The 115,343-nt window shown below is 70.6% G+C and carries 77 protein-coding genes and 1 pseudogene (2 of these 78 running past the window's edge); 47 read left to right on the top strand and 31 right to left on the bottom strand.

Annotated elements, in window-relative coordinates; all coding sequences use genetic code 11:
- The 10 genes and pseudogenes from OHA64_RS43445 to OHA64_RS43490 form a co-directional block, all read left to right on the top strand.
- Window positions 1–1,110 carry the 3' portion of an SDR family NAD(P)-dependent oxidoreductase gene (locus tag OHA64_RS43445; RefSeq protein WP_405622712.1) on the top strand. The gene continues 8,391 nt to the left of window position 1, outside the view, so 1,110 of the gene's 9,501 nt are visible here — the last part of the coding sequence; the start codon falls outside the window, past its left edge; it ends in the stop codon at window positions 1,108–1,110.
- 55 nt (window positions 1,111–1,165) lie between these two features.
- Window positions 1,166–6,766 (top strand): annotated as a pseudogene (locus OHA64_RS43450) (type I polyketide synthase); the annotation flags it as partial.
- Between the two features lie 83 nt (window positions 6,767–6,849).
- On the top strand, window positions 6,850–16,749 hold the full coding sequence (locus OHA64_RS43455; protein WP_405622713.1) for a type I polyketide synthase: 9,900 nt from the start codon (window positions 6,850–6,852) through the stop codon (window positions 16,747–16,749).
- 64 nt (window positions 16,750–16,813) lie between these two features.
- A complete protein-coding gene (locus tag OHA64_RS43460) occupies window positions 16,814–27,313 on the top strand; it encodes an SDR family NAD(P)-dependent oxidoreductase (RefSeq protein ID WP_405624361.1) in 10,500 nt (3,499 codons plus the stop codon).
- Between the two features lie 36 nt (window positions 27,314–27,349).
- Window positions 27,350–37,243 carry a type I polyketide synthase gene (locus tag OHA64_RS43465; protein WP_405624362.1) on the top strand — a complete coding sequence of 3,298 codons (9,894 nt, stop codon included), beginning with the start codon at window positions 27,350–27,352 and terminating at the stop codon, window positions 37,241–37,243.
- 4 nt (window positions 37,244–37,247) lie between these two features.
- Window positions 37,248–38,030, top strand: a complete 783-nt coding sequence (locus tag OHA64_RS43470; RefSeq protein ID WP_405622714.1) for an arylamine N-acetyltransferase — start codon at window positions 37,248–37,250, stop codon at window positions 38,028–38,030.
- Between the two features lie 17 nt (window positions 38,031–38,047).
- Window positions 38,048–39,688 (top strand): bifunctional 3-(3-hydroxy-phenyl)propionate/3-hydroxycinnamic acid hydroxylase, encoded by a 1,641-nt coding sequence (locus OHA64_RS43475; protein ID WP_405622715.1) that lies wholly within the window; start codon window positions 38,048–38,050, stop codon window positions 39,686–39,688.
- Window positions 39,689–39,750: 62 nt separating this feature from the next.
- Window positions 39,751–40,701 (top strand): class I SAM-dependent methyltransferase, encoded by a 951-nt coding sequence (locus OHA64_RS43480; protein ID WP_405622716.1) that lies wholly within the window; start codon window positions 39,751–39,753, stop codon window positions 40,699–40,701.
- 87 nt (window positions 40,702–40,788) lie between these two features.
- Window positions 40,789–41,622 (top strand): shikimate dehydrogenase family protein, encoded by an 834-nt coding sequence (locus tag OHA64_RS43485; protein ID WP_405622717.1) that lies wholly within the window; start codon window positions 40,789–40,791, stop codon window positions 41,620–41,622.
- Window positions 41,623–41,882: 260 nt separating this feature from the next.
- A complete protein-coding gene (locus OHA64_RS43490; protein ID WP_405622718.1) occupies window positions 41,883–42,476 on the top strand; it encodes a malonic semialdehyde reductase in 594 nt (197 codons plus the stop codon).
- 442 nt (window positions 42,477–42,918) lie between these two features.
- Here OHA64_RS43490 and OHA64_RS43495 read toward each other — a convergent pair whose 3' ends face one another.
- Both OHA64_RS43495 and OHA64_RS43500 read right to left on the bottom strand, forming a co-directional pair.
- On the bottom strand, window positions 42,919–43,146 hold the full coding sequence (locus OHA64_RS43495; RefSeq protein WP_405622719.1) for a hypothetical protein: 228 nt from the start codon (window positions 43,144–43,146) through the stop codon (window positions 42,919–42,921).
- A 366-nt stretch (window positions 43,147–43,512) separates the two neighbouring features.
- Entirely contained in the window at window positions 43,513–44,952 is a 1,440-nt protein-coding gene (locus OHA64_RS43500) for a PLP-dependent aminotransferase family protein (RefSeq protein ID WP_405622720.1), read from the bottom strand.
- Between the two features lie 46 nt (window positions 44,953–44,998).
- On the opposite strand from OHA64_RS43500, the gene OHA64_RS43505 reads away from it, so the two are divergent.
- Window positions 44,999–45,940, top strand: coding sequence for an aldo/keto reductase (locus OHA64_RS43505; RefSeq protein WP_405622721.1), 942 nt, complete (start codon window positions 44,999–45,001; stop codon window positions 45,938–45,940).
- A 126-nt stretch (window positions 45,941–46,066) separates the two neighbouring features.
- Here OHA64_RS43505 and OHA64_RS43510 read toward each other — a convergent pair whose 3' ends face one another.
- From OHA64_RS43510 to OHA64_RS43520, 3 genes are read right to left on the bottom strand one after another with little or no spacing between them, the layout of a single operon-like run.
- Window positions 46,067–46,795 carry a Gfo/Idh/MocA family oxidoreductase gene (locus OHA64_RS43510; protein WP_405622722.1) on the bottom strand — a complete coding sequence of 243 codons (729 nt, stop codon included), beginning with the start codon at window positions 46,793–46,795 and terminating at the stop codon, window positions 46,067–46,069.
- Between the two features lie 23 nt (window positions 46,796–46,818).
- Window positions 46,819–48,246, bottom strand: coding sequence for a sugar porter family MFS transporter (locus OHA64_RS43515; protein WP_405622723.1), 1,428 nt, complete (start codon window positions 48,244–48,246; stop codon window positions 46,819–46,821).
- Between the two features lie 9 nt (window positions 48,247–48,255).
- The gene (locus OHA64_RS43520; RefSeq protein WP_405622724.1) at window positions 48,256–49,206 is read right to left on the bottom strand and encodes a TIM barrel protein; all 951 of its coding nucleotides are present in this window, start codon (window positions 49,204–49,206) and stop codon (window positions 48,256–48,258) included.
- Window positions 49,207–49,422: 216 nt separating this feature from the next.
- Between OHA64_RS43520 and OHA64_RS43525 the strand changes: the two genes are divergently transcribed.
- Window positions 49,423–50,424: a LacI family DNA-binding transcriptional regulator gene (locus tag OHA64_RS43525; protein ID WP_405624363.1), complete on the top strand. Its 1,002-nt coding sequence runs from the start codon at window positions 49,423–49,425 to the stop codon at window positions 50,422–50,424.
- A gap of 40 nt (window positions 50,425–50,464) precedes the next feature.
- Here the strand turns inward: OHA64_RS43525 and OHA64_RS43530 are convergent, their stop codons facing one another.
- The 4 genes from OHA64_RS43530 to OHA64_RS43545 form a co-directional block, all read right to left on the bottom strand.
- On the bottom strand, window positions 50,465–51,472 hold the full coding sequence (locus tag OHA64_RS43530) for a PDR/VanB family oxidoreductase (protein ID WP_405622725.1): 1,008 nt from the start codon (window positions 51,470–51,472) through the stop codon (window positions 50,465–50,467).
- A 101-nt stretch (window positions 51,473–51,573) separates the two neighbouring features.
- Window positions 51,574–52,761 carry an acetyl-CoA C-acyltransferase gene (locus tag OHA64_RS43535; RefSeq protein ID WP_405622726.1) on the bottom strand — a complete coding sequence of 396 codons (1,188 nt, stop codon included), beginning with the start codon at window positions 52,759–52,761 and terminating at the stop codon, window positions 51,574–51,576.
- A gap of 53 nt (window positions 52,762–52,814) precedes the next feature.
- Window positions 52,815–53,420: a histidine phosphatase family protein gene (locus tag OHA64_RS43540; RefSeq protein WP_405622727.1), complete on the bottom strand. Its 606-nt coding sequence runs from the start codon at window positions 53,418–53,420 to the stop codon at window positions 52,815–52,817.
- A 36-nt stretch (window positions 53,421–53,456) separates the two neighbouring features.
- Window positions 53,457–54,995, bottom strand: a complete 1,539-nt coding sequence (locus OHA64_RS43545) for an AMP-binding protein (RefSeq protein ID WP_405622728.1) — start codon at window positions 54,993–54,995, stop codon at window positions 53,457–53,459.
- 290 nt (window positions 54,996–55,285) lie between these two features.
- Between OHA64_RS43545 and OHA64_RS43550 the strand changes: the two genes are divergently transcribed.
- The 3 genes from OHA64_RS43550 to OHA64_RS43560 all read left to right on the top strand — a co-directional run bounded on the left by OHA64_RS43550 (window position 55,286) and on the right by OHA64_RS43560 (window position 58,288).
- Window positions 55,286–56,527 (top strand): acyl-CoA dehydrogenase family protein, encoded by a 1,242-nt coding sequence (locus OHA64_RS43550; protein WP_405622729.1) that lies wholly within the window; start codon window positions 55,286–55,288, stop codon window positions 56,525–56,527.
- 195 nt (window positions 56,528–56,722) lie between these two features.
- Entirely contained in the window at window positions 56,723–57,487 is a 765-nt protein-coding gene (locus OHA64_RS43555; protein ID WP_405622730.1) for an SDR family NAD(P)-dependent oxidoreductase, read from the top strand.
- Window positions 57,488–57,490: 3 nt separating this feature from the next.
- Window positions 57,491–58,288: a ThuA domain-containing protein gene (locus OHA64_RS43560; protein WP_405622731.1), complete on the top strand. Its 798-nt coding sequence runs from the start codon at window positions 57,491–57,493 to the stop codon at window positions 58,286–58,288.
- Between the two features lie 66 nt (window positions 58,289–58,354).
- Here OHA64_RS43560 and OHA64_RS43565 read toward each other — a convergent pair whose 3' ends face one another.
- From OHA64_RS43565 to OHA64_RS43580, 4 genes are read right to left on the bottom strand one after another with little or no spacing between them, the layout of a single operon-like run.
- The gene (locus OHA64_RS43565; protein WP_405622732.1) at window positions 58,355–59,398 is read right to left on the bottom strand and encodes an NAD(P)-dependent alcohol dehydrogenase; all 1,044 of its coding nucleotides are present in this window, start codon (window positions 59,396–59,398) and stop codon (window positions 58,355–58,357) included.
- Between the two features lies 1 nt (window position 59,399).
- A complete protein-coding gene (locus OHA64_RS43570) occupies window positions 59,400–60,530 on the bottom strand; it encodes an ABC transporter permease (protein WP_405622733.1) in 1,131 nt (376 codons plus the stop codon).
- Window position 60,531: 1 nt separating this feature from the next.
- On the bottom strand, window positions 60,532–62,124 hold the full coding sequence (locus OHA64_RS43575) for a sugar ABC transporter ATP-binding protein (RefSeq protein WP_405622734.1): 1,593 nt from the start codon (window positions 62,122–62,124) through the stop codon (window positions 60,532–60,534).
- 58 nt (window positions 62,125–62,182) lie between these two features.
- Window positions 62,183–63,325 (bottom strand): substrate-binding domain-containing protein, encoded by a 1,143-nt coding sequence (locus tag OHA64_RS43580; RefSeq protein WP_405622735.1) that lies wholly within the window; start codon window positions 63,323–63,325, stop codon window positions 62,183–62,185.
- Between the two features lie 440 nt (window positions 63,326–63,765).
- Here OHA64_RS43580 and OHA64_RS43585 point away from each other — a divergent pair, with 440 nt between their 5' ends.
- From OHA64_RS43585 to OHA64_RS43600, 4 genes are read left to right on the top strand one after another with little or no spacing between them, the layout of a single operon-like run.
- Entirely contained in the window at window positions 63,766–65,172 is a 1,407-nt protein-coding gene (locus OHA64_RS43585; RefSeq protein WP_405622736.1) for an SRPBCC family protein, read from the top strand.
- Window positions 65,169–65,489 (top strand): 2Fe-2S iron-sulfur cluster-binding protein, encoded by a 321-nt coding sequence (locus tag OHA64_RS43590; RefSeq protein ID WP_405622737.1) that lies wholly within the window; start codon window positions 65,169–65,171, stop codon window positions 65,487–65,489. Before OHA64_RS43585 ends, OHA64_RS43590 begins: the two co-directional genes overlap by 4 nt.
- A 3-nt stretch (window positions 65,490–65,492) precedes the next feature.
- Complete coding sequence (locus tag OHA64_RS43595) at window positions 65,493–65,711, top strand: transposase (protein ID WP_405622738.1); 219 nt, start codon at window positions 65,493–65,495, stop codon at window positions 65,709–65,711.
- 4 nt (window positions 65,712–65,715) lie between these two features.
- On the top strand, window positions 65,716–66,759 hold the full coding sequence (locus OHA64_RS43600; RefSeq protein ID WP_405622739.1) for an NADP-dependent oxidoreductase: 1,044 nt from the start codon (window positions 65,716–65,718) through the stop codon (window positions 66,757–66,759).
- Window positions 66,760–66,853: 94 nt separating this feature from the next.
- On the opposite strand, the gene OHA64_RS43605 is transcribed toward OHA64_RS43600, so the two are convergent.
- From OHA64_RS43605 to OHA64_RS43620, 4 genes are all read right to left on the bottom strand, one after another.
- Window positions 66,854–67,180 (bottom strand): putative quinol monooxygenase, encoded by a 327-nt coding sequence (locus OHA64_RS43605; RefSeq protein ID WP_405622740.1) that lies wholly within the window; start codon window positions 67,178–67,180, stop codon window positions 66,854–66,856.
- Window positions 67,181–67,268: 88 nt separating this feature from the next.
- The gene (locus tag OHA64_RS43610; protein ID WP_405622741.1) at window positions 67,269–69,005 is read right to left on the bottom strand and encodes a PEP-utilizing enzyme; all 1,737 of its coding nucleotides are present in this window, start codon (window positions 69,003–69,005) and stop codon (window positions 67,269–67,271) included.
- An 85-nt stretch (window positions 69,006–69,090) separates the two neighbouring features.
- On the bottom strand, window positions 69,091–69,882 hold the full coding sequence (locus tag OHA64_RS43615) for an SDR family NAD(P)-dependent oxidoreductase (RefSeq protein WP_405622742.1): 792 nt from the start codon (window positions 69,880–69,882) through the stop codon (window positions 69,091–69,093).
- 29 nt (window positions 69,883–69,911) lie between these two features.
- Window positions 69,912–71,186 carry an aromatic ring-hydroxylating dioxygenase subunit alpha gene (locus OHA64_RS43620; protein ID WP_405622743.1) on the bottom strand — a complete coding sequence of 425 codons (1,275 nt, stop codon included), beginning with the start codon at window positions 71,184–71,186 and terminating at the stop codon, window positions 69,912–69,914.
- A gap of 249 nt (window positions 71,187–71,435) precedes the next feature.
- Here OHA64_RS43620 and OHA64_RS43625 point away from each other — a divergent pair, with 249 nt between their 5' ends.
- The 4 genes from OHA64_RS43625 (at window position 71,436) to OHA64_RS43640 (ending at window position 75,595) form a co-directional block, all read left to right on the top strand.
- A complete protein-coding gene (locus tag OHA64_RS43625; RefSeq protein WP_405622744.1) occupies window positions 71,436–71,939 on the top strand; it encodes a VOC family protein in 504 nt (167 codons plus the stop codon).
- Window positions 71,940–72,045: 106 nt separating this feature from the next.
- Window positions 72,046–73,056, top strand: coding sequence for a thiamine pyrophosphate-dependent dehydrogenase E1 component subunit alpha (locus OHA64_RS43630; RefSeq protein ID WP_405622745.1), 1,011 nt, complete (start codon window positions 72,046–72,048; stop codon window positions 73,054–73,056).
- 5 nt (window positions 73,057–73,061) lie between these two features.
- Entirely contained in the window at window positions 73,062–74,087 is a 1,026-nt protein-coding gene (locus OHA64_RS43635) for an alpha-ketoacid dehydrogenase subunit beta (protein WP_405622746.1), read from the top strand.
- Window positions 74,084–75,595 carry a 2-oxo acid dehydrogenase subunit E2 gene (locus OHA64_RS43640; protein ID WP_405622747.1) on the top strand — a complete coding sequence of 504 codons (1,512 nt, stop codon included), beginning with the start codon at window positions 74,084–74,086 and terminating at the stop codon, window positions 75,593–75,595. Before OHA64_RS43635 ends, OHA64_RS43640 begins: the two co-directional genes overlap by 4 nt.
- 106 nt (window positions 75,596–75,701) lie before the next feature.
- Here OHA64_RS43640 and OHA64_RS43645 read toward each other — a convergent pair whose 3' ends face one another.
- Complete coding sequence (locus OHA64_RS43645) at window positions 75,702–76,319, bottom strand: TetR/AcrR family transcriptional regulator (protein ID WP_405622748.1); 618 nt, start codon at window positions 76,317–76,319, stop codon at window positions 75,702–75,704.
- Window positions 76,320–76,461: 142 nt separating this feature from the next.
- Between OHA64_RS43645 and OHA64_RS43650 the strand changes: the two genes are divergently transcribed.
- Window positions 76,462–77,121 carry a TetR/AcrR family transcriptional regulator gene (locus tag OHA64_RS43650; RefSeq protein ID WP_405622749.1) on the top strand — a complete coding sequence of 220 codons (660 nt, stop codon included), beginning with the start codon at window positions 76,462–76,464 and terminating at the stop codon, window positions 77,119–77,121.
- 40 nt (window positions 77,122–77,161) lie between these two features.
- On the opposite strand, the gene OHA64_RS43655 is transcribed toward OHA64_RS43650, so the two are convergent.
- From OHA64_RS43655 to OHA64_RS43685, 7 genes are all read right to left on the bottom strand, one after another.
- Window positions 77,162–77,872 (bottom strand): SDR family NAD(P)-dependent oxidoreductase, encoded by a 711-nt coding sequence (locus OHA64_RS43655; RefSeq protein ID WP_405622750.1) that lies wholly within the window; start codon window positions 77,870–77,872, stop codon window positions 77,162–77,164.
- Window positions 77,873–77,926: 54 nt separating this feature from the next.
- A complete protein-coding gene (locus OHA64_RS43660) occupies window positions 77,927–79,081 on the bottom strand; it encodes a thiolase family protein (protein ID WP_405622751.1) in 1,155 nt (384 codons plus the stop codon).
- A complete protein-coding gene (locus OHA64_RS43665) occupies window positions 79,078–79,497 on the bottom strand; it encodes a Zn-ribbon domain-containing OB-fold protein (protein WP_405622752.1) in 420 nt (139 codons plus the stop codon). Before OHA64_RS43665 ends, OHA64_RS43660 begins: the two co-directional genes overlap by 4 nt.
- An 89-nt stretch (window positions 79,498–79,586) precedes the next feature.
- Window positions 79,587–80,750, bottom strand: a complete 1,164-nt coding sequence (locus OHA64_RS43670) for an acyl-CoA dehydrogenase family protein (RefSeq protein WP_405622753.1) — start codon at window positions 80,748–80,750, stop codon at window positions 79,587–79,589.
- The gene (locus tag OHA64_RS43675; protein WP_405622754.1) at window positions 80,747–83,404 is read right to left on the bottom strand and encodes a putative PEP-binding protein; all 2,658 of its coding nucleotides are present in this window, start codon (window positions 83,402–83,404) and stop codon (window positions 80,747–80,749) included. Before OHA64_RS43675 ends, OHA64_RS43670 begins: the two co-directional genes overlap by 4 nt.
- Window positions 83,401–84,033: a hypothetical protein gene (locus tag OHA64_RS43680; RefSeq protein ID WP_405622755.1), complete on the bottom strand. Its 633-nt coding sequence runs from the start codon at window positions 84,031–84,033 to the stop codon at window positions 83,401–83,403. Before OHA64_RS43680 ends, OHA64_RS43675 begins: the two co-directional genes overlap by 4 nt.
- A 149-nt stretch (window positions 84,034–84,182) precedes the next feature.
- Window positions 84,183–85,007: an enoyl-CoA hydratase/isomerase family protein gene (locus OHA64_RS43685; RefSeq protein ID WP_405622756.1), complete on the bottom strand. Its 825-nt coding sequence runs from the start codon at window positions 85,005–85,007 to the stop codon at window positions 84,183–84,185.
- Window positions 85,008–85,224: 217 nt separating this feature from the next.
- Between OHA64_RS43685 and OHA64_RS43690 the strand changes: the two genes are divergently transcribed.
- The 18 genes from OHA64_RS43690 to hypE all read left to right on the top strand — a co-directional run bounded on the left by OHA64_RS43690 (window position 85,225) and on the right by hypE (window position 102,478).
- The gene (locus OHA64_RS43690; RefSeq protein WP_405624364.1) at window positions 85,225–86,445 is read left to right on the top strand and encodes an acyl-CoA dehydrogenase family protein; all 1,221 of its coding nucleotides are present in this window, start codon (window positions 85,225–85,227) and stop codon (window positions 86,443–86,445) included.
- 244 nt (window positions 86,446–86,689) lie between these two features.
- Window positions 86,690–87,004, top strand: a complete 315-nt coding sequence (locus tag OHA64_RS43695; protein ID WP_405622758.1) for a DUF6400 family protein — start codon at window positions 86,690–86,692, stop codon at window positions 87,002–87,004.
- Window positions 86,991–87,248 (top strand): hypothetical protein, encoded by a 258-nt coding sequence (locus OHA64_RS43700; protein ID WP_405622759.1) that lies wholly within the window; start codon window positions 86,991–86,993, stop codon window positions 87,246–87,248. The genes OHA64_RS43695 and OHA64_RS43700 overlap by 14 nt, the downstream gene beginning before the upstream one ends.
- Before the next feature lie 195 nt (window positions 87,249–87,443).
- Complete coding sequence (locus tag OHA64_RS43705; protein ID WP_405622760.1) at window positions 87,444–89,150, top strand: hydrogenase maturation protein; 1,707 nt, start codon at window positions 87,444–87,446, stop codon at window positions 89,148–89,150.
- Window positions 89,151–89,288: 138 nt separating this feature from the next.
- Window positions 89,289–90,377, top strand: coding sequence for a hydrogenase expression protein HypE (locus tag OHA64_RS43710; RefSeq protein ID WP_405622761.1), 1,089 nt, complete (start codon window positions 89,289–89,291; stop codon window positions 90,375–90,377).
- Between the two features lie 81 nt (window positions 90,378–90,458).
- Window positions 90,459–92,243 carry a nickel-dependent hydrogenase large subunit gene (locus OHA64_RS43715; RefSeq protein ID WP_405622762.1) on the top strand — a complete coding sequence of 595 codons (1,785 nt, stop codon included), beginning with the start codon at window positions 90,459–90,461 and terminating at the stop codon, window positions 92,241–92,243.
- Complete coding sequence (locus OHA64_RS43720) at window positions 92,240–92,773, top strand: hypothetical protein (protein WP_405622763.1); 534 nt, start codon at window positions 92,240–92,242, stop codon at window positions 92,771–92,773. Before OHA64_RS43715 ends, OHA64_RS43720 begins: the two co-directional genes overlap by 4 nt.
- Window positions 92,770–93,432: a DUF5947 family protein gene (locus OHA64_RS43725; RefSeq protein ID WP_405622765.1), complete on the top strand. Its 663-nt coding sequence runs from the start codon at window positions 92,770–92,772 to the stop codon at window positions 93,430–93,432. Before OHA64_RS43720 ends, OHA64_RS43725 begins: the two co-directional genes overlap by 4 nt.
- Entirely contained in the window at window positions 93,429–94,121 is a 693-nt protein-coding gene (locus OHA64_RS43730) for a DUF6084 family protein (protein WP_405622766.1), read from the top strand. Before OHA64_RS43725 ends, OHA64_RS43730 begins: the two co-directional genes overlap by 4 nt.
- A complete protein-coding gene (locus OHA64_RS43735; protein WP_405622767.1) occupies window positions 94,118–95,548 on the top strand; it encodes a hypothetical protein in 1,431 nt (476 codons plus the stop codon). The genes OHA64_RS43730 and OHA64_RS43735 overlap by 4 nt, the downstream gene beginning before the upstream one ends.
- Window positions 95,545–96,087 carry a hydrogenase maturation protease gene (locus OHA64_RS43740; RefSeq protein ID WP_405622768.1) on the top strand — a complete coding sequence of 181 codons (543 nt, stop codon included), beginning with the start codon at window positions 95,545–95,547 and terminating at the stop codon, window positions 96,085–96,087. Before OHA64_RS43735 ends, OHA64_RS43740 begins: the two co-directional genes overlap by 4 nt.
- Window positions 96,088–96,098: 11 nt before the next feature.
- A complete protein-coding gene (locus OHA64_RS43745) occupies window positions 96,099–96,203 on the top strand; it encodes a DUF6893 family small protein (RefSeq protein ID WP_371563411.1) in 105 nt (34 codons plus the stop codon).
- A 145-nt stretch (window positions 96,204–96,348) separates the two neighbouring features.
- Window positions 96,349–96,756 (top strand): hydrogenase maturation nickel metallochaperone HypA, encoded by a 408-nt coding sequence (locus tag OHA64_RS43750; protein WP_405622769.1) that lies wholly within the window; start codon window positions 96,349–96,351, stop codon window positions 96,754–96,756.
- 3 nt (window positions 96,757–96,759) lie between these two features.
- Entirely contained in the window at window positions 96,760–97,557 is a 798-nt protein-coding gene (hypB, locus tag OHA64_RS43755) for a hydrogenase nickel incorporation protein HypB (protein WP_405622770.1), read from the top strand.
- Window positions 97,554–99,944, top strand: a complete 2,391-nt coding sequence (gene hypF / locus OHA64_RS43760; protein ID WP_405622771.1) for a carbamoyltransferase HypF — start codon at window positions 97,554–97,556, stop codon at window positions 99,942–99,944. The genes hypB and hypF overlap by 4 nt, the downstream gene beginning before the upstream one ends.
- A 32-nt stretch (window positions 99,945–99,976) precedes the next feature.
- The gene (locus OHA64_RS43765; RefSeq protein ID WP_390110043.1) at window positions 99,977–100,285 is read left to right on the top strand and encodes a HypC/HybG/HupF family hydrogenase formation chaperone; all 309 of its coding nucleotides are present in this window, start codon (window positions 99,977–99,979) and stop codon (window positions 100,283–100,285) included.
- Entirely contained in the window at window positions 100,282–101,409 is a 1,128-nt protein-coding gene (gene hypD / locus OHA64_RS43770) for a hydrogenase formation protein HypD (protein WP_405622772.1), read from the top strand. The genes OHA64_RS43765 and hypD overlap by 4 nt, the downstream gene beginning before the upstream one ends.
- Window positions 101,402–102,478, top strand: a complete 1,077-nt coding sequence (gene hypE / locus OHA64_RS43775) for a hydrogenase expression/formation protein HypE (protein ID WP_405622773.1) — start codon at window positions 101,402–101,404, stop codon at window positions 102,476–102,478. Before hypD ends, hypE begins: the two co-directional genes overlap by 8 nt.
- 94 nt (window positions 102,479–102,572) lie before the next feature.
- On the opposite strand, the gene OHA64_RS43780 is transcribed toward hypE, so the two are convergent.
- Window positions 102,573–102,947 (bottom strand): hypothetical protein, encoded by a 375-nt coding sequence (locus OHA64_RS43780; protein ID WP_405622775.1) that lies wholly within the window; start codon window positions 102,945–102,947, stop codon window positions 102,573–102,575.
- A gap of 229 nt (window positions 102,948–103,176) precedes the next feature.
- Here OHA64_RS43780 and OHA64_RS43785 point away from each other — a divergent pair, with 229 nt between their 5' ends.
- The 5 genes from OHA64_RS43785 to OHA64_RS43805 all read left to right on the top strand — a co-directional run bounded on the left by OHA64_RS43785 (window position 103,177) and on the right by OHA64_RS43805 (window position 109,620).
- Window positions 103,177–104,424 carry an acyltransferase family protein gene (locus OHA64_RS43785; protein WP_405622776.1) on the top strand — a complete coding sequence of 416 codons (1,248 nt, stop codon included), beginning with the start codon at window positions 103,177–103,179 and terminating at the stop codon, window positions 104,422–104,424.
- 110 nt (window positions 104,425–104,534) lie between these two features.
- Complete coding sequence (locus tag OHA64_RS43790) at window positions 104,535–105,467, top strand: phosphotransferase family protein (RefSeq protein ID WP_405622778.1); 933 nt, start codon at window positions 104,535–104,537, stop codon at window positions 105,465–105,467.
- A gap of 135 nt (window positions 105,468–105,602) precedes the next feature.
- Window positions 105,603–107,120 (top strand): alpha-N-arabinofuranosidase, encoded by a 1,518-nt coding sequence (locus OHA64_RS43795; protein WP_405622779.1) that lies wholly within the window; start codon window positions 105,603–105,605, stop codon window positions 107,118–107,120.
- Between the two features lie 114 nt (window positions 107,121–107,234).
- Window positions 107,235–108,263 (top strand): LacI family DNA-binding transcriptional regulator, encoded by a 1,029-nt coding sequence (locus OHA64_RS43800; RefSeq protein ID WP_405622780.1) that lies wholly within the window; start codon window positions 107,235–107,237, stop codon window positions 108,261–108,263.
- 205 nt (window positions 108,264–108,468) lie between these two features.
- A complete protein-coding gene (locus OHA64_RS43805; RefSeq protein ID WP_405622782.1) occupies window positions 108,469–109,620 on the top strand; it encodes an acyl-CoA dehydrogenase family protein in 1,152 nt (383 codons plus the stop codon).
- Here OHA64_RS43805 and OHA64_RS43810 read toward each other — a convergent pair.
- From OHA64_RS43810 to OHA64_RS43830, 5 genes are all read right to left on the bottom strand, one after another.
- A complete protein-coding gene (locus tag OHA64_RS43810; protein WP_405622784.1) occupies window positions 109,614–110,135 on the bottom strand; it encodes a PaaI family thioesterase in 522 nt (173 codons plus the stop codon). The two genes, OHA64_RS43805 and OHA64_RS43810, sit on opposite strands and share 7 nt — an antisense overlap.
- Window positions 110,136–110,167: 32 nt before the next feature.
- A complete protein-coding gene (locus tag OHA64_RS43815) occupies window positions 110,168–111,142 on the bottom strand; it encodes an LLM class flavin-dependent oxidoreductase (RefSeq protein ID WP_405622785.1) in 975 nt (324 codons plus the stop codon).
- Window positions 111,139–113,574, bottom strand: coding sequence for a GNAT family N-acetyltransferase (locus OHA64_RS43820; RefSeq protein ID WP_405622786.1), 2,436 nt, complete (start codon window positions 113,572–113,574; stop codon window positions 111,139–111,141). The genes OHA64_RS43815 and OHA64_RS43820 overlap by 4 nt, the downstream gene beginning before the upstream one ends.
- A gap of 23 nt (window positions 113,575–113,597) precedes the next feature.
- On the bottom strand, window positions 113,598–114,677 hold the full coding sequence (locus OHA64_RS43825) for an amidohydrolase family protein (protein ID WP_405622787.1): 1,080 nt from the start codon (window positions 114,675–114,677) through the stop codon (window positions 113,598–113,600).
- Between the two features lie 84 nt (window positions 114,678–114,761).
- Window positions 114,762–115,343 carry the 3' portion of an electron transfer flavoprotein subunit alpha/FixB family protein gene (locus OHA64_RS43830; RefSeq protein ID WP_405622788.1) on the bottom strand. It continues 381 nt past the right edge of the window, so only the last 582 of its 963 coding nucleotides appear in the window; its start codon lies beyond the right edge, outside the window; the stop codon is at window positions 114,762–114,764.

A 115,343-nucleotide genomic window follows, 5' to 3' on the forward strand; every position in this document is an offset into this window, starting at 1 on the left:
CTGGCCCTGCTGCTGGACTCCGTCCCCGCGACCGCACCCCTGACGGCCGTCGTGCACACCGCCGGCGTCGTCGACGACGGCGTGCTCGCCGCGCTCACCCCGCAGCGGATGGCCACCGTCCTGCGGCCCAAGGCCGACGCCGCCCTCAACCTGCACGAGCTGACCCGGGACCTCGACCTCGCCGCCTGGGTGCTGTTCTCCTCGGCCGCAGGTGTCCTCGGCAACCCCGGGCAGGCCAACTACGCGGCAGCCAACTCCTTCCTCGACGGACTCGCCCGCGTCCGCAGTGCCGAAGGTCTGCCCGCGGTGTCACTCGCCTGGGGCCTGTGGTCGCACGCGAGCGGCATGACCAGCACCCTCGCCGAAACCGACCTCCGGCGCACCGAACGCGACGGCATGCTCGGGCTGACGGCCGAGGAGGGACTGGCCCTCCTCGACGCCGCCCTGACCGCCGGGGAACCGGCCCTCGTGCCGACCCGGCTCGACCTGAGCGTGCTGCGTGACCGGGCCGCTTCCGGCGGGCTTCCCCCGATGCTGCGCGCACTCGTGCGCGCGCCCCGCCGCGCCGCCACCGCCGGTACGGCCCCCCAACGCACTCTGGCCGAACGGCTCGCGGGACTCCCCGCGGAGGAGAAGGCCGCCCTCGTTCTGGACGTGGTCCTCAAGGAAGCCGCGACCGTCCTCGGCCACATGGACGCCTCACTGGTCGTACCCGACCGCGCCTTCAAGGAGGCCGGGTTCGACTCGCTGACAGCGGTGGAACTGCGCAACCGGCTCGGCAGGGCGGCGGGTACCAGGCTGCCCACGACGGCCGTGTTCGACTACCCGGCGCCCACCGCGCTCGCCGACTACCTGCTCAAGGCCCTCGACCAGGAATCCGATCCGGTCGCGGCCAGACTCGACGCCCTGGAAGCGGCGCTCGACGCCCTGCTGGCGGAGGAACTGGAGCACTCCGGCATCCACTCCCGCCTGCGGTTCCTCGGATCGAGGCTCGAAGAAGCCGCCCTGAAGGGCGGCCCCGACGAGAGCGGCGACCGGACCCGGCACCTCGAAGCCGCCACCGCCGACGACGTCTACGCCTTCATCGACAACGAGCTCGGGCTCGGCTGACCCGCCAGGCACGCGGAAGAGGAGATCAGGTTCCATGACCACCGACGAGAAGGCGCTCACCTACCTCAAGCGGGTCTCGGCCGAGCTGCAGCAGACGCGCGAGAAGCTGCGCGAGGAACAGAACCGGCGCACCGAACCCATCGCCATCGTGGCCATGGGCTGCAGGCTGCCGGGAGGTGTGACCTCCCCCGACGGACTGTGGCGGCTGGTGTCCGAGGGCACCGACGCCGTCGGCGCCTTCCCGGCCGACCGTGGCTGGGACCTCGACACCCTCTACGACCCCGACCCGGACGTGTCCGGAACGTCCTACGTCCGTGAGGGCGGCTTCCTCGACGACGTGGCCGGTTTCGACGCGCCCTTCTTCGGGATCTCGCCGCGCGAGGCGCTGGCGATGGACCCGCAGCAGCGACTGCTCCTGGAGACCTCCTGGGAGACCCTGGAGCGTGCCGGGATCGATCCCTCCACCCTCAAGGGCGAGAGCGTCGGCGTCTTCACCGGCGTCGCCGGACAGGAATACGCCCCCCGCATGGGCACCGGCTCCGAGGAGATCGAGGGCTACGTCCTCACCGGCGGCGCGGGCAGCGTCGTTTCCGGACGAGTGGCGTACACCCTCGGCTTCGAGGGCCCCGCGGTGACGGTCGACACCGCGTGCTCGTCGTCCCTGGTGGCGATCCACCTCGCCGCTCAGGCGCTGCGTTCCGGCGAGTGCTCGCTCGCGCTGGCGGGCGGCGTGGCCGTGATGTCGACCCCGGGCGCCTTCGTGGAGTTCTCGCGCCAGCGCGGACTGGCCCTGGACGGCCGCTGCAAGGCGTTCGCCGCCGCGGCGGACGGCACCGCCTGGGCCGAGGGGGTGGGCGTCCTGCTGCTGGAGCGGCTGTCGGACGCCCGCCGCAACGGCCACGAGGTCCTCGCGGTCGTGCGCGGCAGCGCGGTCAACCAGGACGGCGCGTCCAACGGCCTGACCGCGCCCAACGGCCCTTCCCAGCAGCGTGTCATCCGGCAGGCGCTGGAGAACGCGCGGCTGTCCGCGGCGGATGTCGACGTGGTGGAGGCGCACGGCACCGGTACGTCCCTCGGCGACCCGATCGAGGCACAGGCCCTCCTCACCACCTACGGCCGCTCCCGCCCCGAGGACTCGCCCCTGTGGCTGGGCTCCCTGAAGTCCAACATCGGTCACGCCCAGTCGGCCGCGGGTGTGGCGGGTGTGATCAAGATGGTGCAGGCGATGCGGCATGGTGTGCTGCCGAAGACGTTGCATGTGGACGCTCCGACGCCTGAGGTGGACTGGTCGGCGGGTGCGGTCGAGTTGCTGACGGAGTCGCGGGAGTGGCCCGAGCGGGACGAGCCGCGGCGTGCCGGTGTGTCGTCCTTCGGCATCAGCGGCACCAACGCGCACATCATCCTGGAGCAGGCCGGGCCCGAAGAACCCTCCGACACCCCCGCCCCCGGAAGTACGGTCCCCAGCGGTGTCGTACCGCTGACCCTGTCGGGCACGACCCCCGAGGCTCTGCGCGCCCAGGCGGCCTCCCTCGCCGACCACCTCCGTGCCCACCCGGGCACCCCTCTGCACGACACGGCCCTGTCGCTCCTGACCACCCGAACTCGCTTCCCCCATCGCGGTGTTGTGGTCGCCGGCACGCACGAGGAGGCCGTGGAACGTCTGGCGGCCCTCGCTGTCGCTCCCGACGCCGCACCGGCCGTTCATGGTGGTGGGGGTGTGGTGTTTGTGTTTCCGGGTCAGGGGGCGCAGTGGGTGGGGATGGCGTTGGGGTTGTTGTCGGAGTCGGTGGTGTTCGCGGAGTGGATGGCGCGGTGTGGGGAGGCGTTGGAGCCGTTTGTGGGGTGGTCGTTGGTTGATGTGTTGGGTGATGAGGAGGCGTTGGGGCGGGTTGATGTGGTGCAGCCTGTGTTGTGGGCTGTGATGGTGTCGTTGGCGGGGTTGTGGCGGTCGGTGGGGGTGGAGCCGGCTGGTGTGGTGGGTCATTCGCAGGGGGAGATCGCGGCGGCGTGTGTGGTGGGTGCGTTGTCGTTGGAGGACGGTGCGCGGGTGGTGGCGGGGCGTAGTGCGGTGATTGCGTCGTCGCTTGCCGGTGGGGGTGGGATGTTGTCGGTTGCTTTGCCGGTGGGTGTGGTGGAGGGGCGTTTGGGTGGGGGGTTGTCGGTTGCTGCGGTGAATGGTCCGTCGTCGGTGGTGGTGGCGGGTGGGGTGGATGCGTTGGGGGTGTTGGAGGGGGAGTTGCGTGGTGAGGGGGTGCGGGTGCGCCGGGTTGCGGTGGATTACGCGTCTCATTCGGTGGAGGTGGAGCGGGTTGAGGGTGAGTTGGCGGGGGTGTTGGGGGGTGTGTCGGCGGTGTCGTCGGGGGTGCCTTTTTATTCGACGGTGACGGGTGGGGTGGTGGATACGGCGTTGTTGGACGGGGGGTATTGGTATCGGAATTTGCGGGAGCCGGTGCGTTTGGAGGGGGTGACGCGGCAGCTGTTGGGTGAGGGGCGGCGGGTGTTTGTGGAGATGAGTCCGCATCCGGTGCTGGGTTTTGTGGTGGCGGAGACGATGGGTGCGGTGGGTGTGGACGGCCTGGTGGTGGGGTCGTTGCGTCGTGGTGAGGGGGGTCTGGATCGGTTTTTGCGGTCGGTGGGTGAGGTGTTCGCGGGGGGTGTTGATGTTGATTGGGAGGCTGCGTTCGATGTGCGGGGGGCCCGGCGGGTGGAGTTGCCGACGTATCCCTTCCAACACCAGCGCTACTGGCTGAAGACGGAACGCGCCGAGGGCGACGTCTCCTCCGCCGGCCTCACCCCTTCCGAACACCCGCTCCTCGGCGCCGCCGTGGAACTGCCCGGAACCGGCGGCGTCGCCTTCACCGGCCGCTGGTCCGTACGCACCCATCCCTGGCTGGCCGACCACGCCGTATGGGGCACGGCCCTGCTGCCCGGCACCGGCTTCGTCGACCTGGTCCTCACCGCCGGCGCCGAGACCGACTGCGGCGCCCTCGAGGAACTCGTCATCGAAGCACCCCTCATCCTCCCCGAGGACGGCGGCATCCAGGTCCGCGTCGAGATCACCGAACCCGACGAGTCCGGCCGCCGCGCCGTCTCCGTCCACTCCCGCCCCGAGGGCGACGAACCCGGCTGGACGCGCCACGCCACCGGCACGCTCCTCCCCGAGGACCTCGACTCCATCGAGCCCACGCTCGCCTGGCCACCGGCCGATGCCACCCCCGTACCCGTGGACGCCGCGTCCGTGTACGCGGACCTGGCCGAGCGCGGCTACGAGTACGGTCCCGCCTTCCAGGGACTGCGCGCGGTGTGGACCCGCGACGACGAGATATTCGCCGAGGTCGCGCTGCCCGAGCAGCAGCAGGAGGACGCGGGACGCTTCTCCCTGCACCCCGCCCTGCTCGACGCCTCGCTGCACGCCCCGCTGATCTACGGCACCGGACTGCCGCGACTGCCCTTCTCCTGGAACGGCATCACCCTGTGGACCCGCGGAGCCTCCCGCCTGCGGGCACACTTCGTCCCCGCGGGCGAGGAGACCTGGCAGGTCACCGTCACCGACCATGCGGGCGCCCCCGTCGCCCGCATCGACGCCCTCATAGGCCGTCAGGTGACCCAGGAACAGCTCGCCGAAGCCCGGCTGGCCCGCGAGACCGGATCCTCGCGACTCGACAACATGGTCTACGGCACGAACTGGGCCCCGGCCGAGACCACGGACCCGGCAGCGGCACCCACCGGCACCTGGCTGGTCGCCATGCCCGCAAGCGACACGGGCGACGCCACCGTCACCGCGTGCCTCACCGCCCTCGGCGACCGGGGCACCCACGTCGTACCCCTGCCCGTCGACACATCCGGCCGCGGCGCCCTCACCGACCTCCTCGCCCGCGCGGTGCCCGACGCGCACGCCATCACGGGCGTGCTGTCCCTGCTCGCTCTCGACGAGACCGGCCACCCCGGCCACCCCGGAGTCACCGGCGGTCTGGCGGCGACGCTCGCCCTGGTCCAGGCGCTCGGCGACGCCGGCATCGAGGCACCGCTCTGGCTCGCCACCCGGAACGCCGTCGCCACCTCCGACACCGACCCGGTGCACAGCGCCGACCAGGCCGCTCTGTGGGGACTCGGCCAGGTCGCCGCGCTCGAACACCCGGGCCGCTGGGGCGGACTGATCGACCTCCCCGCCACCCTCGACGACGAGACGGGCGCCCTGCTCACCACGGTGCTCGGCGGCGGCAGCGGCGACGAGGACCAACTCGCCCTGCGCGAAGGCACGGTCCTCGTCCGACGCCTGGAGCGGACACCGCTGTACCGGCCGCAGCCGGACGAGACGCCGTGGCAGCCCGCCGGCACCGTACTGATCACCGGCGGCACCGGAGCCCTCGGCGGCCACGCCGCCCGCCGGATGGCCGCGGGCGGCGCCGGACACCTGGTCCTCGTCAGCCGCCGCGGACCCGACAGCCCCGGTGTCGCCGAACTGACCGCCGAACTCACCGAGGCCGGCGCCCGGGTCACCGTGGCCGCCGTCGACGTCACCGACCGGCAGGCCCTGGCGGACCTGCTGGCGAAGCTGACGGCGGACGGCGACCAGGTGCGCACGGTGGTGCACGCCGCCGGCGTCAACGGCTTCGGCTCCCTGGAGGAGACGACACCCGACGACTTCGGCTCCGTCGTGTCGGCCAAGGTGGCAGGTGCGGCCCACCTCGACGCACTGCTCGGCGACACCCCACTGGACGCGTTCGTCGTCTTCTCGTCCATCGCGGGAGTCTGGGGCAGCGGCAGCCAGAGCGCCTACTCCGCGGGCAACGCCTACCTGGACGCCCTCGCCCTGCGCCGGCAGGGTCAGGGCCGGACCGCCACCTCCATCGCCTGGGGCGCCTGGGCAGGCGGCGGCATGGTCGACGCGGCGTCGGCACCGCAACTGCGCCGCCAGGGCATCGAGACCGTACGCCCCGAGCTGATGCTGACCGCCCTCGATCGCGCCCTGACGGGCGGTCAGAGCGGCCTCACCGTCGCGAACATCGACTGGAAGCGCTTCCACGCGGCGTTCACCGCCCCCCGGCCCTCCGCGCTTCTCCAGGGCGTGCCCGAGGTCCGCCGGATGGTGGCGGCCGAAGCCCGCGCAAGGCGTGCCGACCTCGCCACAGCAGGCTCGCTGCGCCAGCGCCTGGCCGGTCTCGACGAGGGCGCTCAGAACGAGATTCTGCTCGACCTGGTCCGCGCGGAGACCGCCGTCGTGCTCGGCCACCGGGACGCGCACGCCGTCCATCCGGACCGTGCCTTCCAGGAGCTGGGCTTCGACTCGCTCACCGCGGTCGAACTGCGCAACAAGCTGTCCGCGGCCACCGGCCTGCGGCTGCCCGCCACGCTGCTCTTCGACCACCCGGCACCGGTCGTGCTCGTCGCCCACCTGCGTGAGGCGCTCGCTCCGGAGGGCGGGCCCCCGGTGCACCGGGCGGTCGCCGAGGTCGAGAAGCTCAGGACCACGCTCGCCTCCGTACCCGACGACCGGGCGGTCCGCGCCCAGGTCACCGCCGCCCTGCAGGTCCTGCTGGCCAAGTGGTCCCCGGACGCCGCCCAGGACGGAACGGACGACGACCTCGACTCGGTCACCGACGACGAGGTCTTCGACATCATCGACAACGAGTTCAACGAGTTCACGGCTTCCTGACGCAGCCGTCCCCGCTTCCTGGCGCAGCCGTCCCCGCCGCCCACTCGCCGTCAGAAGTCTTTCTCTAGGAGCTGACCTTCCCCATGGCCGACGACAAGAAGTACCGCGAATACCTCAACAAGGCCGTTGCCACCGCCCGTCAGGCAACCCGCCGACTGCGCGAGGTCGAGGAGAAGGCATGGGAGCCCATCGCCATCGTCGGTATGGCCTGTCGTCTGCCGGGAGGCGTGACCTCCCCCGAGGACCTCTGGCGGATGGTGGCCGACGGCATCGACGGCATCACCCCCTTCCCGGCCGACCGAGGCTGGGACCTGGAGGGCATCTACGACCCGGACCCCGACGCACCGGGAACGTCCTACGTTCGTGAGGGCGGCTTCCTCGACGACGTGGCCGGTTTCGACGCGCCCTTCTTCGGGATCTCCCCGCGCGAGGCGCTGGCGATGGACCCGCAGCAGCGACTGCTCCTGGAGACCTCCTGGGAGGTCTTCGAACGCGCCAACATCGACCCCACCTCCCTGCGCGGACGAAGGATCGGCCTCTACACCGGCGTCATGCACCACGACTACGCCCCGCGCGTACGACAGGTCCCCGAGGACCTGGAGGCGTACCTCGGACGCGGCAGCACCGGCAGTTTCGCCTCGGGCCGCGTGTCGTACACGCTCGGCATCGAGGGCCCCTCGGTGACGGTCGACACCGCCTGCTCCTCGTCGCTGGTCGCCATCCACCTGGCCGTACAGTCCCTGCGCACCGGTGAGTCGGAGATGGCGTTGGCGGGCGGCGCGGCCGTGATGGCCGACAGCAAGATGTTCGTCGAGTTCTCCCGCCAGCGCGGGCTCTCCCCGGACGGCCGGTGCCGCGCCTTCGCCGCCGGCGCCAACGGCACCGGCTTCTCCGAGGGGGTGGGCGTCCTGCTGCTGGAGCGCCTGTCGGACGCCCGCCGCAACGGCCACGAGATCCTGGCCGTCGTCCGCGGCACCGCCGTGAACCAGGACGGCGCCTCCAACGGCCTCACCTCGCCCAACGGCCCCGCCCAGCGGGAGGTGATCCGGCAGGCGCTGGAGAACGCCCGGCTGTCCGCGGCGGATGTCGACGTGGTGGAGGCGCACGGCACCGGTACGTCCCTCGGTGACCCGATCGAGGCTCAGGCCCTCCTCGCCACCTACGGCCAGGAGCGGCCCGGCGATGGACGCCCGCTGTGGCTGGGTTCGCTGAAGTCCAACATCGGTCACGCCCAGTCGGCCGCGGGTGTGGCGGGTGTGATCAAGATGGTGCAGGCGATGCGGCATGGTGTGCTGCCGAAGACGTTGCATGTGGACGCTCCGACGCCTGAGGTGGACTGGTCGGCGGGTGCGGTGGAGTTGCTGACCGAGGCGCGTCAGTGGCCCGAGCGGGACGAGCCGCGGCGGGCCGGTGTGTCGTCCTTCGGTCTCAGCGGCACCAACGCCCATGTCGTCATCGAGTCCGCACAGGCTGCGGCGCCCGCCTCCGAGGAGTCCGGCCCGGCGGACCCCCAAGCCACCGCACCCGGGGCATCCGTCGAGTCCACACCGACGGAAGCCGAACAGGCCGTGCCCCAGGGTGTGGTGCCACTGGCCCTGTCGGGCAAGACCCCCGACGCCCTGCGCGAGCAGGCCCGGCGGCTCGCCGCGTTCCTGGAGGACCGGCCCGAGGCCGCCCTCCACGACGTCGCCCTCTCCCTGACTTCACGCGCGGCGTTCGACCACCGCGGTGTGGTGGTCGCCGGCACTCGGCAGGAAGCACTGAGCCGCCTCACCGCCCTGGCAGAGAACACCTCGGTACCGACCGCCGTTCATGGTGGTGGGGGTGTGGTGTTTGTGTTTCCGGGTCAGGGGGCGCAGTGGGTGGGGATGGCGTTGGGGTTGTTGTCGGAGTCGGTGGTGTTCGCGGAGTGGATGGCGCGGTGTGGGGAGGCGTTGGAGCCGTTTGTGGGGTGGTCGTTGGTTGATGTGTTGGGTGATGAGGAGGCGTTGGGGCGGGTTGATGTGGTGCAGCCTGTGTTGTGGGCTGTGATGGTGTCGTTGGCGGGGTTGTGGCGGTCGGTGGGGGTGGAGCCGGCTGGTGTGGTGGGTCATTCGCAGGGGGAGATCGCGGCGGCGTGTGTGGTGGGTGCGTTGTCGTTGGAGGACGGTGCGCGGGTGGTGGCGGGGCGTAGTGCGGTGATTGCGTCGTCGCTTGCCGGTGGGGGTGGGATGTTGTCGGTTGCTTTGCCGGTGGGTGTGGTGGAGGGGCGTTTGGGTGGGGGGTTGTCGGTTGCTGCGGTGAATGGTCCGTCGTCGGTGGTGGTGGCGGGTGGGGTGGATGCGTTGGGGGTGTTGGAGGGGGAGTTGCGTGGTGAGGGGGTGCGGGTGCGCCGGGTTGCGGTGGATTACGCGTCTCATTCGGTGGAGGTGGAGCGGGTTGAGGGTGAGTTGGCGGGGGTGTTGGGGGGTGTGTCGGCTCGGTCGTCGGGGGTGCCTTTTTATTCGACGGTGACGGGTGGGGTGGTGGATACGGCGTTGTTGGACGGGGGGTATTGGTATCGGAATTTGCGGGAGCCGGTGCGTTTGGAGGGGGTGACGCGGCAGCTGTTGGGTGAGGGGCGGCGGGTGTTTGTGGAGATGAGTCCGCATCCGGTGCTGGGTTTTGTGGTGGCGGAGACGATGGGTGCGGTGGGTGTGGACGGCCTGGTGGTGGGGTCGTTGCGTCGTGGTGAGGGGGGTCTGGAGCGGTTTTTGCGGTCGGTGGGTGAGGTGTTCGCGGGGGGTGTTGATGTTGATTGGGAGGCTGCGTTCGATGTGCGGGGGGCGCGGCGGGTGGAGTTGCCGACGTATCCCTTCCAACACCAGCGCTACTGGCTCGATGCGAACGACAGGCCCGCCGTCGAGGCCGACCCCGTCGACAGCGCCTTCTGGGCCGCGATCGAGGCCGGCGACACCGACGCCCTCGCCGACGACCTCCAGCTGAAGGCCTCCGTACTCGACGAAGTCCTGCCGGCACTCTCCTCCTGGCGACGCCGCCGACGGGACCGGTCCGTCGTCGACGGCTGGCGATACCGCCTCGGCTGGGACCGGATCGACACCACCGGCACCCTCTCCGGCACCTGGCTCATAGCCGCCGGCACCGACAGCGGTCCGCTCGCCGAAGCCGTCGCCGACGGTCTCACCGAGCGCGGCGCGCGGATCGTGCGCATCGAGGTCGACACCGAGAACACGGACCGGGACGCGCTGACCGCCGCCCTGCCCGACCAGCCCTTCGCAGGGATCGTGTCGCTCCTGGCCCTCGACGCCCGGCCGCACCCCGTCCACACCACCTGGTCCCGCGGCACCATCGGCACCGTGACCCTCGTCCAGGCACTGGGCGACGCCGGCATCGAGGCACCCCTGTGGGCGGTCACGTCCGGCGGCGTCGCCGTCGCAGACCCCGCCGAGCTGACCGACGTCTCCCAACACGTTATGTGGGGCATCGGCACCGTCCTGGCACTGGACCACCCCCGGACCTGGGGTGGCCTCGTCGACCTGCCCTCCGGCACCGACGAACCCGACCCGCACACCCTCGACCTGCTGTGCGCCGCCCTCTCCGGAGCCGACGAGGAGGACCAACTCGCCGTACGCCCCGACGGCCTGCACGCCCGCCGCATGCGCCGCGCCCCGCTGGACGGCACCCCGGCCCCCAAGCCCTGGACTCCGCGCGGCACCGTCCTGATCACCGGTGGCACGGGCGGCACAGGAGCCCACGTCGCCCGCCGACTGGCCGAGCTCGGCGCCGAACATCTGGTGCTGACCAGCCGCCGCGGCCCCGACGCCCCCGGCGCCGGTGAACTGCGCACCGAACTCGAGGCCCACGGCACCCGGGTCACCATCACCGCCTGCGACATCGGCGACCGCGACACGGTCGCCGCCCTCCTCGACGCCGTCCCCGCCGAACTGCCACTGACCGCCGTCCTGCACCTCGCCGGCGCGCCCCAGACCGAATCACCCCTGTCCCAGCTCACGGTCGAGCAGTTCGCCGAGATGGGCCGCGCCAAGATCGCCGGCGCCCGTCACCTCGACGACCTGCTCGGCGACCGCGAACTCGACGCCTTCGTCCTCTTCTCCTCCGGCGCCACCGCCTGGGGCAGCAACGGTCTGACGTCGTACGCCGGAGCCAACGCGTACCTCGACGCGCTGGCCCACCACCGCCGCGCCCGCGGACTGACAGCCACCTCCATCGCCTGGGGCGCGTGGGACGGCGGCGGCATGGTCGACGCGTCGATGGCGGGGGAGTTCGCCAAGCTCGGCCTCTCCCTGATGGAACCCCACCTCGGTGTGACCGCCCTCGTGCAGGCCGTCGAGCACGACGAGACCCACGTGGTCGTCGCCGGCATCGACTGGACCCGCTTCGCCCCGGCCTTCACCCTCAGCCGCCCCCGGCCCCTGCTGCGCGGCCTGCCCGAGGTCACCGAACTCCTCGTCGGCAACACCGAGGAAAGCCCAGGCACCGACGCCTCCGTCCTGCGTGCCGAACTCCTGGAGCTCTCACCGGCCGGACAGGAACACCTGCTGGTGAGCCTGGTGCGGACCGAAGCCGGAGCCGTCCTGGGTCACACGGACGCAGAAGGCGTCGAGGAGGACAGGGCGTTCAAGGAGATCGGGTTCGACTCGGTCACCGCGGTCGAACTGCGCAACCGTCTCAACGCCGCCACACAGCTGCGCCTGCCCGCCACTCTCGTCTTCGACTACCCGAACCCCAGGGCGCTGGCCGACCACCTCCGCGCGGAACTCGTCGGCGACGATGCCGCCGCGGCCCTGCCCGCCGTCGCCCTGTCACCGTCCCCCGCGGCCGACGACCCGATCGCGATCGTCTCCATGGGCTGCCGCCTCCCCGGCGGCGTGACCTCTCCCGAGGACCTGTGGACCCTGCTCGCCGAGGGCCGCGACGCGCTCGTCGACTTCCCGGCCGACCGCGGCTGGGACCTGGACGGTCTGCTCTCCGACGACCCGGACGCCCCCGGCACGACCTACGTCCGCAAGGGCGGCTTCCTGCACGGCGTCGCCGACTTCGACGCCGGCTTCTTCGGCATCAACCCCCGTGAGGCGCTGGCGATGGATCCGCAGCAGCGGCTGCTGCTGGAGACCTCGTGGGAGGTCTTCGAGCGGGCGGGCATCGACCCGATGTCACTGAGAGGGAAGGACGTCGGTGTCTTCACCGGCATGGGAGCCCAGGACTACACCCCGCGCCTCGGCGGCGGCACCGACGGCACCGAGGGCTACGCTCTGACCGGCAGCGCGGGCAGCGTCGCCTCCGGCCGCGTGTCGTACGTCCTTGGCCTGGAGGGCCCCGCACTCACCATCGACACGGCTTGCTCGTCCTCGTTGGTGGCGATGCACTCCGCGATGCAGGCCCTGCGCAATGGTGAGTGCTCGCTCGCCCTGGCCGGCGGCGTGGCCGTGATGTCCAGCCCCGGCGTCTTCGTCGAGTTCTCACGGCAGCGGGGCCTGGCGCCGGACGGGCGCTGCAAGGCGTTCGCCGAGGGCGCGGACGGCACGGGCTGGGCCGAGGGCGTCGGAGTCGTCCTGCTGGAGCGTCTGTCGGACGCGCGGCGTAACGGCCATGAGGTGCTGGCTCTGGTGCGGGGCAGTGCGGTGAACCAGGACGGTGCGTCCAACGGCCTGACCGCTCCGAATGGTCCCTCCCAGCAGCGTGTGATCCGGCAGGCGTTGGCGAGTGCGGGGTTGTCGGCGGCTGACGTGGATGCGGTGGAGGCGCATGGTACGGGTACGTCGTTGGGTGATCCGATCGAGGCGCAGGCGTTGATCGCGACCTACGGCCAGGAGCGGCCCGGCGACGACCGGCCGCTGCTGCTCGGGGCCCTGAAGTCGAACCTCGGTCACACGGGAGCCACCGCGGGTGTGGCGGGTGTGATCAAGATGGTGCAGGCGATGCGGCATGGTGTGCTGCCGAAGACGTTGCATGTGGATGAGCCGTCGTCGGAGGTGGACTGGTCGGCGGGTGCGGTGGAGTTGCTGACGGAGTCGCGGGAGTGGCCGGCGTCCGCTGACCGTCCTAGGCGCGCTGGTGTGTCGGCGTTCGGTATCAGTGGGACGAATGCGCATGTGATTTTGGAGGGCGTTGAGCCTGCGGGCCCGGTGGAGCGTGCGGTGGTGCCGGGTGGTGTGGTGCGTGATGGTGCGGTGCCGTTGGTGGTGTCGGGCAGGTCGCCGGAGGCGGTGCGTGCTCAGGCGGTGCGGCTGGCCGGGTTCCTTGACCAGGAGCGTGGGCTGACTCTGTCGGACGTCGCGTATTCGCTGGCGACGACTCGTGCTCGTTTCGATCATCGTGCGGTGGTGGTGGCGGGTTCGGTGGACGAGGCGCGGGAGGGGCTCGCGTCGGTACGGCCGGAATCTGTGGTTGCGGGTCGTCTGGGTGTGTTGTTCACGGGTCAGGGTTCGCAGCGGGTGGGGATGGGACGCGAACTGCACGCCGCCTTCCCGGTGTTCGCGGAGGCTTTCGACGGGGTGTGCGCGGCCGTGGACAAGAGCCTGGGCCGCTCGCTGAAGGATTTGGTCTTCGGTGATGTGGCGGCGCTGTTGGATGAGACGCGGTATGCGCAGCCGGCTCTGTTCGCGGTTGAGGTGGCGTTGTTCCGGCTGGTGGAGTCGTGGGGTGTGCGCGCTGATGTTGTGGCGGGTCATTCGATTGGTGAGGTGACGGCTGCGTTTGTGGCGGGTGTGTGGTCGTTGGAGGATGCGGCGGCTTTGGTGGTGGCGCGGGGCCGGTTGATGCAGGCGTTGCCGTCGGGTGGGGTGATGTTCGCGGTCGAGGCGGCGGAGGATGAGGTCACGCCCCTGTTGACCGGGGGTGTGAGTATCGCTGCGATCAATGGTGCGACGTCGCTGGTGCTGTCGGGTGCGGAGGATGCGGTCGCGCAGGTGGTGTCCCGTTTCGAGGACCGCCGAACCAAGCGGTTGCGTGTGTCGCACGCTTTCCATTCGTCGTTGATGGATCCGATGCTGGAGGAGTTCCGGCGGGTCGTGGCGGGGCTGACGTATCACGAGCCTGCTGTGCCGGTGGTGTCGAATCTGACGGGTGAGGTGGCGGACGCGGGCCGGTTGTGTTCGCCGGAGTACTGGGTGGAGCACGTGCGTGGCACGGTCCGTTTCCACGACGGTGTCCAGGCGTTGCGCGGCCAGAAGGTGTCCACGTTCCTGGAGTTGGGTCCTGATGGGGTGCTGTCGGGGATGGTGGCGCAGGACTGTGTCCCGTCGCTGCGGCGGGACGTGCCGGAGGACCGGGCGCTGCTGGTCACTCTCGGGCAGTTGCACTCGCGTGGTGTCGATGTGGACTGGGAGCAGGTGTTCGCGGGGACCGGTGCCCGTCGTGTGGATCTGCCCACCTACGCCTTCCAACGCCAGCGCTACTGGCTGGCCGCCACCGCTCCGACGACTGACGTGTCATTGGGTCACCCGCTGCTCAGCGCGGTGATGGCAGTGCCGGAGACCGGAGGTGTGCTGTGTACTGGACGGTTGTCGCGCAAGGCTCAGCCATGGCTGGTCGAGGACTCCGTGTCGGGCACAAGCACAGGCACCGGCATGGTGCCGGGGGCCGCCCTGGTCGAACTGGCGATCCGCGCGGGCGATGAGGTCGGCGCCGGTACGGTGCGTGAGCTGACGATCGAGACACCGATCGTGCTGCCGGCCACGGGAGCCCTTCGTGTGCAGGTCTCCGTCGGGGGCGCCGATGACGAAGGGCACCGCACGGTGGGCGTGTACACCCGCGCCGAACAGGGCGACGAGCCCTGGACCCGCCACGCCACCGGCACGCTGACGCCCTCTGGCACGGTTCCGTCACCAAGTGGTGGCGCGGCCGCGCAGGAGGAGTACTTCGAGCTCGCCCTGGGCGAGGAACTCGCTGCGGACGCTGGACGCTTCGGTCTGCACCCGGTGCTTCTGGAGGCCGCGGCCCATGCGACCGGGTACTCCGGCCTGTCCGCGGAGTGGCGTGGGGTGACCCTGCACGCCACCGGTGCCGCGGCCGTCCGGGTCCGGGTGACACCGGCCGCGAGCGGTTCCGACGCGTCGCGCCTGGAAATCTTCGATGCCGGTGGCGAAGGTGCCTTGGTTGCGTCGGTGGAGTCGCTTGTGCTGCGGGCGGTCACTGAGGAGCAGTTGCGGGTGTCGGGTGGGGGTGGTGGTGATGCGTTGTTCCGGGTGGAGTGGTCTCCTGTGCCGGTGCGTGACGACGCGGACGACGTCGCGGTGGAGTTGCTGGAGGTGGAGTCGGCTGCGCTGAGTGCTGAGGACGTTTGCCGGGTCTCTGCCGATGTTCTGTCCGTGGTTCAGTCGTTCCTGGGGTCGTCGGGTTCGGGGTGTTTGGTGGTGGTGACGCGGGGTGCGGTGGATGTTGCCGGCTCGGTGGATGCTGCTGGTGGTGGCGGGTCTGGTGTGGTGGATCCGGTGGCGGCTGCGGTGTGGGGTCTGGTGCGTTCGGCGCAGGCGGAGAATCCCGGCCGGATTGTTCTGCTTGATGTGGCGGTGGGTGAGCCGGTGCCTGTGGGTGGGGTGTTGGCGGGTGTGGTGGCTTCGGGTGAGCCGCAGGTTGCGGTGCGTTCGGGCGGGGTGTTCGTGCCGCGGTTGTCACGCGTCGCGTCCCCGGTGTCTGTCGAGCCGGTGTTCCGTGCGGGTGGCACGGTGTTGGTGACGGGTGGGACGGGGACGCTGGGTGCTGTGGTGGCGCGGCATCTGGTGGCTGTGCATGGTGTGCGCAGTTTGGTGCTGACCAGTCGGCGGGGTCTGGAGGCGCCCGGGGCGCAGGTGTTGAAGGCGGAGTTGGAGCGGGCCGGTGCTGTGGTGCGGGTGGCGGCGTGTGATGTGGCTGATCGTGATGCGCTGGCCGGGCTGTTGAAGGACATGCTTGCTGATGCTCCGTTGTCGGGTGTGGTGCATACCGCTGGTGTGCTGGATGACGGTGTGATTGCGGGGTTGACGCCGGGGCGGTTGGCGGGGGTGTTCCGTCCGAAGGTCGATGCGGTTTTGACGCTGCATGAGGTGACCCAGGGCATGGACCTGGACGCTTTTGTCTTGTATTCCTCGGCGTCGGGTGTGCTTGGTGGTCCGGGGCAGGGCAACTATTCGGCGGCGAACGCGTTCCTGGATGCTTTCGCGCAGTGGCGTCGTGGGCAGGGTCTGCCTGCCGTGTCGCTGGCGTGGGGCTTGTGGGGTGCGTCGAGTGCGATGACGGGTTCGCTCGGGGAGTCCGACCAGGCCCGTATGAGCCGTGGTGGTGTTCGTCCGTTGTCCGTCGATGAGGGCATGGCGCTCTTCGACGCTGGTGTCGGTGCTGGCGAAGCGCACCTGGTTCCCGTCAAGTTCGACTTCGCCGCCCTCACCGAGCAGGCGGCCACCGACCAGATGCCCTCCATGCTGCGGGGCCTGGTCCGCAGGCCACGCCGGACCGTCCGCACCGATACCGCCAGTGGCACCGGCAGCGCGGCGGGGGAGTCCCTGGCCGACCGGCTGGCGAAGATGCCGCAACCTGAGCGGCAGCGTGCCCTGCTCGACCTGGTGAGTGCCGACGCAGCGATCGTCCTGGGCGGCCGTCGCGGGCAGGATGTCATCGCACCGGACCGTGCCTTCAAGGACCTCGGCTTCGACTCGCTCACAGGCGTGGAACTACGCAACCGGCTCACGGCGGCCACGGGGCTCCAACTCCCCGCCTCGGCCGTGTTCGACTACCCGACGCCGGCCGCTCTCGCCGACGTCCTGCTCGAGCAACTGGGCGTCTCGCCGATGTCCGTGCTCGCCGAACTGGACCGACTGGAAGCGGCGTTGAGCAGTACGTCCCTGGACGACGACGTCCTGGCCCAGACGGCCAAGCGCCTGCAAACCCTGGCGATCCGGTGTGCGGCGTCCGGTGCCCTCGTGGAGGACGAGGCGAACTTCGACCTCGATTCCGCCTCCGACGATGAACTCTTCAGCTTCGCAGAGAACGAGCTCGGCTCTTCCTGACCGCGGCGCCGGCCCCCACACCTGTTGAGCAGAAGGACTTTCGATGAGCACGAACGACGACAAGCTGCGTGACTACCTCAAGCGCGCCCTCGCCGATCTCAGCCAGGCGCGCAAGCGGCTGCGCGAGGTCGAATCCGAGAAGACGGAACCGATCGCGATCGTCTCCATGGGCTGCCGCCTCCCCGGCGGCGTGTCCTCACCCGAGGACCTGTGGGAGCTGGTCGCAGGCGGAACCGACGGCATCTCGGCGTTCCCGACCGACCGCGGCTGGGACGTGAACGGGTTGTTCGACCCCGACCCCGAGCGCCCCGGGAAGTCGTACGTCAAGGAGGGCGGCTTCGTCACCAACGCCGCTGAGTTCGACGCTGCCTTCTTCGGAATCAGCCCGCGTGAGGCGTTGGCGATGGATCCGCAGCAGCGGCTGCTGCTGGAGACCTCGTGGGAGGTCTTCGAGCGGGCGGGCATCGACCCGACCTCACTGCGGGGCCGCAACGTGGGTGTCTTCGCCGGGACCAAGCCTCAGGACTACATCCCGAGCCTCGAGGGCGGGGAGTCCAGCACCGAGGGGTACGCCCTGACCGGCAGCGCCGGTGCGGTCACCTCCGGCCGTGTCTCGTACACGTTCGGCTTCGAGGGCCCTGCCGTCTCCATCGACACCGCCTGCTCCTCCGCGCTGGTCGCCATCCACCTGGCAGCCCAGGCGCTGCGCAGCGGCGAGTGTTCGCTCGCCCTGGCCGGCGGTGTGTCCGTCATGGCCACGCCGGGCGCGTTCGTGGCCTTCTCGAGGCAGCGTGGCCTGGCATCGGACGCGCGCTGCAAGGCGTTCGCCGAGGGCGCGGACGGTACGTCGTGGGCGGAGGGTGTGGGCCTGCTGCTGCTGGAGCGTCTGTCGGACGCGCGGCGCAACGGCCACGACGTCCTGGCGGTCGTGCGCGGCAGTGCGGTGAACCAGGACGGCGCGTCCAACGGTCTCACCGCGCCCAATGGTCCCTCGCAGCGACGTGTCATCCGCCAGGCACTGACCAACTCCGGGTTGCTCGCCAGGGACGTCGATGCCGTGGAGGCGCACGGTACGGGTACGTCGTTGGGTGATCCGATCGAGGCGCAGGCGTTGATCGCGACGTACGGGCAAGGGCGCCCGGCGGACCGGCCGTTGTGGCTGGGGTCGGTGAAGTCGAACCTCGGTCACACCCAGGCGACCGCTGGTGTGGCGGGTGTGATCAAGATGGTGCAGGCGATGCGGCATGGTGTGCTGCCGAAGACGTTGCATGTGGATGAGCCGTCGCCGAAGGTGGACTGGTCGGCGGGTGCGGTGGAGTTGCTGACGGAGTCGCGGGAGTGGCCGGCGTCCGCTGACCGTCCTAGGCGCGCTGGTGTGTCGGCGTTCGGTATCAGTGGGACGAATGCGCATGTGATTTTGGAGGGCGTTGAGCCTGCGGGTCCGGTGGAGCGTGCGGTGGTGCCGGGTGGTGTGGTGCGTGATGGTGTGGTGCCGTTGGTGGTGTCGGGCAGGTCGCCGGAGGCGGTGCGTGCTCAGGCGGTGCGGCTGGCCGAGTTCCTTGACGCGCAACCTGACGAGCACCGTGAACTGAGCCTTACGGACGCCGCCTATTCGCTGGCGACGACGCGTGCTCGTTTCGATCATCGTGCGGTGGTGGTGGCGGGTTCGGTGGACGAGGCGCGGGAGGGGCTCGCGTCGGTACGGCCGGAATCTGTGGTTGCGGGTCGTCTGGGTGTGCTGTTCACGGGTCAGGGTGCGCAGCGGGTGGGGATGGGACGCGAACTGCACGCCGCCTTCCCGGTGTTCGCGGAGGCTTTCGACGAGGTGTGCGCGGCCGTGGACAAGAGCCTGGGCCGCTCGCTGAAGGATTTGGTCTTCGGTGATGTGGCGGCGCTGTTGGATGAGACGCGGTATGCGCAGCCGGCTCTGTTCGCGGTTGAGGTGGCGTTGTTCCGGCTGGTGGAGTCGTGGGGTGTGCGCGCTGATGTTGTGGCTGGTCATTCGATCGGTGAGGTGACGGCTGCGTTTGTGGCGGGTGTGTGGTCGTTGGAGGATGCGGCGGCTTTGGTGGTGGCGCGGGGCCGGTTGATGCAGGCGTTGCCGTCGGGTGGGGTGATGTTCGCGGTCGAGGCGGCGGAGGATGAGGTCGCTCCTTTGCTGACCGAGGGTGTGAGTATCGCCGCGATCAATGGTGCGACGTCGTTGGTGCTGTCGGGTGCCGGGGATGCGGTCGCGCAGGTGGTGGCCCGTTTCGAGGACCGCCGAACCAAGCGGTTGCGGGTCTCGCATGCTTTTCATTCGTCGTTGATGGATCCGATGCTGGAGGAGTTCCGCCGCGTCGCGGCGGGGCTGACGTATCACGAGCCTGCTGTGCCGGTGGTGTCGAACCTGACGGGTGAGGTGGCGGACGCGGGCCGGTTGTGTTCGCCGGAGTACTGGGTGGAGCACGTGCGTGGCACGGTCCGTTTCCACGACGCTGTCCAGGCGTTACGCGGCCAGAAGGTGTCCACGTTCCTGGAGTTGGGTCCTGACGGGGTGCTGTCGGGGATGGTGGCGCAGGACTGTGTCCCGTCGCTGCGGCGGGACATGCCGGAGGACCGGGCGCTGCTGGTCACTCTCGGGCAGTTGCACTCGCGTGGTGTGGATGTGGACTGGGAGCAGGTGTTCGCGGGGACCGGTGCCCGCCGTGTGGATCTGCCCACCTACGCCTTCCAACGCCAGCGCTACTGGCTGAACCCGTCGGTGTCCGGCGGGGACCCGGCCCTGGCCACCGGACATCCACTGCTCGACATCGTGGTGGGTGTGCCCGAGACGGGCGGAGTCGTCGCCACTGGCCGGCTGTCGCTGGCCGCACAGCCATGGTTGGCCGACCACGCCGTGTCCGGCACGGTCCTGCTGCCGGGTGCCGCCCTGGTGGAGTTGGCAATTCGTGCGGGCGACGAGGTTGGTGCGGAGGTGCTGCGGGAGCTGGTGATCGAGGCTCCGCTGGTGGTTCCCGAAGAGGGCGCGGTACGGGTGCAGGTCTCGATCGGTGAGGACAGCGGCAGCGGAGTCCGGTCGGTCGCGGTGTACTCGCGGGCTGATGATGTCGATGCGGATTCCGCCTGGGTACGTCATGCGAGTGGCCAGCTGGGCGGGGATGTGCCCGTGGCCGGTGCGGAGTTGAGTGTATGGCCGCCGGAGGGTGCGGTGGCCGTGGACGTGTCGCACCTGTACGCAGAGCTGGGCGCCCGTGGTTATGGCTATGGGCCGGCTTTTCAGGGATTGCGTGCGGTGTGGCGGCGTAAGGACGAGGTGTTCGCGGAAGTCGCGTTGCCGTCGAGTGAGGTGGACTCGGTCGGCGGGTTCGGTCTGCACCCGGCGCTTCTGGATGCCGCGCTGCACGCCGGGGCTTTCTCCGGTGCGCGCGAGTCCGACGGGGACGGGCTGTTCCTGCCGTTCGCGTGGAGCGGTGTGTCCCTGCACGCTTCGGGTGCGTCGTCGTTGCGGGTCCGGCTGACGTCCACGGGGGCGGAGTCGTTGTCGCTCGACTTGGCCGATGGTGCGGGTGTTCCGGTTGCGTCGGTGGAGTCGCTTGTGCTGCGGGCGGTCACTGAGGAGCAGTTGCGGGTGTCGGGTGGGGGTGGTGGTGATGCGTTGTTCCGGGTGGAGTGGTCTCCTGTGCCGGTGCGTGAGGACGCGGACGACGTCGCGGTCGATGCCGAGGTGGAGTTGCTGGAGGTGGAGTCGGCTGCGCTGAGTGCTGAGGACGTTTGCCGGGTCTCTGCCGATGTTCTGTCCGTGGTTCAGTCGTTCCTGGGGTCGTCGGGTTCGGGGTGTTTGGTGGTGGTGACGCGGGGTGCGGTGGATGTTGCCGGCTCGGTGGATGCTGCTGGTGGTGGCGGGTCTGGTGTGGTGGATCCGGTGGCGGCTGCGGTGTGGGGTCTGGTGCGTTCGGCGCAGGCGGAGAATCCCGGCCGGATTGTTCTGCTTGATGTGGCGGTGGGTGAGCCGGTGCCTGTGGGTGGGGTGTTGGCGGGTGTGGTGGCTTCGGGTGAGCCGCAGGTTGCGGTGCGTTCGGGCGGGGTGTTCGTGCCGCGGTTGTCACGCGTCGCGTCCCCGGTGTCTGTCGAGCCGGTGTTCCGTGCGGGTGGCACGGTGTTGGTGACGGGTGGGACGGGGACGCTGGGTGCTGTGGTGGCGCGGCATCTGGTGGCTGTGCATGGTGTGCGCAGTTTGGTGCTGACCAGTCGGCGGGGTCTGGAGGCGCCCGGGGCGCAGGTGTTGAAGGCGGAGTTGGAGCGGGCCGGTGCTGTGGTGCGGGTGGCGGCGTGTGATGTGGCTGATCGTGATGCGCTGGCCGGGCTGTTGAAGGACATGCTTGCTGATGCTCCGTTGTCGGGTGTGGTGCATACCGCTGGTGTGCTGGATGACGGTGTGATTGCGGGGTTGACGCCGGGGCGGTTGGCGGGGGTGTTCCGTCCGAAGGTCGATGCGGTTTTGACGCTGCATGAGGTGACCCAGGGCATGGACCTGGACGCTTTTGTCTTGTATTCCTCGGCGTCGGGTGTGCTTGGTGGTCCGGGGCAGGGCAACTATTCGGCGGCGAACGCGTTCCTGGATGCTTTCGCGCAGTGGCGTCGTGGGCAGGGTCTGCCTGCCGTGTCGCTGGCGTGGGGCTTGTGGGGTGCGTCGAGTGCGATGACGGGTTCGCTCGGGGAGTCCGACCAGGCCCGTATGAGCCGTGGTGGTGTTCGTCCGTTGTCCGTCGATGAGGGCATGGCGCTCTTCGACGCTGGTGTCGGTGCTGGCGAAGCGCACCTGGTTCCCGTCAAGTTCGACTTCGCCGCCCTCACCGAGCAGGCGGCCACCGACCAGATGCCCTCCATGCTGCGGGGCCTGGTCCGCAGGCCACGCCGAACCGCATTCGCCGAGAGCGGCAGCACCACCGGAGACTCCTTGACCGGTTCGTTGGCGGCGCTCGCGGTCGACGAGCAGAAGCGTCACCTCGTTGAGTTGGTGTCGGGTGAGGCGGCGGTGGTGTTGGGGCATGCGGGTGCGGGGAGTATCGGGGCCGGGCAGGCGTTCAACGATCTTGGTTTTGATTCGTTGACGGCGGTGGAGTTGCGGAACCGTTTGAATGCGGTGACGGGTCTTCGGTTGCCGGCGACGTTGATTTTTGATTATCCGTCGCCGGGTGTGCTGGCTGAGTTTTTGCGTCTGGAGTTGGTGGGCGAGGAGGCGGTGGCCGCTGAGGCGGTGGCTGGCCGGGGGCTGTCTGCGGTTTCGGTGGCGGAGGATCCGATCGCGATTGTGGCGATGGGGTGTCGGCTGCCCGGTGGTGTGGGTTCGCCGGAGGATCTGTGGCGTCTGGTGGCCGAGGGACGTGATGGTATCTCGGCGTTCCCGGAGGACCGGGGCTGGGATGTGGAGCGGTTGTTCGATCCTGATCCGGACGCGGTGGGTAAGTCGTCGGTTCGTCATGGTGGGTTCCTGCATGATGCGGGGGAGTTCGATCCGGGGTTCTTCGGGATCAGTCCGCGTGAGGCGTTGGCGATGGATCCGCAGCAGCGGTTGCTGTTGGAGACGTCGTGGGAGGTGTTGGAGCGGGCCGGTATTGATCCGACGTCGCTGAAGGGCAGCCGGACGGGCGTCTTCGCCGGCGCCATGTACCACGACTACAGCGAAGCGGTGGCCGCGGGCAGTCTGGCCTCCGGCCGTATCTCGTACGCTCTCGGGCTCGAGGGCCCTTCCGTGACGGTGGACACGGCGTGTTCGTCATCGTTGGTGGCGATGCACTCGGCAATCCAGGCGCTGCGGAATGGTGAGTGTTCGCTCGCCCTGGCCGGAGGCGTGGCGGTGATGTCCACACCGATCGCGTTCGTGCAGTTCTCGCGGCAGCGGGGCCTTGCTGCGGATGGGAGGTGCAAGTCGTTCGCGGCGGGTGCGGACGGTACGTCGTGGGCTGAGGGTGTGGGCCTGGTGCTGCTGGAGCGTTTGTCGGACGCGCGGCGCAACGGCCATGAGGTGCTGGCTCTGGTGCGGGGCAGTGCGGTGAACCAGGACGGTGCGTCGAACGGCATTACCGCTCCGAACGGTCCCTCCCAGCAGCGTGTGATCCGGCAGGCGTTGGCGAGTGCGGGGTTGTCGGCGGCCGATGTGGATGCGGTGGAGGCGCATGGTACGGGTACGTCGTTGGGTGATCCGATCGAGGCGCAGGCGTTGATCGCGACGTACGGTCAGGAGCGGTCGGGTGAGGACCGGCCGTTGTGGCTGGGGTCGTTGAAGTCGAACATCGGTCATGCGCAGGCCGCTGCGGGTGTGGCGGGTGTGATCAAGATGGTGCAGGCGATGCGGCATGGTGTGCTGCCGAAGACGTTGCATGTGGATGAGCCGTCGCCGAAGGTGGACTGGTCGGCGGGTGCGGTGGAGTTGCTGACCGAGTCGAGGGAGTGGCCGGCGGTGCCGGACCGTCCGCGCCGCGCGGCGGTCTCCTCCTTCGGTATCAGCGGCACCAATGCACACGTGATCCTTGAGGCTGTCGCGCCTGTCGCGCCTGTCGCGCCTGTGGTGCCGGGTGGTGTGGTGCGTGATGGTGTGGTGCCGTTGGTGGTGTCGGGCAGGTCGCCGGAGGCGGTACGCGCTCAGGTGGCGCGGCTGGCTGAGTTCCTTGGCCAGGAGCGAGGGCTGACTCTGCCGGATGTGGCGTATTCGCTGGCGACGAGTCGTGCTCGTTTCGATCATCGTGCGGTGGTGGTGGCGGGTTCGGTGGACGAGGCGCGGGAGGGGCTCGCGTCGGTGGATCCGCAGGGTGTGGTTGCGGGTCGTCTGGGTGTGTTGTTCACGGGTCAGGGTTCGCAGCGGGTGGGGATGGGACGCGGTCTGTATGAAGCGTTCCCGGTGTTCGCGGAGGCGTTCAATGAGGTGTGCGCCGTTGTGGACGAGGGTCTTGGGCGTTCGCTGAAGGATTTGGTCTTCGGTGATGAGGCGGCGCTGTTGGATGAGACGCGGTATGCGCAGCCGGCTCTGTTCGCGGTTGAGGTGGCGTTGTTCCGGCTGGTGGAGTCGTGGGGTGTGCGTCCCCACTATGTGGCGGGTCATTCGATTGGTGAGGTGACGGCTGCGTTTGTGGCGGGTGTGTGGTCGTTGGAGGATGCGGCGGCTTTGGTGGTGGCGCGGGGCCGGTTGATGCAGGCGTTGCCGTCGGGTGGGGTGATGTTCGCGGTCGAGGCGGCGGAGGATGAGGTCACGCCTTTGCTGACCGAGGGTGTGAGTATCGCCGCGATCAACGGCCCGACGTCGCTGGTGCTGTCGGGTGCCGGGGATGCGGTCGCACAGGTGGTGTCCCGTTTCGAGGACCGCCGAACCAAGCGGTTGCGGGTCTCGCATGCTTTCCATTCGTCGTTGATGGATCCGATGCTGGAGGAGTTCCGCCGCGTCGCGGCGGGGCTGACGTATCACGAGCCTGTTGTGCCGGTGGTGTCGAATCTGACGGGTGAGGTGGCGGACGCGGGCCGGTTGTGTTCGCCGGAGTACTGGGTGGAGCACGTGCGTGGCACGGTCCGTTTCCACGACGGTGTCCAGGCGTTGCGGGAGCAGAAGGTGTCCACGTTCCTGGAGTTGGGTCCTGATGGGGTGCTGTCGGGGATGGTGGCGCAGGACTGTGTCCCGTCGCTGCGGCGGGACGTGCCGGAGGGCCGGGCGCTGCTGGTCACTCTCGGGCAGTTGCACTCGCGTGGTGTGGATGTGGACTGGGAGCAGGTGTTCGCCGGGGCCGGAGCCCGCCGTGTGGATCTGCCCACGTACGCCTTCCAGCGCCAGCGCTACTGGCTGAACTCGAACGTGCCGGTGGCTGACCCCGCGTTCGCGGTGGAGCATCCGCTGCTCGACTCGGTGATCAGTGTTCCCGATACCGGTGGTGTGGTTGCCACGGGCCGGTTGTCGCTGGCCGCGCAGCCGTGGCTGGCGGACCACGCCGTGTCCGGCACGGTTCTGCTGCCGGGTACCGCTCTTGTGGAACTCGCTGTCCGTGCCGGGGACGAGGTCGGTGCGCGGTCCCTGCGCGAGTTGATCATCGAAGCCCCTCTGGTGATCCCTGACAAGGGCGCGGTGCGTATCCAGGTCTCGGTCGGTGCGGACACCGGCAACGGAGTCCGGTCGGTCGCGGTGTACTCGCGGCCCGACGACACCGAGGCCGGCAGTCCGTGGGTCCGCCACGCCAGCGGCCAGCTCAGTGCCGAGGCGCCCGTCCCTGGCGCCGCGTTCCGTGTGTGGCCGCCGGAGGGTGCGGTGGCCGTGAACGTGACGGACCTGTATGAGGGGTTGGCCGACCGAGGATACGGTTACGGGCCGGTGTTCCAGGGATTGCGTGCGGTGTGGCGCCGGGACGACCAGGTGTTCGCCGAGGTCGCGTTGCCGTCGGGAGAAGCGGACGCGGCTGCCGGGTTCGGTCTGCATCCGGCGCTGTTGGACGCCGCGCTGCATGCTGGAGCCTTCGCGGAGCCGCACGGTTCAGATGACGAGGGCGGCGGAGGCGTACGACTGCCGTTCGCGTGGAGTGGTGTGTCCCTGCACGCTTCAGGTGCGTCGTCGTTGCGGGTCCGGCTGACGTCCACGGGGGCGGAGTCGTTGTCGCTCGACTTGGCCGATGGTGCGGGTGTTCCGGTTGCGTCGGTGGAGTCGCTTGTGCTGCGGGCGGTCACTGAGGAGCAGTTGCGGGTGTCGGGTGGGGGTGGTGGTGATGCGTTGTTCCGGGTGGAGTGGTCTCCTGTGCCGGTGCGTGAGGACGCGGACGACGTCGCGGTCGATGCCGAGGTGGAGTTGCTGGAGGTGGAGTCGGCTGCGCTGAGTGCCGGGGACGTTTGCCGGGTCTCCGCCGATGTTCTGTCCGGTGTGCAGTCGTTTCTTGTGTCGTCGGGTTCGGGGTGTTTGGTGGTGGTGACGCGGGGTGCGGTGGATGTTGCCGGCTCGGTGGATGCTGCTGGTGGTGGCGGGTCTGGTGTGGTGGATCCGGTGGCGGCTGCGGTGTGGGGTCTGGTGCGTTCGGCGCAGGCGGAGAATCCCGGCCGGATTGTTCTGCTTGATGTGGCGGTGGGTGAGCCGGTGCCTGTGGGTGGGGTGTTGGCGGGTGTGGTGGCTTCGGGTGAGTCGCAGGTTGCGGTGCGTTCGGGCGGGGTGTTCGTGCCGCGGCTGGTGCGGGCGGTCGTGCCGGGGTCTGTGGAGCCGGTGTTCCGTGCGGGTGGCACGGTGTTGGTGACGGGTGGGACGGGGACGCTGGGTGCTGTGGTGGCGCGGCATCTGGTGGCTGTGCATGGTGTGCGCAGTTTGGTGCTGACCAGTCGGCGGGGTCTGGAGGCGCCCGGGGCGCAGAGGTTGAAGGCGGAGTTGGAGCGGTCCGGTGCTGTGGTGCGGGTGGCGGCGTGTGATGTGGCTGATCGTGATGCGCTGGCCGGGCTGTTGAAGGACATGCTTGCTGATGCTCCGTTGTCGGGTGTGGTGCATACCGCTGGTGTGCTGGATGACGGTGTGATTGCGGGGTTGACGCCGGAGCGGTTGGCGGGGGTGTTCCGTCCGAAGGTCGATGCGGTTTTGACGCTGCACGAGGCGACGCGGGACTTGGACCTGGATGCTTTTGTCTTGTATTCCTCGGCGTCGGGTGTGCTTGGTGGTCCGGGGCAGGGCAACTATTCGGCGGCGAACGCGTTCCTGGATGCCTTTGCCCAGTGGCGTCGTGGGCAGGGTCTGCCTGCCGTGTCGCTGGCGTGGGGCTTGTGGGGCGACACAGGCGGCATGGCGGGTGCCCTCGACGAGACGGACCAGGCACGCATGCGGCGCAGCGGTGTCCGGCCGTTGTCCGTCGATGAGGGCATGGCGCTCTTCGACGCCGCGATCGGTGCCGACGAACCAGCGCTGGTACCAGTCAAGTTCGACCTCACGGCACTGGCCGCACAAGCGGGGGCCGGCCAACTGGCGACCATGTTGCAGGAATTGGTGCGCCGACCCCGGCGGACCGCCGCTTCTGGCGGACCTGTCCCCGCCGACACCCTCTCGGACCGGCTGGCAGGGCTCCCGGAGGAGGAGCAGACGGAGACGCTGCTGGACCTGGTCCGCGACGAGGTCGCCGTCGTGCTCGGGCACGCCGACGCCGGGAACATCATCCCAGGACAGGCGTTCAGCGAGTTGGGCTTCGACTCGCTCACCGCGGTCGAGCTACGCAACCGGCTGGCGGGGGTGACGGGCCTCCCGCTGCCGGCCACGCTGATCTTCGACTACCCGTCACCCGCAGCGATCACCGAGCACCTGCGTGCGGAGCTGGTCCCGGAGGCCGCGACGGGCACGGTGCAACTGGCCGACGTGGACGAGGCCGGACTGCGCAAGGCCCTCGCCTCTGTACCCCTGGCACGGCTCGAGGAACTGGGTGTGCTGCGGCAGTTGCTGCGTCTCGTGGCCGCCGCTCCCGGTGCCGCGGACTCCGGCACGGCCGCCTCGGCCTCCTCGGAGACACGGCAGAACGCCGCGCACATGATCGCCGACATGGACGTCGCCGACCTCATCGAACGGGCGATGGGCAACACCACCAACTGAGCCCGTCGCGGCCTACGGAGGAACTCAAGAATGTCTGTGTCAGAGGACAAGCTTGTCGCGGCACTGCGCGCCTCGCTCGTGGAGAACGAGCAGCTCAAGGAGGAGCGTGACCGGGTCCTTGCGGCCTCGTCCGAACCGATCGCGATCGTGTCGGCCGCGTGCCGACTTCCCGGCGGTGTCTCCTCACCGGAGGACCTGTGGCGTCTCGTGGCCGAGGAACGTGACGGCATCACACCGTTTCCGGAGGACCGGGGCTGGAACGTCGACGGAATCTACGACCCCACCCCCGGTCTGGCCGACAAGTCCTACGTTCGGGAGGGCGGCTTCCTGCACGACGCGGGGGAGTTCGATCCGGGGTTCTTCGGGATCAGTCCGCGTGAGGCGTTGGCGATGGATCCGCAGCAGCGGTTGCTGTTGGAGACGTCGTGGGAGGTGCTGGAGCGGGCTGGCATTGATCCGACGTCGCTGAAAGGCAGCCGGACGGGTGTCTTCGCCGGCCTGATGTACCACGACTACGAAGCGGCCGTGGCCGCCGGAAGTATCGTCTCGGGCCGGGTGGCGTACACCTTCGGGTTCGAAGGACCCGCGGTGACGGTGGACACGGCGTGTTCGTCGTCGCTGGTCGCGATGCACTCGGCAATCCAGGCATTGCGGAATGGTGAGTGCTCGCTCGCCCTGGCCGGCGGTGTGGCCGTGATGGCCCGGCCCGGCAGTTTCATCGAGTTCTCGCGCCAGCAGGGTCTGGCGCCGGATGGGCGGTGCAAGTCGTTCGCGGCGGGTGCGGACGGCACATCATGGGCTGAGGGTGTGGGCCTGGTCCTGCTGGAGCGTTTGTCGGACGCCCGCCGCAACGGGCATGAGGTGCTGGCTCTGGTGCGGGGCAGTGCGGTGAACCAGGACGGTGCGTCGAACGGCCTGACCGCTCCGAATGGCCCCTCCCAACAGCGGGTGATCCGGCAGGCGTTGGCGAACGCCGGCCTGTCGGCGGCCGACGTGGACGCGGTGGAGGCGCACGGTACGGGTACGTCGTTGGGTGATCCGATCGAGGCGCAGGCGTTGATCGCGACCTACGGACAAGGGCGCCCGGTTGATCGGCCGTTGTGGCTGGGGTCGTTGAAGTCGAACATCGGTCATGCGCAGGCCGCTGCGGGTGTGGCGGGTGTGATCAAGATGGTGCAGGCGATGCGGCACGGTGTGCTGCCGAAGACGCTGCATGTGGATGAGCCGTCGCCGAAGGTGGACTGGTCGGCGGGTGCGGTGGAGTTGCTGACCGAGTCGAGGGAGTGGCCGGCGGTGCCGGACCGTCCGCGCCGCGCGGCGGTCTCCTCCTTCGGCATCAGCGGCACCAATGCCCATCTCATCCTGGAAGCCGTTGAGAAGGATGCTCCCGAACCGACCACGACGCGCGGGCTCGTACCCCTCGTCCTGTCGGGCAGAACGGCCGAGGCCGTGAGCGCGCAGGCCCGGCGTCTGGCCGACCACCTGGAACTGCACCGTGAACTGAGCCTCACGGACGCCGCGTATTCGCTGGCGACGGCTCGTGCTCGTTTCGATCATCGTGCGGTGGTGGTTGCGGGTTCGGTGGAGGAGGCGCGGGAGGGGCTCGCGTCGGTACGGCCGGAATCTGTGGTTGCGGGTCGTCTGGGTGTGTTGTTCACGGGTCAGGGTGCGCAGCGGGTGGGGATGGGACGCGAACTGCACGCCGTCTTCCCGGTGTTCGCGGAGGCTTTCGACGAGGTGTGCGCGGCCGTGGACAAGAGCCTGGGCCGTTCGCTGAAGGATCTGGTCTTCGAGGGCGGGGACCTGCTCGACGAGACGCGGTATGCACAGCCGGCCCTGTTCGCCGTCGAGGTGGCGCTCTTTCGCCTTGTACGTTCCTGGGGCGTGCGTCCCCACTATGTGGCGGGTCATTCGATCGGTGAGGTGACGGCTGCGTTTGTGGCGGGTGTGTGGTCGTTGGAGGATGCGGCGGCTTTGGTGGTGGCGCGGGGCGAGTTGATGCAGGCGTTGCCGTCGGGTGGGGTGATGTTCGCGGTCGAGGCGGCGGAGGATGAGGTCACTCCTTTGCTGACCGAGGGTGTGAGCATTGCCGCAATCAACGGCCCGACGTCGCTGGTGCTGTCGGGTGCCGGGGATGCGGTCGCGCAGGTGGTGTCCCGTTTCGAGGACCGCCGAACCAAGCGGTTGCGGGTGTCGCACGCTTTCCATTCGTCGTTGATGGATCCGATGCTGGAGGAGTTCCGCCGCGTCGCGGCGGGGCTGACGTATCACGAGCCTGCTGTGCCGGTGGTGTCGAATCTGACGGGTGAGGTGGCGGACGCGGGCCGGTTGTGTTCGCCGGAGTACTGGGTGGAGCATGTGCGTGGCACGGTCCGTTTCCACGACGGTGTCCAGGCGTTGCGCGGCCAGAAGGTGTCCACGTTTGTGGAGTTGGGTCCTGATGGGGTGCTGTCGGGGATGGTGGCGCAGGACTGTGTCCCGTCGCTGCGGCGGGACGTGCCGGAGGACCGGGCGCTGCTGGTCACTCTCGGGCAGTTGCACTCGCGTGGTGTGGATGTGGACTGGGAGCAGGTGTTCGCCGGGGCCGGAGCCCGCCGTGTGGACCTGCCCACCTACGCCTTCCAGCGCCAGCGGTTCTGGCTGAACTCGAACGTGCCGGTGGCTGACCCCGCGTTCGCGGTGGAGCATGCGCTGCTCGACTCGGTGATCAGTGTTCCCGATACCGGTGGTGTGGTTGCCACGGGCCGGTTGTCGCTGGCCGCGCAGCCGTGGCTGGCGGACCACGCCGTGTCCGGCACGGTTCTGCTGCCGGGTACCGCTCTTGTGGAGCTCGCTGTCCGTGCCGGGGACGAGGTCGGTGCGCGGTCCCTGCGCGAGTTGATCATCGAAGCCCCTCTGGTGATCCCTGACAAGGGCGCGGTGCGTATCCAGGTCTCGGTCGGTGCGGACAATGGGGGTGTCCGGTCGGTCGCGGTGTACTCGCGGCCCGACGACACCGAGGCCGGCAGTCCGTGGGTCCGCCACGCCAGCGGCCAGCTCGACGACGAGGTGCCCGTCCCTGGCGCCGCGTTCGGTGTGTGGCCGCCGGAGGGTGCGCAACCCGTCGACCTGACCGGCTTCTACGCGGACCAGGCGAACGCCGGATACGCGTACGGGCCGCTGTTCCAGGGCCTCAGCACGCTGTGGACCCTCGGAGAGGAGATCTACGCCGAGGTCGCGCTCCCGGTGGACGATGCCGAGGCGGCGGCCGGGTTCGGCCTGCATCCCGCACTTCTCGACGCGGTCCTGCATTGCGGCGCCTTCACCGAGCGGAAGGCCGAGGAGGGCAAGCTCATCCTGCCGTTCGCGTGGAACGGCATGACTCTGCACGCCTCCGGCGCCACCAGCCTGCGGGTGCGCATGACGCCCACCGGACCTGAATCGGTGGCGCTGGAACTCGCCGACGGCGAGGGCGCCCCCGTCGCGTCGGTCGAGTCGCTCGTGCTGCGCGCGGTCGACGACGAGCAGGTCAAAGCCGCCGGGCGGACCGGTCCCGGCACGGACGCCCTGTTCGCTGTCGAGTGGACCGCGGTGCCGACCGGAGCGACACCCGGCACCACTGCTGGGGTCGTCTCGCACCCGGTCTCCATGGCCCTGGACGTCGAGGAACTGGTGCGGTCCGGCGCGTCGATGCCGGACGTGCTGATCGTCGACGCCGTCGACGGTGTCGTCAGCCCCGAACGGGTCCGCGGCCTCGTCGCCCGTGTCCTTGGCATCCTTCAGACATTCCTTGCCGCACCGGAACTCGAGTCGACCCGCCTGCTCGTCGTAACGCGCGGCGCGGTCGGGGTCTCCGGCGACCCCGAAGTGACCGACCCGGCGGGCGCCGCGGTCTGGGGCCTGATACGCGCTGCGCAGGCCGAAGACCCGGACCGCGTCCTGCTGATGGACGTGGACGAAGTCCAGGCGTCCCGGCCGGCCCTGGCGGGTGTACTGGCCACCGGGGAGGCTCAGGTGGCGGTGCGCGCCGACGTCGTCCACACGCCCCGGCTGGTGCGGGCCGCGGCCGACTCCGTTACCGGCCCTGTACTGGATCCCACGGGGACCGTACTCGTCACCGGCGGCACCGGAACGCTGGGCGGCCTGGTCGCCCGGCATCTCGTCGCCGCACACGGCGTACGACACCTGCTGCTGACCAGCCGTCGCGGACCGGAGGCGCCCGGCGCCGAAGAACTGACGGCCGAACTTGAGGCAGCCGGAGCGAGCGTCACCGTGGTGGCGTGCGACATGTCGAAGCGCAGGGCGGTGAAGAAGCTTCTCGCAGCGGTCTCGCCCGACGCGCCGCTGACCGGCGTTGTGCACGCGGCGGGAGTCCTCGACGACGGTGTGATCGCGAGCCTGACGCAGGAGCGGATCGGCGCCGTCTTCCGGCCCAAGGTCGATGCCGCGCTGACGCTGCACGAGCTGACACGCGACATGAATCTCTCGGCGTTCGTCCTGTTCTCCTCGGCTGCCGGAGTGATCGGTGGTCCGGGGCAGGGCAACTATTCGGCGGCGAACGCGTTCCTGGATGCCCTCGCGCAGTGGCGCCGGGCGCAGGGTCTGCCCGCCGTCTCCCTGGCCTGGGGCCTCTGGGCCGAGTCCGGCGGAATGATCGCGACGATGAGCGAGTCGGACCAGGCCCGTATGGGCCGAGGCGGAGTGCTCCCGCTGGCCACCGAGGACGGCATGGCCCTGCTCGACACGGCCCTCTCCGGCGAGGCCTCCATGCTCGTTCCGGTGAAGTTCGACTTCGCCGCCCTGACGGAGCAGGCACGGGCTGGGCAGCTGCCGCCAATGCTGCGCGGGCTGGTCCGCCAGCCGCGCCGCACGGCGCGCACCGCGGCCGCAGACACCGGCTCGGCCACTGGTGACACCTTGGCGGCTCGGCTCGCGACGCTGACCCATGAGGCACAGCAACGTCACCTCGTGGAGTTGGTGTCGGGTGAGGTGGCGGTGGTGTTGGGGCATGCGGGTGCGGGGAGTATCGGTGCGGGTCAGGCGTTCAACGATCTGGGTTTTGATTCGTTGACGGCGGTGGAGTTGCGGAACCGTTTGAATGCGGTGACGGGTCTTCGGTTGCCGGCGACGTTGATTTTTGATTATCCGTCGCCGGGTGTGCTGGCTGAGTTTTTGCGGCTGGAGTTGGTGGGCGAGGAGGCGGTGGCCGAGTCGGTGGTCGGCCGGGGGCTGTCTGCTGTTTCGGTGTCGGAGGATCCGGTCGCGATTGTGGCGATGGGGTGTCGGCTGCCCGGTGGTGTGGGTTCGCCGGAGGATCTGTGGCGTCTGGTGGCCGAGGGGCGGGATGGTATCTCGGCGTTCCCGGAGGACCGGGGCTGGGATGTGGAGCGGTTGTTCGATCCTGATCCGGACGCGGTGGGTAAGTCGTCGGTTCGTCATGGTGGGTTCTTGCATGATGCGGGGGAGTTCGATCCGGGGTTCTTCGGGATCAGTCCGCGTGAGGCGTTGGCGATGGATCCGCAGCAGCGGTTGCTGTTGGAGACGTCGTGGGAGGTGCTGGAGCGGGCCGGTATTGATCCGACGTCGCTGAAAGGCAGCCGGACGGGCGTCTTCACCGGCGCCATGTACCACGACTACGCCACCAACCTCACGCGCGTACCGGAGGAACTGGAGGGCTTCCTCGGCAACGGCAACGCGGGCAGCTTCATTTCCGGTCGGGTGGCGTACACCTTCGGGTTCGAGGGTCCGGCGGTGACGGTGGACACGGCGTGCTCGTCGTCGCTGGTGGCGATGCACTCTGCGATGCAGTCCCTGCGGAATGGCGAGTGTTCGCTCGCCCTGGTCGGCGGTGTCGCCGTGATGTCCACGCCCGGCAGTTTCATCGAGTTCTCGCGGCAGCGGGGCCTTGCTGCGGATGGGCGGTGCAAGTCGTTCGCGGCGGGTGCGGACGGTACGTCGTGGGCTGAGGGTGTGGGTCTGCTGCTGCTGGAGCGTTTGTCGGACGCGCGGCGTAACGGCCATGAGGTGCTGGCTCTGGTGCGGGGCAGTGCGGTGAACCAGGACGGTGCGTCGAACGGCATCACCGCTCCGAACGGTCCCTCCCAGCAGCGTGTGATCCGGCAGGCGTTGGCGAGTGCGGGGTTGTCGGCGGCCGATGTGGATGCGGTGGAGGCGCATGGTACGGGTACGTCGTTGGGTGATCCGATCGAGGCGCAGGCGTTGATCGCGACGTACGGTCAGGAGCGGTCGGGTGAGGACCGGCCGTTGTGGCTGGGGTCGTTGAAGTCGAACATCGGTCATGCGCAGGCCGCTGCGGGTGTGGCGGGTGTGATCAAGATGGTGCAGGCGATGCGGCATGGTGTGCTGCCGAAGACGCTGCATGTGGATGAGCCGTCGCCGAAGGTGGACTGGTCTGCGGGTGCGGTGGAGTTGCTGACCGAGTCGAGGGAGTGGCCGGCGGTGCCGGACCGTCCGCGCCGCGCCGCGGTCTCCTCCTTCGGCCTGAGCGGGACGAACGCGCACGTGATTTTGGAGGCTGTCGAGCCTGCGGGTCCGGTGGAGCGTGCGGTGGTGCCGGGTGGTGTGGTGCGTGATGGTGTGGTGCCGTTGGTGGTGTCGGGCAGGTCGCCGGAGGCGGTGTGTGCTCAGGCGGTGCGGCTGGCTGAGTTCCTTGGCCAGGAGCGAGGGCTGACTCTGCCGGATGTGGCGTATTCGCTGGCGACGACGCGTGCTCGTTTCGATCATCGTGCGGTGGTGGTGGCGGGTTCGGTGGACGAGGCGCGGGAGGGGCTCGCGTCGGTACGGCCGGAATCTGTGGTTGCGGGTCGTCTGGGTGTGTTGTTCACGGGTCAGGGTTCGCAGCGGGTGGGGATGGGACGCGAACTGCACGCCGCCTTCCCGGTGTTCGCGGAGGCTTTCGACGGGGTGTGCGCGGCCGTGGACAAGAGTCTGGGCCGCTCGCTGAAGGATCTGGTCTTCGAGGGCGGGGACCTGTTGGACGAGACGCGGTATGCGCAGCCGGCTCTGTTCGCGGTTGAGGTGGCGTTGTTCCGGCTGGTGGAGTCGTGGGGTGTGCGTCCCCACTATGTGGCGGGTCATTCGATCGGTGAGGTGACGGCCGCGTTCGTGGCGGGTGTGTGGTCGTTGGAGGATGCGGCGGCTTTGGTGGTGGCGCGGGGCGAGTTGATGCAGGCGTTGCCGTCGGGTGGGGTGATGTTCGCGGTCGAGGCGGCGGAGGATGAGGTCGCTCCTTTGCTGACCGAGGGTGTGAGCATCGCCGCGGTCAACGGCCCGACGTCGTTGGTGCTGTCGGGTGCCGGGGATGCGGTCGCGCAGGTGGTGGCCCGTTTCGAGGACCGCCGAACCAAGCGGTTGCGTGTGTCGCATGCTTTTCATTCGTCGTTGATGGATCCGATGCTGGAGGAGTTCCGGCGGGTGGTGGCGGGGCTGACGTATCACGAGCCTGTTGTGCCGGTGGTGTCGAATCTGACGGGTGAGGTGGCGGACGCGGGCCGGTTGTGTTCGCCGGAGTACTGGGTGGAGCACGTGCGTGGCACGGTCCGTTTCCACGACGGTGTCCAGGCGTTGCGCGGCCAGAAGGTGTCCACGTTCCTGGAGTTGGGTCCTGATGGGGTGCTGTCGGGGATGGTGGCGCAGGACTGTGTCCCGTCGCTGCGGCGGGACATGCCGGAGGACCGGGCGCTGCTGGCCGCCCTCGGGCAGTTGCACTCGCGTGGTGTCGATGTGGACTGGGAGCAGGTGTTCGCGGGGACCGGTGCCCGCCGTGTGGATCTGCCCACCTACGCCTTCCAACACCTCCGCTACTGGATCGAGGGCGACGGACCGGCCGTTCCCGAGAAGGTGGCCGATCCGGTCGACGCGGCGTTCTGGGACATCGTGGACAGCGGCGACGCGAACTCGCTGGCCCGGTCCCTGCGGCTCGATGCGTCCGCCCTGGGCGGCGTGCTGCCCGCCCTGTCATCGTGGCGCCGCCGCCACCAGGACCAGGCTGTGCTGGACGGCTGGCGATACCGGATCGACTGGCGGCCGATAACGGACACACTGTTGTCAGGTGCGGCCGTCGCCGACGGCACCTGGCTGATGCTGGTGCCCGCGGGGCAGGCCGACGCGATGGCGGAGGCCACGAGCGGCGCGCTGACCGCGCACGGCGGTCGCGTCGTACGGGTGGACGTGGACGGCGAGGACCGGAAGGGCCTGGCGGAACTCGTCCGGGTGGGTCTCGACACGGCGAGGGCCACACCGGTCGGGGTGGTGTCCCTGCTGCCACTGGACGAGCGGCCGGATGCCGACCATCCCACACTGTCGCGGGGTACGGCCGCCACCGTCACCCTCGTCCAGTCGCTCAGGGACCTGGACGTCACCGCCCCGCTGTGGTGCCTGACTTCCGGAGCCATCGCGGTCCGGGAGGACGGGGAGGTGCGGAGCGGGACTCAGCCCATGATCTGGGGGCTCGGCACCGTATTGGCTCTCGACCACCCCAGGTCCTGGGGCGGGCTGGTCGATGTGGCCGCCGGGCCGGACGAGACGGCGCTGGGCCGGCTGGTCGCCGTGCTCTGCGCAGAGCACGGCGAGGATCAGGTGGCGATCCGGGCCACGGGCGCGTACGCGCGCCGTATGACCCGCGCCGAGTCCGCCGCTGCTGACGGCACGCTGTCCGGGGAACCCTGGACGCCACGCGGTACGGTCCTGGTCACCGGCGGTACGGGTGGCATCGGTGCACACGTGGCGCGTTGGGCCGCGGGCCGGGGCGCCGAGCACCTGCTGCTGCTCAGTCGCCGCGGCCGGGCCGCCGAGGGGGCGGACGCGCTGGAGGCGGAGCTGACCGCGCTCGGTGCCCGCGTCACCGTCGTGGCCTGCGACGTCACCGACCGGACCGCGCTCGCCGAGGTGATCGCGGCGGTCCCGTCCGACGTGCCCGTCTCCGCTGTCTTCCACACGGCAGGCGCCGCACAGGAACCCACGCAACTGCCGGACAGCAGCGTCGCGGAGTTCGCCGCAGTGGGCCGGGCGAAGGTCGCCGGTGCCGTGCACCTCGACGCCCTGCTCGCCGACCATCCGCTGGACGCCTTCGTGGTGTTCTCCTCCGGCGCCGCCGTCTGGGGCGGTGCGGGGCAGGGCGGTTACGCCGCCGCCAACGCCTTCGTCGAAGGGCTCGCGCATCGGCGGCGCGCCGAGGGTCGGGCGGCGACCGCTGTGGCCTGGGGCGCCTGGGCCGGCGGCGGCATGGTCGACGAGACCGTGGCCGAGGAGTTCGCGGAGGTCGGCATCGAGCTGATGCGGCCCGAACTCGCGGTCGAGGCCCTGGGCCAGGCGATGGCGGGTGGCGAGGGGCACCTCGTGGTCGCGGGTATCGACTGGTCGCGGTTCACGCCGTCCTACACGGTGGCCAGGGAACGCCCGCTGCTGCGGGACCTGCCCGAGGCCGCCGCTCTCACGGTCACCGGCACCGGCACCAACAGCGGCAAGGATGCGACGACGGGCGACGACGGCGAGGCGCTGCGGGCGCGGCTGTTGCGTCTGTCCCCGCAGGAGCGGCTGACGTTCCTCACCGACCTGGTGCTGGCGGAGGCCGGACAGGTGCTCGGTCACGCCACCGGCTCGACGGCGGTCGAGGACGGGCTCGCCTTCCTCGACATCGGCTTCGACTCGCTGACCGGTCTCGAACTGCGCAACCGCCTCAACCGAGTGTCGGGACTCGACCTGCCGCAGGGCCTGATCTTCGACTTCCCCACCGCGGGCATGATCGCCGAGCTGATGCTGGACACCCTCGAGCCCGACCTGGCCGTCACACCGGAGGCGGTCGCCGAGGAGATCGGCAAGTTGGAATCGGCACTGGCTCCGGCGCTGCACGACGACGCGTCGCGTGCGCGGGCCGTCTCGCGGCTGCGTGAGCTGCTGGCCAAGTGGGACCACACGGAGAAGGGAAAGTAACCGGATGTTCGACGTCGAGACCTACTTGCACCGTCTGGGGTTCACGGAGGTGCCCGAGCCCAGCTCCGAGACGCTTCGCTCACTGCACAAGAAGCACCTGATGTCACTGGCCTACGACAGCAGTCACTTCATCAAGAGCTTCACCGGCTTCCGCAACGTCGTCGACATCGACATCGACGCCACGTTCCGGGCGATCGTCATCGAGGGCGCGGGCGGTGTGTGCCACGACCTGAGCGGCCTGTTCCGCAGGCTCCTGACCGAACTCGGTTACGACGTCTCGATCCTGGCCGCGTCACAGCGTTGGCCCAACGGGCAGTTCGGGCCGGACTTCGAGCACACCTTCACGTGCGTGCGGCTGGACGGGGAGACCTGGCTGGTCGACGTGGGCTTCGCCGGACCGTCGTATCTGGAACCGCTGCGGATGACCGACGAGGTGCAGCACCAGTTCGGCTGCTCCTATCGGCTCACGGCGGACGGCACCTACCACGTGCTGGAACGCAGGGCCGCCACCGGCGAATGGCGGTCGGTGTACCGGTTCGAGTTGAAGGCCCGGGCCGTCTCCGACTGGGACAGTCCGCGGGACTCCGCCGCCGAGCAGATCGTGAAGGACTCGCTGTTCGCCGGGACCGTGCTGCGCGGCCGTGCCACCGACAACGGGCAGCTCGTCCTCACCGGCAGGCGCCTGCTGACAGTGGAGAACGGTCACGAAACGACCCGCACCCTGATCGACAAGGCCGAGTTCGAGCGCGTGGCGAAGGACATCCTCGCCGGCACAGGCAACGGCTGAGACGGGACCGGACGGAGATGACAGTGGAGACGCAGACGGCCGGCGCCGGGACCGAGACGGACGCCGCCACCGACACGGACGTGGCCGTCGTCGGCTACGGCCCGGTGGGGCAGGTGCTGGCGATCCTGCTGGCCCGGCGCGGCTGGCGGGTCACGGCCGTGGAGCGCTGGTCGCAGCCGTACCCCATGCCGCGGGCCGTCGGCTTCGACGACGAGGCTGCCCGTATCCTGGCGGCCGCCGGCATCGGGCCCTTCCTCGACAAGTTCGGGGAGAACTCACGGGACTACGCCTGGCGCAACGCCGCCGGCGACACCCTGCTGCACATGGAGAGCGCCGCGAACGGCCACTGCGGCTGGCCGCAAGCGACCGCCATGTACCAGCCGGGGCTCGAGGCCACGCTCATCGAGCGGGGCACCGACTTCCCGAACTTACGGGTCGTCCGCGGCCAGGAGGTCGTCGAACTCGACGACCGCGGCGACCTGGTCGAGGTGATCTCCGAGGACGCCGACGAGCAGGAACACACCTTCACCGCGCGCTACGTCGTCGGGTGCGACGGGGCCAACAGCTTCGTCCGGGAGTCCATGGAGAGTTCTCTCACCGACCTCGGGTTCTTCTACGACTGGCTGATCTGTGACGTCGTACTGGACGAGCCGCGCGAATTCCGTCCCAACAACCTGCAGATCTGCGACCCGCAGCGGCCGCGGACTGCCGTGTCGGCCGGCCCCGGGCACCGCCGCTTCGAGTTCATGCGGCTGCCGGGCGAGAACATCGAGGAGCTGAAGCGCGACGACACCCTGTGGCGCATGCTGGAGATGTTCTCCGTCCACCCGGACAACGCGACACTCGAACGGCACGCCGTCTACACCTTTCAGGCCCGCTGGGCGGGGGAGTGGCGCAAAGGCCGGCTGCTGATAGCGGGGGACGCCGCACACCTCATGCCGCCCTTCGCGGGGCAGGGCATGTGCTCGGGCTTCCGGGACGTGGCCAACCTTTCGTGGAAGCTCGACCTGGCACTGCGCGGTCTCGCCGACGACTCCGTGCTCGACACCTACACCGTCGAGCGCCGGGCGCACGTCCAGAACGCCGTCACCACGTCCGTGAAACTCGGCAAGGTCATCTGCGTGACCGATCCCGCCGCCGCCGCCGACCGGGACGCGATCATGCTGGCCGCCCGTGACCGCGAGGGCGCCGCCGCGCTGCCGATGTCGACCGTGATCCCCTTCGACGAAGGCCTGTTCCAACGGACCGGCGACGGCACGCCACTGAGGCCGGCCGGCACCCTCTTCCCGCAAGCAAGGGTCGCGGACGCCGAAGGGGACGGACTGCTCGACGAGATCGTCGGCCTGGGCTTCGTACTGCTCGCCGTCAGCGATCCGGCGACGCTGCTCGACGACCGGCGGCGCGCCTTCCTCGACGGTCTCGGCACGCGCTGCGCGCACCTCCTGCCCGCGGGCACGGAACCGGGGAAGTCCGGTCCTGGCGCCGTGGTCGACATCGAGGGCCGCTATCTGCCGTACCTGACCGAGAACGGCGCGACGGCCGTGCTGGTGCGCCCCGACTTCACCGTCTTCGGCGCGGCGAACGGACCCGAGGAACTGCGCGAACTGGTGGACCAACTCGCCCACCGGCTGGGGACACCGCTCCCGGCTGCCGACTGAGAGACCCCCGCCCTGGCGGATTCACCGCTTTCGGGCAGCACCATGAGAGAGGAACCCGGAACATGGGTGCACGCGAAGACATGTATGGCTTGTTCACCAGTGTCAACGAGATCAACCTGACACATGATCAGGACGCTCAGGGCGCCAAGGAGGGCACACACAAGAAGAACATCTCCACCAGCTACGACCTGCAGGCCAGGATGTCGAAGAAGGGCATCCTGTGGAACTGGGGCTACCACGACGACCAGGTGGCCAAGGAGATCAGCGCCCGCATTCCCGGATTCCTCGACTACGACACGGACGGCTTCTCCGAGGAGCTGTACTTCGCCGCACTCAGGGAGGTGCCGCTCGACCTGGACGACTACGCGGACAAGTTCGTTCTCGAGGTCGGCTGCGGACTGGGCGAGGGCCTGAACTTCCTCTCCCGCGTCGTCGACGCGAAGAGCATGATCGGCCTCGACCTGTCGGACCAGGCCGTCAAGCGGGCCAACGCCTCGTTGTCCCGCAAGGGCCTGCGCTATGTCCAGGGCGACGCGGAGAACCTGCCGTTCGAGGACGGCGAGGTCGACGTCCTGGTGAACATCGAGAGCGCGCACAACTACCCGAGCCTGGAGAAGTTCCTGAAGGAAGTGGCGCGGGTGCTCAAGCCGGGCGGCCACTTCACGCACGTCGACCTCTACACCACGCAGCGCCATGCCTTCCTGAAGGAGCTCCAGGGGAAGGATCTGGGCCTGGAGTGGGTGCTCGACCGTGACATCTCGCCCCAGGTGCAGGCCGCGATCCACGGGCGGCTGGCTCCGGAGGGGTCCTTCCACAAGGCGCTGCGGGAGCAGCGGGTCGGTGCCATCCAGCGGCACATGGCCAAGCGGGTCGGCCCGGAGGCCGTGGGCGGTTCCTTCGCCGGCTACACCGACAGCGGCTCCACCAGACTGCTGAAGAAGATGGGCGTGCTGCCGTCGCAGTTCATGCCACCGGTGGACAGCTACCGGCACTACGTGGCCAAGAAGATCTGATCCTCGTCGGCTGAGCTCCCGCAACCGGCGGCGGGGCACTGCCGACAACTGCCGCCCACGCAGCACCGTCCAGCATGAGGAAGGGGCATGATGACCGATAATCCGCACCCGGGACCCATCAGCGGAACCACCCGTCTGTACGCCGTCCTGGGCGACCCGGTGACCCAGGTTCAGTCGCCCGGGCTACTCAACCCGGTCTTCGCCGGGCTGGGTATCGACGCGGTGCTGGTGCCCGTGCATGCGCGGCGCGACGACCTCGTAAACGTGGTCCGTGGTCTGCAGTGTGTCGGCAACCTCGACGGCCTCTTCGTCACCGTGCCGCACAAGGTGGCCGCGGCGCAGCTGGCCGACCGGCGCAGCCGCACGGTGGAGATAACCGGCAGTGCGAACGCCCTGCGGCGTGAGCCCGACGGTGCCTGGCTCGCCGAGAACTTCGACGGTTCGGGGTTCGTGGCGGGCCTCGTCGGGGCCGGTCACTCGCCTCGGGGCAGGAGAGTGGCGCTGGCCGGTGCGGGCGGAGCGGGCAGCGCCATCGCGGCGGCCCTGCTCACCGCGGGTGTGGACAGTCTGTCCGTCTCCGATCCGGACGGACCTCGCCTGACCGCTCTCGTCGACCGGCTGGCCGAACACTGGCCGGGCCGCGTCCGCGCCGCCCCCGAACCGCCGCTGCACGACAGTGACATCGCCGTCAACGCCACGCCGCTCGGACTGCGCCCCGACGACCCGTTGCCGTTCTCGCCCCGTTCCCTGCCTCCCGGCAGCGTGGTGGCGGACATCATCATGAAACCGAGAGAAACACCCCTCCTGCGGGAGGCGGCCGCGCAGGGCCACCAGGTGCACCACGGAATGCACATGCTCACCGGGCAGGTGGACTCCTACCGCAGGTTCTTCGGACTGGGCGTGGCCCGAACCGCCGACTGACGAAACTGAACCGTCGGCTGACAGGCCGGGGCACAGGGGGAGCACCCCTGGAAAACGCGCCGCAACCTCCCATGCCGTGAATGGGAGATATGTGTCCTCAGTCACCATTGCGAGATGGCTGAAAAGGGGCAGGTGATATTGCCATTGCCGCTTTTCGGTAGGCAGGTTCAGCTTCTCTCGGATATCCTGCCGACCGTGCAGAAATGGGTCGCGAAATTAATCCTGAGTCGACCCGCCCCTCGTTAACAAGGAATGCATCTATGTCCCTCAGTCTCGACCCCGCGGCACAGGACCTGCTCTTCCGGCAGGCCCGTACCGCCAACACGTTCACCGATGAACCGGTGACCGACGAGCAGGTTCAGGCCATCTACGACCTGGTCAAGTACGCTCCCACGTCGATGAACCAGCAGCCGCTCCGTATCGTCCTGGTCCGTTCGGACGAGGCTCGCCGGCGCCTGGTCCAGCACCTCGCCGAAGGGAACAACAAGAAGGCCGAGACGGCACCGCTGGTCGCGATTCTCGCCGCGGACAACGAGTTCCACGAGGAGCTTCCGGAGCAGTTCCCGTATTTTCCGCAGGCCAAGGACCTCATGTTCTCTGACCGGAGCGTGCGGGAGCAATCCGCAAAATTCAACGCTTCTCTGCAGGTGGGCTACTTCATTCTCGGAATTCGGGCCGCGGGCCTGGCCGCCGGTCCCATGACCGGATTCGATGCCGACGGCATCAACAAGGAGTTCTTCGCCGACGGCGAGCACTCGGTTCTCGCCGTGGTCAACATGGGCAAGCCGGGTGAGAACGCATGGTTCGACCGTTCCCCCCGCCTTGCCTATGACCAGGTGGCCACGACGGTCTGACGCACCCGTTCAGCCGTGCTCACCCGGTCGACGACCGGGTGAGCACACGGACAGGTTGGGCGTTCTCTGCGGGGCGGGACCCACGACGAAGACGTGGAACGTCGCCCTGTGCCCGCATCGCCGCACCGCCCGCGACGTTTCGCTGACCTGACAGCTGACCGTGGCGCCACATGTCGTCCGGTTCCGAGCGCTGCGCTCAGCCGGGACGTGACGTGTACCGATTCCCGCCCGGGCTTCGGAGCGCGATGTGTTCCGGCTTCATACCGGCCCCACCATGGACGGGCGTGGCCGGTGGTCCCGCGGCGTGCATGGTGGCGGACTGGGCCTCCGCCGCCTCAACCCGCAGATCGCCTCTGCTGCCGGTGCGACGATGACTTCTCCGCCGACTTCAGCTCGTCCCGCTACGGGTTTTCGATCGCGGGCATCCGTTCTCGCGCCCCTACTACCCACCACCGTGCGCCGGTTGATCGGTCGCGGATGCAGGCTTCGCCCCGGGAACCGGGACCGCCGTGACCTGGCCGGGCGCGGTGATCTCGTGTCCGGAGGCGCAGGTCACCACGCTTCGGACCTCGCTACCGCAGTCGCGGTGGAGCAGGGAGACCGTGGAGGCGCCGGCCGGGACGATCCAGTGCTCGGCCCAGTCGTTCAGGGCGATGACGGAGCGACGCACGATGGGTCGTCGGCGAGGCTCTCGTCTGCTGCCCCAACCAGCACGGTCGAGTTCCGGTGCTGGTTCGGTGCTGACTCTCTGGCGGCCGATGAGGCAAAACCGCAGGTCCTAGCCCCGATCGGATGAGTTGTCGTACCACTTCCTGGCGGTTGGCGGGGACGTGTTCGTGTCGCCATACCGTAGGAATCCGCAGGTCAGAGGCACATGTGGTGGGGCACCATAGTTCTGGGGGCGGAGGTGCGTGCGGCCACCATGATGGCGCTGCTGGGGCCTCTACTTAGCGCCCCGATCGAGCCCACGAAGACAGAGCCACTGGACGGTAGATCGCTAACCCGCGAGTCCACCCGTCGAGCGAGATGCGCACCCTCACCTGCCGGTGTCGAGTCGTGACCGTGGAACGGCCGAACGCAACGCCTCGCCCAGGAGCGCGACGGCCGGGGGGATCTCCGTGTCGCTGATGTTGCCGTACCCGAGGACGAGCGCGCGCTTCGCGGACGGCTCGGTGCGGTAGTCGTCGAGGTCCGACAGGCGCAGCCCGACGGCGGTCGCGGACCGGACCGCTCCGCGCGTGTCGGAGTCGTCCGGTAGGTGGAGCAGGATGTGCAACCCGGCGGCGGTGCCGGCGACCCGGCCCTGAGGTACCTGGGTGCCCAGCGTCCGGACCAACAGGTCGCGACGGGAGCGGAACCGCCGCCGCGACGCGCGCAGATGGGCGTCGTACCACCCGCGGTCGATGAAGGTGGCGAGCGCGAGTTGGTCCAGCACCGGTGGCGCGGCGGCAACGGGGTTCGCTGCCCGGAGCGCCGGGGTCATCGCGGCAGGAGCGACCAGCCAGCCGAGTCCGAGGGCCGGCGACAGCGTCTTGCTGACAGAGCCGAGAAGGAAGACCCGGCTCGGATCCATCCCCTGCATGACCGCGACAGGGTGGTGGTCGTAGCGGAACTCGGCGTCGTAGTCGTCCTCGATGACGAAGCCGTCCACCTCGCGGGCCCAGCGCACCAGACGGGCTCTGCGTTCCGGGGAGAGCACGGTGCCGGTGGGAAACTGGTGCGCCGCGCCGACGACGACGGCCCGGGCCGGAGTACCGGCCAGGTCGTCGACGCGGAGGCCGTCGTGGTCCACCCGCACCGGGTGCACGCGCACGCCTGCGCTTGTCGCAGCGTCCCGCAGCCGCCCCCAGCCCGGTTCCTCCACGGCCAGATCGGCGATCCCCTGGGCGCGCAGCGCTCGGCACACACGAACCAGAGCGTCGGTGACACCGGCGCACACGGACACGGACTCGGTGTTCGTGTCCGCACCGCGCGACCGCCGCAGGTACTGAGCGACGGTGGTGCGCAGCACCGCGTGTCCGGCGGGGTCGGGCAGGCCGAGGTCGTAGTGGACGGCCGAGCCGGTGACCGTGCGGACGGCGTCCGCCCAGCGGCGGCGCGGAAACGCCCGGAGGTCGGGCAGGCCTGGCGCGAGGTCGTACCGGATCGGTGTCCGCGCCGGGGCGCGAGGCACGCGAGAGAGCGGCGGTGCGCTGTCCGGTGACCACGAGACACGCGTGGCGGAACCCACTCGGGCGGAGAGGTAGCCCTCCGCGATGAGCTGCCCGTACGCCTCCGTCACGACCCAACGGGAGCAGCCGAGCTCTTCGGCGAGCGCTCGGCTCGGTGGCACGGCTGCGCCCTCCGGCAGCCGGCCGTTCCGGATCGAGGTGCGCAGCGCGTGAGCCAGACGATCGTGCAGGCGCCGTCGGCCTCGCTCCGGCGGACCGATGTCCAGCAGCGTCGCCCACGCGAGATTGGTCTGGGAATCAGCCACGAGATTGGAGCGTACCGCCGATCCGCATCCGCATAGCGTGATGGGCATGATGGAGAATCTGGTTCTCGGCGCCATGCTCTTCGGAACGGTTCAGGACGAGCGCCGATCGTACGAGCTCCTCGACCGTTTCGTGGACGCCGGAGGCGTCTGGATCGACACCGCCAACTGCTACTCGTTCTGGGCTGACCCGACCGGCTTCGGCGGGCAGAGCGAGACATTGCTCGGACGCTGGCTGGCAAGCCGCCCGGGCGTTCGTGACCGCGTCAGGATCAGCACCAAGGTGGGCTGCGAGCCGACCGAGGCCGGCCGGTTCCCGGAGACGGCCGAGGGCCTGTCGGCCGGGGTCGTCAAGCGCGGGATCGAGGGCAGTCTCCGACGACTCGGTACCGACCACGTCGAGCTGTACTGGGCCCACAAGCCCGATGCGGCCACGCCGCTGGAAGAGACCGTAGCCGCCTTCGACGAGCTCGTGAGCGCCGGCACGGTCGGCCGTCTCGGCTGCTCCAACTACCCCGTCTGGCAGATCGAGCGGGCCCGTCAGATCGCGCGGGCCCACGGCAGCGCCGGCTTCACCGCGGTCCAGCAGCACCACACGTACCTGCGGCCGCGCCCCGCGACCCGGCCCACCGTGGTGCACCGGTTCGGCGTGGTCGACGACGAGGTGCTCCACTACCTGGAGCACCACCCCGACATGGCTCTGTGGGCCTACACACCCCTGCTGAACGGCCGCTACACCCGACCGGACAGGCCGCTGCCGACGGAGTACGACCACCCCGGCACCGACCGCCGGCTCGCAGCCCTCGACGAGATCGCCGCAGAGACCGGCACGAACCGCAACCGCGTGGTGTTGGCGTGGCTGACCGGAGGAAACCCGGCCGCCACGCCGATCGTCGGCGTCAGCTCGGTCCAGCAGCTGGACGAGGCGATCGCGGGAGTGTCACTGGAGTTGACCGCGGAGCAGCGCGAACGACTTGACTCCGCGGCGTGAGCGGAAAGTCAGTCGCAGAGTCCGCAACAGGTGTTCAAGCGCGTTGAGAGGTGCGGCGGTCGGCCCGCGTAGGGTGGGAGGCTGGCGGTGTGGTCACCGTCGGCTCAGCCTGCCGGGGGAGGCTCGTCAGCGGGTGCCCTTCGCGGCGAACTCGGCGACGCTGTCGGCGTTCTCCTTGGTGATGAAGGCCGGGCCGGTGAGGACGGGCGCGGTGCCGCCGCCGCTGACGTTGCCGTTGTTCCTGTAGAGCCAGAGGGCGTCGACGGAGAGGTAGCCCTGCAGATAGGGCTGCTGGTCGACGGCGAACTCGATCGTGCCGTCCTGGACCGCCTTGACCAGCTCCTTGTTCAGGTCGAAGGTCGCGATCTCGGCCTTGGTGCCCGCGTCGGACAGGGACTGCACGGCGGTGAGCGCGATGGGGGCGCCGAGGGAGCCGGAGTCGAGGACCTCCTTCATCTGGCGATAGCCGGCGTCGAAGCGGCGCATGAAGCCGACCTGGACCAGGCGGCGGCCGCGGGCGCGTTCGGCCTCGACGATGCGCAGGCAGTCCTCGGCGGTGGTGGCGAGGGGTTTCTCGCAGAAGACGGGCTTGCCGGCGGTGACGGCGGCGAGTACGTGTCCGGCGTGGGTGGGGCCCCAGGAGGTGACGAGGACGGCGTCCACGTCGGGGGAGCCGATCAGGTCGGCCCCGGTCGGCAGGGCGGTGGCGCCGACGCGGGCGGCGACCTCGGTGGCGCGGGCCTGGTCGATGTCGGTCACCGCGGTGACGGTGGCCCCGGTGACGACGTCGGTGAGTCGTCGTATGTGGTCCTGGCCGATCATTCCGGCGCCGATGACACCTACACGTACGGGCATGTCGAATCCTTGAGGAAGGCGGATCAGGAGAAGCGGGCGCGGAGTTCGGCCTCGAGGGTTTCCAGGGAACGGCCCCTCGTCTCGGGGACGCAGCGCTTGACGAAGAGGAGGGCGACGACGCCCGCCGCCACGAAGAGGAAGAAGGTGTTGGAGATCCCGATCCCCGACACCAGGGACGGGAAGACCAGTCCGATCGCGAAGTTGGTCAGCCACAGCACCACGGCCGCGACCCCCATCCCGAAGCCGCGCATCCGCATGGGGAAGATCTCCGAGAGCATCAGCCAGGTCACCGGTGAGATGGCGCCCTGCTGGAAGGCGAGGAAGGTGACGGTCATGGCGAGCACGGCGTAGGCGCGGCCGTCGCCGGAGGGCAGGACCAGGGAGAAGACACCGATCAGCAACAGGGCGGTGGTCGTGCCGATCTGACCGGTCATCAGCATGGGGCGGCGGTTGACGCGGCCCAGCAGCCAGATGCCGACGAAGGTGGCGAGCACCGAGATGACGCCGTTGGCGATGTTCGCGGTGAGGGCGCTGTCGGCGGCGAAGCCGGCGTCGGTGAGGATCTGGGTGCCGTAGTACATGATCGTGTTGACGCCGGTGATCTGCTGCACGATCGCGATGCCGAAGCCGACGAACATCAGCCTGCGCACCCACGGCGTGGCCCTCAGGTCCTGCCAGCCGCCGAGCTTCTCCTGCCCCTCCTTGACGGCCAGCGCGGACACCTCGGCGAGTTCGGCCTCGGCCCGCTGCCGGGACCGGACCTGCCTGAGTACGTCGAGGGCCTCCCCGTAGCGGATCTGTGAGGCCAGCCAGCGCGGGCTCTCCGGCATCACCAGCATGCCGAACCAGAGCACGACGGCCGGGACGGTGGCGAGGACCAGCATCCAGCGCCAGACACCGCCGGACTCGCCGCCGACCCGGGCGATGACCGCGTTGGAGGTGAAGGCGAGCAACTGGCCGCTGACGATCATGAGTTCGTTACGGGTCACCAGTGCGCCGCGCCGTTCGGCGGGGGAGACCTCGGCGAGGTAGACGGGCACGGTCACCGAGGCGCCGCCGACCGCGAGGCCGAGCACGAACCGGGCCACCACCATGACCGCCGTGTTCGGCGCGAGCGTGCAGCCGAGCGCGCCGACGAAGAAGACGACGGCGAGGACGAGAATCGTACGGCGCCGTCCGCGCGCGTCCGAGAGCCGCCCGCCGGTGACCGCGCCCAGGGCCGCGCCGAGGAGGAGCGAGCTGGTGACCATGCCCTCGGTGAAGGGGGTCAGACCGAGGTCGTCGGTCATGTACGGCAGGGCGCCGTTGATGACGCCGGTGTCGTAGCCGAAGAGGAGTCCGCCGAAGGTGGCGATGACGGTGATGAGCCGCAGTCGGCGGGAGACCGTCGGCGGGGTGTCATCGGCTGGGGAAGTGGTACGGACCGAAGTCGCGTCGTCCCTGACGTCCATGGGCGCCTCCTAGCTGTCGAGAGTGGGACGTCGGGTACCCGTCAGCCCGCAGCCGACCAGGTGCTCACGGGTGCTGACCGCGATCGGCAGCGGCGCGTCGGGAGCGCACGGATACAGGTCCTGCTCGACGATCACGAACAACTCGGCGTCCAGCTGGGCGAGTTCGGTCACGATGTCGGCCGGGTTCGGCACGCCCGCGGGAGGCGAGACGCACACTCCGCGCTTGACGGCCTCGCCGAAGGACAGGCCCTCGGCGGCCACCTCGGCGAGGATCGCGGGGTCCATCTGCTTGATGTGGACGTAGCCCACCCGCTCACCGAAGCGGCGAATCAGGTCGAGGTTGTCGCCGCCGCCGTAGGCCACATGACCGGTGTCCAGGCAGAGGTTGGTGTAGCGGGGGTCGGACTCGTTCAGCAGCCGCTCGATCTCCGGCTGGGTCTGGAGGTGGCTGTCGGCGTGCGGGTGGATGACGAGCCGCACGCCGTACTCGTCGAGGAGCAGTCTGCCCAGCCGGTCGGCGTTCCGGCCGAAGCCGGCCCACTGTTCGGCGGTCAGTTCGGGCGACTCGGTGAAGGCGCCGGTCCTCTCGTCCCGGTACATGGGCGGGATGAGGACCAGGTGGTGGGCGCCCGCGGCGGCGGTGAGCGCGGCGACCTGACGGACATGGACGAGCGTCTCGTCCCATGCCTCTGGCCGGTGCAGCGCGCCGAACGCGGTGCCGCCGGAGACCCGCAGCCCACGGGACTCCAGCTCCGCCGTCAGTCGCCGCGGATCAGTGGGGAGGTAGCCGTAGGGCCCCAGTTCAAGCCACCGGTAGCCGGCCTCGGCCAGCTCGTCGAGGAAGCGGGTGTACGACACCTGGTGCTCGTCCTCGGGGAACCAGACACCCCAGGAGTCGGGGGCGGAGCCCAGGCACAGGTTGCCTGCGGTGGTGCGCAGGGAAGATGGCGCCGTTGCCATGGTGTGTCCTTTGCGGGGAGGGGCGGGCCTGCGGTGGGAGATGGGGATGTTGTCGCCCTGGCGCGCTCTACTAGCGCGCTCTAGGCAAGTACGATGAGCCCAGTCCAAATGTCATGTCAATAGCTTGTTGCCGGGGATTTCGCGGTCAGCCGTAAGGTGGGGCGCGTCGAAGGGTGAGGTTCACTGGTGGATGCGTCAGCCAAGCAACGGCCCACGATGGCGGACGTCGCCGCGAAGGCGGGCGTGTCCAGGGCACTCGTGTCGATCATTTTCCGCGGACGGCCGGGGGCCAGCCAGGAGACCCGTGAACGCGTCCTGCGGGTGGCCGACGAGATCGGCTACCACCCCGACAACGCCGCCCGGCTGCTCGCCCGGGGCCGCAGCCGCACACTCGGCGTGATGTTCACCGTGCACCAGACCTTCCACTCGGACCTCATCGCGGGCATCTACCCCGAGGCCGAACGGCTCGGTTACGACGTCCTGCTCTCCGCGGCCACGCACAGTCGGGAGGAGGCCAAGGCGATCGAGGCGCTCCTCGGCCACCGGTGCGAGGCGGTGATCCTGCTCGGCCCAGACGCGGAGGCCGCCTACCTCGACGGGCTCGGGCGTCGCACGGTCACGGTGTCGGTCAGTCGCCGAGTGCCCCACGCCCACGTCGACTTCGTGCACTCTGCCGAGGGCAAGGGCGTGCGGCAGGCCATGGATCACCTTGTCGAGCTGGGGCACCGTCGGATCGTGCACATCGACGGCGGCCGTGGCCCCGGGTCGGCGGAGCGGCGGCGTGCCTACCGGGCCGCGATGCGCCGCCACGGGCTGGAGTCGGAGGCGCGGGTCATTCCCGGCGACCACACCGAGCTGTCGGGTATCGAGACGGGGGAGTCGCTGCTGGCGGAGCGCGAGCGCGGGCAGCCCCTGCCGACCGCGGTCCTCGCGGGCAACGACCGGTGCGCGTGGGGGCTGTTGATGTCGCTGACGCGGGCGGGGGTGGACGTTCCCCGTGACATGTCGGTGGTCGGCTACGACGACAGCCATCTGTCCCACCTGATGCCGATCGGCCTGACCACGGTGCGTCAGGACGCGTTCCTCATGGCGGAACACGCGGTGCGTTTCGCCGTGGAGCGGTTGGAAGGCGGGGACGTGGAACCACGGGAGGCCGTGCTGGACCCGAAACTGGTGGTCAGGGGGACCAGTGGGCCGGCTCCGGAGTCCCAGGTCTGAGACGCGTGGTTCTACCGAATTGCTGGGATCGGGCCCTTGGTCAGAGGTCGAGCGTCAGCCGGGGGCCGCAGGAACGCGAGACGCAGATCAGCATGGTGTCACCGGCGGCCCGCTCGTCCTCGTCGAGCAGTGAGTCGCGGTGGTCCGGCGTACCGTCCAGCACGTCCGTCTCACAGGTGCCGCAGGTGCCTTCCCGGCAGGAGAACAGAGCCGGGACACCCGCCTCCTCCACCACTTCGAGCACCGACCGGTCCGCCGGCACGGTGAGCGTGCGCCCCGACCGGGCGAGCACCACGTCGAAGGCGGACGAGGGAGCGGCCTCTGCGGTCGGCTGGACCGGGGCGAACCGCTCGACGCCCAGCGTGCCGGCGGGCCAGCCGGCGCACTGCTCCTGCGTGGCACGGAGCAGCGGCTCGGGACCGCAGGCGTGCACCAGCGTGCCCTCGACGGGCGCCCCGATGAAGGTGGCGAGGTCCAACAGGCCGTACTCGTCCTGCGGCCGGATCAGCACCCGGTCCCCGTGGGGCGTGAGGCGGTCCAGGAACGCCATGGATTGGCGCGTACGCCCGCCGTACAGCAGTCGCCAGTCCGATCCCGCCGCCTCGGCGGCCTCCACCATCGCCAGGATCGGAGTGATGCCGACCCCGCCCGCGACGAAGAGATGACGCTCGGCCGCGCGCAGCGGGAAGTTGTTCCGCGGCCCGCGCACCCGCACCGCCGAGCCCTCCGCGAGACGGTCGTGGACGTACGCGGAGCCGCCGCGGCTCTCCGGTTCGCGCAGTACGGCGATCTGCCAGAGGGCGAGGTCCGCGGGACTCCCGCACAGGGAGTACTGACGGACCAAGCCGTTGTCCAGCAGCAGGTCGATGTGGGCGCCCGGCGTCCACACCGGCAGCGGGCCGCCGTCGGGGCGGCGCAGCGCCAGGGACACCACGCCGTCGGCGGCGTGAACGCGGCTGTCCACGACGAGAGTTGCCTCGTCGCGGTCCGTCGGGGTGGACCGGGGAGCCTCGGAGGCCCGGAGGGTCTGGAGCGGCTGGCTGGTCATGTGCGTCAACCTGAGTCTCGTACGGGTGGGGGATGTGGGCGACGAGGGCGGTGGTGGCCGGGAGACGCACCGCGCGCCGGGGCCGGCGGAACCGGGGCCGCTCAGCCGCGCGGTACGTGCAGCAGGAGGGCGTCGCCCTGCCCGCCGCCGCCGCACAGGGCGGCCGCCCCGCTACCGCCCCCGCGCCGCAGCAGTTCCTGGGCGAGGGTCAGGACGAGCCGGGCGCCGGTCATGCCTACCGGGTGGCCGAGGGCGATCGCGCCGCCGTTGACGTTCACCTTCTCCAGGGGGACGCCGAGTTCGCGTACGGAGGCCAGGGCGACACCGGCGAACGCCTCGTTGATCTCGAAGAGGTCGAGGTCGGCCGCCTTCAGCCGGCCGTCGCGTTCCAGCGCGTCACGCACGGCGCCGGCCGGCTGGACGAGCAGCGAGGGGTCGGGGCCCGCCACCGTGCCGTAGGCGCCGATCTCCGCGAGCGGGGTCAGGCCCTCCCGGCGGGCACGGTCCGCGCTCATCACCACGACGGCCGCCGCCCCGTCGGACAGTTGTGAGGCGTTGCCCGCGGTGATCGTGCCGTCGGAGGAGAACGCGGGCGCCAGACGTCCCAGGCTCTCCGCGGTGCTCTGCGGCCGGATGCCCTCGTCGGCCTCCACCACCGTCTCGCCCCGGCGCCCGGCCACCGTGACCGGCGCGATCTCCGCGGCGAACGCGCCGGACTCCCGGGCGTGTTGGGCCCGTTGGTGCGACAGGGCGCTGTACTCGTCCTGCTCCGCACGGCTGAACGCGAAGGGCCGCTGGTAGCGCTCGGTGGCCGCGCCCATGGAGACTCCGTCGAAGGCACAGATCAGCGCGTCGCGGTCGAGGGCGTCCTCCATGGTCGCCGCCCCGTACTTCCAGCCGGTGCGGGACCCGCGCAGCAGATGCGGGGCGCCGGACATGGACTCCATACCGCCCGCCACGACCACCTCGTGGCGTCCGGAGGCGACCATGAGGTCGGCCAGCGCGATGGCGTGCAGCCCGGACAGACACAGTTTGTTGACGGTGCTCGCCGGTACGGCGAACGGGATGCCGGCGCTCACCGCGGCCTGCCGGGCCGTGTTGGGACCGGCGCCGGCCTGGACGACATGACCCATCACGACCGCCTCCACGGCGGCCGGAGCGAGCCGCGCCGCGGACAGTGCGGCGCCGATGGCGTGTGCGCCGAGGTCGGCGGCGGACAGGCTGCTCAGCCCGCCCATGAGCTTGCCGACGGGCGTTCTCGCTCCGGCGACGATGACGGAACCGGGCATGTCCGGTGCCTCCTGAGGGGTGTCGAAGGTGAGGGGTCGGCGCAGACGCGGTCTCAGCCGACCGGGTCGACGGCGCGCTGAGCGACCATATGGGCCGTCTCGTTCACGGAGTGGAGCACGATCCGTCCCCCGGGCATGCGGCGCACCCTGCTGACCGAGGTGTAGCCGGGGTGGAACCAGAACATCCGGGGTATCTCGAGCACGGTCGCCAGGTAGGTGTTGGTGATGCCGCCGTGGCACACGGCCGCGATCCGCCCTCCCGGGTGGGCGTCCAGCATGGTGTTCACGGCCCGCACCGCCCGGGCCCGGAAGGCGTCCCAGTCCAGGTCCGGTACGAAGTCCTCGTACCGTCCCTCGGAGAGCGCCACCGACCGGGGGTCGTCCGCGTTGATCTGCTCCGGCGGTGTGTAGGGGTGCGAGACGTCGGTGTCCCACTCACGCAGGTCGTCCAGCACGGTCGCCGTCATGCCCGTCACTCGTTCGAGCGGCGCCGCCGTCTCACGGGCCCGCCGGAACGGACTGGAGTAGAGGGCGTCGATGCCCTCGTCCGCCAGCCACGGGGCGAGGCGTTCGGCCTGGGCGGTGCCCTCCGGCGACAGTCCCGGGTCGAACACGCCGGCGACGGGCAGGCCGTGCCGGACGAGCAGAAGTTCCGTCATGAATGATCCTTCGCAAGGGAGGACGAGTGGGCCGGCTCAGCCGGCGATCGTCCGGTCGGAGTTCCAGTACGGGCGTCGCATCGCGCGCTTGTCGAGCTTGCCCATGGCGTTGCGGACGAGTTCGGGGACGACCTCGTACGACTTCGGGCACTTGTACGCGGCCAGCCGCTCGCGGCAGAAGGCGTCGAGTTCCGCGTCCGCCGGTTCGCTCCCGTCGGCCACGACGACCAGGGCCCGCAGCGACTCGCCGAAGTCCCGGTCGGGCACTCCGATGACCGCCACCTCGGCGACCCCCGGGTGCTCACCCAGCACGGCCTCGCTCTCCGCCGGGTACAGGTTCACCCCGCCGGAGACCACGACGTCCGAGGCCCTGTCGGTGATGAAGATGTAGCCGTCCGGGTCGACATAACCGATGTCGCCGAGAGTGAAGACGCCCGGGGCGACATAGGCGGCCTTGGTCTTCTCCTCGTCCGCGTGGTAGCGCACGCCGCGGCCCTCCGGTGCCCGGAAGGCGAGCAGTCCGAGTTCCCCGGCGGGAACCGGACGACCGTCGTCGCCGGTCACCAGCACGTCGAAGGGTGCCTGGACCCGCCCCACCGAACCGGGGTGCTTCAGCCACTCGGTGCTGTCGATGCGCGCGACCGTGCCCGCCTCGCTGGCCCCGTACGACTCGGTCAGCACCGGACCGAACCAGTCGATCATGGCCCGCTTGACCTCGGGCGGGCAGGCGGAGCCGGTGTGCGAGACCTGCATCAGGCTGGAGACGTCGTAGCGTTCGCGCACCTCCTCGGGCAGCGCGAGCAGCCGGGTGAAGTGGGTCGGCACCATCACCGACGAGGTGACCCGGCGGCGTTCCACCTGGTGCAGGAAGGTCTCCGCGTCGAACCTGCCGAGGATCACGACCGGCCGGCCGGCCGCGAGATGGCGCAGCGAGGTCAGCGGTCCGTTGTGCTGGAGGGGACCGCACACCAGATGCGGACCCGGCGGGAAGCCGGGGCGGGCGGCCACCGCCTCCAGGTAGGCGGCGCTGTCGGTCACCGGGCCCCGCACCCAGCGCACCTCCGTGCCGCGGGCCCGTCCCGTGGTGCCCGACGTGTAGACCAGCGGCGGGCGGGCCGGGCGGCCGGCGGGCACCGGTACCGGTTCGGCGTCGGCCAGCCACTGGGTCCAGTCGATGGCGTCGTCCTCGGCCGGCGTTCCGTGCACGACGACGGGGAGGCCGAGTTCCGCGCCGGCCTGCCGGGCGGCCGACTCACCCGCCGGGCCGCTGATCACCGCCTTCGCGCCCGAGTCGGTCAGCAGGTCGACCAGCTCGCGGGCGGTCAGCTGCCGGGAGGCGGCCACCGTGCCGACCCCGGCCCGCAGCCCGGCGAGATGGGCCACCATCGTCGCCACGGCGTTGTCGCCGAGGACGGCGACGCGGTCCTGCGGCCCGGGCGCGATCTCCAGCATCCGACCGGTCAGGCGGGCCACCTGGTCGGCCAGCCGGGACCAGGACAGGCTCTCCGTGTCGTCGGTCAGGGCGGTCGCGTCCGGCAGTTCGCGGGCGCGCACGTCGAGTGGCTGTAGGGACATCAATCCTCCGACGCTCCTCGGTTCGTCCTCTCCCCGGCTCCAGCGGGCGACCCCGTCTGCCCATCGGCCGGGCAGGTGGGAGAGTCGACGCCAAGACTGTAGCGTTTATCAAGAAAGTACGGAACACTCTGATCCGAGTCGGAGGCACTCTCCCTTGTTGAACAGGTCCGGGGCCCCACTCCGGGCCACCGTTACTGAAGCAGTCGTCTGGTAAGTGCCGCCCGGTAAGTGCCGTCTGTTGAGTGCCGTCCGATGAGTTCCGTCTGGACACGTGTGCCGAGGAGGTCGCCATGTCCCAACCGAAGGTGGACGAGTGGCGGGGTGAGGTCCGCCAGTGGCTGGCCACCGTGCTGGAACGCCGGCAACCGGCCGAGACCACCGGGCACACCGCCGCTGATCTCGCCGTCTTCCACAATCTCCCGGACGAAGAGGAACGCCGGCTGCTCGACCGCTGCCGCGCCCACCACCGAGCCCGGCACGAGGCCGGCTATCAGGCCCTCACCCTCCCGAAGGAGAACGGCGGCCAGGGCCTGACCGCCGCCCACGCGGCGGTCTTCGCGGAGGAGGAGGCGGCGTTCGACGTACCGCCGTCCACCGAGCTGATCAGTGTCACGGTACGGCTGGTGGCCATGTCGGTCTCCCTCTTCGGGACACCCGAGCAGCGCGAGACCTACGCGCGTGCCTTCCTCCGTACGGATCTGCTGGCCTGCCAGCTCTTCAGCGAACCCGGCGCCGGGTCCGACCTGGCCGCCCTGCGCACCCGTGCCCGCCAGGACGGCGAGAACTGGGTGATCGACGGCCAGAAGGTGTGGACGTCGGGCGCCCAGTTCGCCGATTACGGCCTGCTGCTCGCCCGTACCGACCCGGACGTCGTCAAACAGGCCGGCATCACCGCCTTCCTGGTCCCGATGGACAGCCCGGGTGTGGAGATCCGTCCGATCCGCCAGATGAGCGGCGGCGCCTCCTTCAACGAGGTCTTCCTCAGCGGCGTACGCGTTCCCGACGGGCTGCGGATCGGACGCCCCGGCCAGGGCTGGGAGGTCGCGAACGCCACCCTCGCCTTCGAACGCACCGCCTCCGGATCCGGAAACCGGCGCAAGGGCGGCACCTTCGACGACGTACTCGCCCTCGCCCGCTCGCTGCACCGGACCGGGGACCCCCTGGTGCGCCAGCGGCTCGCCGACCTGTACGTACGCGGTGCGCTACGGGCCGCCACCGTGGACCGTGTCGCCCGGGCCAGCGTGGCCGGCGGCCGACCGGGCCCGGAGGCCTCGCTGACCAAGCTCATGGCGTCCGACCTGCTCACCCGCACCGGGCAGGTCGCCGCCGAGCTGATGGGCGCCCGGATCGGCGCCGACACCGGGGAGCCGGGCACCTTCGCGTGGACGGAACACCTGCTCGGTGCCCCCGGCTACCGGCTGGCCGGCGGCACCGACCAGATCCAGCGCAACCTGATCGGCGAGCGGGTGCTGAAGCTGCCGGGGGAGCCGCGGGTCGACCGGGTGCCGTTCTCCGAACTGTCCGGCAACTGAACGCGACACCAAAGGCACTCGCGACATCAGAGGCCCCCGCACAACAAAGAGGCTGCGGGCCTCGCACAACAAAGACGCTGCGGCGCCCCGCACCACACAGAAGCTGCGGGCCCCGCACCACAACGGCACTGCGGCGCCCCGCACGACAAGGCACTGAGACACCCCGCACAACAAAGGCACTGAGGAGTGACGACGATGGATCTGGGACTGACAGGCGCGAGGGCGCTGGTGACCGGTGGAAGCCGGGGCATCGGCCGGGCGATCGCCACGACACTGGCCGCCGAGGGCTGCGCACTGGCACTGTGCGCCCGCGGCGAGGAGGCCCTCGCCAAGGCCGCCGCCGAGCTGCGCGGCGAGGGCGCGACGGTGTTCGCCGAGCCGGTCGACGTCACCGACCCGGCCGCGCTCGCGGGCTTCGTGGAGCGGGCCGCCGGTGAACTCGGCGGCCTGGACCTGCTGGTGTCCAACGTCTCGGCGGGCAACGTCAAGGGCCCCGAGTCGTGGGAGGCCAGCCTGCGCGGCGACCTGATCCCGTTCGCGGGACTCGTCGAGGCGGCCCTGCCGTATCTGGAGGCCTCCGACCGGGCCGCCGTCGTGGCCATCGGCACCACCAACGCCTCCGACACCGCCCGCCCGGCCGGAGCCAACTCGTACTCCGCCCTGAAGGCCGCGGTCGTCCAGCACGCGTCCGCCCTCGCCCACTCCCTCGCTCCGAAGGGAATCCGGGTCAACACGGTCTCGCCCGGCCCGATCGACTTCCCGGGCGGCGCCTGGGAGACCATTCGTACCAGCCGCCCGGAGGTGTACGAGGAGGTGCTCGCCAAGCTGCCGATCGGCCGCTACGGCACCGCGGAGGACGTGGCCGCGGCGGTGGCGTTCCTGCTGGGCGTGACCGGCTCCTTCTGCGTGGGAGTCAACCTCGTGGTGGACGGCGGGCTGCTGACCCGCGTCCAGTACTGAGCCGTGGCCGGCCCGGCGGGCCGCCTGGACGCCGTACTGGTCTGCGGCGGCAGGTGGCACGACTTCGACTACGCGCGGCTGCGACTGCTGGACCTGCTGGGCGGCCACCCTCACGTCCGCACGACCGTCCACCAGGACTACGACTGCCTGCCCGCCCTGGAGCAGGCCGACCTGCTGGTGACCTACACCTGCGACGTGCGGCCCCGCCCGTCCCAACGGGCCGCGCTGGCACGGTTCGTGGAGCGGGGCGGACGCTGGCTCGCGCTGCACGGCACCAACTCGGTGATCGAGGCGCCGACCGCCCGTGGGCCCCGGCTGTTCACCACCCCACGGCTGCTCGGGGACCTGGCCGGGGTGCTCGGCAGCCAGTTCCTGGCCCACCCGCCGATCGAACCGTACGAGGTACGGGTGACCCGGCCGGACCATCCGCTGGTCCAGGGCATCCAACCGTTCACGGTGGCCGACGAGTTGTACGTGTGCGAGCTGCACGGCGAGCTGGAGGTGCTGCTCCACGCCGAGTACACGGGGCCGTGCCGCGGATTCGCCGAGGGCGACACGGCGGCGCTCGACGACGCGCCCCGCCCTGTGCTGTACCTCAAGCGGCACGGCCGAGGCGAGGTCTGCTACTTCACCCTCGGCCACTGCCGCGGCCGGTACGACGTGCAGGACCTCGGCGTGGCCGACACCGGGCGCGTGGACCGGGGGCCCTGGGAGACACCGGAGTTCCTGACGGTGCTCGGGCGCTGTGTGGAGCGGGTGGTGGGGGCGAGGGTCCCGGTGGAAGATCCGGTCGGTCGCTGAACGAACGCCGGAGGGGCTGACTTACCCAGCCCCTCCGGCGTTTGAGACAAGCCCGTTCTTCCCCGCTCAGCCGTGCGGCAGCACCACCGCGCGGCCGCTGACCTCCCCGGCGTGCAGGCGCTCGTACGCCAGTGGCGTGTCCTCGATCGAGAAGGTCTCGACATGGGAGGAGACGAGGCCCTGTCGCGCCAGGTCGACCACCTCGATGAGTTCCCGGCGACTGCCCCAGTAGGGAGCCGAGGCGGACACCTCGAAGGGCAGACCGCCCCCGAAGCCGACCTGGAGGGTGCCTCCGCCGATGCCGACGACGGTCACGTCGCCCTCCGTCGCCACCGACGCGGCGGCCACCGCGAGGGTGGCCTCGGCCCCCACGAAGTCCAGCACCACCTCGGCGCCCGTGCCGCCGGTCAGCTCACGCACCCGGGAAGCGGCCTCGCCGTCGGAGAGCAGCGTCTCGTGGGCGCCGACGGCGCGCGCGAGCTCCAGCTTGTCCGTGCTCACATCGAGGGCGACCACCCGGGCCGGAGTGAGGGCGCGCAGCAGCTGTACGGCGAGATGGCCCAGGCCGCCGACGCCGATCACCACGGCTGTGCTGCCCGGCACGAGCTTGGGCAGCGACGTGCGGATCGCGTGGTACGGAGTGAGCCCGGCGTCGGTGAGCGGGGCGGCCTGCACCGGGTCCAGACCCTTCAGCGGCACCAGATGGCGCGGCGAGTCCACCACCATGTACTCCGCGAGAGCGCCCGGGGAACCGAGCCCGGGCGGCATGATGCCGAGCCCGGCGGCGTGCGGGCAGCAGTTCTCCTTGCCCTCCGCGCACTTGCGGCACTGGCCGCAGCCCCATGGGCCGTACACCGCCACCTCGTCGCCCTCCGCCACTCCCGTGGTCCCGCTGCCCAGCGCGGCGACGATGCCGACACCCTCGTGACCGAGCGTCATGGGCAGCGGATACGGGAACTGCTCCTCGGGCCAGCTCATGACCGCCAGGTCCGAGTGGCACAGGCCCGCCGCCGTCACCTTCAGCAGCACCTGGCCCGGGCCCGGCTCGGGTACGGGCACCTCGACCACCTCCGGCGCGGTGCCCACCTTGCGATACTGAACCGCCTTCATGTCAGGCCTCCTTGTCAGGGACGGGAACAGAGCCGCCGGCCGCGGAACCCGCGCCGTGCTGCGGCGGTCTCCGGCGCCTCAGCACCGCCGGCACGGCGATCCGGCCGCCCGTGAGGACGAGCGCGACGATCAGCACCGAGCCGGTGAACAGGCTCGCTGCCCACTGCGCGCTGGTGGCGAGACCGAGCCCCGTGATGCCGGTGCCCAGCAGGAGGACGGCGATCACCGTGCCCCAGGCGTTGAAGCGGCCCGCGCGCAGCTGCGTCGCTCCGACGAAGGCCGCCGCGTAGGCCGACAACAGGTACGGCGTGCCCGCGCTGGGCGATCCGGATCCCACCGAGGAGGCGAAGACCACTCCGGCGAAACCCGCCAGCAGCGAGGACGTCAGCAGGGTCAGAAAGCGCAGCCGGTCGGTGCGCACCCCCTGCAGACGTGCGGCGTCGGCGTTGAAGCCGGTCGCGTACAACCGGCGCCCCGTCGCGGTGTGTTCCAGCAGGAACCAGATGGCCGTCGCGGCGAGGAGCAGATACAGCACCGGCAGCGTGATGCCGCCCGCGTCCAGTTGGGCGATGTTCGAGAACGGCTTGGCCAGCAGTGGCAGGCCGGTGATCGAGCTGTCGTTGGTGACCATGGTGATCAGTGACTGGATCAGCGCGCCGGTCGCCAGGGTGGCGATGAACGAGTCGACCCTCAGCACCACCACCACGAGACCGTTGACCACTCCGACGAGCAGCGCCGCACACATCGCCAAGGCGATCGCGGTGGCGGGGCCGAGGTCCTTGGACACCAGGAAGTGGGCGGTCAGCACACTGGTGAGGGACATGGTGTAGGCGACCGACAGGTCGAACACGCGGGCGGCCAGCGGCAGGACGACGCTGAGCGCCACCAGCCCGGCCACGGCGTTGCCGTTCAGGACCTGCTTGACCGTGGTGACGGTCGGGAACGTGTCCGGCGCCCATACGGAGAAGAGGACGGCGATCAGCAGCCACACGTAGACGGCGCCGATGTTGCGGAACGACCCCGCGGCCACCGCCCGCCGGCCGAGCGCGCCCAGTGCCCCCACGGCGGGGATCGCCGGCTCGTCCGGTCCGGTCGGCCGGAGCTCCGCGGCCCGGGTCGGGGTGGATGTCATGTCACTCTGTTCCTTCCATGGCGTGGACCAGCGCGGGTTCGGTGATGTCCCGGCCGCTGATCTCCCGTACGATCCGGCCGTCCCGCACCACCAGGACGCGGGTGCACAGCGCGAGCAGGTCCTCCGTGTCCGACGAGGACACGATCACGCCCATGCCGTCGTCGGCCTGACGCTCGATCAGGTCGTACAGCTGGAGGCGGGTGGCGATGTCGACGCCCGCCGTGGGTTCGCACAGCACCAGCACCTCGGGCTGCTGGGCCAGGCAGCGGGCCATGACGACCTTCTGCTGGTTGCCGCCGCTCAGGGTGGTGATCCGGGCGCCGGCCGGCCGGCCCCCGGCGGTGCGCACCCCGACCCTGCGGATCCATTCCTCGACGAGCGAGGCCTCGCGGCGCCGGTGCAGCCGTCCGGCACGCGCGCGAAACCGGTCGAGCAGGGGGAGGGTGAGGTTCTCCGCGACCGAGAAGTCGCCGATCACGCCCTCGGCGGCACGGTCCGCGGGGACCAGCGGAATGCCCAGGCCACGCGCGTCCCGCACGTCGACCCAGCGCCGGGAGCGCTTCGGCGCCCGCACCTGGCCGCGCACGGAACCGCCGTACGCTCCGCACACCGCGTACGGCACCACCTCGTGGCCGGAGCCGACCAGGCCGGTGATGCCCAGCCGCTCGCCCCGGGCCAGAGTGAAGCCGACTCCGCGCAGCGGGCCGGCCGACAGGTCACGGACCTCCAGGACGGTCTCGGCGGGACCGGAGGACGGCTGCGGACGGTGCTCGGTCTCCATCTCCTCGCCCGCCATCAGCTCCGCGAGCGAGCGAGGGGTGAGCTCGGCGACCGGGCGGGTGGCGATCCGGCGGCCGCCGCGGACCACGGTGACCCGGTCGGCCAGCGCGAAGATCTCGTCCATGCGGTGCGAGACGTAGAGGACGCCGGCACCGGCGTCACGGATCTCCCGCACGATGTCGAAGAGCTGGGCCACTTCCCCGGGCGGCAGCACGGCGGTCGGCTCGTCGAGCACGAGAACGCCACGTCGGCCCTCCCAGCCCTGCAGGGCGGCGGCGATGGCCACCACCGCCCGCTGCACGGGAGTGGCCGTCGACAGGGGACGGCGTACGTCGATCCCGAGGCCGAACCGTTCGACCAGGGCGGTCGTCCGCCGTTCCATCTCCGACCAGCGGATGTTGCCGAGGGCGGTACGGGCGAAGCCGCGGCTGAGCGCGAGATTGTCGGTGGCGCTCAGCTCTCCGACCAGCCCCAGCTCCTGGTGGACGAAGCGGAGCAGATCGTGCCGTGAGCCGGTGACCTGCCCCAGGTCGAAGGGCTCGCCGTCGAGTTCGGCGACCGCACCGGGCTCGGCGTGGTGGTAGCCGGCGAGGATCTTGATGAGGGTGGACTTGCCGGAGCCGTTGGGCCCGATCAGCGCATGGATCTCGCCGGGTGCGATCTCCAGGTCGACGTCCTGCAGCGCCTGGGTTCCGCCGAATCGCTTCGACAGACCGGACACCCGCAGCACCGGCCGGTCGCTCTGCTCGGCCCCGGCCGCCCCGCGCGCTGCCTCGGTCGGCTCGGTTGTCTCCGTTGGCGTGTCAGCGTGCACCGCTGCTCCATCCGTCGAGTGACGCGCCGCCGGCATGCCGCGGCGGCGCGCGGGTCGGTCAGTTCAGGCCCCAGAGCGCCTCGAACTGCGCCTGGTAGTTCTCGACGAGCGCGAAGTCACCGAGGGTCTTCGGGAGGTTGTCCTTGGTGATCAGCATGTTGGGCAGCACCGCCTGCTGATCCACGTCCATGGACTGGCCGGTGAAGTTGCGGGCCAGCGCGTCGACCTGGAGCCAGGCGGTCTCGTGCGAGTTCAGTGCCATCGCGGCGTCGCTGAGGCCGCTCTGGATGTACTGGTAGTTCTGCCCGTCACCGACGTTCACGGCGATGTGCTTGCCGGTGACGCCGGCGGTCTTCAGCGCGGCCGGGACCCCGACGTTGAGCAGGCCCAGTGAGAAGACGACATGGGTCACCTTCGGGTGCGAGCGGAGGTACGACACCACCCGGTCCGGCATGTCCTTGCCGATCGAGGTGATCGGCACGTCGACGCTGTCCAGCGCGCAGCCCTCGCACCATTCCTTGTACTTGGCCGCGAAGGCGTCCTTGACCGGCTTGAGGATGGTGTAGGCGGGCAGGTCGAAGTAGACCGTGTCGGCCTTGGCGTCGCTGTCGGCCACCACCCACGAGGCGAGCATCTCGCCCTGGACGGCGACCTCCTTGGGCCCGTTCTTCAGCAGGGAGATGCCGTCGCCCACCACGTCGTCGGCGTTCGACTGGATGACCGGAATACCGGCGCTCTTGAGCTGCGCCAGCTGCTTGGCGTACACCGCGCGCGGGAATCCGGAGGCGACGACGGCGTCCGGCTTGTCGCGCAGCGCCTGGTCGTAGGCGGCCTGGACGGACTCCGGTGTGCCCTGGGTGGCGATCTGCTTGACCTTCCAGTTCAGCTGGTTGGCCGCTTCGGTGAAGAAGTCGGCCAGGTCCTGGCAGGACTGCACGCCGCACAGAATGAAGTCGATCTTCTTGCCTGTGGGGATCTTCTTGCCCACCGGTTCGGTGACCGGGATCTTGGCCGGGTGCTCCGAGTACTTCTGCACGGCCTCGCGGGCCGCGGTCAGGCCCGGAGAGTCCGGAGCCGCGGCCTTGGCGGTATCGGCGGCCGGAGTCGTGTCGGTGCCGCATGCCGCCAGGGCGAGCAGGGTCGTGACGGAGACGATCGCGGTGAGCGCGCGACGGACCGCGCGTCCGGGTCTGGAACTCATCGTTGAGTACTCCCGTGGTGTGGCGCCTGCGCTGCCGCGGCCCGCGTCGCTCCCGCGTTCGCGGCGGCCGGCTCTGTACAGGCGGATCCTGTGCCGCCCGGTCCGGGACGGCACGCACAGCTGATCGGTCGGGCTGAGTGGATCGCCGTCGTGGGGTACGGCGCGGGCCGCCGGTGCAATCGGGCGGCGCTGTGGCCCAGGCGGGTCGGACACCGCCCCGGGCCGGTAGAGAAACTTGTGAGGCTATACAGCCTCGGGTGCGACGGAGTGTGACACGCTCCTCCGGGCTTGGGGAGGGGTTGGGCGCAACGATTTCGTGGTGAGCGATGCCGATCCCTCGCCGCATCGGGTTGGGCGGAGTCCGGGAGGCGTCGTGAGTGTTGCTCCCAGAGGTGCCCCGTAACTACACTCACTCTAAAGTTTCTGCCGGAGGAGAGAAGATGGACGAAACGTCGGAGTCGGGCACGGCGCGGTGCCCCGGGCCCAGCGTCCAGGACTACCTCGACCGGGACAGCCGGCCCGTTCCTCCCTCGCTGAGGTTCGACAACAACGACTACCTCGGCAGCGAGGACATCGACACCACCCGCTTCACCTCTCGCGAGTGGGCCGAGCGCGAGATGCGGCAGGTATGGCGCCGCGTGTGGCAGTTCGCCTGTCTGGAGAGCGAGATCCCCGAGGTCGGTGACCACGAGATCTACGAGATCGGCGACGACTCACTGATCATCGTGCGTACGGCGCCGGACGAGATCCGCGCCTATGTCAACGCGTGTCTGCACCGCGGCCGCAAACTGCGTACCGGCGGCGGCAACGTCGGCGAGTTCCGCTGCCCGTTCCACGGCTTCGCCTGGAACCTCGACGGAACCATGCAGACGCCGCCCTGCGCCTGGGACTTCCCCCATGTCACCCCGGAGAAGTTCGCCCTTCCCGAGGCGAAGGTGGCCACCTGGCGCGGCTTCGTCTTCATCAACATGGACCCCTACGCGGAGTCGTTCGAGAGCTACACCGGCAGCTTCGACGAGTACTACATCTGGCCGCTCCAGGACCGCTACAAGTCGCTGCACATCGCCAAGGTGCTGCCCTGCAACTGGAAGATCGCCCAGGACGCGTTCATCGAGTCCTTCCATGTGATCGCCACGCACCCGCAGATGCTCCCCTGGCTCGCCGACGCGAACTCCCAGTACGACGTCATGGCGGACCAGCCCAACTGGAACCGCATGATCAACATCCAGGGCGCCCCCAGCCCCCACGTGGCCGACTCGGTCACGGAGGAGGACGTACTGGAGACGTTCTACGGCTCGCGGGCGTTCTACGCGGCGGCCCAGGGCCGTGACCTGGTGATGGAGGAGGGGGACGAGCTGCCCGCCATCCCGCCCGGCGGCACCGCCCGCCAGGTCCTCGCCGAACGGATGCGCGCACAGCTCGCGGCCACCTCGCACCAGGACTTCTCGCAGACCGCCGACACCGAACTGCTGGACGCCATCAACTACCTGCTGTTCCCCAACTTCAACCCCTGGGGCGGCGCGAAGTCCAACATCATCTACCGGTTCAGGCCCAACGGCCTCGACCCCGACTCCTGCACCGCCGAGATCATCTTCATGTCGGCGCCGAAGAAGCCCGGCGAGATGCCGCCCCCGGTCAAGATCCGCTGGGTTCCCGAGGAGATGCTCTTCGCCGACATCCCGGAACTCGGTGTGCTCGGCCCCGTCTTCGACCAGGACTGCGAGAACCTCCCCTACGTCCAGCAGGGTCTGAAGACGATGCGCAAGCCGGGCATCACCCTGTCCAACTACCAGGAGAGCCGCATCCGGCACTTCAACCAGACGCTCGACCACTGGATGGACAAGTGACCGTGACCCACCGGGTCGCGGTCCTGCCCTCCGGTGTCGAGCTGGAGGTGCGCGACGACGAGGACCTGTTCAGCGCCGCCCAGCGGCTCGGCTACCGCTGGCCCACCGTCTGCGGAGGCAAGGCCACCTGCCGCACCTGTTTCGTGGAGGTCGAGGAGGGCGCCGAGAACTGTTCCCCCGTGGGCCCGCTGGAGCGCGAGGGCATCGAGGCCCTGCGCAGACCGGTGGACGGCCTGACCCGGCTCGCCTGCCGGCTCCGGGTCGACGGCCCGGTGACCGTCACCAAACGCGGCGTGCGCCGCAGACCGCAGGAGTGAGCCGTGAGTGCCAAGCAAGTGACCCATCCGCTGACCGGGCAGGTGTACCGGCTCACCGAGGACGGGCTGGTGGAGGTGACCGATCCCAAGACCGGGGCACAGGGCATCTTCGACTTCCAGGCCCGCTGGCAGTCCGGCGAACTGCGGCACGCCGACCTCCAGATGGCCGGCTGGGTGGGCCGCCTCGCCCAGCGGCGCGGCGCCCTGCCGCCGGAGGAGTGAGCCGGTGCCGCCCCGCACCACCCGGGTGGTCTGCCTGGTGCGCCGCCCCGAGGGGGAGCCGGCCCTCGGTGACTTCGCCGTCGAGGAACGCCCGCTCCCGCCCCTGAACGAGGGACAACTGCTCGTCCGCAACCTCTACATGAGCGTCGACCCGTCGATGCGCGGGCGGCTGGAGAGCACCGAGAAGCACTACACGCACAACTTCACGCCCGGATCGCCGCTCGACGGCCGGGCCCTCGGCGTCGTCGAGGAGAGCCGTTGCCCCTCCGTGCCGCCGGGCACGTTCGTACGCCACCAGCTCGGCTGGCGGGAGTGGGCCGTGCTCGACCCCGCCGACACCGATGCCGCGGGCCGTATCGACCCTGAACTCGCCCCGCTGCCCACGTGGTTGGGGCTGCTCGGGCAGACCGGCTTCACCGCCTACGTCGGGCTCGCGCGGATCGCCGAGGTTCGCCCCGGCGACACCGTCTTCGTGTCGGCGGCGGCCGGGGCCGTGGGCAGCGCCGCCGGACAGTTCGCCCGGCTGCTGGGCGCGGAGCGCGTCGTCGGGACCGCCGGGGGGCCGGACAAGTGCGCCCTGCTGGTCGAGGAGTTCGGCTACGACTCCGCCGCCGACTATCGCGCCGAACCGGTGCGCGACGCCCTGGCCCGGCTGGCGCCCGACGGTGTCGACGTGTACTTCGACAACGTCGGCGGAGAGCAACTCGCCGCCGCTCTGCACGCGTTGCGGACGGGCGGCCGTATCGCCCTGTGCGGCATGATGTCGCAGTTCGGCGGCGAGCGGCGGTCCGCCGACATCAACCAGCTGATCCAGGCGGTCCTCAAGCGGCTGACCCTGCGCGGCTTCATCGTCCGCGACCACGACGACCTGCGACCGGAGTTCGAGAGCAGGGTCGCCGACTGGCTGCGATCGGGCCGCATCACCGCCCGCGAGACGGTGACCGACGGTCTCGACAGCGCGGCTCAGGCACTGCTCGCTCTGCTCGCCGGTGGGAACGTCGGCAAGATGCTGGTCCGGCTGGCCGAGGACCCGTACAGCCGCGCGTAGTTCAAGGGGCCCCGGCACAAGCGGGGGCGTCGGCCACGATCTCCGTGGCCGACGCCCCCTTTGTGTGTGGTGTGTGTGGTGCCCGCGCGGACGCCTACCGCATGGAACGTGCTCCCGCGACGCTGAAGGTCTCCAGGGAAACGCCCACCCGGGTCAGCCCGGTCGTGGCCGCGCGGAAGTCCTTGATGTGTGCCGTGGTGAAGTGTTCGTCCAGGGCCTGCTGGGACACCCACCGTTCGTACACCCGGATCCGGCGTCCGTCGGCCGGGTCGGCGGTCATGGCGTAGTCAAGGCAGCCGGGCTCCTGAGCACGGGTGCGCTTCCCGACCTCGACGAGGTGCCTCAGCATGGTGTCGCGATCCGTCGGCTCGTAGTCCATCCAGCCGGCGACGATGATCTCGCCTGCGCTTTCCTCTGCCACGGTGGTCCTTTCCGAGGTCATGCTGGTGGGGCCAAGCTCGCGGGCCCGCCGCCCTCTGTCAGGAAGAAGCGACAGGCCCGCGGGCCGTTCAGATGGCGAGAGCCGCCGGGACGCTGTCCACGGTGACCGTGCCCTTGGTGCCGTCGACCGTGATGACCATGCCGTCCCGCAGCCGCTGCGTACCGCCCTCGACGGAGATGACGGCGGGAATGCCCAGCTCCCGGCAGACCACGACGGCGTGGCTGTTGAGCGCGCCCACATCCACCACCGCGGCTCCGGCGACCAGGAACAGCGGGGTCCAGGCGGCGTCGGTGATCGGCGCCACCAGTACCTCGCCCGGCTCCAGCGCCTCGCACGAGGCCGGGTCGGTGACCACCCGGACCCTGCCGGTGTAGGTGCCCTGGCTGCCGCCGACGCCCGTCAGCACATCGCTCTCACCGGCGGCCGCGGCTCCTTCCTCGCTGCGTCGCGGCCACGTGTCGATCTCGGTCTGTGCGTCCGCCGCGATGAAGAACGGCGGTTCCAGTTCACGCAGACCGGCGTACTCCACGAGCCGTTGGGCGATGACGGGGCCGAAGGCGTCCGGCGCGGCGACGTAGTCGTCGAGCTCGGTGTCCAGCAGCATCATCACGTCCTCGGGCGCGGCGAGGAGTCCCGCCTCGACCCCACGGCGGCCCAGCTCCCGTACCGCCATCCGGATCTCGTTGATGACGGACACACAGTTGGCCTTGGTCCGCTCGCGGGCCGGGATCCACACCTGGGAGGCGTGCATACCGGCGTCGAACATCGGCTGCACGTCCTCCGGGAGCGCGGCCCGGATCTCCGCCGCGAACTCCGTACGGCGCTCCGCAAGACGGCGGTGGCGCTCGGCCGGGGAGTCGTCGGCGGAGCTGTGCCGGATCCGGTCGACCAGGGCCAGCGCCTGGACCGGCGCCGCCTCCCAGGACAGCGCGTGGATGTCCCACTCGTTCGGGCCACGGTCGCCGGAGGCCGCCAGGAACTCGTCGAAGGAGTCACGGAACGCCTTCACGTCTCCGCTCGCCCCGGCGAGCGCCCGCTCGACCGCGGCCGGCCCCTGGTCGAACAGCGCGGTGAGCTCGGCCGAGGCCACCACCTGCCGGGACAGCGTCCACAGCCCGGTGGAGGGGGAGGCGGAGTCGACGTCACCGAGCCCCGCGATGAGGTCCAGCATGGCGCCGGGACGGTCCAGGCTCGCGCACAGCGGTCCGAGGATCGCCGGTCCCACGGAGGCGGGCAGCGACGACTCGACATGGCGCTGGAACGTCGTCTCCACCTCGTCGAGGAGCGAGCGGGCGTGCGCCACCAGCTCCGCGTCGGACAGCAGCGCGAGGTCGGGCCGCTCCCGGCGGACACGGCGCAGCCGCTCCTGGTCGGCGTCGGCCTCGGGGAAGCCGGTCTGTCCCAGCATCCGCTGGACCGTCGCCCCGGCCTTGGCCGTCAGTTCCCCGTCCTGGTCCTCCGGGTGCGCCACGTACACCGGGGTGTCGGAGCGCTGGCCGACGAAGGCGGTGTCGATCTGGTCGGCGGTCTGCCCCATGCGGATACCGAACAGCCGCATGTGCGACAGGTTCAGATAGAAGTAGCCGCCGAACATCCCGACGAAGGGGGGCCTGGGGCCGGCCACCTCCTCCTCGCGGTAGATGCCGAAACCGACGAAGCCGTTGCGCCAGCCGTGCAGACCGCGCCCCCACACCAGGGACCAGCCCAGCGGGCTGGCCGGCTCCGGGAGGGTCTCGCCCGCGTTGGCGCGGGTGTAGTGGGGCAGACGCTCGCTGCGCTGCCAGTCAGTGATCCAGCTCTTCATGCCGAGGCTCTCCCGCTGTCCGTGCCGGTGCTGACGAGTACGCCCGTCCTGACGACCGCGCCGGTCTCTGCCACCGCGCCGGTCCCTACCACTGCGCCGTCCCGCCGTCCACGCTGATCAGCGTGCCCGTGATGCCCGCGCCGTTGTCGCTAGCCAGCAGCGAGGCGACCGCGGCGACCTGCTCCACGGTGGTGATCTGCTTGGTGGCGGCGTGCTCGGCGAAGCGGCCCAGCCACACCTCGTAACTGATGCCCTCAGCCTCGGCCGCGGCCGGGCCGGCGGCCCGCATCAGATCGGTGTCGACGGCGCCGGGGCAGATGGCGTTGCAGGTGATGCCCTGGGTGCCGTACTCGAAGGCGGTCGCCTTGGTCAGGCCGTGAATGGCGTGCTTGTTGGTGATGTAGTGGCTGATCGCCGGCTTGTTGGCCTGCTTGCCCTCGACGGAGGAGATGTTGATGATGCGGCCCCAGCCGCCCTCCAGCATCTTCGCCAGCGCACGGCGGGTGCCGTAGAAGTAGGCGTTGAGGTTCAGGTTGAGGGCGTCGTGCCAGGCCTCGTCGCTGAGCTGGTGGACGGGCGCGAAGCCCGAGGTGCCGCCGACGTTGTTGACCCAGATGTCGAGCCGGCCGAAGCGCTCGGCGGCGAAGTCCGCGAGGGCCTCGATGTCCTCCTGGCGGTTGGCGTCGCAGGGGTGGAAGACCGCCCGGTCCCCGGCGTCGATCTCCTCCAGGGCCTGCTTGCCCTTGAGCTCGGAACGGCCGCTGATGACGACCGTGGCGCCCTGGGCCAGGAAGGCCTCGGCGATGGCCCGGCCGATGCTGCGTGTGCTGCCCGTGATCACCGCGACACGTCCGTCGAGGCTGCCCGTAGCCACCATGTTGTTCTCCTGCGTTTCTTGTCGGTCGGTCACCTGGTGGCTCTGTCGTTCAGGTCCAGGTGTTCGTGAACGGTGCGGTGGAAGTGCTGGAGTCCGGGCTCGTTGCGTCCGAAGACGAAGTCGGTCCCGTCGAGGGCCTTGAGCCCCTGCTGGACTCCGTAGGTGGTCGCGTAGTCCTCGTCGCGGACCACCTCGTAGAACCACTCGCCGAACGTGTCGGCGACGTGGCGCTCCTCCTCGGTGGCCGCCGGTTCGCGCAGCAGGATGATCTGCTGCGTGACCGACTCGGTGGCCGTCCGGGGAAGCACCAGGGAGACGGCGATCTTGTTGCGCCAGCCTCCGGCTATCGCGAGACCGGGGTAGAGCCAGTAGATGGCTCCGACGCACTCTCCGGGGTCGCGCTGGTCCGCGGGCAGCTCGACCGCCTGCGCGATGGGGCGCAGGGCCGGTGAGATGCGCTGGTGGGGACCCCAGGTGTCATGGGCCATCATGTTGGAGAGGTTCGTCTCGAACACCGTCTTCGGGTGCAGCGAGGCGAAGTGGTAGGTCTCCAGGTACCCGTCGAGCGTGACCTTCCAGTTGGGGCTGGTCAGCTCCTTGGTCGAGTAGTGGTGGCACTCCGCGAGGCGCAGCCCCTCGAGGAGCGGCTGCAGGTCACCGAGCCACTCGTCGAGGTCGGGTTCGGCGGCGGGGTCCAGCGAGACGAAGACGATCCCGGCGCGTTCCCCCGCAGGAAGTCGTACCAGGCTGCGCCCGGCGCGTGACACGTCGCCGAAGGTCTTCTCCGCGTACACGCCCCGCAGCTCCCCGGCCAGGTCGTACGACCAGGAGTGGTACGGGCAGGTGAGCCGCTTGGACACGCCGCAGCCGGGCTCGACGATCTTGGCACCGCGGTGCCGGCAGGCGTTGATCATCGCGTGCACGACGCCCTGCCGGTCCCGGGTGATCAGGACCGGAAGACCGAGCACGTCCAGCGCCTTGTAGGTGTTCGGCCCCGGAAGCTCGGCCGACATGGCGAGCGGAAGGGGAACGGTGCGGTGGACGGCGTCCGTCTCCCGCTGCCAGCGGTCGGCGTCGAGATAGTGGGCGACGGGTTCGGTCCACTGACCGTCGGCCTCGTGCGTCGTGTTGGCCCGGTAGTGCTCCATGACGCGCTCGACGAGCTCGGCGGCTTCCCGTCGCATCGTCACGGACGCGGGGTCTGTCGACCGGTCCTGGCTGATCCACGAGGAGTATTCCGGTGCCGGGGGTGGCTGACGCTCGGCGTCGTTCGCCCGGGTCTCCGGTGAACTGGTCTGGACCACGATGTCCTCACAATCCTCCCAGCCGCAAGCTGGTGAAGGGCTTCTGGTAAAGCAGCTGGGGTGTGAGCGACACGACAACAGGGGTTAGTGTTGTCTGTCAATAGAAAGTGCGGAAGTCGACCCTTCGGTGACCCGCAGGTCACATCGCCTTCGCCGAGCGCGGAAGCGCCAGGCGTGAGGCGATCTTTCTATTGACCGCCTCCAGTTGCTGGCGTGTGATGGCTGCACGCTCGATGTGGAGGTGGTGTGATGACCGACGACAGGGTCGCCCCGGTGCTCGAGGTGCGGGCGCACATGACCGCACCGTTCGAGGCGGGTGTCGTCGTGCGTGACCTGGAGCTGATGGAGCGCTTCTACCGTGAGGTGCTCGGCTGCTTCGAGGTGCACCGCTCCCGCATCCCGGCGTCCATCGCCACTGCGGCCGGGCTGGGCGGTGAGCTGCTCGTCGTCTGGCTTCAGGTGCCCTCCGGGGGGCGCGTCAAGCTGATCCTGCCTCAGTCCGTCCCGGCGTCCGCCGAGTCCGTCGTGCCGCTGACGGGGCGCCGGGGCCTGTCGTATCTCACCTTCCCCCTGGACGACCTCGGTCCGGTCGTGACGGCTCTGGCGGCCCGCGGTGCCTGGCCGCTGTCGGATCCGGTCGTCGTGTGGGCGCGAGGCCACCGGATCAGCTTCTGGGCGGATCCGGAGGGCAATGTGCTGGAGCTGGTCGACGAGCGCGGCGGCACTGGGGAGCCGGGTCGGTCCGGGGCGTAGTAATTAGAGACTGCCTTCAGTAAGGTGGCCACCTGCTGGTTACTGTAGACCGGCACAAGAAAGTCCGATTGCTTGGATCACCTCGCTCGGGGCGAAGGGGCGGACGATGGCTCAAAGGGCATCGAAGAAGTCGGCCGATCCGGCCGCGAACCATGCATCAGCGCAGGTCATCAGGGATCTGCACGAGCGCATGGTGCGCATCCGCCTCTTCGAGACCGAGGCGGGAAAACTCATGGAGGCCGGCAAGCTGCCGGGCTTCCTGCACCTCTATGTCGGCCAGGAGGCGGTGGCCGCGGGCGTGATGGCGGCCCTCCGCGACGACGACCAGATCACCTCCACGCACCGCGGACACGGCCACGCCGTGGCCAAGGGTGTCAGCTTCCGGCACATGTACGCCGAACTGTACGGCCGCGTCACCGGCGCCTGCCTCGGTCGCGGCGGAAGCATGCACATCAACGACGTCACCCTCGGCATGCTCGGCGCCAACGGCATCGTCGGCGCCGGCGTCCCGATCGCCGTCGGCGCCGCCTTCGCGGCCCAGTACCGGGGCGAGGACAACATCGCCGTGACCTTCTTCGGCGACGGCGCCACCAACATCGGCAGCTTCCACGAGGGTGCCAACATGGCCGCGATCCTGCGGCTGCCGGTCCTGTTCATCTGCGAGAACAACGGCTACGCCGAGTTCACCCCGCAGTCGAAGCACATGCTGATCACCGACGTCGCCGACCGGGCCGCGTCCTACGGCATGCCCAGCGTGATCGTCGACGGCATGGACGCGCTCGCGGTTCACGAAGCCACCGTCGAGGCCGTCGCACGCGCCCGGGCCGGCGAGGGCCCCATGTTCATCGAGGCCAAGACCTACCGCTACTACGACCACCAAGGCGTCAAGGGACTGCGTCACCCCTACCGCTCGGACGCGGAGGTCGAGGAGTGGAAGGCCCGCGACGCGATAGACCTCCTCGAGGCCCGTGCCCTCGCCGACGGCACCGCCACCCGCGCCGAACTGGACGACACCTGGCAGCGCACCCGCGACGAGATCGCCGAGGCCATCGCGTACGCGGAGGCCAGCCCGCTGCCCGACACCGCAGACCTGCTCCTCAACGTCTACTCGGGGTGACCGCCATGACCACCGTCTCCGAAGCACCCGCCGTCGCCCCGGACGGCACGGCCCGCAAGCTCACCTACGTCAAAGCCTTCAACGAGGGCCTGGCACAGGCCATGCGCGAGGACGAGAACGTCTTCGTCGCCGGCGAGGACGTGGCCGGCTACGGCGGCGTCTTCCGCATGTTCGACAACCTGCTCGACGAGTTCGGCCCGCGCCGCATGATCGACACCCCGATCTCCGAGGCCGCGCTCGTCGGCCTGGGCGTGGGAGCCGCCGCCCGGGGCCTGCGCCCCGTCGTCGACCTGATGTTCATGGACTTCATCGGCGTCTGCCTGGACCAGATCGTCAACCAGGCCGCCAAGATGAAGTACATGTTCGGCGGCTCCGTCTCGGTGCCGCTCACCATCACCACCGCCTCCGGCGCGGGCCTCGGCGCCGCCGCCCAGCACAGCCAGAGCCTGGAGGCCTGGCTCTGCCACGTGCCCGGCCTCAAGGTCGTGATGCCGTGTGACGCGTACACCGCCAAGGGCCTGACCGTCTCCGCCATCCGGGACAACAACCCGGTCGTCGTCATGCTCAACAAGGTCCTGCTGGGCAGCAAGAGCGAGGTGCCCGAGCAGATCTACGGCATCCCGCTCGGCCGGGCCCACACCGCGCGGCAGGGCTCCGACGTCACCGTCATCGCCCTGGGCCGCATGGTGGGCGAGGCCCTCGCGGCGGCCGGGGAACTGGCCGCCGAGGGCATCGAGGTGGAGGTCATCGACCCCCGCACCGTGCAGCCCCTGGACACCGAGACGATGATCGCCTCCGCGCGCCGCACCAACCGCGTCCTCGTCGTGCACGAGGCCGTCACCTTCGGCGGGCTCGGCGCGGAGATCGCCGCCCAGATCCAGGACGCGGCCTTCGACCACCTGGACGCGCCGGTCCTGCGCATCGGCGCCCCCTTCTCCCCGGTGCCGTTCTCGCCGGTCCTGGAGAAGGCCTACGTGCCCGACCAGGCCCGCATCGTGCAGGGCTGCCGCCGTCTACTCGAAAGGTCGTGACCGACGTGGCGGTCGAAGTTCTGCTGCCGAAGATCGGCCTGACCATGCAGGAAGGCACGATCGACGAATGGCTCGTGCCGACCGGTGCCACCGTCGCGGAGGGTGACGCACTGCTGCGGCTGGCCACCGACAAGGTGGACGTGGATGTCGAGGCGGAGGCCGGGGGAGTGTTCCACCCCGTCGTCCAGGCCGGGGCCACCGTCCCGGCGGGGGCGCTCATCGGCTGGCTGCTGGCCGAAGGCGAGCAGCCGCCGGGCCCGGGGGGTACGCCGATGCCCGCCGGGTCCGGGTCGCTCGGCGCGGACGCGGCGCCGGCCGCGGGGGGCGTTCCCTCCGCGGCGCCATCGCCCCACGGCGGCGGCACAGCCGGGCTCAACGGCACCGCTGGGCTCAATGGCGCGACGGGGCTCAACGGTGCGACGGGGCTCAATGGCGCGACTGGGGCCCATGGTTCGGGGGGCCGCCTCCTGGCCTCCCCGAACGCCAGGCGGGTCGCCGCCGACACCGGCGTCGACCTCACCGCCGTACGCGGCACCGGGCCCGGCGGCCGGATCGTCTCCGAGGACGTGGAGGAGTATCTGCTCATCCCGGCGCCACAGCCTCCCGCCGCCTTGCCGGCCGACTCGGTGACCCCCGTCTCGCCCCTGGTCCGCAGGGTGGCGAAGGAGCGTGGCATCGACCTGGCCGACGTACGCGGCACGGGGGTGGGCGGCCGGATCAGGCGGTCCGATCTCGACGCCGCCACACCGGCGGCCACACCGGCGGCCGCACCGGCGCCGACTCCGGCGAAGGCCCGCCGGGCCACGGCGTCACCCCGGCCCGGGGACGTCATCCCGCTCACCGGGATGCGTGGCGCCATCGCCCGCCGGATGCACGCCAGCCTCCAGGAGATGGCGCAGCTGACGCACGGCTACGAGGTGCGGATGGACGCCGTCGTGGCGCTGCGGGCCCAGTTGAAACGGGAGTGGGCCGACAGTGATCTGCCGGTGCCCAGCCTCAACGACTTCCTCATGAAGGCCGCCGCACTGGCCCTGCGCGACCACCCGCTGCTCAACGCGGAGGTGACCGAGGACGGCGTGCACCTGTACGAGGGCATCCATCTCGGGTTCGCCGTCGCGGTGCCGAACGGTCTGCTCGTCCCCGTGATCGTGGACGCGGCGGACCTGCGGCTGCCCGAAATCGCCTCCCGGTCAAGGGAGTTGGCGGACCAGGCCCGATCCGGCCGGATCTCCCCGGCGCTACTGGAGGGGGCCACGTTCACCGTCACCTCGCTGGGCGGGTACGGCGTCGACTTCTTCACCCCCGTGATCAACCCCGGCAACGTCGCCATCCTCGGAGTGGGCCGGCTCAGGGACGGCGTCGACTGGGTGGACGAACAACCGCGGCGGACCCAGGTGCTCACCTTGAGCCTCACCTTCGACCACCGCGCCGTGGACGGGGCGCCGGCGGCCGAATACCTGCGCACACTCGGTGAGCTGTTGCGCAAACCCCTGCGGCTGCTGGTCTGACCACCACCGCCACGCCCCGCTCCCGTCGGCCGGCACCACCTCATGCGGCCGACGGGCGTGGCCCCTGGCTCGAGCAGCCGACAGGGCCACTGCGCGAACCTGTTGCTCAGGTCCGCCGCTCAGTCGCCGGATCCGCGATCCGCTCGGCGAGCCGGCCGACCTCGTGGATGAAGGAACGGTGCCCGAGGGACCGGTAGACATCGTCTCCGCGCACCTGCGAGACCGCCGCGGTCTCGAGCAGCGCCAGCACCCCCAGGCCGATCACGGCCGCCTCCGCGTCCGTGACCGGTTCACGGCCCTTGCGCACCAGTCGTACCAGTTCGTCCAGCAACTGCGTGCGGACCTCCTGGCGCAGGGCCTCCGCCTCCTGGCTCATGCCGGCCGAGGACACGAAGAAGACGGTCGCGGCGGACCGGTGTTCGCCCAGCCAGACCACCAGCGCCGTGACCGTCGGACCGATCTCCGAACCCGGCCGGTGCCCCTCCATGAGCGTCTCCAACTGCTCGCGCAGCGCGTCGGCGAACACCCGCATGCCTTCCACCAGGACCTGGTCCTTGGAGGAGAAGTGGTAGTACACCGCGGCCGACGTCATCTCCGCCCGTGCCGCGATGTCGGCCACCGTCACCTCGTCCGGAGGCTGGGTGGCGAAGAGCTCCGTGGCTGCCTCGATCACCCACTGCCTGCGCGAAGGGCGGTGAGCTGCGCGGGTCCCGGATGTAGTCATGATGTCAAGTATGCCGTGACCTTGGTGCTCCAGAGCCACGCGGTACCAGGGTTTACGGGCTCGACCTGCGGGAGTAACTGGATAACATGGTCAGTACGCCGGGGCGCACGGGCACCGGTCGCGGCAACCGCCAGGGAGCGTGATGGCCACCACCACGAACGGTAAGCAGCCCGCCCACCGACCTTCGCGACGTCAGCACATCATCAGCGCGGCCGTCCGGGTGTTCGGCCGCAACGGGTTCGCGGAGACCAGTGTGCAGGACATCGCGGACGAGGCCCAGGTGGTGCCCACGGCCGTCTACTACCACTTCGCGGGCAAGGAGGAGTTGCTCGAACTCGCCATGCGGCGCGTCTTCGACCAGTTGAACACGGTCGTGGAGACCGCCCGGCCGGACACCGAGCCGGGTGACGCCGAGGGCCTGGTGCGAGTCATCGACGCGGTGTGGGACTGGGTGGAGAAGAACCCGGACGAAGCCCGGCTCTACCAGGTCCAGATCGCCTCCGCCAACGGCAACATCAAGCTGCTGCGCGACGAGTTCGAGCAGCGGCACATCCAGCGCGCGTACGACTACCTGCCCGAGAGCACCACCCGCGGACCTCGGGCGGCCAAGGCACGGCACGCGTCGCAGGCGCTCGCGGTCCGCACGCTGATCAGTACGACCATCCTGGTGACCGCGCTGCGGGCGGAGGGCGGACCGCTGTCGCAGCTGCCGTCCCGGTCCGTGCAGGAGGCCGTCAGGTCCCTGGCACTGCGCATCGTCGGCGCCGACCAGAGGACCGAGTCCGCCGCCACGACTGCCTGAGAGCGCGGGCGTCCGGGAAACGGGCGTCCGGGAAACCGGTTCACCAGGGCAGCGGTCTGCGCTCCGCGAACAATCCGCCCGTCGTCGTGTCGCCCTCGGGAAGGGTGGCCAGCCAGACGGGCGTGTCCGCGCCCTCCTCCGGCCCGCGCGGGGCGGAGGCGCCGCCCATGCCGCTGCGGGTCCAGCCGGGGTCGGCCGCGTTGACCAGGACGCCCGTGCCCGCCAGTTCGCCCGCGAGCATCCGGGTCAGGGCGTTGAGGGCGGTCTTGGAGACGCGGTAGGCCGGATGCCGACCGGAGTCCATCAGCGCCAGCGAGCCGTACGAGCTGGTGAGGTTGACCACCCGCCCGTACCCGGCCCGCACCATGCCCGGGACGACGGCCTCGGCCATGCGCCAGGCGCCCACGAGATTGATGTCCAAGGTGGCGCGCAGGATCTCCTCGTCGAGGTGCGGGGGCCGCAGATCGCCGTCCAGGGACACGCCCGCGTTGTTCACCAGTACGTCGATTCCGCTCCCGCCACCGATCAGTTCCTCGGCCTCCCGCACCGCTGTGGAGACACTGAGCGCGGAACCCACGTCGAGGGCGAGCGGCAGTGCCGCTGGCCCGATGGCGCGGCACACCTCCTCGGCCGCCTCCCGCTTCCGCGCCCCGACCAGAACCCGCAGCCCCTGCTCGGTGAGTTGGCGGCAGATCTCCACGCCGATCCCGCGCGCCCCGCCGGTGACCAGAGCGGTCCTGACCTCACTCATGACAGCTCTCCTCGGTTCTCTCCTGGGCCGGCCGGCGCGGGCCGGGCCGGGCCGTCAGACCGTCAGCACCGCGCACGCGCTGATCCCGGGCGCCCCGTACACATGCGTGAAGCCCACCCGGGGACCGCCCGGCACCTGTACTCCCGGGGCGCGGCCCTGCAACTGCCGTACGACCTCGTGGAACTGGCGCAGCCCCGAGGCGCCGACCGGCTCCCCTCCGGCCAGGCACCCGCCGTCGGTGTTGACTGGGATCCGGCCCGTGACGTCGGTGTCTCCCGCGGCCAGCAGTTCCTCCTGCTCGCCGTGCCCGCACAGCCCCGTCTCCGCCAGATGGATCAACTCCGAGCCGCTGTCGGTGTCCTGCAACTGGGCCACCCGCACATCCGCGGGCCGCAGACCGGCCCCGCGGAAGACCGCCTCCGCCGCGTCCACGCTCGGGCTGCGGTGCGGTCCCGGCGGCAGCCACGGTGCGAACACCTCGAACGAGCCGAACCGTCTGGTCCGGAAGGCCAACGACGCCAGCCTGACCGGCCGTTCACACAGGTCGAAAGCGCGATCGCCGCGAGCCAGCACCAGCGCGGCCGCGCCCTGCCCCGGCGAACAGAACATGTACTGCGTGAGGGGCGGGCTCACCTCGGGGGAGTCGAGGATCTCGTCCTCCGTCAACTCCTTGCGTCGCCAGGCCAGGGGATGGCGGGCGCCGTTGCGGAAGGCGCGCGCGGCCACCGTCGCCAGCGCCCGCTCCGGTATCCCGTGCTCGTGCAGATAGCGCTGCGTCTTGAGAGCGAAGAACTGGGTCGTCAGCATCATCCCGGTCTCCGCGTACCAGTCCCCGAGACCGTAGCGGGCCGCGGAGACGTGGAACGCGCCCCGCTCGTGCTTGTCGAACCCCACGGCCAGACCCACCGCCGCCTCGCCGGCCCGCAGCGCGTTGGCCACCGCGAGTACCGTCGAGGCCCCGGTGGCGCAGCCGTTCTGCACATTGACGAACGGCACACCGGTCAGCCCCAGTCGGCCCACCAGCGTGTCGGGTTTGCCGGACACGTCGGAGCCACCCGCCGCGTATCCGATGTCCTCCCAAGCGACACCGGCGTCGGCCAGCGCCTCGCGTACCGCGCGTACGGCCATGTCCATCCCGGTGACGGACTTGTCACGGCCGAAGGGGTGCATCCCGCATCCGACCACATAGATCTCGTCGGCCCCGCTCATCGCTGTCCCTCCGTGTCCGGACCGAACGCGAAGGTCAGTACGTCGGTGCCGTCCTCGTCCCGGTACGCGGGCACCGTGGTGAGCCGGACCGGAAGCCCGATCCGGATGTCCGGGCGGGAGACGGCCAGGCGCGCCTCGACCAGCACCTCACCGAGATCCACATAGCCCACGTGATACGGCTGGTAGCCGTCGGCCGGTGCCCGGTACGGCGGCTTGGGCTCGAACGCCTGCCGCGTCCACGACCACACCCGTCCGTGCACCGGCAGCGGGTGCCCGGACATGGTCCCGTCCGAGCACCTCGGGCACGAGTCCTGCCGGGGGAAGACGACGGTGCCGCACCCCGCGCAGCGGGCCCCCACGAGACGCGGCGGATCCACGCCGGCGAACAGGCCTTCGTCGATGAGTCTGGTGGTCATGCTTCGTCCTGTCTCTTGCCGGCTCTTGCTGTCTCTTGCCGGCTGTGGACTCTTTCCGGCCACGGACTCGTGCCGGTGTCGGCGCCGGGCTACCAGCCCAGCAGCCCGGCGAGCCGTTCCCGGTGGTGCGCGGCACCGCCCAGCAGTACGGCGTCGGACTGCGCGCGCCGGAAGTACAGGTGCGCGTCGTGCTCCCAGGTGAAGCCCATGCCGCCGTGCAACTGCACGCACTCCGCGGCGACGGACGTGAACGCCTCACCGCACCAGGACTGGGCCACGGCCGCGGCCTCCGCGAGCGTTTGCGGGGACCCGGCCGCGCGGACCGCGCGCACCACCGCGGACCGCGCCGACTCGACCTGGAGCAGCATGTCCGCGCAGGTGTGTTTGACGGCCTGGAAGCTGCCGATCGCCCGGCCGAACTGCGTACGCTCCCGTACGTGCGCCACCGTCAGGTCCAGGGCCGCCTGCGCACCGCCGAGCTGCTCGGCGGCCAGCGCCACCGAGGCCGTGTCCAGGGCGCGGGTGACGACCTCCGTCCCCTCGCCTCCGGCGGTCAGCGCACGGGCCCGGGCACCGGAGAACGTGACGACCGCCTGGCCGCGGCTGAGATCCAGTGTGGGCACCCGGCGGACGGTCACGCCGGGCTCGCGCGGGTCGGCGAGAAAGAGGTCCACACCGTCCGGGCCGGCGGCCGCGACCACCAGAGCCTCGGCGTCGGCCCCGTCCAGTACGAACGGCGCGGTGCCGTCGAGGACCGCGTCGCCGCCCCGCCAGGTGACGCCCACGGGTACGGCCTCCGGCCGCCACACCCCGTCGGGCGCGACCACCGCGAGCGCGTGCACCCGGCCGTTCGCCAGCTCCGCCAGCGGCTTCGCGGCGGTACCGCAGTCGGCCAGCACCTGCCCGGCCAGCACGGTGGAGGACAGCAGAGGCACCGGTGCCAGCGTCCTGCCGAGTTCCTCACACACCACGGCGATCTCCGCGAGGCCGCCGATGCCGCCCACGGACTCCGGCAGCCCGAGAGCCGCGAGGCCCACCTGCCGGCCGAGGGTGTCCCACAGGCCGGCGTCGATACCGGGGCACTGCTCGTCGAGGCGGCGTACGGCCGCGATGCCGCCCGCGTCCGCGCACACCGATCGCACGGTCTCGCGCAGATCCTCCAGTTCGGCCGCGGAGGCTTCGGAGGCCGCGGTGGCTTCGGACGCCCCGGGCATCTCGGTCGCTCCGCCGGCGCGGTCGGTCACCGTGGTCATGTCGCCGTCCTGTCCCGGTCGCCGCTTCCGCTCCCGTTGCCGTTGACGCTTCCGCTCCCACGCAGCACGCTGTGCGCCGCCGCCATCCGGGCGACCGGCACGCGGTGCGCGGAGCAGGAGACGTAGTCCAGTCCCAGGTCGTCGCAGAACGCGATCGACTCGGGGTCCCCGCCGTGCTCACCGCACACGCCGAGCTTGATGTCCGGCCGTACGCTCCTGGCCCGCTCCACCGCCAGCGCGATCAGCGCGCCGACCCCGTGCGGATCGAGCCGGGCGAACGGGCTGGCGGTGAGGAACCCGCGCTCCTGGTACGAGGCGAGCACCTGGCGCTCCACGTCGTCCCGGGAGAACCCGTAGGTGAGCTGGGTGAGGTCGTTCGTCCCGAAGGAGAAGAACTCGGCGTGCTCGGCGAGTTCGGCGGCCAGCAGGGCGGCCCGCGGAGTCTCGATCATCGTGCCCAGCCGGTACGGCACCTCGACGCCGGTGCGGGCGGCCACCGCCGCGGCGGCATCGCGCACGAAGGCGGCCGCTGCCTCCAGCTCCTCCGGCAGGCTGACCAGTGGGATCATGACCTCCAGCTGGGGCGTGACACCGGTCGCGGCGACATCGGCCCACGCGGAGAAGAGCGCCTCGGCCTGCGCCGGGTACAGCCGTTCGTGCAGCAGCGCCAGACGCACCCCGCGCAGCCCGAGCATGGGGTTGGCCTCCCGCAACGACGCGGCCCGCTGCTCCGCCCCCTCGTCTCCCGCCTCGCCGGGCGCGGGCAGGAACTCGTGCAGCGGCGCGTCCAGCAGGCGCACGGTGACCGGGCGGTCGCCGACGGCGGCCAGCAGCGCCTTGAAGTCCTCGTGCTGTGCGTGCTCCAGGGCGAGCAGCGCCTCGTCGCGGGCTGCCGGGTCGGCGGCCAGGATGACGCTGCGGATCAGCGGCAGCCGCTCGCCGAGGAACTGGTGTTCCGTACGGCACAGGCCCACACCCTCCGCGCCGAGGGCGACGGCGGTGCTCACCTCCGCCGCGGTGTCGGCGTTGACCCGTACGCCGAGCCGCCGTGTGCCGTCGGCCCACTCCAGCAGGGTGGACAGCTCAGGCGGCGGTCCGGCGACACTGATCGGCAGCGTTCCGGCGTAGACGGCGCCGGTACGGCCGTCGAGCGACACCGGGTCGCCCTCGCGCAGCACCCGGTCCCCGATCCGTACGGTGCCGGCCGCCCGGTCCACGCGCAGCCCCTCGGCACCGCACACGGCCGGCTTCCCGGCGCCCCGCGCCACCACCGCCGCGTGCGAGGCGATACCGCCGCTGCCGGTCAGCACCGCGGTGGCGGCCAGCATGCCGGGGACGTCGGCCGGTGTCGTCTCGTGCATCACCAGGACGGCGTGCGTGTCCTCGGCGGCCAGCTCCAGGGCGCGTTCGCTGGACAGCGCGATGACGCCGGCCGCCGCCCCGGGGGACGCGGGCAGCCCACGTACCAGAAGGTCCTCGTCGCCGGTCAGCCTCAGTTGCGGGTGCAGCAGCTCCTGCACCTGCGCCGGCCTGATCCGCCGTACCGCCTCTTCCTTGTCGAGCACCCCGTCCCGGGCCAGGTCCGCCGCCAGACACACCGAGGCGCGCAGCGGCGGACGGCTCTGCACCGAGGCGGCGAGCAGCGAGATCTCGCCGTCGCGCACCTCGAAGTCGACGGAGACCGGTGCGTGCAGATGGCGCTCGAGCGTGAGCAGCGAATGCTCCAGCAGGGTCGTGCCCGCGGTCAGTTTCCTGAGCGGTTCGCCGGTGTGTGGAGGCGGTGCGCTGCGGCGCACGCCCCGGAAGAACGAGCCCTCGGCGCAGAAGCGTCCGGTCTCGGGGTGGCGGCTGACCGCCGTGCCGTAGCCGGAGCGGTCCGAAGGACCGATGCGCAGCGCCTGGACGTGCAGGGCGATGCCCAGGTCGGCCGGGAGCTTCTGAGCCTTGCGTGACCTTCTGGCTCGCGGTGAGTCCCAGCGGGCGAGGACCGCCCGGGCGGCCAGGGCGAGCTGCTCCGCCGGGTCGTCGGGGAAAGGGCGCTCGGCGTGCTGTGCGACGAGGGACAACAGTGCCTCGACCCGGGCGCGGGGCTCGGGCGCGTCGAGGAGAGCGTCGTCCAGCAGCGCGGCCGGTACGTCGAGCGCGTACTCCGCGATCATCCGGACCGTGGCCGCCCACACCTCGTACAGCGCCTCCGCGCGGCCGATGACGGCGTACAGGTCGTCGGCGTTGTCCGGGGTGACACCGAGACAGGCGAGATCGGGGGGCAGTCCGGCGACCTCGCCCGGCGCGCTCGACGACAGGCGCAGCAGCAGGGGCCGGGCCGGGTCCCCGATCCGGCGTCCGGACAGCTGCTCCACGAGTTCGACGGCCGCGCGGGCGGTGCCGGGCTCGCCCAGTGTGGACGCGGAGCCCGCCGGCACGGTCAGTCCCGGGACCACGGGCAGCCCGAGGGCCACCAGCCGGTCCATCGCGATGCCGTGCGCGCCCAGCTCACCGGCGTCCAGTCCCCGGATCCGGCCCTGGCCGTACGGCACCAGGGCGAGGCCGGGTGCCTGCGCCAGAGCCGGGTCCTGGAACGGAGCGGTGCCCTGGGGCTGGGCGGTGTCCTGGGGCTGACGGGCCGCGCCTGCCCTGCGGTCGGTGACGCTCAACCCCGGCTCCTTCGGACCAGCTCCTCCTCGAGGGCTTCGTCCTCGGTCCGGCTGACCCCCAGGACCAGCAGCAGCTCCTGGTGCAGCCGCATCCACACGGTGTGGTACGAGTCGCACAGGGGCGAGGCCAGCCACTGGGCGCCACCGTCGTCGAACCGGTCCAGCGCCTCCTCCAGGCCGGCGAGATACCGGCCGCTGCCCGCGAGCAGCCGCTCCAGCCGGCGCAGCACCGGCTGGATGGCCTCGTGGACGTCCTCGAGCATCTCGCGGACCTCGGCGTCGTAGACGCTGTCGGTGTGGTCGTTGACGCTGCCGTCGGGGCGGCACTGCCAGGCCGTGCAGACCTCGCGGACCTGCCGGTTGATGGGCAGGAACGCCTCGTAGACCGCGGTGATCCGGTCCTGGAGCTCCGAGCCCGCCGGAATCCGCAGCAGTTTCGCGGCGGAGTTCTTGGCGTACTCGGTGGGCAGCACCAACTGGCCCTTCACCATGGCGAGTCCGGCGTCGACCAGGGGGCGGTACCGGGCTTCCGGCTCACCACGCCACATGCCACGCAGGACGAGGTCGACGACGGCGTCGGTGAGGGAATGGTCGAAAGTGTCTGTCCGCTCCGCGGCAGCAGGGTGCATCTCCACACCTTCTCTGTGGGGGCGCGCGCTCAGGCCGCGCGGCGACGGTTGCCGGGTCGCAGGGGCTGCGATCTGTGATGGGTCGCAGGGGACTGCGATCTGTGTTGCCCGGAGGTTACGCTCCAGCCCCCCTGTTAGTGAAGAGGTACTCAAGAAACACTTTGCGGCTCCCCGGCTGCCGTCCGCTCGGCTGGCCCCCTCCCGCGGGACCGGGCGGCGAGGAACGACGTCATCGCGGCCTGGGCCTCCGCGCCGCCCGCCAGGGTGGCGATGGAGCGTGCCTCCTCGGCGAGGTGCTTCGCCAGCGACGCCTCGCCGGCCGCTCGCAGCAGCTCCTTGGCGGCCCTTAGGGCGGTGCCGGAGCCGGCGGCCAGATCGGCGGCGGTTCGGTACGCGGTCTCGTCCAGTTCGTCGTCCGCCACGACCCGCGACACCAAGCCCCATCGCTCGGCGTCCTCGCCGGTCAGGACCCGGTTGGTGAGGATCAGATCCGCCGCCCGCCGGGGGCCCAGCAGGTGCTGCAGGATCCAGGAGGCGCCGCAGTCCGGGGTGAGCCCGATCGCCGTATACGCCAGCCGGAAGCGCGCCGAGCGGGCCGCCACGACGATGTCGCCCGCCAGGGCCAGCCCGATCCCGCCGCCCGCCGCCGCGCCACGCACGGCGCTCACCACGGGAACGGGCAGCTCGTGCAGGGCCTGTACGGCCTGGTGCGCGGCGTCGGCGACCGCCTGGACATAAGGGCCGGTGTCCGCGCCGAGGCCGGTGAAGGCGCGCAGGTCACCGCCCACGCAGAAGTTCCCGCCCGCCGCCCGCAGCAGCACGGCGCCGCCGGGATCCGCGGCGACTTGGGCGGCCGCGTCGCGCAGGGCCTCGGCGGTCGGGAGGTCGAGGGCGTTTCCGCGCCCCGGGTCGTCGAGCAACAGCTCGACGACTGTGTCGGGGTGGCGGACGACCCGGACCGGCTGGGTGCTCATCGGAGGCCTTCTCCCGTCGTTGGGACCTGCTCGAGAATGGCGCTCACATACTGGTCCCGCTCTACAGTTTCGGCAATGGGATGCTCCCCGCCATCGCCGAGTGACCTATGCCGCACGGCCTTCTTCACTCACCCGGTGGGATAGATACTTGACCCGCTGTACAGTTCTGGCGATGCGACGGGCACTGGCGCCCGCTCGCCCGTCGGCGGGAGGAACCGTGCCGATCCAGTTCGAAGTCGATCCGTCAGTCGCCCGGCTTGCCGAGGCCACCGCCGAGTTCGTCCGCGAGGTGGTCATCCCGGCCGAGCGTGAGTGCGGCGGGTCCGTCCACGACGCTCCGCAGGCCCTGCGTGAGGCCCTGCAGAAGGGGGCCCGTGAGGCGGGTGTGTTCGCGCCGCACGTGCCGAAGCGGTGGGGCGGACACGGGCTCGACCTGCGCGGGCAGGCGGTGGTGTTCGAAGCCGCCGGGTACTCCGTGCTCGGCCCGCTCGCGCTCAACTGCGCGTCCCCGGACGAGGGCAACATGCACCTGCTCGAGAAGGTGGCCACCGAGGAGCAGCAGGCCCGCTACCTGGGCCCCCTGGCCGCGGGCGAGTACCGCTCGTGCTTCGCGATGACCGAACCGGCGCCGGGTGCCGGCTCCGATCCCCGCGCGCTGCGGACCACCGCGGTACGGGTCCCCGGCGGCTGGCGCATCGACGGGCGCAAGTGGTTCATCACCGGGGCCGACGGCGCCGACTTCGCCATCGTGATGGCCCGCACCGACGGGAGTCCCGGCGGCTCGGGCGGTGCCACCATGTTCCTCGTCGACGCCGACAACCCGGGCATGCGCATCGTCCGGAACATCCACACGCTGGACGAGAGCCTCTTCGCCGGACACAGCGAGGTCGTGTTCGAGGAGTGCGTGGTGGGCGAGGGGCAGGTGCTGGGCCAGGTGCACCGAGGCTTCGAGAACGCCCAGGTCCGCCTCGGTCCCGCCCGGCTGACGCACTGCATGCGCTGGCTCGGCGCGGCGACGCGCGCCCGGGACGTCGCCCTGGAACGGGCCGGAACCCGCGAGGCCTTCGGCTCGCTGCTGGGGGATCTCGGCATGGTGCAGCAGATGGTGGCCGACTCCGAGATCGACATCGAGGCGAGCAGGGCGCTGATCTGGCGTACCGCCTGGGAGTTGGACAACGGCACCGCGAGTGCCGCGCAGTTCTCCTCGGTGTCCAAGGTCTTCGTGGCGGAGGCGGTGGGCCGGATCGTCGACCGCGCGGTCCAGATCTGCGGTGCGCTGGGCATCTCGGCGGAGGACGCCCCACTGGCGCGCCTGATCAGAGAGGTGCGGCCGTTCCGTATCTACGACGGTCCGTCCGAGACCCACCGGTTCGCCATCGCCCGTCGCGCGGTGAAGCCGTACCGCCGACCGCGTCAGGCCGAGCCCACCGGCACCTGACAAGCTGGCGGACGCCTCTCGCACTCCTGACTTTCTTTACACTTTCACCAGTCGATCAGCGGGAAAGATCCGGAAATTGCGCGGTACGGGGGTCTGCTCCAACCAAGCCCTCATTTGACCCCTATTACTGTGACGCTCCAGTAATAGGGGCGCAGCCGCGAGGCTTTCGGCCCCCGGCCCGAGGACTGTGACTTCCCCCACCTGCTCTTGCCGGGGCGAGGAGCGCTTCCCTACGTTCGGTCGCATGTCCTCCCACGGCCGGGTCTTTCCCGGCGAACCGGACGAACCCGCTGAGGCGAGCAGACCTGCGGCGGACCGACCCAGCAACCTCCCCACAGTCGAGCTGGCCATCGACCTGAGCGCACACGAACTGCTGCGGCGCGCCCATGTCCTGGAAGCTCTCGGCCCCGACTGGGACCCCGTCGCCGCGCTGCGCGGCGAGGAAGCCGCGTACGAGCTGCTGTATTCCGGCCTGAGCGCGGAGCAGCAGCGCGTGTACGACGAGCTGGTCTCGGCCGGTGTGCTTCCGCGGAGAGGTGACGGCCATGCTGCCGCTTGACCCGCAGGCCGACATCGGGCGCCGCGCCTGGGTCGCCTGCCCCAACTGCGACGACCGGCGTGGGTGCGGCATCTGCGAGCAGGGACGCACCTGCTCCGAGCACTGGCGCTACCTGCTCTCCAACGTCGGCAGCCTGCTCCACCTGCAGTGCAGGTCGTGCACCCACATCTGGACACACGAGACCCACTTCGGTGCCACCCGCTCCCCGTGGGAACGCATCACCGGCGGTCTGCGCCGAGAGTGATCATTTACAACGGCTGACTCGGTGAGCCGGTCGTTGGTGCCGCCGCCGACGGTGGCCGGTGAGGCCGGACGGCGGATCGGCGCCCGCTTTTCGGATGACCTCACCGACTGTCGTCCGGGGACGGCAGGCCCCCTTGGCAGAGGATCACGGTCGGCGGCCATCCCCTGCCTGCCGTTCGTCCGCCCGGAGGCAGCCGTGCACATCCTGCTCCTAGCCAGCGCGTTCAACAGTCTCACCCAGCGCGTCCACGCCGAGCTGCGCGACCGCGGTCACACCGTGGCGGTGGAACTGGCCCTGCCCGGCAGTCCGTTGCGGGACGTCGTACGGCGGCACGCACCGCAGCTGATCGTGGCGCCGATGCTGAAGGCGGTGATCCCGGAGGAGGTGTGGACAGCGCACACCTGCCTCATCGTCCATCCGGGGCCCGTGGGCGACCGCGGACCGTCCTCCCTGGACTGGGCCATTCACGAGGGCGCTGACCAGTGGGGCGTCACCGTCCTGCAGGCCGACGAGGAGATGGACGCCGGTGACGTGTGGGCCTCCGTACCCTGCCGGGTCCCTCCGGTGTCCAAGAGCGAGCTGTACCGGGGTGAGATCGCCGACGCCGCGGTCGAAGCCGTCCTGCTCGCCGTGGAGCGCTTCGCCGGCGGAACCCACGTACCGCGCAAGCAGGACGCGGCAGGCACGGCCGACGCTCGTCTGCGCGCACGGCCGTACCTCGACCAGAGCGTCCGGCGGATCGACTGGGCCGAGGACTCCACACGGGACGTCCTGCGCAAGCTGAGAGCGGCGGACTCGCAGCCCGGTGTGCTGGACACACTGCTCGGCGGTGAGTGGTACCTGCACGGCGGTCATGTCGAGAGCGTCTTGCGCGGCCGCCCGGGCGAGCTGCTGGCCACCCGGGCCGGAGCGGTCTGCCGGGCCACCAGGGACGGCGCCGTGTGGATCCCCGAACTGCGGCCCCGGCGTGGGCCCGGGCAGCCACCCACGTTCAAACTGCCCGCCGTGCGTGCCCTGGGCGACCGGCTGCCGCCGCTGCCCGAGCACGGCCTGCCCCCGCTGCCCGGGCCGCGACCCGGTACCTGGACGGACATTCGCTACCGGGAGGAAGGGAACGTCGGCTTCCTCGCGTTCTCCTTCCCCGGCGGAGCCATGAGCACGGAGCAGTGCCGACGTCTGCTCGACGCCTACCGGGAAGCGTGCGCGCGCCCCACGTCGGTGCTGGTGCTGGGCGGCGAACGGGACTTCTTCTCCAACGGGATCCACCTCAACGTCATCGAGGCCGCCGACGACCCCGCCGCCGAGTCCTGGGCGAACATCAACGCCATCGACGACCTGGTCGAGGCGGTCCTGACGACGACGGACCGGCTGGTGGTCTCCGCGGTCGCGGGCAACGCCGCGGCGGGCGGGGTGATGCTCGCCCTGGCGGCCGACGAGGTGTGGTGCCGCTCCGGCGCCGTGCTGAACCCCCACTACCGCCTGATGGGCCTGTACGGCTCGGAGTACTGGACGCACACCCTGCCGCGCAGGGTGGGTCCCGCGACCGCCGAACGGCTCATGCGTGAGGCTCTGCCGGTGAGCTCGGCTGGCGCCCTGAGCCTCGGTCTCGTCGACCGGGTGGTCGACCGCGGTCCTGACGGCTTCGCGCGGGAGGTCGGCGCCCTGGCGGCGCGTCTGGCGTCACTTCCGGCGACGGCGTCACGGATCACCGGGAAGAAGACGGAGCTGGACCGGCTGGAGAGCGCGACCCCGCTGGCCGGCTTCCGTGAGCAGGAACTCGCCCGGATGCGCCGGACCTTCGACGACCCGCACGCCCCGTACCACGCTCTGCGTCGTTCGTTCGTCCACAAGGAACGGCCGTCGTGCACCCCGCCGCACCTCGGTCCCGCCCCGCTCGCGTAGACCGGTCCGACCCCCTCCGCCGCGGACGTCACCGGAACGGCCCTCCATGGCATCTCGTCACGGCCGAACCACTGGTACGAAGAAAAGTGACGGTCGAAATACCGACTTTCTTCCCTTACCTCCCCAGGAGGCGGTCCCATGACTGAGGCGACGCCGGGCACGGTCGGCGCTGCGGACGCGAACGGCGCGCTCGCCGACGAGACACCCACGATCCACATCCTCTGGATCAACGCGGGGCTGAGCTGTGACGGCGACTCGGTCGCGTTGACGGCGGCCATGCAGCCCAGCATCGAGGAGATCGTGCTCGGTGTGCTGCCGGGTCTTCCGAAGATCGCCGTCCACTGGCCGCTCATCGACTTCGAGTGCGGTCCGGTCGGCGGCTCGGACACGTTCATCGAGTGGTTCTTCAAGGGGGAGCGGGGCGAGATCGACCCGTTCGTCCTGGTCGTCGAGGGCTCCGTCCCCAACGAGGCGATCAAGCCCGAGGGCTACTGGTGCGGCTTCGGCGACAACCCGGAGACCGGGCAGCCGATCACCACCAGCGAGTGGATCGACCGGCTCGCCCCGAAGGCCCTGGCCGTCGTCGCCATCGGCACCTGCGCCACCTACGGCGGCATCCACGCCATGGCGGGCAACCCGACCGGCGCGATGGGCGTACCGGACTACCTCGGCTGGGACTGGAAGTCCCACGCCGGCATCCCCATCGTGTGCGTCCCCGGCTGTCCGATCCAGCCCGACAACTTCTCCGAGACGCTCACCTATCTGCTCTACCAGGCGGCCGGCGCCGCCCCGATGATCCCGCTGGACGACAAGCTGCGCCCGACCTGGCTGTTCGGGGCCACTGTGCACGAGGGCTGCGACCGTGCGGGCTACTACGAACAGGGCCAGTTCGCCCTGTCGTACGACTCGCCGAAGTGCCTGGTCAAGCTGGGCTGCTGGGGCCCGGTCGTCAAGTGCAACGTGCCCAAGCGCGGCTGGATGAACGGGATCGGCGGCTGCCCCAACGTCGGCGGTATCTGCATCGCCTGCACCATGCCCGGGTTCCCCGACAAGTTCATGCCGTTCATGGACGAGCCCCCCGGCGCCAAGGTGTCGAGCAACGCCAGCGAGGCCTACGGCGCCGTGGTCCGCAAGCTGCGGTCGATCACCGCGAAGACGGTGGACAAGGAGCCCAAGTGGCGCCGCACCGGAGACAAGATCACCACCGGCTACCGACCCCCGTGGTGAGCGTCCGCCGCACGTAATCCGCTCCCTGCTTCGTGCACCCCCCACACGAACCTCCCGCGCAACGAAGGGCACGGCACACAGATGGCACCGAAGACGAAGGCGGCCGGAGACGGCAGCGGCCTGGTGGAGATGGCCTGGGACCCGATCACCCGGATCGTGGGCAGCCTCGGCATCCACACGAAGATCGACTTCAAGCAGAAGCGGGTCGCCGAGTGCTACAGCACCTCGTCGGTCTTCCGCGGCTACAGCGTCTTCATGCGCGGCAAGGACCCCCGCGACGCCCACTTCATCACCAGCCGCATCTGCGGCATCTGCGGGGACAACCACGCCACCTGCTCGGTGTACGCGCAGAACATGGCGTACGGCGTGAAGCCCCCGCACCTCGCCGAGTGGATCATCAACCTCGGCGAGTCCGCGGAGTACATGTTCGACCACAACATCTTCCAGGAGAACCTGGTAGGGGTCGACTACTGCGAGAAGATGGTCAAGGAGACCAACCCCGGCGTCCTCGAACTCGCCGAGCGCACCGAGGCGCCGCACGCGGGCGAGCACGGCTACCGCACCATCGCCGACATCATGCGCTCGCTGAACCCCCTGGAAGGGGAGTTCTACCGCGAGGCCCTCCAGGTCAGCCGCTACACGCGCGAGATGTTCTGTCTGATGGAGGGCCGCCATGTGCACCCCTCCACGCTCTACCCGGGCGGCGTCGGCACCATCGCCTCCGTGCAGCTCTTCACGGACTACCTCAGCCGCCTGATGCGCTACGTGGAGTTCATGAAGCGCGTCGTGCCCCTGCACGACGACCTGTTCGACTTCTTCTACGAGGCCCTGCCCGGCTACGAGGAAGTGGGCCGCCGGCGGGTCATGCTCGGCTGCTGGGGCGCGCTCAACGACCCCGAGTACTGCGACTTCACCTACGCCAACATGACCGACTGGGGTCGGCGCATGTTCGTCACCCCCGGCATCATCGTCGACGGCAAGCTCGTCACCAACGACCTCACCGAGATCAACCTCGGCATCCGCATCCTGCTGGGCAGCTCCTACTACGAGGACTGGCAGGGCCAGGAACAGTTCGTCACCCACGACCCGCTCGGCAACCCGGTGGACCCGCGCCACCCGTGGAACCAGCACACCATCCCCGCCCCGCAGAAGCGGAACTTCGACGACAAGTACAGCTGGGTCATGTCCCCGCGCTGGTTCGACGGCAAGGACCACCTCGCCCTGGACACCGGCGGCGGCCCCATCGCCCGCCTCTGGTCGACCGCCCTGTCCGGACTCGTCGACACCGGGTACGTCAAGGCCACCGGCCACAGCGTGGTCATCAACCTGCCCCGCACCATGACCAGGCCCGAGACCAGCTTCGAGTGGAAGATCCCGAAGTGGAGCAACGCGCTGGAACGCAACCGCGCGCGCACCTACTTCCAGGCCTACACCGCCGCCATCGCCCTGCACTTCGCGGAGAAGGGCCTCGCGGAGGTCCGGGCCGGACGCACCCAGACCTGGGAGAAGTTCGAGGTCCCGGACGAGAGCATCGGTGTCGGCTTCACCGAGGCGGTCCGAGGCGTCCTCTCCCACCACATGGTGATCCGTGACGGCAAGATCGCCAACTACCACCCGTACCCGCCCACCCCCTGGAACGCCAGCACCAGGGACACCTTCGGCACCCCGGGCCCGTACGAGGACGCCGTCCAGAACACGCCCATCTTCGAGGAGAACACCCCGGAGAACTTCAAGGGCATCGACATCATGCGCGCCGTCCGCAGCTTCGACCCCTGTCTGCCCTGCGGCGTCCACATGTACGTCGGCGGCGGCAAGACGGTGAAGTCGATGCACGTGCCCACCGGCCTGAGCGGGCTGGGCGGATGAGCGCGGGGACGGCGACCGTGCCGGTGAACGCGGAGCAGACCGGACGCCGCGTCGAGGAGGTGCTGGAACGGTTGGCCGCGAGCGGGGACCCGGCCGCCGCCGCGGCGGCGGAGGAACTCGTACGGTCCCTCATGGACTTCTACGGTGCCGGCCTCGCCCGCATCATCCACCTGCTGTCCTCCGCTCCGGGCGAACCGCCGGTGGGACTGCTCGGTGACGAACTGGTCGCGAGCCTGCTCGTCCTGCACGACCTGCACCCCGAGGACCGCGACACCCGCATCGCCCGGGCGCTCGACAGCGTCCGCGAACACGCCCTGGACGTCGTGGACTTCGACGAGGAGAGCGGCACCCTGACGCTGCGGACCCGGGAGGCCGGCGGCTGCGGTTGCGGCTCCGGCACGGGGGCCCTGGAAGCCGCGGAGGCGGCCCTCGCCTGCTTCGCACCGGAGGTCAGGACCGTCGACGTACAGACCGCACCCGTGGGGCCCACGCTCCTCCAGATCGGCACCGCACCGACGGGGGCCCGATGACGGCGTCCCCGGCGACGCGCACGCCCGGCCTGCGGAGGTTCCTCACCGAGAGACCTCCGCAGCCCGAACGGTGCGAGCTGTGCGCCGTGCCGGTGGGGGCGGACCACCGGCACCTCGTCGACACCGAGAAACGCGCCCTCGCCTGCGCCTGCGCCCCCTGCGCGCTGCTGATGGAACAACCGGGCGCCGCCGCGGGCCGCTTCCGCACGGTCCCGGCCCGCTACCTCACCGACCCCCGGCACCACCTCGACGACAGCGCCTGGGAGGCGTTGCAGATCCCGGTCGGCGTCGCCTTCCTCTTCCGCAACGCGGCGCTCGACCGGCTGGTCGCCCTCTACCCGAGCCCGGCCGGAGCCACCGAGAGCGAACTCGACCCGGCCACCTGGACGGACGTCCTGGGTGGCAGCCGCCTCGCCGGACTCCTCGAACCCGACGTGGAGGCACTGCTGCTGCGCCGCACCGACGGCCGCTGCGAGTGCCACCTCGTACCGATCGACATCTGCTACGAACTCGTCGGCCGTATGCGCCTGTTGTGGCAGGGCTTCGACGGCGGAGCCGAGGCCCGCGCCGCGCTCGACGCGTTCTTCGCGGACGTCGCGCGACGCGTCAGGCCCGTGGACGAGGCGGGGCACCCGTCGGACGAGGCGGTCCGCCCGTGACGCAGTTCTCCTTCGCCTGCACCGGCGTCCGCGCCGACCGGTACGCCGCCGGACCGACCCTCGTCTTCCGACTGCGTGTCACCGCCGCAGACAACGCACACGTGCACGCCGTCGCGCTGCGCTGCCAGATCCGTATCGAACCCGCCCGCCGGACCTACGAGTCCGCCGAGGCCGACGGGCTGGCTGACCTCTTCGGTGAGCGCTCCCGCTGGGGCAGCACGCTCCAACCGGTGCAGTTCGCCCAGGTCGCGCTCATGGTCCCGAGTTTCACCGGGGAGATCGAAGCGGACCTCGTCGTGCCCTGCACCTACGACATGGACATCGCCGCGACCCGCTACCTCGCCGCTCTCGACGGCGGCGAGGTCCCGCTGCTGATGCTCTTCTCCGGTACGGCCTTCACCGGAGCCGGCGGTTTCCAGGTCGAGCCGGTCCCGTGGGACCGGGAGGCCGCCTTCCGGATGCCGGCCGCCACCTGGCGGGAGATGATCGAGCAGCACTTCCCCGGGTGCGGCTGGATCCGGCTGCCCCGCGACACCATGGACGCGCTCCTCGCCTACCGCTCCCGGCACGCGCTGGCCTCCTGGGAGTCGACCCTCAAGGCACTGCTCGACGACAAAGGCGCCGCGGACCCGCCGCGGAGGGATCCGCTGCGCGCGCTCACCGGCACCACCGGAAGGACGGATCCGTGACCGTGACCGCGTTCGCCCCCGAGACCGAGGAGCGGTTCACCCTCGCCCGGCAGGTGGCCGACGCCGTTCTCTTCGAGGGCTATGTCCTCTACCCGTACCGCGCTTCGGCGGCCAAGAACCGGCTGCGCTGGCAGTTCGGGGTGCTCGTGCCGCCCGGCTGGGGCGCCGAGTGCGAGGAGCACGACTTCCAGCACACCGAGTGCCTGATGGAACCGAAGGCAGGCGCGACCCTCTCGGTCGAGGTGCGCTTCCTGCACGCCCGGCGCCGGATCGTGCAGCAGCTCCGCCCGGACGGCTGCTACGACGTGGTTCCCGAACTCCACCTGGAAGACCGGGTGTTGGTGCCCTGGGACGAGGGTGACGAGGAGCGCGTCGAGGTGGTCGCGTCGGTGGACGAGCTCCTCGGCGACGGCGTCACGCATCCCTTCCGACGCCCCGCCCGGGAGGACGCCACACCGGTTCTGGACGCGACCGGCCGTACCGTCGGCCGACTGGTCCGGCGGTGCGAGGAGATCAGCGGGACGGTCCGGCTGTCCGCAAGCGAACTCGACGGTCCCTACCGGACCCTGCGCCTGACCGCTGTCGTCGAGAACACCAGCGACTGGACACCCCCCGAGGGCCGCGGCGCCGACCGGGACGCGGCGCTGCCGCACTCACTGGTGGCCACCCACATGCTCATGGCCCTCAGCGCCGGATCGTTCCTGTCGATGACCGATCCCCCCGAGTGGGCCAAGGGCGCGGTCGCCGCCTGCCGCAACCTGCACACCTGGCCAGTACTCGCCGGAGAACCCGGCCGCGCCGACCTCGTGCTGTCCTCGCCGATCATCCTGGAGGACCATCCCGCGATCGCCCCGGAGAGCCCCGGCGCGCTCTACGACGCCACCGAGATCGACGAGATCCTCGCGCTGCGCACCGCGGCCCTCACCGACGAGGAGAAACGCGAGGCCCGGGGCACCGACGAGCGGGCCGCCGCCGTGATCGAACTGGCGGACTCGATGCCGGCCGAGGTTCTGGAGCGACTGCACGGGGCGGTGCGCAGCCTGCGCGAAGTGACCGGCCCGGGCCCGGCCGCCCCGGACGGCGGCTTCCCCGACGAGTACGGGGTGCAGCGGCCCGACACCCCCTGGTGGGACCCGGCGAGCGAGGCGGGCTTCGACCCGGCGGAGGACCGGGTGGTCGTGGACGGCCGGTCGGTGGGCCGGGGCAGCCGCGTCGAACTGCACCCGGGCCTTCGGCGCACGGACGCGCAGGACATCTTCCTGCGGGGCCGCACCGCGAAGGTCGAGGCGGTGCTGCACGACGTCGACGGCGGGGTGCACCTGGCGGTCACGGTCGAGGGCGACCCGGGCGCCGACATCCGCCGCGAGCAGGGACGGTTCCTGTACTTCCAGCCCGACGAGGTCACACCGCTGGAGGACGACGTATGAACCCCTCCCCGCGGTCAGGCCCCAAAACCCTCGTCGCCGGCATCGGCAACATCTTCCTCGGGGACGACGGCTTCGGCGTGGAGACCGCCCGCCGGCTCGCCGAGCGCGACCTGCCCGGACACATCGAGGTGGTGGACATCGGAGTGCGCGGGGTGCACCTCGCCTACCAGGTGCTGGACGGCTACGACACCCTCGTCCTCGTGGACGCCACGGCACGCGGCGAAGCCCCCGGCACGCTGTACGTGATCGACCACGACATCGGCGGGAGCCCTTCGCCCCCCGCCGCCACGCTGGACGGCCACCGGATGACCCCCGACGCCGTCCTGGCGCTGCTGGGCACCCTGTGCGCCGGGACCGGCGGCGAACCACCACGCCGCGTCCTGGTCGTCGGCTGCGAACCGGCCTCGGTGGAGGAGGGCATCGGCCTCAGTGCGCCGGTGTCCGACGCCGTACCGGAGGCCGTCCGGCTGATCGAAGAGCTGCTGCGGGACGGCGAGCCGTCCGCGGCGCAGGCCTCAACCGCTGAGGCTACGACATGAGGAGAGACGGGATGAAGAAGATCGTCATCGGCGGAGCGGCCGTCGCCGCCATGGTCGCTGTCGTCGTCGAGGTGCTTCCCGACCTGAGGCGCTACCTGCGCATCCGACGGATGTGAACCTCGGCCGCCACCGGTGTGCCGCGCGGTTGCGTCGAACGGCGTACCCGCCGGCCGGTCACGGCGCGCCGGGCCGTACGACCCGGCCGCTGCACCTCTAATGAAGGCCGACCCGAGGCAGGCGCGGACGGGAGGACGCAGACCCATGCACGAGATGTCCGTCGCGCTGGCCGTCGTCGAGCAGGTGGCAGAGGCCGCCGCGCGGGCAGGTGACGTCACGGCGGTGCGTTCGGTACGGCTCCAGGTGGGCGAACTGGCGGGCGTCGTACCGGACGCGCTCGCCTTCTCCTTCGAACTGGCCTGCGCCGGAACCCTGCTGGAAGGCGCCGAACTGGTCACCGAGGCGGTACCGGGGCGGGCCCGCTGCGAACCTTGTGCGCTCGACTGGACCGTCGGCATGCCACCCCGGCTGACCTGCCCCGAGTGCGGCAGGGCGTGTACCGACCTGCTCGCGGGCCGGGAACTGCAGATCGTCGACGTGCACTGGGAGGACAGCCACAGGAACGGCCCACCGCACGTGCCCACCCGCGAACCGATCTCCGAGGAGTGCTGAACCATGTGTCGTGTCGTCGACCTGCGGCAGGCCGTACTCGCGAAGAACGACGCGAGCGCCACCGAACTGCGCGCCCACCTCGCGGCCCGAGGCACCGCGGTCGTCAACCTCCTATCGAGCCCGGGCAGCGGCAAGACCGCGCTGCTGGAGCGCGAACTGCTGCGGGCACGTGAGCGGTCCGTTCCCGTCGCGGCGCTGAGCGCCGATCTCGCCACCGAGAACGACGCGGCGCGCCTGGCGCGTTCGGGCGTCCCGGTCAAGCAGGTGCTCACCGACGGACTGTGTCATCTGGAGGCGGGGATGCTCGCCGGGCACCTGGACGGGTGGCTGCCCGACGACACCCGCCTGCTGTTCGTGGAGAACGTCGGCAACCTGGTCTGCCCGGCCTCCTACGACCTGGGGGAGACGCTGAGGGTCACCCTCGCGTCCGTGACGGAGGGCGAGGACAAGCCGCTCAAGTACCCCACGGCCTTCGGCCTCGCCCACCTCGTCGTGGTCACCAAGACCGACATCGCTCAGGCCGTCGAGTTCGACGAGGCCGCGTTCCGGGCGAACGTGGAGCAGGTCAACCCGGGCGTCGAGGTGGTCCTGACCTCGGCACGCCGGGGGCAGGGTGTCGGCGCGCTGCTCGACAGGGCGCTGGCGGCCGTGGACGGCGCCCCCGTCCACGCGCCGGTCATGGCCCGGCTGCCCCACCACCACGGTCACACGCATACGCCCGACGGTCACACCCACGCGTCCGACGGCCACCCCCACGCGCACCCGGAGGCCACCGGCACCATGGCCCCCACCCCCTCGTGAGCGGTCCGCAGCCCCCGGCCGCCACCGATGAAGACACTCCGCTGCGCCGCCGGGTCACCGTCCGGGGAGTGGTGCAAGGCGTCGGGTTCAGGCCCTACCTGTACGGCCTCGCCACCGAACTCGCGCTGGCCGGCCATGTGACCAACACGCCGGAGGGCGTCGTCGCGGAGGTCGAGGGCGCCGCCTCGGCCGTGGCCCGGTTCTGCGACGGGATCGCGGCCAAGGCACCCCCGCTGGCCCGCGTAGAGTCCGTCCACCACAGGGAGATGCCTCCCGTCGGTGGCACCGCGTTCACCATCCTCGCCTCCCGCACCGACGGACCGGCCCGCACCTTGGTCTCCCCGGACTCCGCCACCTGCGCCGACTGCCTCGCGGAGCTGGCCGACCCGGCCGACCGGCGGTACCGCCACCCGTTCGTCAACTGCACCCACTGCGGCCCGCGCTTCACGATCGTCACCGGTGTGCCGTACGACCGTGCCCACACCACGATGGCCGGCTTCGCGATGTGCCCCGACTGTGCCCGGGAGTACGCGGATCCGGCCGACCGCCGCTTCCACGCACAGCCTGTCGCCTGCCCGGCCTGCGGGCCGCGCCTGCGGCTGCTCGTCGCCCAGCGGCCAGGGCTCAGGAGCGTCCAGGGGGAGGACCCGGTCACCGAGGCGCGCACCCTGCTGACCCGGGGCGCGATCCTTGCCGTGAAGGGCCTGGGCGGCTACCACCTGGCCTGCGATGCCACGAACCAGGCGGCAGTCGCCCTCCTCCGACGCCGGAAGGCGCGCGGGGACAAGCCGTTCGCCCTCATGGCCAGGGCCGCGGACGACGTCCGTCACCTCGCGCGGCTGAGCCCCGAGGAGCGGAGCCTGCTCGAAGGCCGGGCCAGGCCGATCGTCCTGCTGAGGCGGCGTCCGCACCCCTCGTACGCGACCGGGGATCCGCGGCCCGCCGAGGCCGTCGCGCCCGGCAGCCCCGACCTCGGTGTGATGCTGCCGTACACGCCCCTGCACCATCTGCTGCTCGGCCTGCCCGGTGACCCGGACGGTCCCCGGCTGCTCGTCATGACCAGCGGCAACGTGTCCGGTGAGCCGATCGTCACCGACGACACCGAGGCGTTGGAGCGGCTCGCGCACCTGGCCGACGCGTGGCTCACGCACGACCGGCCGATCCATGTCCCGTGCGACGACTCCGTGGTCCGTGTCTGCGACGGGGAGCCGCTGGTGGTCCGCCGCTCCCGCGGCTACGCCCCGCTGCCGGTCTCCCTCCCGCAGCCCGTGCGGCCGGCCCTCGCCGTCGGCGGAGACCTGAAGAACGCCTTCTGCCTGGGAGCGGGCCGTCGGGCCTGGCTGTCGGCGCACATCGGAGACATGGACGACGTCGGTACGCAGCGGGCCTTCGAGCGTGCGGTGGCCCAGTTGGAGTCCATCACGGGGGTGCGCCCCGAGACCCTGGTGTCCGACCGGCATCCCGGCTACCGCTCCGCCCGGTGGGCCGACCGCAACGCGGCGCACCGGCCCGTCGTGCGCGTCCAGCACCATCACGCACATGTCGCCGCCGCGATGGCCGAGCACGGCCTCGACGGCACCCGGGCGGTGATCGGCGTCGCCTTCGACGGCACCGGGCACGGCGACGACGGCGCCGTGTGGGGCGGGGAGTTCCTGCTCGCGGACTACGACCGCTTCACCCGGTTCGGGCACCTCGCGTACGTCCCGCTGCCCGGAGGCGACGCCGCGGTGCGCCGGCCGTACCGCATGGCGCTGGCCCATCTGCGGGCGGCCGGGATCGGCTGGTCGGACGACCTCGCCTGTACGGCCGCCTGCCCACCCGATGAACTACACGTCCTGGAAGGGCAGTTGGACCGCGGACTGAACTGTGTCCCCACGTCCAGCATGGGCCGGCTCTTCGACGCCGTGTCCTCTCTCGCCGGGGTGTGCCACCGTGCCGGATACGAGGCGCAGGCCGCCGTCGAGCTGGAGGGCGCGGCCCTGCGCGCACCCTCCGAGGACACCACCGCGTACGCCTTCGCCCTTCACGCCTCGCAGGAGGGCGGAGGCGGCGCTGTAAGGGCCGACCCGGCACCCGTGCTCGCGGCGATCGTCGACGACCTGCGCGCGGGCGTCGATCCGGCCCTCATCGCGGCTCGCTTCCATCGGAGCGTGACCGGCCTGGTGCACCGGGTCTGCGCGCGGGCCCGGGAGCGGCACGGGCTGGAGACGGTCGCCCTGGCGGGCGGGGTGTTCGCCAACACGCTGCTCTCCTCGGCCTGTGCCGCCACCCTCCGCGAGGACGGGTTCGCGGTCCTGCGCCACCACCTGGTTCCCCCCAACGACGGAGGTCTGGCCCTGGGCCAGTTGATGGTGGCCGCCCGCGCCACTCCCACTCCCACCGACTGAGCGACGCGCAACCCCACAGCGAGGAGAGGCTCATGTGCCTGGCGGTACCCGGCAGAGTGCTGGACATCGAGGAACGGGACGGCACCCGGATGGCCACCGTCGACTTCGGCGGCGTGGTCAAGGAGGTGTGCCTGGAGTACCTGCCCGACCTCCAGGTCGGCGAGTACGCCATCGTCCACGTGGGGTTCGCCCTGCAACGGCTGGACGAGGAGTCGGCGCGACAGACGCTCGAACTCTTCGCCGAACTCGGCCTGCTGCAGGAGGAGTTCGGCGACCCCTGGGAAACGGCGGCGGCGGAGGCGGCGGGCTCGGAACCGGTGGAAGAGGTGCGCAACCAGTGAAGTACATCGACGAGTTCCAGGACCCGGAGCTGGCTCGACGGCTCCTCGACGACATCCACGCCACGGTGACCAGGCCGTGGGCGCTGATGGAGGTGTGCGGAGGGCAGACGCACAGCATCATCCGGCACGGCATCGACCAACTCCTGCCGGATCAGGTCGAGTTGATCCACGGACCGGGCTGCCCTGTGTGCGTGACCCCGCTGGAGGTCATCGACAAGGCCCTGGAGATCGCCTCCCGACCCCAGGTGATCTTCTGCTCCTTCGGTGACATGCTGCGCGTGCCGGGCACCGGACGGGACCTGTTCCAGGTCCGCGGGGAAGGCGGTGACGTGCGCGTCGTCTACTCGCCGCTCGACGCGCTGCGGATCGCGCAGCAGAACCCGGACCGCGAGGTGGTGTTCTTCGGCATCGGCTTCGAGACGACGGCACCCCCCAACGCCATGACGGTCCACCAGGCCCGGAAGCTGGGCATCGCGAACTTCAGCATGCTGGTTTCCCATGTCCGTGTACCACCGGCCATCGAGGCGATCATGTCGTCGCCGAGCTGCCGGGTGCAGGGCTTCCTCGCGGCCGGGCACGTGTGCAGCGTGATGGGCGTGGGGGAGTACCCGGAACTGGCGGAACGCTTTCGCGTGCCGATCGTGGTGACGGGCTTCGAGCCACTGGACATCCTCGAAGGGGTGCGCCGGGCCGTCCGTCAGTTGGAACGCGGTGAGCACACCGTCGACAACGCCTACGCCCGCGCCGTCCGCCCGGAGGGCAACCCCGCCGCCCGGGCCATGCTGGAGGACGTCTTCGAGGTCACCGACCGCGCCTGGCGCGGCATCGGTGTGATCCCCGACAGCGGTTGGCGGCTGTCCTCGAAGTACCGCGACCACGATGCCGAGCACCGCTTCTCGGTCGACGGCATCCGGACCGAGGAACCCGCCGAGTGCCGCAGCGGAGAGGTCCTCCAGGGGCTGCTCAAGCCACACGAGTGCGAGGCCTTCGGCACCCTGTGCACCCCTCGCTCCCCGCTGGGGGCCACCATGGTCTCCAGCGAGGGCGCCTGCGCCGCGTACTACCTCTACCGGCGACTGGACATGCCCGCCACCAAGGCTCGGGAGGCGACCCCCGTTGTCTGACACCACCGATCTCCCCGCCGCCCTGGACGTCGAGGCATGGACGTGTCCGGCGCCCCTGCGCGACCGGCCCCGCGTCGTCATGGGCCACGGCGGCGGTGGAGTTCTCTCCGCCGAACTGGTCCAGCAGATCTTCGCGCCCGCCTTCGGGGGTGAGGTGCTCGCCCAGATGGGTGATGCCGCCGTCCTCTCCCTGGGCGGTGCCCGGCTGGCGTTCTCCACCGACTCCTACGTGGTGCGGCCGCTGTTCTTCCCCGGCGGCAGCATCGGCGACCTGGCGGTCAACGGCACCGTCAACGACCTCGCCATGAGCGGTGCCCGCGCCGCCTACCTCTCCTGCGGATTCATCCTGGAGGAGGGCGTCGAGCTGGACGTGGTCACGCGGGTGTCCGAGGCGCTGGGTGCGGCCGCGCGCACCGCAGGTGTGGAGGTCGCCACCGGGGACACCAAGGTGGTGGAGGCCGGGCACGGCGACGGGATCTACATCAACACCGCGGGCATCGGTCTCGTCCCGGCCGGCGTCGATCTGCGTCCGCAGCGGGTCGTCCCCGGCGATGTCGTGATCGTCAGCGGCGCCATCGGTGTCCACGGGGTGGCGGTCATGAGCGTGCGCGAGGGCCTGGAGTTCGGGGTGGAGATCAAGAGCGACTGCGCGGCGCTCGGCGGTCTGGTCGACGCCATGCTCGCCGTCACACCGGATCTGCACGTACTGCGCGATCCCACCCGAGGCGGCCTGGCGGCCACGCTCAACGAGATCGCGCAGGCCTCCGGCACCGGGGTGGTCATCCGGGAACGCGATGTCCCGGTCCCGCCGGCCGTGGCCAACGCCTGCGCCATTCTCGGACTGGACCCCATGTACATCGCCAACGAGGGCAAGCTCGTGGCCTTCGTCCCGCGCGAGCACGCCGACGCCGTCCTCGAAGCCATGCGAGCCCATCCTCTGGGAGCGGACTCCGTGATCGTCGGTGAGACCGTCGAGACGCATCCCGGCATGGTCGTGGCCCGGACCGGCCTCGGGGGCACTCGGGTGGTCGACCTGCCGATCGGGGAGCAACTTCCGCGGATCTGCTGACGACCGGTGTCGCTCGTCGAGGGCCCGCCCGTCCGGGCCGCGAACAGCCGTCAGGGCCTGTCCGGCACGATCCGCCGGACAGGCCCCGACCCGGTCAGCGCCCGGACGGCGGGTCCTGCGGGTCCACGCCGGTCTTGGCGGAGGCGTCCTTGGTGCCGCTGGGGCGCTGGGAGCGGCCCTTGCGCCCGGTGTCCCGCCTCCCCTTCTCGTCCGTGTCGCCGTACTCCTCGCCGCGCGCACTGCGACTCTCGACCGTCTCGCCCGGAACGGACTTCGTCTCCTCCGAGGACTTCGTCCGGCCCCGACCCTTTTCGCCGGCCTCCTCAGCACGGAAGGAGCGGCGGGCGCTCGGGTTGTCCTGCTGCTGTGTCTCGTCCACATCGGGCGACCAGCCGTGCTGGCCGGCGCCCTGGTGACGGCTGGGGCCCTTTCCGTGCGGTGGCTCGGACGACGGGGATTTCTTGGGCATGGTCCGACCTGCCTGTTCCTGATCAGTGGGGGGACGCCGGTCACGCGTCGCCAGGACGCGTCAATTATCCCCTATTACGAAATGTCGAGCATGTTGTGACATATTCCGGTCGAGTCATGGAAGTCGTCCCATGCCGTCGAAGCCCCCGGCGGCCGGAAAGCGTCGCTGAACCTGTGGGGAACCTGAGAGATTGTGTGCTCTCCGTGGCGCCCGGGCAGACGCGGCCCGTATGAGTACCCCCCACCGGAACACGGTAGACACGGCCGCGGAGCAGAGCCTGGGCGGGCGAGTGGCCCCGCAGTTCGTCGCCTGTCCGGCGCCACGGCGCAGAAGCGGTGGGCACGGCTTTTCGTCGGCGCTGCGTGGGGGGCGGGTGGCGGGGCTCGACGGACTGCGGACGGTCGCCGTGGTGCTGGTGATCGTCTACCACCTGGAGCCGGACGCGGTGCCCGGAGGCTCGGTGGCGGTCGACGTCTTCTTCACGATCAGCGGGTTCGTCATCACCCGGCTGCTGGTCGCCGAGTACGCCCGTTCCGGCCGCATCGACCTGTGGTCGTTCTACCGGCGGCGGTGGCTGAGACTGGGGCCGGCCATGCTGGTGATGTGCGCGGTCACCGCCCTGCTCTCGGTGGCGCTCCCGCTGCCGCTGTTCGACGGGGCGTGGGTGTCGGCGGCACTGGCCGCGGCCTCGGTGGTCAATCTCGTACGGGCCGGGGAGAGCGGCCCGTACTCGGACCTCACGGCGCCGCTCAGCCACACCTGGTCCCTGGGAGTGGAGGAGCAGTTCTATCTGGCCTGGCCGCTTGTGCTGCTGGTGCTGTTACGGAACGCGACGGCGCGGACCGTGCTGGGCTGGGTGGCGGCGCTGTGCGTTCTGCCGGTGCTCTGGCGGATGATGCTGTGGGACCCCACGGCGGCGCACCGCATCTACAACGGCCCCGACACGCGCGCCGACCAGCTCCTCGTCGGGGCACTGCTGGCCGTCGCCCTGGCCCGACTGCGTGCCGACGACCCCCGGCTGGCGCTGCTGCGCCGCTGGGCGGAACGGCTGTGCTGGCCGGCTCTCGCGCTGCTGGGGCTGATCGCCTGGCAGGTCCCGATCACCGAGGCGAGCGGGTGGAACCCCGTGTGGTTCACGGTCGGATTGCTGGCCGCCGCCGTTCTGTCGGCCGTGGTGGTGGCCGCGTTGGAACTGTGCCCGCGGTCGTGGCCCTCCCGGCTGCTGTCGGTGTCCGCGGCGGCGTGGGTCGGACGCAACCTCAGCTACGGGATGTACCTGTGGCACTACCCCGTCATCCGACTGCTCTCCGACCTCGGTGTGGAGCGTGACCGGCTGCTTCCCGCCGGGTTCGCGGCGACGGTCGCGGCGGCTCTCGCCTCGTACGTCCTCGTCGAACGGCCCTTGTTGCGACGTGACCGGGGCCGCGTACCCCGGCAGGAGCCCGTTGCCACCGTGGCGCGTCCACCAGCCCTGTGACCATCGAACTTCCGTCTCATCGGAGTCGGGCACAGGGCGGCCTGACAATCGCATCCGGCGAAGATCTTTTCGCACGTGACACCTGAGGAAAAGGCGGCTCTACTTCCCCCGTGGTCGACTACAGGCAAAAGCACACCGCGGACTGGCTCCGGTACTTCGCACGGCGCGGGTACGACGCCCGGCCCCTGGCAGCCGGGGTGGAGGGCGCCGTCTACTGGCTCGGCGAGGGCACGATCGCCAAAGTATGGAGCGGCAGACCACCGGCCGAGCTCGACCTGACCCGGCAGGTGTACGAGGACATGGCTCGTCACCCCTTGCCCTTCGCCACGCCGGACATCGTCAAGGTCGAGGAACACGAGGGCGTCCTTGTCACCTACGAGCGCGAGCTGCCGGGCTCCCCGTGCGGTCAGGACTCATCGGTCCGGCCCCACGGACGCGACGTGCCACCCGCGGAGACCGGCGCTCTCCTCACGGTCCTGAGCGGCCTGGCCACCGTCCCGGGCACCGAGGCCATGCGACAGCTCACGGTCCAAGGCGACGATCGCCCCCTCTGGGCGGGCCACACGCGCTTCCCCGACGCACTCGCCGGCCTCGTCGAACGCGCCGTACGCCGCCACGGCAGCCTGCTCGACGCCCACGTCACGAACCTCTCCGCAAAAGTCCGACGAACCATTCGATCGCTCAGGGCGCTGCCCGACACCGCCGTCACCGTCATCCACGGCGATCTCGTGCCGCCCAACCTGCATGTCGACGACATCGGCCGGCCCGTCGCCCTCCTCGACTTCGGTTTCTTCACCACCGCCGGCGACCCCGCCTTCGAGGCCGCCGTCACCGCCGCCATCTGGGACATGTACGGGCCTCACGCCGAGGAACACACCGCCGCCCTCACCCGTCTCTTCGCCACCGAGCTGCACTACTCCCCGCACACCCTGGCGCTCTACCAGGCGGTCTACGCCCTCACGACATACGACTTGTTCAGCCCGGACGGCAGCGACGGCCACTTCCGCTGGTGCGTCGCCCTCTTGAACCGCGGCCCCTCCTGACGCGGCGAAGACCGGTCCCGACCGCAGGAAGAGGTCCGACGAGACTTCGTGCTCCTCTTGACAGGCCCACCCCGCAGCCGGGAGTTTTATCGATACAAACCGCGCGCCCGCCCACGCCCCACCTGGAGAGAACCCGTGGCCAACGCCACCGCGATCATCAACCTCGACATCGAGGGCCCCAAGATCAGCCGTCACCTCTACGGCCACTTCGCCGAACACCTCGGCCGATGCGTCTACGGCGGTTTCTGGGTCGGTGAGGACTCGCCGATCCCCAACGAGGGCGGCATCCGTCTCGACGTCGTCGAGGCCCTGCGTGCCCTGAACATTCCCAACCTGCGCTGGCCGGGCGGCTGTTTCGCCGACGAGTACCACTGGAAGGACGGCATCGGTCCCCGGGAGCAGCGTCCCCGCATGGTCAACACCCACTGGGGCAACGTCGAGGAGAACAACCACTTCGGCACGCACGAGTTCATGGCCCTGTGCGAACTGCTCGGCGCCGAGCCCTACATCAGCGGAAACGTGGGCAGCGGCACCGTGCAGGAGATGAGCGAGTGGGTCGAGTACCTCACCCGCGACGGCGACAGCCCCATGGTCCGGCTACGCAAGGCGAACGGCCGCGAGGAGCCCTGGCGGGTGAAGTTCTGGGGCATCGGCAACGAGACCTGGGGCTGTGGCGGCAACATGCGCGCCGAGTACTCCGCGGACCTGGCCCGGCAGTACGCCACGTACTGCCGTGACCACGGAGACAACAAGCTCTACCGCATCGCCTCGGGTGCCTCGGACGACGACTACAAGTGGACCGAGACGCTGATGCAGCAGATCAACTGCTTCGGCTGCGAGGCCACTCCGCGCACCTTCTTCCAGGGCGTCTCCGTCCACTACTACACACTGGCCGGGCCCTGGGAGGCGAAGGGCAGCGCCGTCGACTTCGACACCGACGACCACTACCGCACCATGCTCTCCGCCCAGAAGATCGACCGCATTCTCACCGGTCACTCCACGGTCATGGACATCTACGACCGCGGGCGGAAGGTCGGCCTGGTCCTGGACGAGTGGGGCACCTGGTGGGACGTCGAGCCGGGCACCAACCCCGGCTTCCTGTACCAGCAGAACACCCTGCGCGACGCGCTCGTGGCCAGCACCCACTTCGACATCTTCCACAAGCACGCCGCCCGCCTGCACATGGCCAACATCGCCCAGACCGTCAACGTGCTCCAGGCGATGCTCCTCACCGACGGCGACGCGCTGGTCCTGACCCCGACGTACCACGTGTTCGAGATGAACAAGGGTCACCAGGACGCCACTTCGCTCGCCGTGCATCTGCGCACCGAGGACGCCCGCCGCACGGTGGGGGACACGGAGCTGGAGACCCTGTCCGCCTCAGCCAGCGTCAAGGACGGAACGGTGCTGGTCTCGCTGTCCAACCTCGACGCCGACGAGCCCGCCGAGGTGACGCTCGACCTGCGCGGCGCCTCCCTCGGAGAGCCGACCGCCCGCCTCCTGACGGCCGACCGGCTCCAGGCTCACAACACCGCGGACACACCGCAAGAGGTCCGCCCCCGCCCCTTCGACGGCCTGAAGGTGACCGACCGAGGGCTGGCCCTGACACTGCCGCCCCACTCGTTCCTCACCGTCCAGGCTCCGCTGACCTGACCTGACCTGACCTGACCTGACCTGACCTGACCTGACCTGACCGCGCGCGACCATGGGACGGGCCGCGATGTAATGGGGCCGGGTGGGCGCGCGGACCACCGACCAGGGGTGAACGTGGCGACGATTCAGGACGTGGCGAAGGCCGCCGGTGTCTCGGCGATGACCGTCTCGAACGTCATCAACGACCACCCCAACGTGCGCAGGGCCACGCGGGAGAAGGTCCTCGCCGCGATGGCCCGGCTCGACTACCGCGTCAACGTGGCGGCCCGCAACCTGCGCAAGGGGCGGACCGGCACCATCGGTCTCGCCGTCCCCGAAGTGAACAGCCCCTACTACGGCCGGCTGGCCGCGGCCATCATCACCGCGGCCGATCGGTACGGCCTCAGGGTGAGCATCGAGCAGACCGGCGCCTCGCGCGAGAACGAACTGGACGTGCTGTCCATGTCCCGCAACCGGCTCTACGACGGGCTCATCCTGAGCACGGTGGGGATGGGGTCGGCCGATGTCGAACTGCTCAAGGTGGACTATCCGGTGGTCATCCTCGGCGAGCGGATCTTCGGCGGTCCCGTGGACCATGTCGCCATGCCGAACGCCGAGGCGTCACACGCGGCGACCCGCCATCTGATCGACCGCGGCTGCCGGCGCATCGCGATGGTGTGCGGGCAGGTGAGGGACGAAGTCGATGTGTCCAGCCTCCGTTTCACGGGCTACCGGCAGGCGCTGCTCGACGCGGACCTGCCCGTGGACCCCGGCCTTGTGCAGAGCGTCGAGGTACTGACCATGCGCGCGGGTGCGCTACGGGCCCGGGAGATGGTGGAGAGCGGACTCGACTTCGACGGCGTGTTCTGTGTGACCGACAGCGTGGCCATGGGCGTGCTGCGCGGCCTGGCCGACACCGGGGTGGCGGTGCCGGAGCGGGTCAAGGTGATCGGTTTCGACGACATCGAGGAGAGCGCGTTCCTCGTCCCCTCGCTGTCCACCATCGATCCGGACCACGACGCGATGGCTCAGCGCGCGGTCGACCTCCTGGCCGGCCGGATCGAGCAGAACGGGCGAGGGGCGGACCGGGAGGAGTACGTCAGCTCCTTCTCCGTGGTCGTTCGGGAGTCGACGGGCGGTGAGTCCGCCGCGACGGGCGGTTGAGTCCACCGCATGGCCACGGTCTGGTGCCGCCGACCGTCCAGTGAGCCCCCGGGCCATCACCCGGGGGCTCACTGCTGCGCTCGAAAAGGCACAAGCCACCCCACCCGTGACGCGCTCGGGTCACGAACTACTGCCGCGACCCCCTCTATCCGCTAACATAGAATAATTAGCTAGATGAATACCCTAGTGGTGTCGAGGAGTGGCCGTGGACTTCGGGCTGACCGACGAGCAGGACCTGTTGCGCGCGACGGCACGGGAGTTCGTCGCCGACGTGTGCCCGGCCGAGAAGGCCAAACAGTGGGACGAGGAGGGGGTCGTCCCGCCCGAGCTGTTCCGGGGCATGGCCGACCTGGGGTGGTTCTCGCTGCCGTTCAGTGAGGACGAGGGCGGTGACGGCGGGGGACCGCTGGAGCTGATCCTGATCGCGGAGGAGCTCGGCCGGGCCAGCTTCGATGTCGCCATGTGCTACATCGGCGTACTCATCCCCGGGATCACGGTGTTCCGGTGGGGCAGCGAGGCGCAGCGCGACTTCATCCGCGAGCAGGTGATGACGGGGCGCCACCGGCTCGCCGTCGGCCTGAGCGAACCCGACAGCGGGTCGGACGCCGCGGCCCTGCGCACCACGGCCGAGGACCACGGGGACCACTTCCTCGTCCGCGGGCAGAAGGCGTGGTGCACGGGCGGCGGTCTGCCCGACACGACCATCGCGACCTACGTGCGCACCGGCCCCCGCGAGCCCAAGCACGGCGGCATCAGCCTGCTGCTCGTCGATCCCGCGACTGAGGGTGTCGAAGTACGCCGGACACCCACGCTCGCCCGGCACATCCTGGGCACCAACGAGGTCTTCTTCAACGACGCCCTGGTGGCGAAGGAGAACCTCGTCGGCCCGCGTGACGAGGGCTGGAAGGTCATGCTCTCCAACATCGAACTGGAGAAGGTGATCATCACCGGCGGCTATCTGGGCGCCGCCCAGGCCACCCTCGACGAGATGCTGGAGTACGCCCGCACCCGGCACGCCTTCGGCCGGCCGATCGGCAACTTCCAGGCGCTGGCCCACGCCATGGCCGATCTGCAGACCGAGATCGACTCCGCCCGGCTGCTCGCGTACCGCGCCGCTTGGCTGCTCGCCCAGGGCAGACCGTGCACACGGGAGGGCTCGATGGCGAAACTGAAGGGCTCGGAGACCTACGTGGCGGCCGCCCGGCTCGGGATGCAGGTCTGCGCGGGCCACGGCTTCTCCACGGAGAGCGTGATGAGTTTCCGCTACCGGGAGTCGATCGTCGCCACGATCTCCGGAGGGACCAGCCAGATCCAGCGCAACGGCATCGCCCGCAGCATGGGGCTCAGGTCCTACTGAGCCTCGCCGCCGGTGTCCTGTTCGGCCAGCCACTCCTTGTGCCGGGCGAAGTGGCCCTGGTCCCGGGTCACCCAGATCCCCGAGGCCCGGGCCAGCACGGCCCGGGCCGGCAGCAGTACCATCTCGCCCGCGATGTACCAGCGCCTGCCCTCCCGCTTCTCCACCCAGGCCCGCACCTCCAGCGGCCGTTGCACCGGCACCGGCTTCACGAAGCTCACGCTCAGCTCCGCAGTGACGCTCAACACCCGGTGCAGCAGCGGCAGATGGCCGAGGCAGTCGTCCAGTACGGCAGCGGTCCAGCCCCCGTGCGCGACATCGGGCCCGCCCTCCTGGTCACGCGGGCAGGACAGTTCGAACAGGGCCGCCCCGTCCTCGTCGAGCCGCTCGTGTTCCACCCCCAGCCGACAGGAACCGGCGGCGCGGCACGCCCCGCACAGGGCCACCCCGCCGGGTGTCCGCGGCGGCTCCTGGAAATCCGACCCCGCCCAGGGTCCCGTCGGTGGCGTCGCGGACATGGTGTGACTCCTTCTCGTTGGGCCCCGAAGTGTCAGACATCGGCAAGCAGCGGGCGCAGTTTCCCGGCGATGAGCTGGACCTGGCGGGCCACCATCTCCTCGGGCATCCCGGCGAGCGAGGCCCACAGGAACACGCCCTCCACCGGCAACCCTGCCACGTACGCCGTGATGGCATCGGCGACGTCCTGTGGGGTGCCGTACAGGAACTGGCCGACGCCACTCGCGCGCAGCCCCGTCTCCCGCCACTTCTCGGGGTCGATGGGGCGGGGAGCGGGTTGGTCGGTCCCCTCCACCATGTATCTGCGGTAGCTGTCCCACTGGTATGCCAGGTGCTCGCGCACCACCGGCCAGTCGCCGTCGGGGTCCTCGGTCACGAACGTGGTGAACGAGCCCTGCATCCGTGCCGTCGACAGGTCGTACCCGCTCTCGGCGAGTCCCTCCCGGTACGGCGTCAGCAGCGCCGGGTTGAGCGACAGCAGCCCCGTGCCGAGCCGGCCGGCCCGCCGGGCGCCCTGAGGGCCCTGGTAGCCGAGCCAGATCGGCAGCGGATCCTGGACCGGGCCGGGCATCACCAGCGACTGGGCCCAAAGGCTCCGGATGTCCCGGACCCGTTGGTCGGTCGTGGTGTAGCGCTTGGCGAGGTCGGCCCCGTACAGCCGGTACTCGGGCACCCGGTAGCCGGTGCCGAGCCCCAGGTCCAGGCGGCCGTCGCTGATGATGTCGACGATCGCGGCCTGTTCGGCGATCTCGGGGGCCGCGTGCAGTGGCGCCGGGATGACGGCGGTGCCCAGGCGTACCCGCTGGGTGCGGGCGGCGGCCGCCGCCGCCATGGTGAGCGGCTGTGGGAGGTAGCCGTCCTCGAAGCCGTGGTGTTCGGAAAACCAGACCGAGTCGATGCCGAGCCGGTCCGCCTCCTCGCACATCTCCAGGGCGAATCCGTACACCCGTGACCAACTCCGCTGCCACGGCGGCGGGTTGCGCATGTCGAAGTAGATGCCCACCTTCACGAAAGTCCTCCTGTCGGTTCGGCCGCGAGTCGGATCGTCGCGTGTGCGACGGCCACTCCGTCCCCGGGCCGCAGCAGTCGTACCGGGCGCAGTTCCAACGCCTCGATCTCGGGGAGGTCCTCGACCATCGCCGAGATCCGCAGGACGGTCTCCTCGAGAGCCGCCAGATCCACCCCCGGGCCGCCCACCCGGCCGTCCAGCAGCGGGGCGGCCCGCAGCGAGCGGACCATCTCGCGGGCGTCGCGGTCGCTGAGCGGGGTGACACGGTGGGCGACGTCCGCCATCAGGTCGGCGTAGTCCCCGGTGAGACCGAAGGAGACCACCGGGCCGAAGACCGGATCGGCGCCGACGGTGAGGAACGCGTCCGGTCCCGGGCCCGGTCGGGTGTCACGTACGGCGATGCCGTACGCGGCCAGCAACTCGGCGGTGACCGTCGCGGGCACCGGGCCGGGGTCGCACGCGGTGACCAGCGACCGGGCGTGCTCGGTGTCGACATCCGGGAGATCCGGTATGACGCCCGCCGGAGTGCTGCGCCAGGCCTGGTAGGCCGCCGCGTGTCCGAGCGAGGCGGCCGCCGCCTCGGGAAACGTGTACGTCGGCACCACCAGGTCGCCCCGGTGCAGGAGATCGGCGACGCCCGCGCCGCCCAGGAAACTGGCCACCACCGGCTTCTCGGGCCGGGCCGCGGCCGCGTCCAGGATCGCCGACGCCACCTCGTCGGGCTTGTCCGCCAGCGGCGGCATGAACAGCACGACCGCCGCGTCGATCCCGTCGTCGGCCAGGACCGCGTCCAGCGCCTGCCGGTAGTGCGCGGCGGTGGCCTTGGGGGTCAGGTCGACCGGGTTGGCGACGTCGAAGTGGGGCCCTAGAGCGGACCGGAGCCGCTGCTGGGTGGGCTCGCCGAGTGCGGGCACGCACAGACCGCTCGCCGCGCACGCCCCGACCGCCAGCGCCGCCGGCCCGCCCGCGTTGGTGATCACGGCGACCCGGTCACCGGGCGGGGGTGGCTGGTGGGCGAGCAGCAGGGCGACGTCGAACAGTTCCTGGAGGCTGCGGGTGCGGATCACTCCGGACTGGGCGAACAGTGAGCTCACCGCCGAGTCCGCGGGGCCCGGATGGACCGCGACGATCGGCTTGCGCGGTGCGATACGGCGGGCGACGCGGGCGAACCGGCGCGGATTGCCGAAGGTCTCGACGTGCAGCAGGATCACCGACGTCGCCGGGTCCTCCTCCCACCACTGGAGCAGGTCGTTGGTGGAGACGTCCACGGCGTGCCCCACCGACACGAACCCCGAGAAGCCGAGCCGCAGCCGCCGGGCGAAGTCGAGCACCGCCAGTCCCAGCGGCCCGGACTGGCTGGACATCGCCACCCGGCCCGGCGTCGGCAGGGCGGGCGAGAAGGTCGCGGCCAGCCGCGCCGCGGGCGTCGTGTTGACCACACCCATGCAGTTCGGGCCCACCAGCCGCATTCCGGAGGCACGGGCGAAACGGGCCAGCTCCAGCTCGCTCGCCCGCCCTTCGACTCCCGTCTCCCCGAAGCCCGTCGAGACGACGACCACGGCCTTGACGCCGGCGTCCGCACACTCCCGTACGACCTCGGGCACGGCCTCGGCCCGTACGGCCACCAGAGCCAGATCCGGCGCCTCGGGCAGGTCACGGAGACGGGGATACGCCCGCGCGCCGGCGATCCGCTCGGCGCGCGGATTGACCGGGAACACGCTGCCGCCGAAGCCGCCCCGCAGCAGGTTGGCCACGATCTCGTGGCCGATCGTCAGCGGGTCGCGGTTGGCGCCGATCACGGCCACCGACCGCGGTTCGAGCAGCGGCCGCAGGGAACGCCGTACGGCCGTGTGCTCGCGACGCTCGGCCCGGGCCACGGCCAGGGTCTGCGGGTCGATGGCGATCTCGAAGTGGATGATCTGCCCGGGCGGCCCGGCCTCGACGCGGTAGCCGGAGCCGAGGAACACGTTGATCATCCGGGTGTTGTCGGCGAGGACGTCGGCTTCCAGTATCCGGATGCCCCGGGCGCGGGCGGCGGCGGCGATGTGCTCCAGGAGGAGCCTGCCGAACCCCTCGCTCTGGTAGTCGTCCCGGATGGTGAAGGTGACCTCGGCGTGCTCGGGTTCCTCGGGGTCGCGGACGTAGCGGACCAGCCCGGCGATCTCGTCGCCGGCCAGGGCGACCAGCGCCAGCTCGTTGAGGTAGTCGACGTGCGCGCCGCGCCGGATGACGTCGTCGCGGGCGCGGACCACCGGGCCGAGTGAGCGGTAGGCCAGGGTGGCCCGGGACAGGCTGCCGACGAAGGCGACCAGGCGGTCGGCGTCCTCGGGCCGGACGGGCCTGAGGAAGGTCGACCGCCCGGTCCTGACGAGCCCGGGCCGTTCCAGGTCGTCAGGGTACGAGGGATCCGAGGGGAGTGGGGGAGTGGTCACCGGTGTTCGGTCGCCGACGCGCGTCAGACGGCCGCCTCCTGGGGAGTCTGCTCCGGCAGGCGGAAGAGCTCGTTGAAGGTGCCGCGGGTGACCCGCTCACGGATGTCGTCCGACACACCGTCGAACAGGTCGTGCAGCGTGGACTGGGTGTGGCCGTACGTGCCCTCCAGGTGGGGGTAGTCGTCGCCCCACATCACGTTGCGGTAGCCCGTCGACTCGACGATCTCCACCGAGCTCTTGTCGTGCTGGAAGGACGCGTACACCTGCTGCCTGATGATCTCGCTGGGCAGCCGGCTCAGCTTCGGCCGGACGAACATGCCGTGCTGGCGGTACGCCTCGTCCATCCGGTCGCCGATGGCCGGCACCCAGCCGGCGCCGCCCTCCGCGATGAGGATCCGCAGGTCCGGATGGCGGTCCAGGGCCCCGCCCGCGACCAGGTGGGACACCACCCGCATGCCCGGGTAGGTCGTCTCCATGTAGTTGACGACCGCGCCGCCGGGTCCGCGGAAGACGACGTTCTCACCGCCCGTGCCGATGTGGAAGGCGAGCACCAGGCCCGCTCGCTCGACCGCGGTCCACAGCGGCTCCCAGCGGTCGAGGGCGTATTCCTCGCCCGGCCGGGTCGCGCACGGCAGGAAGACCGCCTGGAAGCCCAGTTCCGCCACCCGCTCGACCTCGGCGACCGCGTCGTCGATGTCGGCCGTGGAGACGCAGGCGGTGGTGATGACGCGCTTGTTCTTGCGGAGGATCTCGTCGTGCGCCCAGTCGTTCCAGGCCCGTACGGTCTCCCGGGCCAGCTCCCGGTCGGTGATCGAGACGAGCCAGAAACCCATGGAGGGGAAGGCCAGTTGGCCCCACACGCCCTCCTGGTCGAGGTCCTTGAGCCGGACCTTCAGGTCCCAGGCGCCCGGCGGACGCATGGCGTCCATGAAGTCGCCGAGCTGACGGTCGATGCGTTCGCCGTCGATGTAGAGCATCTCGTACTTCTCGCCGCGCTCGCTGCGCGGTGCCCGCGCCCCGAGCCGTGCGGACAGCCTCTGTGTCCACACGTCGGCGGGCTCCATCACATGGGAGTCCCCGGAGTTGACCCAGATCTTCGTCATGACGCCCCTTCGGGTCAATGGATGCAATCAGTTAGCGATTTTAGTTGTATGAGTGACCGAATGGAAGGCCGGAGGAGTGAAAGATCAGCTCCGGCGCCGCTCGATCTCGTCCGCCAGTTGCGGCAGCACCTCGAAGAGGTCCCCGACGACGCCGTGGTCGGCGAGCTCGAAGATCGGGGCGTCGGGGTCCTTGTTGATGGCGACGATGGTCTTGGACGTCTGCATGCCCGCCCGGTGCTGGATCGCGCCCGAGATGCCCGCGGCCAGGTAGAGCTGCGGGGAGACCTGCGTGCCGGTCTGGCCGACCTGGTGGCTGTGCGGGTACCAGCCGGCGTCCACGGCGGCCCGGGACGCCCCGACGGCCGCGCCCAGGAGGTCGGCGATCCGCTCGATGAGCGCGAAGTTCTCGGCCCCGTTGACGCCCCGGCCACCGGAGACCACGAGGTCGGCCTCGGTCAGCTCGGGACGGTCGCCCCGCTCGCGCGGGGTGCGGGACAGCACCCGTACGGCGGCCGCCGCCGGGCCGAAGTCGATGTCCTGCTTCTCTACGGCGGGGGTGACCGGAGCGGGTTCGGGGGCGACGGCGTTCGGCTTGACCGTGATGACCGGCACGCCCTGGGTGACGTGCGCGGTGACCTGGTACGTGGCCGCGAACGCCGACTGCTC

Origin of the sequence: Streptomyces sp. NBC_00076, assembly GCF_045041235.1 — a bacterium.
GTDB lineage: Bacteria > Actinomycetota > Actinomycetes > Streptomycetales > Streptomycetaceae > Streptomyces.

Bases quoted from the DNA above. Each gene is read 5' to 3' on its own strand.
- OHA64_RS43700 (WP_405622759.1), top strand. From the start codon at position 86,991: ATGCTGCCGCTTGACCCGCAGGCCGACATCGGGCGCCGCGCCTGGGTC.
- OHA64_RS43645 (WP_405622748.1), bottom strand. From the start codon at position 76,319: ATGACTACATCCGGGACCCGCGCAGCTCACCGCCCTTCGCGCAGGCAG.
- OHA64_RS43715 (WP_405622762.1), top strand. From the start codon at position 90,459: ATGGCACCGAAGACGAAGGCGGCCGGAGACGGCAGCGGCCTGGTGGAG.
- OHA64_RS43585 (WP_405622736.1), top strand. From the start codon at position 63,766: ATGGACGAAACGTCGGAGTCGGGCACGGCGCGGTGCCCCGGGCCCAGC.
- OHA64_RS43680 (WP_405622755.1), bottom strand. From the start codon at position 84,033: ATGCACCCTGCTGCCGCGGAGCGGACAGACACTTTCGACCATTCCCTC.
- OHA64_RS43455 (WP_405622713.1), top strand. From the start codon at position 6,850: ATGGCCGACGACAAGAAGTACCGCGAATACCTCAACAAGGCCGTTGCC.
- OHA64_RS43545 (WP_405622728.1), bottom strand. From the start codon at position 54,995: ATGTCCCTACAGCCACTCGACGTGCGCGCCCGCGAACTGCCGGACGCG.
- OHA64_RS43670 (WP_405622753.1), bottom strand. From the start codon at position 80,750: ATGACCACGGTGACCGACCGCGCCGGCGGAGCGACCGAGATGCCCGGG.
- OHA64_RS43655 (WP_405622750.1), bottom strand. From the start codon at position 77,872: ATGAGTGAGGTCAGGACCGCTCTGGTCACCGGCGGGGCGCGCGGGATC.
- OHA64_RS43695 (WP_405622758.1), top strand. From the start codon at position 86,690: ATGTCCTCCCACGGCCGGGTCTTTCCCGGCGAACCGGACGAACCCGCT.
- OHA64_RS43505 (WP_405622721.1), top strand. From the start codon at position 44,999: ATGATGGAGAATCTGGTTCTCGGCGCCATGCTCTTCGGAACGGTTCAG.
- OHA64_RS43650 (WP_405622749.1), top strand. From the start codon at position 76,462: ATGGCCACCACCACGAACGGTAAGCAGCCCGCCCACCGACCTTCGCGA.
- OHA64_RS43480 (WP_405622716.1), top strand. From the start codon at position 39,751: ATGGGTGCACGCGAAGACATGTATGGCTTGTTCACCAGTGTCAACGAG.
- OHA64_RS43660 (WP_405622751.1), bottom strand. From the start codon at position 79,081: ATGAGCGGGGCCGACGAGATCTATGTGGTCGGATGCGGGATGCACCCC.
- OHA64_RS43810 (WP_405622784.1), bottom strand. From the start codon at position 110,135: ATGTCCGCGACGCCACCGACGGGACCCTGGGCGGGGTCGGATTTCCAG.
- OHA64_RS43625 (WP_405622744.1), top strand. From the start codon at position 71,436: ATGACCGACGACAGGGTCGCCCCGGTGCTCGAGGTGCGGGCGCACATG.
- OHA64_RS43765 (WP_390110043.1), top strand. From the start codon at position 99,977: ATGTGCCTGGCGGTACCCGGCAGAGTGCTGGACATCGAGGAACGGGAC.
- OHA64_RS43785 (WP_405622776.1), top strand. From the start codon at position 103,177: ATGAGTACCCCCCACCGGAACACGGTAGACACGGCCGCGGAGCAGAGC.
- OHA64_RS43475 (WP_405622715.1), top strand. From the start codon at position 38,048: ATGACAGTGGAGACGCAGACGGCCGGCGCCGGGACCGAGACGGACGCC.
- OHA64_RS43525 (WP_405624363.1), top strand. From the start codon at position 49,423: ATGGCGGACGTCGCCGCGAAGGCGGGCGTGTCCAGGGCACTCGTGTCG.
- OHA64_RS43720 (WP_405622763.1), top strand. From the start codon at position 92,240: ATGAGCGCGGGGACGGCGACCGTGCCGGTGAACGCGGAGCAGACCGGA.
- OHA64_RS43540 (WP_405622727.1), bottom strand. From the start codon at position 53,420: ATGACGGAACTTCTGCTCGTCCGGCACGGCCTGCCCGTCGCCGGCGTG.
- OHA64_RS43580 (WP_405622735.1), bottom strand. From the start codon at position 63,325: ATGAGTTCCAGACCCGGACGCGCGGTCCGTCGCGCGCTCACCGCGATC.
- OHA64_RS43615 (WP_405622742.1), bottom strand. From the start codon at position 69,882: ATGGTGGCTACGGGCAGCCTCGACGGACGTGTCGCGGTGATCACGGGC.
- OHA64_RS43635 (WP_405622746.1), top strand. From the start codon at position 73,062: ATGACCACCGTCTCCGAAGCACCCGCCGTCGCCCCGGACGGCACGGCC.
- OHA64_RS43485 (WP_405622717.1), top strand. From the start codon at position 40,789: ATGATGACCGATAATCCGCACCCGGGACCCATCAGCGGAACCACCCGT.
- OHA64_RS43665 (WP_405622752.1), bottom strand. From the start codon at position 79,497: ATGACCACCAGACTCATCGACGAAGGCCTGTTCGCCGGCGTGGATCCG.
- OHA64_RS43510 (WP_405622722.1), bottom strand. From the start codon at position 46,795: ATGCCCGTACGTGTAGGTGTCATCGGCGCCGGAATGATCGGCCAGGAC.
- OHA64_RS43745 (WP_371563411.1), top strand. From the start codon at position 96,099: ATGAAGAAGATCGTCATCGGCGGAGCGGCCGTCGCCGCCATGGTCGCT.
- OHA64_RS43520 (WP_405622724.1), bottom strand. From the start codon at position 49,206: ATGGCAACGGCGCCATCTTCCCTGCGCACCACCGCAGGCAACCTGTGC.
- OHA64_RS43725 (WP_405622765.1), top strand. From the start codon at position 92,770: ATGACGGCGTCCCCGGCGACGCGCACGCCCGGCCTGCGGAGGTTCCTC.
- OHA64_RS43710 (WP_405622761.1), top strand. From the start codon at position 89,289: ATGACTGAGGCGACGCCGGGCACGGTCGGCGCTGCGGACGCGAACGGC.
- OHA64_RS43515 (WP_405622723.1), bottom strand. From the start codon at position 48,246: ATGGACGTCAGGGACGACGCGACTTCGGTCCGTACCACTTCCCCAGCC.
- OHA64_RS43780 (WP_405622775.1), bottom strand. From the start codon at position 102,947: ATGCCCAAGAAATCCCCGTCGTCCGAGCCACCGCACGGAAAGGGCCCC.
- OHA64_RS43750 (WP_405622769.1), top strand. From the start codon at position 96,349: ATGCACGAGATGTCCGTCGCGCTGGCCGTCGTCGAGCAGGTGGCAGAG.
- OHA64_RS43630 (WP_405622745.1), top strand. From the start codon at position 72,046: ATGGCTCAAAGGGCATCGAAGAAGTCGGCCGATCCGGCCGCGAACCAT.
- OHA64_RS43740 (WP_405622768.1), top strand. From the start codon at position 95,545: ATGAACCCCTCCCCGCGGTCAGGCCCCAAAACCCTCGTCGCCGGCATC.
- OHA64_RS43555 (WP_405622730.1), top strand. From the start codon at position 56,723: ATGGATCTGGGACTGACAGGCGCGAGGGCGCTGGTGACCGGTGGAAGC.
- hypB (WP_405622770.1), top strand. From the start codon at position 96,760: ATGTGTCGTGTCGTCGACCTGCGGCAGGCCGTACTCGCGAAGAACGAC.
- OHA64_RS43550 (WP_405622729.1), top strand. From the start codon at position 55,286: ATGTCCCAACCGAAGGTGGACGAGTGGCGGGGTGAGGTCCGCCAGTGG.
- OHA64_RS43530 (WP_405622725.1), bottom strand. From the start codon at position 51,472: ATGACCAGCCAGCCGCTCCAGACCCTCCGGGCCTCCGAGGCTCCCCGG.
- OHA64_RS43470 (WP_405622714.1), top strand. From the start codon at position 37,248: ATGTTCGACGTCGAGACCTACTTGCACCGTCTGGGGTTCACGGAGGTG.
- OHA64_RS43610 (WP_405622741.1), bottom strand. From the start codon at position 69,005: ATGAAGAGCTGGATCACTGACTGGCAGCGCAGCGAGCGTCTGCCCCAC.
- OHA64_RS43570 (WP_405622733.1), bottom strand. From the start codon at position 60,530: ATGACATCCACCCCGACCCGGGCCGCGGAGCTCCGGCCGACCGGACCG.
- OHA64_RS43825 (WP_405622787.1), bottom strand. From the start codon at position 114,677: ATGACGAAGATCTGGGTCAACTCCGGGGACTCCCATGTGATGGAGCCC.
- OHA64_RS43535 (WP_405622726.1), bottom strand. From the start codon at position 52,761: ATGCCCGGTTCCGTCATCGTCGCCGGAGCGAGAACGCCCGTCGGCAAG.
- OHA64_RS43685 (WP_405622756.1), bottom strand. From the start codon at position 85,007: ATGAGCACCCAGCCGGTCCGGGTCGTCCGCCACCCCGACACAGTCGTC.
- OHA64_RS43490 (WP_405622718.1), top strand. From the start codon at position 41,883: ATGTCCCTCAGTCTCGACCCCGCGGCACAGGACCTGCTCTTCCGGCAG.
- OHA64_RS43565 (WP_405622732.1), bottom strand. From the start codon at position 59,398: ATGAAGGCGGTTCAGTATCGCAAGGTGGGCACCGCGCCGGAGGTGGTC.